The following is a 114,460-nucleotide window of genomic DNA, read 5'->3' on the forward strand; positions in this document are numbered from 1 at the left end:
CCTGGTGCACCACCAGGTCGCCGCCCAGCACCGGGAGCCCGCCGTAGGTGCGCCGCATCCGCACGTGGGTGCTGCCGTCGGCGTCGCGCAGGGTGCTGGTGGGCACGAGCTCCTGCTCGACGGACTCCTGCTCGACGGACTTCTGCTCCACCGACTCCTGCTCCACCGACTCCTGCTCGACACCCTCCTGCTCGACACGGGCGGCGGCGGGTCGGGCCAGCAGCGCCGCGACGGCGCTCTCGGCCACCGCGACGTCGAGCTGCTCACCGACCGCGGTGACTCCGGTGGGCGCCGCGAGTGCCGCCGGCGCGGTGACGGGCGCCGGTGCGGCCGTGGCGCCGGTGGTGGCCAGGGTGGCGACGGCGAGGACGGCGGCCGAGGCCAGTCCGAGAGTGGTGCGCATGGGTCCTCCGAGAGCGGGACGTCGTCCGGGCCGACGTCGATCGCACAAACAGTGCAACGCACACGCCGGCGGCACCAGATCCCACGACCTGCACATCTGTGCAACGCACGAACGTGCAGAAGTTCCGGCCGCCGCGAGGCGCCAGGAGGCGACGACGGCTCAGAGGAAGCTCTCGAGCCCCACGGTCAGGCCGGGCTGCGCCGCGATGCCCCGCACCCCGGTCAGCACCCCGGGCACGAAGGACGCGCGGTCCAGGGAGTCGTGGCGGATCGTGAGGGTCTCACCGGGGCCGCCCAGGACCACCTCCTGGTGGGCCAGCAGCCCGCGGGCGCGCACGGAGTGCACGTGCACGCCGTCGACGTCGGCGCCGCGCGCGCCGTCCAGGCTCGTCGAGGTGGCGTCCGGCACCGCGCCCAGACCGGCCTCGCGGCGCGCCCGCGCCACCAGCTGCGCCGTGCGGCGCGCGGTGCCCGAGGGGGCGTCCGCCTTGTCGGGGTGGTGCAGCTCCACGATCTCGACCGACTCGTAGTAGGCGGCCGCCTCGGCGGCGAAGCGCATCATCAAGATGGCGCCGATGGAGAAGTTGGGGGCGATCAGCACCCCGGTGCCCGGCGAGGACTCCAACCACCCGCGCAGGGTGGCCAGCCGCTCGTCGTCGAAGCCGGTCGTGCCGACCACGGCGTGCACGCCCGCACCGACCAGCAGCTCGAGGTGCCCCATGACGACGTCGGGGTGGGTGAAGTCCACCACCACCTGCGCGCCGCGGGAGACGAGCTCCTGCGGGTCGTCCCCGACGTCGACGGCGGCCACCAGGTCCAGGTCGTCGGCGGCCTCCACCCCCCGGCAGACCTCGGCCCCCACCCGGCCCCGGGCACCCAGCACGCCAACCGCCACGCGTTCGCTCACCCGTTCACGGTAGTGCCAGGTCCCGCCACGCCGGCCGCGGGTCTGGCAGGCTGAGCCCCATGCCGGCACAGACGATCCCCGCTCGGATCCGGTGGGCGGTGGACTTCATGGACGTCCAGCCCGCCGACAACATCCTCGAGATCGGCTGCGGGCCGGGCGCGGCCGCCGAGCTGATCTGCAGCCGGCTGGTCACGGGCAAGCTGTTCGCGATCGACCGCTCGGAGTCCGGCGTCGACCGCACCAAGCGGCGCTGTGCCGAGCACGTGGAGTCGGGGCGGCTCACGGTGCGCCAGATCGACCTCGCCACTCTCCGGGTGCCGGTCAAGCGCCTCACCAAGGTCTTCTCGTTCAACGTCAACCTGTTCTGGGTGCGCTCCTGCGCCGAGGAGGTGGCGCTGCTGCACGAGCGGGTGCTGCCTGGCGGCGCGGTGTACCTCTTCTACGAGGCCGCCCGCCCCGAGCAGGTGCCCGAGATCATCCGCGGCGCCAGCGCCGCTCTCACCGAGGGTGGCTTCCGGGTCTTCGTCGTCGACTCCAAGCAGCCGTCCGTGGTGGGCATCGTCGGCAAGCGCTGAGCAGCACCGGTCACTGAAGGCAGAAACCTGCTGAACCGGGAACATAAGGCTAGAGTCTTCACGTGCACGCCCTCGTGATCACCGCCGACCAGCGCGCCAGCCGCCGCGGGGCGGACCTCGTGGACGCGACGCTGGCGCAGCTGGCCGCCGGACCCCCGGCCCTGCGCCCCTTCGAACGCACCGCGGGCGACGAGCTGCAGGGTGTGCTCGACGACCCCGCGCACCTCGCGCCCGTGGCCGAGGTGCTGCTGCGCGCCGGCACCTGGTGGGTCGGCATCGGGCTGGGCCCCGTCGAGACGCCGCTGCCCACCCACGCGCGGGCCGGGCGGGGCGAGGCGTACGTGCGAGCCCGCGCCGCCGTGTCGTCCGCGAAGAGCTCACCGCGTCCCGTGCGGGTCGTCGGCCCGGACGCCGTCGATCCGGGCGGGACCCTGACGGCCTGCCTCGCCCTCGAGACGGCACTGTGGCTGTGGGCCGGGCTCCTGGAGCGCCGCAGCGCACGCGGGTGGGAGGTCGCCGACCTCCTCCGGCACGGCTCCTCGCACGCCGAGGCGGCGCGACACCTCGGCATCAGCCAGTCCGCCGTCTCCCAGCGCGCCCAGGCGGCCAACCTCGCCGAGGCGCAGCGGGCGGAGGGTCTGGTCACCCACCTGACGACGCTCGCGATGCACCCCGGCGCGGGGACCCCCACGTGACGCCGGCGGACACCGGCGTCCTCGTCCTGGTCCTCACGACGGCTGCCGCCGTCGCCGCGAGCACTGCTCTCGCGCTCCGCTCCCCCGCGGCGCGGCCGATCTTCGCTCCCGCGTCCTTGGTGTTGCTCGTCGCGACGCTCCTGGTCCTCGGCTCCAGCCCGACCACGCTCGACACCGCGGGCACCACCATCCTGCTGGCGGCGGCCGGGGTCGCGGCCGTCGCGGGCGGCGGGCCGTTGACCGTCCTGCTGCTGGGCCTCGTCGACCGGGACCGACCAGCCGACGCCCCGGCCGTCACGGGCACCACCGTGCTGCGCGGCGGAGCGTGGATCGGCGCGCTGGAGCGGGTCGCCGTGCTCGCCTCCATCGCCGCAGGCTGGCCCGAGGGCGTGGCCCTGGCCCTGGCCGTCAAGGGGCTCGGCCGGTACGCCGAGCTGAAGGAGCCGGGCGCCGCGGAGCGCTTCATCATCGGCACCTTCGCCAGCGTGCTGTGGGCCGCCGCGTGGGGAGGCGTGGTCCTGCTGGCCCGCACCTGACGACCTACCGGTGCGCCTCGCGCGCCACGGCTCGCGCCGCGACGGGGTGCAGGCGGTGGCGGGCCGGCAGTCGGCGCACCAGCGGGTCGAGGCCTCGCACGAGGCGCGCGAAGCGCCGGTAGCGCCGCTCCTGCGCGGCACTCCAGGGCAGGCCGAGCAGCTCGCGACCGCGCGGGGGCATGCCGCCGATCGTCACGAACGCGCTGACGGCGTCGAGCGGCGGCGCGACCAGCGCCCAGAGCAGGCGCGGCACGCGCGCCGGCCGCGGCCAGCCCTTCGTGGCGTACCCGACGCCGTAGGCGGCAGTGCGGTGCCGCACCAGGCGGCGCTCGAGCGCGTCGTCGAAGAACCGGTGGAAGTCCGCCCACGTGCGTGGGATCTCGTCGACGACGCCGGCCGCCACCCCCGTGCTGCTGACGCCGTAGCGGCTCCACCAGGTGAGGTGCTCGGCCACCACCTGGTCGCGCTCGGCCGGCGTCAGCGGCCGGATGAAGGTCTCGGCGGCCACCACCATGTGCTCGACGAAGGTGGCGTGCGCCCAGTAGAAGGTCGCGGGGTCCAGCGCGTGGTAGCGCCCGCCGCCGAGGTCGTCGTCGAGGTGGCCCTTGATCCCGGTGTGGAAGTCCCGGACGCGACGACCGGTCACCACCGCCTCCGCACCGTAGACGGTCCCGAAGATCGGCCCGATGCTGCGCTGCAGCCGCGCCAGGGTGTCGGCGAACCACACCGAGTGGTCCTGCACGCCCTGGCCCAGCGCCGGGAGCATGTTCTGCAGCACCGCGGCGCGGGGGCCGAGCAGCACCATCCGCCGGTCGGCGAAGAGCTCCCAGGTGAGCGAGCCGGGCCCTAGCGGGGCACCGCCGGGCGGCAGGGTCTCGGCGTCGGGGCGCGGGCTGCTCTGCCGGGTGGGTGCCATCCTCCGATGATACATTGATACGTATCTGTTCCAACAGTTCATCCTGACGATCGGCGACCCTCGATGACACTCACCGACTCCCCCGCCCTGCGTGAGGCCACCGGCCCGCGGCTCGGACTGGCCCACCTGCTGCGCCTGCGCAGCCACCCCGACACCCACACCGCGTGGCTGCGCGAGCGCTACGGCGAGGTGTACACGCTGCGCGTCTTCGGGGTGGACATGCACGTGGCGCACGGTCCCGACGCCTTCGAGCAGGTCTTCGTCAACCGTGACAAGGTCTTCGCCAGCGGCCCGGCGTGGTCGCACTTCATCGGCCCGTTCTTCCACCGGGGCCTGATGCTCCTCGACGCCGAGGAGCACCTGCACCACCGGCGGATCATGCAGCACGCCTTCGGGCAGGACGAGCTGCGCCGCTACCACCGGCTGATGCTCCCCCACCTGCGCCGCCACCTCGCCGCGTGGGAGGGCGTCGAGAACCCCCGCCTCCAGCAGATGTTCAAGGCGCTGACCCTCGACCTCGCGCTCGAGGTGTTCGTGGGCGTCGACCTCGACGACGCGCAGCGGCGCGCCGTCAACCGCGACTTCGTCGACGCCGTCCGCGCCGGCACCGCCGTGGTGCGCCGCCCCCTGCCGGGCGGGGTCGGCCCGTGGTCGCGCGGCCTGGCCGCCCGCGCGCGGCTGGAGCGGTTCTTCCGCGAGGCGCTGCCGGCCAAGCGACGCGAGGGCGGGGAGGACCTCTTCGCGCGGCTGTGCGCGGCCACCGACGACCACGGCAACGAGTTCAGCGACGACGACGTCGTCGACCACATGATCTTCCTCCTCATGGCGGCGCACGACACCACCACGACGACGCTGACCTCGATGGCCTACCAGCTCGCCCGGCACCCGCGCTGGCAGGACCGCTGCCGCGAGGAGTCGCTGGCCGCGCCCGAGCCCGACGTCGTCGGCACCGCCGACCTGCCCTCGCTCGACCTGGTGATGAAGGAGTCGCTGCGGCTGTGCGCGCCCGTGCCCTCCATCCCCCGGATCGCCACGCGGGAGACCTCGATCGGCGGCTACCGGATCCCCGCGGGTGCGTTCGTCACGACCTCGCCGTACACCAACCAGCACGACGCCGCGATCTGGCCGGACCCTCAGCGCTTCGACCCCGAGCGCTTCGCACCGCACCGACGCGAGGACAAGGCCCACCGACTGGCGTTCCAGTCCTTCGGCGCCGGGGTGCACAAGTGCATCGGCATGCACTTCGCCGGCATGCAGGTGCGCGCCGTGCTGCACGAGCTGCTCACCCGCTACACCTGGTCGGTGCCGCCGGACTACCGCCTGCCGATCGACCTGACGGCGCTGCCGGTGGCCACCGACGGCCTGCCCGTGCGGCTGGTCGTCCGCACCGGCCGCAGCACCTGAGAGGGTGGCCACCATGACGGCGCCCGCCCCCGACCCCCTGCTCGAGGCCGCCCGTGGCGTCTTCGAGCAGTTCGGGGTGCGGCGCGCCACCATGGAGGACGTCGCCCGCGCCGCCGGCGTCAGCCGCAGCACGCTCTACCGCGCGCACCCCACCAAGGAGGCGCTGCTGCTGGCCGTCGTCGAGCGCGAGACCGCCGCGTTCTTCGACCACCTCGAGGAGGCCGCCGCCGACCTGCCGCCGGGCGAGGCCGTCGTGGAGTGCTTCGTGCGCGGCATCGCGCTGATGCGCGAGATCCCGGTGCTCGGCCGGCTCGCCCAGACCGAGCCCGAGGTCGTGACGGGGATGCCCGGCCGCGGCTCCCTGGTGCTGCGCTTCACCGAGCGGGTGGCCGCCACCCTGCGCCGCGCCGGCGCCACCATGCCCGACGACGAGCTGCTCGAGGTGGCCGAGCTGCTGCTGCGCCTGGCCTCCACCTACCTGCTCGACCCCACCGGACGCCTCGACGTCACCGACGAGCGCGCGGTGCGCGCCTACGCGGCGCGCTTCCTGGCCGTCCTGGTGCACTGAGCTGCAAGAGCAGCGCTCTCACTTCGGACGTGTCGGTCACGCAGGCCCGACGACAGCGAGCACCTCGGGCCCGGCGAACACCTCGGCGGCCACCGCGGCCACCTGCTCGAGCGTGACGGCGTCGATGCGCGCGATCACCTGGTCGATGCCGAGCAGCTCGTCGTGGACGAGCTCGGCTTTCCCCAGGCGTGCCATCCGCGACCCGGAGTCCTCCAGGCCGAGCACCAGACCGCCGCGCAGCTGGCCCTGCCCGCGGCGCAGCTCCTCCTCGGAGATCCCCTGCGCCGCGACCCGGGAGAGCTCGAGGCGCACGACGTCGAGCACCTCCTCGACCTTGCTGGGCAGGCATCCCACCGCGACGCCGACGACTCCGGAGTCGAGGTGGTGGCTGGCGAAGGAGTAGACCGAGTAGGCCAGCCCGCGGCGCTCGCGCACCTCTTGGAACAGCCGGCTCGACGTGCCGCCACCCAGCGCGGTGTTGAGCACCCCGAGGGCGAAGCGGCGGTCGTCGCCGCGGGTCAGCCCCTGCATCCCCAGCACGATGTTGACCTGCTCGAAGGAACGGTCGGCCCGGCTGGTGCCCGGCGAGACGGTCAGCGGCTCGGCGACGCGCGGGAGCCGCACGGGCTGGGCGTCGCCGTCGAGGAAGCCGGTACGCCCGAAGGCGGCCTCCACCTGCGCCACCACGGTGGCGTGGTCGAGGTTGCCGGCAGCCGCCACGACCATGTTCTCGGGTCGGTAGTGGCGCCGGTAGAAGTCGTGGACCTGGTCGCGGGTCAGCGCCTCGATGGAGGCCTCGGTGCCCGCGATGGAGCGTCCCAGCGTGGAGTCGGGACCCCACGCCTGGGCGGCGAACAGCTCGTGCACGACGTCGTCGGGGTCGTCCTCGTGCATGGCGATCTCGTCGAGGATCACCTCACGCTCGGCCTCGACGTCCTCGGCGGCGATCAGGGACCCGGTGATCATGTCGCCCAGCACGTCGACCGCCAGCGGCAGGTCGTCGTCGAGCACCCGCGCGTGGAAGCACGTGTACTCCTTGGCGGTGAAGGCGTTGAACTCCCCGCCGACCTCGTCGAGGGCGATGGAGATGTCGAGCGCCGATCGCTCTGCGGTGCCCTTGAACAGCAGGTGCTCGAGGAAGTGCGAGCACCCGTGCAGGGTGGCGGTCTCGTCACGCGAGCCGACGCCGACCCAGACGCCCACGCTCGCCGAGCGCACGCCGGGCATCTGCTCGGTGACGACGCGCAGGCCGCCGGCCAGCACCGTCCGCTGCACCTGCGGGGTCACGCGACCGGAGGGGTCGGTGACCTCGAGCAGGGTGCGGGTGGTGCCGGGCCGGCGGCCTGTGCTGCCAGAGGCGGAGGAGGTCACTCCTCGCTGTCACCGGCTGCGTCGGTGCCGTCGGTGTCGGCCTCGCCGGCACCGTCGTCCTCGACGACGGGGATCAGCGAGAGCTTGCCGCGGTCGTCGACCTCGGCGATCTGCACCTGGACCTTCTGGCCGACCGAGACGACGTCCTCGACGTTGTCGACACGCTTGCCACCGGCCAGCGCACGGAGCTTGCTGATGTGCAGCAGCCCGTCCTTGCCCGGCATCAGCGAGACGAAGGCACCGAAGTTGGTGGTCTTCACGATCGTGCCGAGGTAGCGCTCGCCGACCTCGGGCATCGTCGGGTTGGCGATGGCGTTGACCGCCGCGCGCGCCGCCTCGGCGGCCTCGCCGTTGGTGGCCCCGATGTAGACCGTGCCGTCGTCCTCGATCGAGAGCGTCGCACCGGTGTCGTCCTGGATCTGGTTGATCACCTTGCCCTTGGGGCCGATGACCTCGCCGATCTTGTCGACCGGCACCCGGACGGTGATGATGCGCGGCGCGTGCACCGACATCTCCTCGGGGGCGTCGATCGCCTCGCCCATGACCTCGAGGATCGCCAGACGGGCGTCCTTGGCCTGGGTCAGCGCCGCGCCGAGCACCTCGGCGGGGATGCCGTCGAGCTTGGTGTCGAGCTGCAGCGCGGTGACGAACTCCTTGGTGCCGGCGACCTTGAAGTCCATGTCGCCCATGGCGTCCTCGGCGCCGAGGATGTCGGTGAGGGCCACGTAGGTGGTCTCGCCGTCGACCTCGCCGGAGATCAGGCCCATCGCGATGCCGGCGACGGCGGCCTTGAGGGGCACGCCGGCCTGCAGCAGCGAGAGCGTGGAGGCGCAGACCGAGCCCATCGAGGTGGAGCCGTTGGAGCCCATCGCCTCGGAGAGCTGGCGGATCGCGTAGGGGAACTCCTCGCGGCTGGGCAGCACGGGCAGCAGGGCGCGGCGCGCCAGGGCGCCGTGGCCGACCTCGCGGCGCTTGGGCGAGCCCACCCGACCGGTCTCGCCGGTGGAGAACGGCGGGAAGACGTACTTGTGCATGTAGCGGCGGTGCTTCTCGGGGCTCAGCGTGTCGAGCTGCTGCTCGAGCTTGAGCATGTTCAGCGTGGTGACGCCCAGGATCTGGGTCTCGCCGCGCTCGAACAGCGCCGAGCCGTGCACCCGCGGGATCACGCCGACCTCGGCGTGCAGGGGCCGGATGTCGGCCAGCCCGCGGCCGTCCATGCGGACCTTGTCGCGCAGCACGCGCTCGCGCATCAGGGCCTTGGTGACCGACTTGAACGCCGCGCCGATCTCCTTCTCGCGACCCTCGAACTGCGCGCCGATGCGGTCGAGCAGGGTGGCCTTGACCTCGTCGAGCTTCTCGTCGCGCTCCTGCTTGCCCACGATGGCTAGGGCCTCGGTGGTCTCGGCGGAGACCGCGGACTCGACGGCGGCGTAGACGTCGTCCTCGTAGTCGAGGAAGACGGGGAACTCCTGGACGGGCTTGGAGGCCTGCTTGGCCAGCTCGGCCTGGGCGTCGCACAGCTGCTTGATGAACGGCTTGGCGGCGTCGAGGCCACCGGCGACGATCTCCTCCGAGGGCGCGGTGGCGCCGCCGGCGACGAGCTCGTAGGTGCCCTCGGGCGCCTCGGCCTCGACCATCATGATCGCGACGTCGCCGGAGTCGGTGACCCGACCCGCCACCACCATGTCGAACACGGCGGTCTCGAGCTGGCTGTGGCTCGGGAAGGCGACCCACTGGCCCTCGATCAGCGCCACGCGGACGCCGCCGACGGGGCCGGAGAACGGCAGGCCGGAGATCTGGGTGGAGAGCGAGGCGGCGTTGATGGCCAGCACGTCGTAGGGCTGGTCGGGGTCGAGCGCCATCACGGTGATGACGACCTGGACCTCGTTGCGCAGACCCTTCTTGAAGGTCGGGCGCAGCGGGCGGTCGATCAGGCGGCAGGTGAGGATCGCGTCCTCGCCGGGGCGACCCTCGCTGCGGAAGAACGAGCCGGGGATCTGGCCCACGGCGTACATCCGCTCCTCGACGTCGATCGTGAGGGGGAAGAAGTCGAAGTGGTCCTTGGGGTGCTTGCCGGCCGTGGTGGCCGAGAGCAGCATGGTCTCGTCGTCGAGGTAGGCGGTGACGGCGCCGGCAGCCTGACGGGCCAGCAGGCCGGTCTCGAACTTGACGGTGCGGGTGCCGAACTTGCCGTTGTCGAGAACGGTCTCGACGGCGGAGATGACGGGTTCTGTCACGGTGTCTCTTTCGCTTGGTCGCGCACGGGTGCGCTGGCGAGCGATCGGTCCGCGAGGGCCGCGTGAGGTGGCAGGTCATCGATCGAGACCCGCAGGAGTCACGCCTGAAGGTCACTACCGAGGACCGTGCCGCGGACGTCGCGGGATCGCTCCTGGATGGGTGTTCAGTTGTGCGGTGACGGCGCCCGCTCAGGGCGCCCTCCGAGGCCGAACCTAGCGTCCGGGCCCCGATGCAGCGAGAGGACCCACCGGGTGGCGGGTCCTCTCGTCGATGTCAGCGGCGCAGGCCGAGGCGCTCGATGATCGAGCGGTAGCGCTCGATCTCGGTCTTGCGCAGGTAGTTCAGCAGGCGACGGCGCTGGCCGACCAGCAGCAGCAGCCCACGGCGGCTGTGGTGGTCGTGCTTGTGGGTCTTGAGGTGCTCGGTGAGGTGCGCGATGCGGTGGCTGAGCAGCGCGATCTGCACCTCCGGCGAGCCGGTGTCGCCCTCGGTCGTGGCGTACTCGGCGACGATCTTGGCCTTGGTGGCGGCGTCGGTTCCGACGGACATGGGTTCCTTCCGGCCCTGGTGGGCACTGGGTCGTTGCGCGGCGCGCCGGGGCCTGTTCACCCGGGCACTCTGGATCCGCGGCCGATTGCACGGCGTGTCGATGAGCGGTGTCGACCCGCACGGACGCTGACGCGACCGGCGCAGGACAACCACCCAAGGCTATCAGCGGCGCGCCGGAGGGCCCAAAGCACGGACGTCGCAGCCGGTCAGCCCACCGTGACGGGGTGGCGCACGACGGCGTCGAAGAAGTACCCGGCATCGTTGTAGGGCGTCTCCAGCGGCTGGGTGCGGCCGCGCTGGTCGGTGGCGCGGACCAGGACCTCGTGCTCCCCCGACGTCGGGCGCCGCCAGCTGTGGGACCAGCGGGTCCAGCCGTGACCGCGCACGGCGCGCGTGCCGCCCCGACCGTGGACGCCGCCGCGGCGCTCCAGCCGGGCCTCGGTCCACCGCTCTCCGCCGTCGGTGCTGACCTCGACGCGGCGCACGGGTGCCAGGCCGCTCCACGAGCGACCGGTCAGCGTCAGCTCGGGTCGCCGCGGCAGGGCGGCACGCCAGGGCAGCTCGAGCGCGGAGCGCACGGGATTGACCGTCAGCGGCGGGCTGTCGGGGGGATAGCCGCCGCCCGTCATCCGGTAGAAGGTGGTGTTCCACGGGGACGTGAGCTGCCCCCGCGAGATCTCGAGCGAGCCGAGCCACTTGATGCTGGCGATCCCCACCCAGCCCGGCAGCACCAGCCGCAGCGGGTAGCCGTGGTCGGGCAGCAGCGCCTCGCCGTCGCCCCCCCACGCGAGCAGCGCGTCGTCGAGGGCCTTCTGCACCGGGAACGGCCGCCGGACGCGACCGTAGTCGGTGCCGCCGCTCACGAAGGGCGCATCCAGCCCGGTCGCCTGGACGCTGACCGCGTCCCCGCGCACCCCGAGGCTCCGGAGCACGTCGCGAAGCCGCACCCCCTCCCACACGACGGCGCCCACCGATCCCAGGGTCCAGGCCGTGCCCGAGACGCTCTGCCCCTGCTGGGTGCGGAAGAACGAGCGACCGTTGCCGGTGCACTCGTGCACCCCCAGGATGCGCGTCACCGGCAGCCGGCGCAGGTCACGCAGCGAGAGCTCGTGGGCGCGGGCCTCGTTCCGCGCCTCGCGCAGGCCGTCACCGAAGACGCGCAGCCGGTAGGTCGCGGGGTCCACCCGCGGCGTGGCGGTGTGGTTGCGGACGAAGAGGTCGGCCTGCGGGGTCAGGTAGCGGCGCGGGTCGACGGACTCCCACCGCATCTCGGCGTTCGTCCCGAAGTCGGTGAAGCGCTCCGGCGGGAGCGGCTTGAGGATCGACGGCGCACCCGCCGCAGCGCCGGACCCGAGGAGCCCGGCGCCCAGCTGGCCGGCACCGAGCACCAGCCCGGCGGCCACGCCCCCTGCCAGCACCGCGCGTCGAGGGACGCGTTCGCCGAGCGGAGGGACGTGGACAGCGGGAACGTGGTCGATCGCCATGTCGCGCACGTTAACACGACAAGAGCTATCAACTTACCTGGGAGGAACGCCGCGTCGTGCGTCGTCCCCCAGAGGGTCAGATCTCATTCTCGCGGCGCTGCACGGTCTGCGACCCGTCGGGGTGCTGCGTGGTGGCCTGCGAGACCGCGCGACGGCGGCTGTTCAGGGTCACCGCCGTCAGCAGGGTCAGCAGCACGCCCGCGCCGGCCACGATCCACCCGATCATCGTCAGGTCCACCGCGTCGATGCGGTCCTGCACCGCCAGCGCGAGGATGAGTCCCACCGCGATGAGCGTGACGCCCAGTCCGTAACCCATGGTGCTGCTCCTTCGTCGCCTGCTCGAGTGCCGGGTGTCCCTCCCGGCGGAGGCGGACGGTCGTCCACCCCATCCGGAAGTGGTACCCATCGGTGGCACGATGCACCGCATGGGCCTCATCGCGCGCGGACCGCTCCCTCCCGGCTACACCGGCACCCGCCTGGCGGCGTGCAACCTGTGCGAGGCCATCTGCGGCCTCGAGCTCACGCTCACCGACGGTGAGGTCACGGGCGTGCGCGGCAACCCCGACGACCCGCTCTCGCGCGGGCACGTCTGCCCCAAGGGCGTGGCGATCGCCGACGTGTACACCGACCCCGACCGGCTCACCCGGCCGGTACGGCGCGTCGGCGAGGGCGCGGAGGCCACGTGGGAGGAGATGGAGTGGGACGACGCGCTCGACCTGGTGGCCGACCGCCTGGCCGACGTCGCCCGCGAGCACGGCCGCGACGCCGTCGGCCTCTACCTGGGCAACCCGACGGCGCACTCCCTCGGCTCGGCCACGCACGGCACCGCCCTGTGGCGGGCGCTGCGCACCAAGAACCGCTTCAGCGCCTCCAGCGTCGACCAGTTCCCGCACCAGTACGTGGCCTGGCAGATGTTCGGCCACCAGCTGCTCATCCCCGTGCCCGACCTGGACCGCACCTCCTACCTGCTGGTCGTCGGCGGCAACCCGATGGCCAGCAACGGCTCGCTGATGACGGCACCTGCCTTCCCCCAGCGGCTGCGCGACCTGCGCGCACGCGGCGGGCGCATGGTGGTGCTCGACCCGCGGCGCACCGAGACCGCCGCCGCGGCCGACGAGCACCACTTCGTGCGGCCCGGCACCGACGCGTGGCTGCTGCTGGCGATGGTGCGGGTGCTGCTCGCGGAGGGCCTCGCCACGCCCGCCGCCTACGTCGACGGCGTCGAGCGGCTGCGCGAGCTGGTGGAGCCGTTCACCCCACAGCTCGCCGAGCGCGTCAGCGGCGTGCCGGCCGACGTCGTCGAGCGGCTGGCGCGCGAGGTAGCCACGGCCGACGGCGCCGCCGTGTACGGGCGGCTGGGCGTCAGCACCCAGGAGTTCGGCTCGATCTGCCAGTGGGCGGTGCAGCTGCTCAACATCCTCACCGGCAACCTCGACCGCGAGGGCGGGACGCTCTTCCCCGAGCCCGCCGTCGACGTCGTCGGGCGGCGCGTGATCGGCCCCGGCCACCTCGGCAAGTGGCGCAGCCGGGTGCGCGACCTGCCCGAGTTCGCCGGCGAGCTGCCGGTCTCGGTGCTGCGTGAGGAGATCGAGGAGGCGGGCGACCCGGGCACCGGCCGCATCCGCGCCCTGGTGACCAACGCCGGCAACCCCGTGCTCTCCACCCCCGACGGAGCCCGGCTCGACGAGGCGCTCACCACGCTGGACTTCATGGTGTCCATCGACATCTACGTCAACGAGACCACCCGTCACGCCGACGTGATCCTGCCGCCCACCACCGCGCTCGAGCGCGACCAGTACGACCTGGTCTTCCACAACCTGGCCGTGCGCAACACCGCGCGCTACACCCCGCCGGTCTTCGGCATCGGCAAGCACCAGCGCCACGACTGGCAGATCTACGGCGCCCTGGCCGCCCGGCTCGCCGAGCGCCTGGGGCGTCCGGCCGGCCGCCGCGAGAAGCTGCTCGGGCGGCTGGGCCTGACCCGGCTGACCGCCTCACCCGCTGCGCTGCTGACCGGGCTGCTGCTCACCGGCCGGCGCACCACCATGCTGCAGCTGCGCGCCCACCCCGAGGGTGTCGACCTCGGACCGCTGCGCCCGACCCTGCCGGGCCGCCTGCAGACACCGGGGAAGCGCATCGACCTGGTGCCCGAGCTGCTCGTCGCCGACCTCGACCGGCTGCACGCCTGGCTGGCCGCGCGCGACGACGCCGCGGGGTCCGGCCCGGACGGGGGTCTGCTGCTGATCGGGCGCCGTCACCAGCGCGACAACAACTCGTGGATGCACAACACCACGCGCCTGACCCGCGGACGCGCCCGCCACCACCTGCTCATGCACCCCGACGACCTCGCCGCCCGCGGCCTGGCCGACGGATCGCGGGTCGCCGTCACCTCGCGCGTGGGACGGGTGGAGGTGGAGGTCAGCGCGACCCCCGACGTGATGCCCGGAGTCGTCTCGCTCCCCCACGGCTACGGGCACGGGCGCCCCGGCTCGCGGATGCGCCACGCCGACGAGCTCCCTGGCGTCTCCATCAACGACCTCACCGACCCCGGGCCGCTCGACGTCTCCGGCAACGCGGTCCTCAACGGCGTGCCGGTGACCGTCGCCGCCGTCTGAGGTGGCCCGGGGCGTTCGGGGGGTGATCCCACGTCCACGTGGGATCGCGGAACAGGGGGGCCAGGATTCTGGCCCCCCTGTTCCGCGATCACCCCTCCGCGTCACGCAGGAGTGACGGGAGGGGCGGGTGGGACGCCGCTGACGGCGCCCCACCCCGTCCCCCTGTGACTGCACACCGTCAGGCGTGCACACCCTCCAGCACCGCGCGCACCTCGGCGGGGGTGGTGGCACGCTCCAGCTCGGCCACACGGCTCTTGTCGGCGAACACGGTGGCGAGGCTGCGCAGGATGCCGAGGTGGTCGTCGCCCGCGCCGGCGATGCCGACCACGAAGCGCACCTCCTTGCCGTTCCAGTCCAGCGGCTCGTCGTAGCGCACGAACGAGATCGCCGATCGCCTGATCGCGCCCTTGGCCTCGTTGGTGCCGTGCGGGATCGCGAGCAGGTTGCCCATGTGGGTGGAGACCGAGCGCTCGCGCTCGTGCATCGCCGCCACGTAGGACTGCTCCACCGCACCCTGGGCCACGAGCAGCTCCCCGGCCTCGGTGATGGCATCGTCGCGGGTGCGCGCCCGACCGGTCATCACGACGGCCTCCTCGGGCAGCATCCCGCTGGCGGCGGGAACGTCCGGCTCCGCGGCCGCACCCGACCCGGCCCCGTTGCGCGCCTGCAGCAGCTCGACGATCTCGTCGTAGCGCGGGCTGGCCATGAAGTTGTCCACCGAGACGTGGACGGCGGACGGCGCGCCGCGCTGGGCCCGGGCGGTGAGGTCCTGGTGGGTGACCACGAGGTCCTGGTCGTCGCGCAGGTTCGAGATCGCCTTGTTGACGACCGTGACGTCCCCGAAGCCGGCGGCGTGCACCTTCTTGCGCAGCACCGAGGCGCCCATCGCGGAGGAGCCCATGCCGGCGTCGCAGGCGAAGACGATCGAGCGGATGGCGCCGCCACCGGTGGTGGTGCCGACCAGGGCGCCGGCGATGGACGACTTCTTGCCCTTGCGGGCCTCCATGTCGGCGGTGGCGGCGGTGAGGTCCCCGTCGTCCTCGCTGCGGTCGATCTTGAGCAGGAAGGACGCGATGAGGAACGTGACGCCGGCCGAGACGAGCACCGAGAGCATGACCCCGACGAAGCTGCCGCCGGGGGTGGCCACGGCGACCGCGATGATCGAACCCGGCGAGGCGACCGAGCGCAGCCCCGAGTCGAACACGACGTTGGTGGCCACACCGGCCATGCCGCCACCGATGACCGAGAGCACGAGGATGGGCTTCATCAGCACGTACGGGAAGTAGATCTCGTGGATGCCGCCGACGAACTGGATCAGGATCGCGCCCGGCGCCGAGGCCTTCGCGATGCCCTTGCCGAAGATCGCGAAGGCGAGCAGCAGACCGAGGCCGGGACCCGGGTTCGCCTCGAGCAGGAAGAGGATCGACTTGCCCTGGTCGAGCGCCTCGCTGGTGCCCAGCGGGGTGAGGATGCCCTGGTTGATGGCGTTGTTGAGGAAGAGGATCTTCGCGGGCTCGATGAAGATCGAGGTCAACGGCAGCAGGTTGTTCTCAACCAGCACGTCGATCACGTTGGAGGCCAGTCGGCTGAACTCGCTGACGAAGGGGCCGGCGACCAGGAAGCCGATGATGGCCAGGAAGCCACCCCAGATGCCGGCCGAGAAGTTGTTCACGAGCATCTCGAAACCGGGCCGGATCTTGTGGGCCCACAGGGCGTCGATGCGCTTCATCGACCAGCCACCGAGCGGGCCCATGACCATCGCGCCGAGGAACATCGGGACCTCGGAGCCCGCCACGGCGCCCATCGTGGCGATCGCGCCGACGACGCCGCCGCGGATGTTGTCCTGGTACATCATCCGGCCGCCGGTGTAGCCGATCAGCAGCGGCAGCAGGAAGGTGATCATCGGGCCGACGATGCCGTCGCTGCCGCTCCCCTCCCAGCCACCGAGCTGGCCGACGAATCCGTAGCCGTACTCGTCGGTGCTGAAGCCGAACGCCTTGCCGATCGAGGCGATCCAGCCGGTCGGGATGAAGAGCGCCGTGATCAGGCCCCAGGCGATGAAGGCGCCGATGTTCGGCAGGACCATGTTGGAGAGGAAGGTGCCGAAGCGCTGGACGCGCATGCGGGCGCCGGTGCTGCCGGGCTCTGGTGGCGACATGGGGTCGCTGACAACTGACGTCATGAGTTGCTCCTCGCTGAGCTGACGTGACCCGCGTCACGTCGTTCACTCGCAGTAAACCTCACGTTCGGGCATGATGCCAAGAGATCGGGCACAAAACTTTGCCCAGGCATGCCCGGATGTGTTGGCTTTTGCCAGCCCGGCCGCTAGCGTCAAGGCACCCGACGGCGAGACGGCCGTCACACAGACCAGGAGGCCGCCATGTTGGCGCTGCGGTTCTACGCCCCCGAGGACGTCCGGCTGGAAGAGGTGCCCGAGCCCGAGTGCGGGCCCGACGAGGTCAAGCTGCGCGTGCGCAACTGCTCCACCTGCGGCACCGACGTCAAGATCTTCCACAACGGCCACCAGAACCTGACTCCCCCGCGCACCATCGGCCACGAGATCGCCGGCGAGGTCGTCGAGGTGGGCGCCGACGTCAACGCCACCTACGGGTCCTCCTGGGAGGTGGGCGACCGCGCCCAGGTGATCGCGGCGGTGCCGTGCGGTGAGTGCCACGAGTGCCGCAAGGGCTGGATGGCCGTCTGCCAGAACCAGACCTCGGTGGGCTACCAGTACGACGGCGGCTTCGCCGAGTACATGATCGTGCCGCGCCAGGTGCTCAAGGTCGACGGGCTGAACCGGATCCCGGAAAACGTCGGCTACGACGAGGCCTCCGCCGCCGAGCCCTTCGCCTGCGCGATCAACGCCCAGGAGCTGCTCGGCATCGAGGAGGGCGACACCGTCGTCATCTTCGGCGCCGGCCCGATCGGCTGCATGCACGTGCGCATCGCGCGCGGCGTCCACAACTGCGGCCCCGTGTACCTGGTCGACGTCAACGCCGAGCGGCTGCAGATGTCCGCCGACGCGGTCTCCCCGGAGGAGGTCATCAACGGCGCCGAGGTCGACGTCGTCGAGAAGGTCATGGAGCTGACCGGGGGCCGCGGCGCCGACGTCGTCATCACCGCCACCGCGGCGAACGTCACCCAGGAGCAGGCCATCGCCATGGCCGCTCGCAACGGCCGGATCTCCTTCTTCGGCGGCCTGCCCAAGACCGACCCGACCATCACCTGCGACTCCAACGTGGTGCACTACCGCCAGCTGCACATCCACGGCGCCAACGGGTCCGCACCCGAGCACAACAAGCGGGCGCTGGAGTACATCTCCACCGGCCAGGTGCCGGTGAAGGACCTGATCACCCGCCACATCCCGCTGAGCGAGGTGCTCTCGGCCTTCGACATCGTCAAGAACGGCGAGGCGATCAAGGTGACCGTCGAGCCGTAGGCCTGGTCGAGCGGCGTGGGGGGTGATCCCACGTCGACGTGGGATCACGGAACAGGGGGGCCAGGATTCTGGCCCCCCTGTTCCGCGTTCACCCCTCCGGGTCCGCACGCGAGTGACGCGCGGGTCGCGCGGGGCTCGTGACCACGTCTGCCCAGGCCCGGCCGCCCGCCGCACCGGGAGCCGCTCAGCCCTCCAGCACCTCCCGGACGGCGGCGCGCGCGGCCTGCGGGTCGCCGGCACCGAGGGCGGCCTCGGCCGCGGCCTCGCACTGCACGGTGGTGACCTTGCCCAGCTGCACGCCGACGGCGCGCACCGAGGCGGCCGCCATCGACAGCGAGGTGACGCCCATGCCCACGAGCACGCAGGCGAGCTGCGGGTCGGCGGCGGCCTCGCCGCAGACACCGACGGACTTGCCGACCGCACGGCCGGCGGCCGCCGTGATGGCCACCAGGTGCAGCACCGCGGGCTGCCACGGGTCGGTGAGGTGGGTCAGGTCGGTGGCCATCCGGTCGGCGGCCATCGTGTACTGCGTGAGGTCGTTGGTGCCGATGGACAGGAAGTCCACGTGCTCGAGCAGCTGGTGGGCCAGCAGCGCGGCGCTCGGGATCTCGACCATGACGCCGGGCTTGAGCCCGCGCGCACGCGCCTTCGCGGCGAAGTCGGCCGCCTCGTCGGCGGTGGCGATCATCGGCGCCATCACCCACGGGTGCGTGCCGACGCGCTCGCCGGCGATCTTCAGGGCGTCGAGCTGGCGCTCCAGCAGGTCGGGCTTGTCGAAGGAGAGCCGGTAGCCGCGCACCCCGAGGGCGGGGTTCTCCTCGTCGGGCATGGTGGCGAAGGCGATCGGCTTGTCCGAGCCGGCGTCGAGGGTGCGCGTGACGACGTGCCGGTCGGTGCCGAACGGGCCGAGCACGCCGGCGTAGAGGTCGGCCTGCTCCTCCACCGAGGGCTCGGTCGTGGAGGCCAGGAACGCCAGCTCGGTGCGGAACAGGCCGACGCCGTCGACGGGCCCCTCGGCAGCCGCGGCCGCCGAGGCGGGGTCGGCGACGTTGGCCAGCAGCGTCACCGGCGCGCCGTCGGAGGTGGTGGCCGGCCCGGTCCAGGCGTCGACCTCGGCGCGGGCGGTCGCGGCCGCCTCCACGCGACGACGCGCCGCGTCGGCGTCGACGTCGAGCTCGACCGTGCCCGCGGTGCCGTCGACCAGGACCAGCACGCCCTCCTCGAGGTCGAGGGCACCCGGCGTGCCGACCAGGCACGGGATGCCGAGCTGGCGGGCGATGATCGCGGTGTGGCTGGTCGAGCCACCGCGCTCCATCACCAGCGCCGCCACCATCGCGGGGTCGAGCCCGGCGGAGTCGGCAGGCGCGAGGTCCTCGGCCACCACCACCGACGGCGTCGTGGGCACCGGAACGCCCGGCTCGGGCGCACCGACGACGTGCGCGGTGACCCGGCGGCCGATGTCGCGCAGGTCGGTGACGCGCTCGGCCATCAGCCCACCCATCGAGCTGAAGACACCGGCGAAGTGCTCGACGGCGGCGTCGATCGCCTCGAGCAGCGGCTGGCCCGCGGTGAGGTTCTTCTTCACCGTCCCGCGCATGCCGCGGTCGCGCGCCAGCGAGGCGCTGGCGGTGAGCACCTCGGCGGCGGATCCCTCGGCCGCCTCCGCGCGGGCGGTGAAGCCCTCCACGACCGCCGCCACCGCGACGTCGTAGGCGTCCAGCGCCTCCTCGACCTCGACCGGCGGTTGCTCGCGGTAGGCCCGCAGCCTCGCGGGGTCGATCTCGGCGCGGACGTGACAGACCGGGGCGTGGACCACACCGGCGACGACCGGGGTGCCCTGCAGCAGCGTTGCGGTGACCATGGTCACCAAAATGCCGCACAGCTCTTGACAAGTCAACACAAACGGGCATAAAACAACTTCACAGACCCACCGAAAGCCACATCTGGCCGCCGGTCATCCGACGAAGAGGTGCCCATGTACGCCGAAGAGCGCCAGCAGGCCATCGCCGAGCAGGTGGTGCGCCAGGGACGGGTCTCGGTCACCGGCCTGGCCGAGACCTACGAGGTGACCACCGAGACGGTACGCCGCGACCTCTCCACCCTCGAGCGGGCCGGCCTGCTGCGCCGGGTGCACGGCGGCGCCGTCCCGCTGCGAGCGGTCACCGAGTCCGGTCTCAGCGAGCGCGACGAGTCCAACGCCGACGTCAAGGAGCGCATCGCGCGCGCCGCCGCCGGGCTGCTGCCCCCGGTGCAGGCCACGCTCGCCCTCGACGCCGGCAGCACGGTGGGCAGGCTCGCCGCCCACCTGCCGCGCGACCGCCGCCTCACCGTCTTCACCCACGCCCTGCCGGTGGCGTCCCGCCTGGTGGCCCAGAGCCACGTCGAGCTGCACCTGCTGCCCGGCCGGGTGCGCGCCACGACGGTCGCCGCCGTCGGCACCGAGACCGTCGCCGCCCTCCAGGGCCTGCGCGTCGACCTCGCGTTCGTCGGCACCAACGGCATCACGGTCGGCCACGGGCTCTCCACGCCCGACGTCGAGGAGGCCGGCACCAAGCGCGCCCTCGTGGGCTGCGCCCGCCAGGTGGTGGTGCTGGCCGACGCCGACAAGGTCGGCCAGGAGCACGTGGTGCGCTTCGCCGAGCTCGGCGTGGTCGACACCCTGGTCACCGACGACCGCGTCGCCGACAGCGACGTCTCCTCGTTCGAGGCCGTCGGCATCGAGGTGGTGGTCGCGTGATCATCACCCTGACCGCCAACCCGAGCATCGACCGCACGGTGGTGCTCACCGAGCCCCTCGAGCGCGGCGCCGTGCACCGGCTGGCCTCCGTGGGCACCCAGGCCGCCGGCAAGGGCGTCAACATCAGCCGGGCCGCCGTGGCGGCCGGGGAGCCGACGCTCGCGGTGCTGCCCGCCGCCGAGCACGACCCCTACGTGCAGGGCCTCGTCGCCGACCAGGTGCCGGTGCGCCCGGTGCCGCCCGCCGGCGGCGTGCGCATCAACCTCGCCATCACCGAGCCCGACGGCACCACCACCAAGCTCAACAGCCCCGGCGACACGGTCGGCCCGGCCGACCTCGAGCTGCTGGGCAGCGCGCTGGTCGAGGCCGCCCGCGGCTGCGGTCACGACGACTGGGTCGTGATGGCGGGCTCGGTGCCCCCCGGCACCCCCGCCGACTGGTACGCCGGGCTGGTGCGCGACCTGCGCGAGCTGCGCTCGTCCGACGGGCAGGGCGGGCACGGCCCGCGGGTCGCCGTCGACACCAGCGACGCTCCCCTCGCCGCCCTGGTCGCCGGCCTGCCGGGCTCGGCGCCCCACCTGGTCAAGCCCAACAGCGACGAGCTCGCCTCCCTCACCGGCGCCGACCCGCTCGCTCTCGAGGGCGACCCGGCGGCCACCGTCGCCGCGGCCACCTCGCTGGTGGAGCGCGGCATCGAGTCGGTGCTCGCCACCCTCGGCGGGGAGGGCGCGGTGCTCGTCACCGCCGACGGCGCCTGGCACGCCACCCCGCCCCCCACGGAGGTCGTCAGCACCGTGGGTGCCGGCGACTCCAGCCTCTTCGGCTTCCTCCTCGGCGAGCGGCGCGGCCTCGGCCCCGCCGACCGTCTCGCGCTCGCCGTCGCCTACGGCAGCGCCGCCGCGGGACTCCCCGGCACGACCATCCCGTTGCCGGCGCAGGTCGACCCCACGCAGGTCCGCGTCCGCCAGCTCCACACCACCTCCTGAGAGACACGAGAACACCATGAGCACAACGCCCCTGATCACCGCCGACCTGGTGCGGCTCGACGTCGCCCTGGGATCGAGCTCGGACAAGCGCGAGGTCATCCGCGGCCTGGCCGCGGTCGCCGCCGAAGCCGGCCGGGCCACCGACGTCGCCCAGGTCGTCGCCGACGCCAACGCCCGCGAGGACAAGTCGGCCACCGGCCTGCCCGGCGGCATCGCGATCCCGCACTGCCGCACCGCCGGCGTGCAGGTGCCCACCCTGGTCTTCGCCCGGCTCTCGCCGCGCGTGGACTTCGGCGCGAAGGACGGCCCCGCCGACCTGGCCTTCCTGATCCTCGCCCCCGAGGGTGGCGACACCAGCCACATGCAGCTGCTGACCAAGCTGGCCCGCGCGCTGGTCAAGCCCGACTTCACCGCCGGCCTGCGCTCCGCGCAGAGCCCCGAGGAGGTCGCGCAGCTGGTCTCCGAGGTGGTCTCGCCTGCCGAGCAGCCGGCCACCGCGGGCGCCACCTCCACCGCCACCTCCACCTCCACTGCCGCCGCGGCTGCGCCCCGCCGCGAGGCCTCCCCCACCGCTCCGCCCACCGAGACCGGCAAGCGCCGGATCGTCGCCGTCACCGCCTGCCCCACCGGCATCGCGCACACCTACATGGCCGCCGAGGCGCTCGAGGCCGCTGCGGCGCGTGCCGGTGTCGACCTCGCCGTCGAGACCCAGGGCTCGGCCGGCTCCACCCCGCTCCCGCGCGAGACCATCGCCACCGCCGACGCCGTGATCTTCGCCGTCGACGTGGGGGTGCGCGACGGGGGCCGCTTCGCCGGCCTGCCGCTGGTCAGCTCCGGCGTCAAGCGCCCCATGGACGAGGCCGACGCGATGATCGCCGAGGCGCTGCGCGCCGCCGACAACCCCAGCGCCCTGCGCGTCGAGGGCGCCGGTGGTGGCGGTTCCGAGAGTGCCTCGGGCTCCGGCAGCTCGGCGGGCGGCACCGTGCGCCGCGTGCTGATGACCGGCGTCTCCTACATGATCCCCTTCGTCGCCGCCGGTGGTCTGCTGATCGCCCTCGGCTTCCTGCTCGCCGGCTACGAGGTGGCGCTCAACTACGCCGACGGCACCGGCGGCGTGGCCCAGAACGTCGTGCTGAACTCGACGTTCTTCAACCTGCCGAACCTGGCCGACTACGACCTCGCCAACGGCGCCTCCTTCCAGAACGGCCCGCTGCTCACCTACCTCGGCTCGCTGCTGTTCGTCCTCGGTGGCGCGGCCTTCGGATTCCTCGTGCCCGCCCTGGCCGGCTACATCGCCTACGCCATCGCCGACCGCCCGGGCATCGCCCCCGGCTTCGTGATGGGTGCCATCGCCGGCACCACCAACTCCGGCTTCATCGGCGGCATCATCGGCGGCGTCATCGCCGGTGTCGTGGCGCTCTGGATCAGCCGCCGCCAGGTCCCCGCCTGGGCGCGTGGCCTGATGCCCGTGCTCGTCATCCCGCTCGGCGCCACCCTGGTGGCCGGCTTCGTGATGATCGTCGTGCTCGGTCGCCCGCTGGCGGCCCTGAGCGACGGCCTGAGCGACGGCCTCAACAGCATGAGCGGCGGCTCCGCCGTGCTGCTCGGCGTGATCCTCGGCCTGATGATGGCCTTCGACATGGGTGGCCCGCTCAACAAGACCGCCTACGCCTTCGCCACCACCGGCCTGGCCGGCGCCGCGGTCTCCACCGACGCCCCCGAGCTGAAGATCATGGCCGCGGTCATGCTGGCCGGCATGGTGCCCCCGATCGCCCTGGCCCTCGCCACCGTGCTGCGGCCGCGCCTGTTCTCGGCCCCCGAGCGCGAGAACGGCAAGGCCGGCTGGCTGCTCGGCGCCTCCTTCATCACCGAGGGCGCCATCCCCTTCGCCGCCGCCGACCCCCTGCGCGTCATCCCGGCCATCATGGCCGGGTCCGCGGTCACCGGCGGTCTCTCCCAGGCCTTCGGCGTCAGCCTGCGCGCCCCGCACGGCGGCATCTTCGTGCTCTTCGCCGTCGACGGCGTGCTGGGCTTCGTGATCTCGCTGGTGGCCGGCGTGCTCGTGGCCTGCGCCGCCGTCATCGCGCTGAAGTCCATGACCGGAGCCCGCGAGCCGGTGGACGCCGGCGTCACCGTCTGATCGACTCCCCCCGCACGATCCGCCACACCCGCACACCGACCCCAAGGAGCACCATGCCCACCCAGTCCGTCGTCGTCGGCTCCGCCGTCGGCCTCCACGCCCGCCCCGCCGCGATCATCTCCGAGGCCGCCGCCGAGCTCGGCTCCGAGGTGCTGATCGGCCTCCCCGGCGACGATCCGGTCGACGCCGCCTCCTCGCTCATGATCATGACCCTGGGCGCCGGCAACGGCGACACGGTGGAGGTCTCCGGCGACGACGAGGCCGACGTGAAGACCATCGCCGACCTGGTCGCCAAGGATCTCGACGCTGAGTGACGAAGGAACTCAGCGTCATCTGGTCGTCGAGCAGCGACCGCGGCTGAGCCTGCGGAGCCGCGATGAGCGTATCGAGACGCGGCGAGCCGAGAAGTGGCCGGTCGTCCCGCGGTGGGCGACCGGCTCACCGGTAAGCGCCAGCGAAAGCGGCTACTCGACCACCGGTGGCGCCGACTCCACCAGGTCGCGCCGCAGCGCCCGGTACACCACGCGCGTGCCGACGGCGCGGCGCAGCTCCTCCATGATCTGGGTGAAGAACTCCTTGCGGTAGAGCTCGTCGGTGATCGCGTAGACGGTGAAGTACAGGCCCGAGAACGCGGCGAGGAACACCGAGACCTGCACCAGCTCGGCGGTCAGGTGCACGGGGCCGGCGTCGAGGATGGTGGTGGGTGAGGCCTGGATCCAGGACTCGACGACGCCGACGTCGATCGCCACCAGGCCGAAGACGATGAAGAAGCCGAACACCGCGACGGCGAGCAGCAGCACCTGCACGGCCTGGGCGATCACCAGGACCAGCACGAGGTTGACCATCTGCAGGCCGCCCACCTGGGCCTCCTCCGGCAGGTCGACGTCGTCGGCCACAAGGTGGCGGGCGTAGGCCTCGAGCGGCGTCCCGGCGCTGGCCCGGATCAGGTCGCGCTCCTCGATGGAGTCGTCGAAGGCGTCGAGCTCCTCGGTCAGGCGCGGCACGAGGAAGAGCACGGCGGCGGCGCCGAAGAACAGCACGGTGCCCCACAGCACGCCGCCGTCGAGGGTGGAGGAGACCTGCCAGACCTCGGCGTTGATGAACAGGAAGGTCACGAAGAGCAGCAGCATGGGCAGCGCCCGGGTGAGCAGCGGCAGCAGCAGCCCGAGGCTGCCCAGGGCGCGGCGCAGCGCCCAGGCCGCGATGGTCTGGGCACGCAGCGCGCGCAGTGCGTAGGTGGCGACGACGACCAGGGCGACGCTGAGACCCGCCGAGACGCCGAGCGAGGCGATGTCGGAGGCGAACCCAACCACCGTGCCCACCCCACCGCCGAGCAGCACCGCCGCCGTCAGCACCAGCAGCAGGCGCGGGCGGCTCAGGCGCGCCTGCACCGTGGCGCGCACGTCGTCGACGAAGTAGGGCAGGCCGTGCGCGAGGAACCAGCGCTCCACGCGCTGCACCTCGCCCGGCCCGGGCACGCCCCTCATCCCAGCAGGATCTCGCGGGTGCGCGCGACGTCGCCCGCCATCGCCTCCAGCAGCTGCCCGACCGAGTCGAAGCGCGCCATGCCACGGACCCGCTCGACGAAGGCCACCTCGACCTCGACGCCGTAGAGCTCGAGGTCGGTCCGGTCGAGCACGTAGCTCTCGACCCGGCGCTCGCGCTCGCCGTCGAAGGTGGGGTTGGTGCCGACGCTGATCGCAGCCGGGTGGCGAGATCCCGCGTCGGCACCGGACAGACAGGTCAGCCAGCCGGCGTAGACGCCGTCGGCGGGCGAGGCGGCGGCGGGACGCACCGGCACGTTGGCCGTGGGGTAGCCCAGCTCACGGCCCCGCTGGTCGCCGCGCTCCACCACGCCGCGCACCGAGAAGGGGCGGCCGAGCGCCTCGGCGGCGCCGGCGACGTCGCCGGCGGCGAGGCACGTGCGCACGTAGGTGGAGGACCACACCTGCGGGCCACCGTCGAGCGGCACGCCGACGGCGGTGAAGTCGTGGGTCTCCCCTGCCGCGGTGAGGTGCGCCAGGTCGCCGGCCGCCCGGCTGCCGTAGCGGAAGTTCGAGCCGACCGCGACGACGGCGGCGCCGAGCGCGTCGACCAGCACCCACTGCACGAACTCGTCGGGCGTCCAGGCCGCCATGGCGCGGTCGAAGGGCAGGGCCAGCACGTGGTCGACGCCTGCCTCGGCGAGCAGCTCGGCGCGCTCCGGGATGGTGGAGAGCGTCGAGGGGGCGTGCTCGGGGCGCAGCACCGCCATCGGGTGGGGGTCGAAGGTGACCGCCACGAGCGGCACGCCGGCCTCGTCGGCCAGGGCACGCGCGCGGGAGACGACGGCGCGGTGACCGCGGTGCACGCCGTCGAAGTTGCCGATGGTGACCGCGGTGCGGCCCAGGTCGGCGGGCACCTCGCCCAGGGATCGCCAGATGTGCACGAGGGGCACCCTACTGAGCGCGCGCGGTCACACGAACACCGCGACCGCGCGCGAGCGACCCTCGCGGGGCTCGTAGAGGGCGAGGAACTCGCCGTCGGGGGCGAAGAGCGCGCTGAGCCCGGCCAGCGGTCGCTCCAGGGCGCGCCCCACCCGGACCGCCGCCGCCTCCTCCTCGGTCAGCTCGACGGCCTCGAAGCCGCGGCGGGCGGCCTCGGCGAGCGGCAGCACCGCGAACTGCTCGCCCAGCTGCTCCAGGGTGCGCGCGACGCCGAGGTCGTAGGGCCCGACGGCGGTGCGACGCAACGCCGTCAGGTGCCCGCCGACGCCGAGCGCCGCACCGAGGTCGCGGGCGATCGCGCGCACGTAGGTGCCGCTGGAGCAGCGCAGCGCGAGACGCACCTGCGGCAACGACACGTCGTGCACCACCAGCTCGTGGACGGTGACGGTCCGCGCGGCCAGCTGCACCTCCTCGCCCTCGCGGACGCGCTGGTAGGCGCGCTTGCCGTCGACCTTGATGGCCGAGACGGCGGTGGGCACCTGCTGGATCTCGCCCTCGAAGGCGGCCAGCGCCGTGCGCACCGCCTGCTCGTCGAGGCCGGCGACCTGCTCCGGGTCCGCCGTGGCCACCACCTCGCCCTCGGCGTCGTCGGTGGTGGTGCTGGTGCCGAGAACGACCGTGGCCTCGTAGGCCTTCTCGGTGAGCATCAGGTGCCCCAGCAGCCGGGTCGCACGGTCGACACCGAGCACGAGCACCCCGGTGGCCATCGGGTCCAGGGTCCCGGCGTGGCCGACCTTGCGGGTGCCGGCGAGCCGGCGCACGCGCGCGACCACGTCGTGGGAGGTCAGGCCGCCCGGCTTGTCGACGACGACCAGCCCGGCGGGGGCACTCACGCCCGCTCTTCCCCGGTCTCGGTGTCGTCGAGCTCGTCGTCGAGGTCGTCGTCGAGCTCGTCGTCGAGGTCGTCGTCCCCGGCCTCGCGGGGCTTCTTGTAGGGATCCGCCTCGCCGGCGTACTGCGCCTGCTCACGCGCGGCGGCGACCGCGGCGTCGTGCTCGCGCGCCTTGGCCAGCACCTCGTCGAGGTGGCGGGCGTTCTCGGGGAGGGCGTCGGCCACGAAGGTCAGCGACGGCACGTGCCGCATGCCGAGCTGCTTGCCCACCTCCGAGCGCAGCAGGCCCTTGGCGGACTCCAGCGCCGCGGCCGAGCGCGCCATGGCGCCCTCCTGGTCGGGGCCCTGGTCGAGCACGGTGTAGAAGATCGTGGCCTGTTGGGTGTCGCCGGTCAGCCGCACGTCGGTGATGGTGACGAAGCCGAGTCGCGGGTCCTTGATCCGGCGCTCCAGCATCTCGGCGACGATGACCTGGATCCGGTCGGCGATCTTGCGCACGCGCGGGCTGCTCATGGTGTCTTTCTACTCCTCGTGACGGGGGGGGGGGGGAGACAGGAGCGCGGCCCCGGCTCGAGCCGGGGCCGCGCTGCGTGTCCTGCTGGTCCTGCGTGTGGTGCCGGGGAATCCCGTGCTCCGGGCGGATGCCTCGCAAGGCGGAGGGCCGAAGGCGGCCTCCGAGCGAAGCGGGCCGTCGAGGCCCGACAACGCCGCGAGGCGCCGCCCGGAGTGTGGGATCAGCCGCGCGGGATCTCCTTCATCTCGAAGGCCTCGACGATGTCGCCCTCTCGGATGTCCTGGAAGTTGCGCAGCACCAGACCGCACTCGAAGCCCTCGCGGACCTCGGAGGCGTCGTCCTTCTCCCGCTTGAGCGAGGCCAGGTCGAGGTTGTCGGCCACGACCGCGCTGTCGCGGATGACGCGCACCTTGGCGTTGCGCCGGATGACGCCGCCGGTGACCATGCAGCCGGCGATGTTGCCGATCTTGGAGGAGCGGAAGATCGCGCGGATCTCCGCCTGCCCCAGGGTCGACTCCTCGTACTCCGGCTTGAGCATGCCCTTGAGCGCGGCCTCGATCTCGTCGATGGCCTGGTAGATCACCGAGTAGTACCGGATCTCCACGCCCTCCTTGTCGGCCATCTCGGTCGCCTTGCCCTGCGGGCGGACGTTGAAGCCGATGATGATGGCGTCGGAGGCGGCCGCGAGGTCGACGTTGGTCTCGGTGATCGCACCGACACCGCGGTCGATGACGCGGATGCCGATGTTGTCACCGACCTCGATCTGGGACAGCGCGTCCTCGAGCGCCTCGACCGAGCCGGACACGTCGCCCTTGAGGATGAGGTTGAGCTCCTGGCTCTCGGCGCCCTTCTCCATGGAGGCCATGAAGTCCTCGAGGGTGCGACGCACGCGGCGCTTGGCCTGCATGGCCGCCCGCTCGCGCGCCTCGCGCTTCTCGGCGATCTGGCGGGCCATCCGGTCGTCCTCGACGACGAGGAAGTTCTGGCCCGCGCCGGGCACCGCGGTGAGTCCGAGGACCATCGCGGGGCGCGAGGGGTCGGCCACCTCGATGTTGTCGCCGTGCTCGTCGAGCATGGCGCGCACGCGACCGTAGGCCGGGCCGGCGACGATGGAGTCGCCCACCCGCAGCGTGCCGCGCTGCACGAGGATCGTGGCCACCGGGCCGCGACCGCGGTCCAGGTGCGCCTCGACGACGAGGCCCTGGGCGTCCTGGTCGGGGTTGGCGCGCAGGTCCAGGGAGGCGTCGGCGGTGAGGACGACGGCCTCGAGCAGCTTGTCGAGGTTGAGCTCGGACTTGGCCGAGACATCGACGAACATCGAGTCGCCGCCGTACTCCTCGGGCACCAGGCCGTACTCGGTCAGCTGGCCGCGGACCTTGGTCGGGTCGGCGTCGGGCTTGTCGATCTTGTTGACCGCGACCACGATCGGCACCCCGGCGGCCTTGGCGTGGTTGAGCGCCTCGACCGTCTGGGGCATGACGCCGTCGTCGGCCGCGACCACGAGGATCGCGATGTCGGTGGCCTGGGCACCACGGGCACGCATGGCGGTGAACGCCTCGTGACCCGGGGTGTCGATGAGGGTGATGGCGCGCTCGGTGCCGTCGACCTCGGTGCGGACCTGGTAGGCACCGATGTGCTGGGTGATGCCACCGGCCTCCTTGTCGACGACGTTGGCGTTGCGCAGCGCGTCGAGGAGCTTGGTCTTTCCGTGGTCGACGTGACCCATGACGGTGACGACCGGGGGCCGCACCACCAGGTCGGAGTCGTCGCCCTCGTCGAGACCGAACTCGAGGTCGAAGGACCCGAGCAGCTCGCGGTCCTCGTCCTCGACCGAGACGACCTCGACGACGTAGTTGAGCTCCTCGCCGAGCAGCTCGAGGGTGGCGTCGTTGACCGACTCGGTGGCGGTGACCATCTCACCGAGGTGGAACAGCATCTGCACCAGCTGGGCCGGCTCGACGCCGATCTTGTCGGCGAAGTCGGTCAGCGAGGCGCCGCGCGCCAGGCGCACGGTCTCGCCGTCGCCCTTGCGGACGCGCATGCCGCCCAGGGTCGGGGCCTCCATGGCCTCGAACTCCTGACGACGCGCCCGCTTGGACTTGCGGCCTCGCCGCGAGGGGCCGCCGGGGCGACCGAAGGCGCCCTGCGTCTGACCACGCTGGCCGGGACGACCGCCGCCGGGGCGACCGCCGCCGAAGCCGCCGGGACGACCCGGGGCTCCGCCCGGACCACCGCGACCGGCACCGGGACCACCGGGGCCGCCGCGACCCGCGGGGCCACCGCGGCCGGGGGCACCGGGTCGACCGGGCGCTCCCGGACCACGGCCGCCGGGACCCTGGCCGAAGGCGGCCGGGGACTTGGGCATCATCGCCGGGTTGGGGCGCGGCATGCCGGGGCGACCGGGAGCGCCGTCACGGCCGGCGGGCGGCCGCGGCGGGCGGTTGTCGCCCTCGGTGGATCCACCGGCGGGCGCCTGGGGCGCCGGACGGCGACCCATGCCCTGGCTGGAGGAGAAGGGGTTGTTGCCGGGCCGGGGGGTCCCACCCGGGCGACCCACCGGCCGCGGGGCCGGGGAGGGCGCCTTGGGGGCCGGGGCCTTGGGGGTGGCGCCACCGGCACGGGCTGCCGGGGCCTCGGAAGCCGCTGCAGCCGCGGGGGCCTCGGGTGCCGCCGGCGCCGCGGGTGCGGCCTGGGCGGCGGGTGCCTCCGGTGCGGCAGGTGCCGCCGGGGCCTCGGGGGCGGCGGGTGCCGCCTTGGGGCCCGGACGCGGACCGGGGCGCGCGGGAGCGGGGGCGGAGGAGGCCGCGGGGGCCGGCGCCTCGGCGGGCGCGCTGGGTGCGCCGGACGTGCTGGCCGCCGGGGCGGACGTCGCCGGCGCGGCCGGGGCGGACTTCTGGGGGGCGGGAGCCGAGGTCTCGGACTTCAGCTTCTCGCCGTACTCCTTGCGGAAACGCATCTCCGCAGGGAGCTCGACGGTGGAGCTCGCCGACTTGACGAACTCCCCCATCTCCTTGAACTTCTCGAGAACGAACTTGCTCTCGACTCCGAACTCCTTGGCGAGTTCGTGGACGCGGGTCTTTGCCACAATTCTCCTTCTGGCCCGACCCGCGCCTCCCGGGGTGTTCCGGGGGCCGTGCCGAACCTATGGGTGGTGCAAACTCATCGGGAAGTACTCATCGAGTGCTCATGAGCTGCTGCTCCAGTTCCTGGTCGGTTGTCACGGTGTGCTGTGGTGCTGCTGGTCCTGCTGGCGGGCGAGCTGGTCGATCCGGTCGCGCACCTGCGTGCTGGTCGGACCCTCGGGCGGCAGCGCGGTGAGGCGCAGCGCGCGGGTGAAGGCCCGGCGTCGCACGGCCAGCTCGTAGCACGCGGGATCGGGGTGCAGGTGCGCCCCTCGCCCGGGTGCGGCTCCCCCGAGGTCGGGCACGATGGCCGTCCGGCCGGTCGCGTCCACCACGGCGGTCACCCGCACGAGCTCGCTCTTGGCGTCACGACCACGGCAACCCACGCAGGTCCGGACCGGGCCCGGGCTCGCTGAGGACTCCGTGTGTCGCTCCACCGAGGGTCAACCCTACTCCCCCACGCGCCCCACGCCGAACCGGTGGCCGGACTCCGGCCGGCCAGCGGTTCAGCGGAGGCTGGACGACAGGGCGCGCGTCGGGTCGAGAGCGTCGCCGGCCGACACGCCGGCGCAGTCCGGGCCGGCGGTGTCGCCGACGTCGAGCCAGGTCGCCGCGGCACGTGCCCGGCCCAGGTTCCACTCCAGCCAGTCGTCCGGTGCCGTGCCGTAGTCCTGCAGGTCGCCCAGCAGGCAGCGCACCTCGGCGGCGTCCAGGCCCTCGGGAGGGTCGGCCAGCACCGGCGCGGCGTCGTCGGAGAGCCCCTGCAGGTAGGTCCAGTCGACCTTGCCGGTCTCGGCGTAGCGCTCCAGGTTGCGCTCGGCGATCCGCGCGTCGGGGTTGAGGGCTGCCAGCACCAGCAGCGCTGCCGCGCCCGCGAGCACCGCGAAGCGCGGCAGCCACGCGCCGCGCCACCGCACCCCGGCGGCCAGCACCGCCAGCACGACCAGGCCGAGCCACCCCTCGAAGAACGCCACCAGCAGGCGCAGCCGGGTCAGCCCGTAGGCCTGCTCGTAGAGGCCCATCCGGTAGAGCGCCGAGGCCACCACCACCAGGGTGAGCAGGCACAGCAGCCCCAACGTGCCGCGCAGCCACCAGCGGTCAGCGGCGGTCTCGCGCGGCGCCTTGCGTGCGGCGGTGGCGACCACGAGCAGGGTGAGGGCGGTGGCCACGGTGAGCTGCCCGAACCCCTGGTGCACGTACTCCGCGTAGGTCAGGCCGGTGGTGCGGGCCAGGTAGGTCTCGCCCCCGAAGACGACCGCGGCCTGGGCGGCCAGGAACGCCGAGAAGACGCCGAGCACCACGAGCACGGGTGCCAACCACTCGAAGCGGTGCGCCACCGACGTCGCGGCACCCTCGCGCCCCTCCAGCCGCGGCGGGTTGAGCGCCAGGTAGGTGGCCGTGAGCAGGGTGCCGGCCACCGCACAGGCCACGAAGGCGCGCAGCACGGCCGTGTCGAGGGTCAGGTCGGGCACCACGGCGTCGACCCAGCGGGCCAGCAGGGCGTCCGCGGAGGCGAAGAGGGCCACGAACACCACGAGCAGCACGCCGGAGAACAGCAGCGTGCGCACGAACGCGGCCCCCCGGCCCACGCCCGGGACCGCAACCAGGGTGCGGCCGACCCACGGCAGCCCCCGCAGCGCGGCCACCGGCCAGGCGACCAGGCTGAGCACGTGCGCCGCCGTCCCCCGCGCACCGGTGAGCGTGGTGACGCAGACAGCGGCACCGGCCAGCAGGCAGAGCACCACCACCCACTCGGCGTCGCGCACCACGGCGGTCAGCGTCAGCGCCGCTGCCAGACCGGCGCCGGCGAGCACGGCAGGCTCGCGACGGCGGGGCGTCGCCGCCAGCAGCACCGCGCCGCAGGTGAGCAGCACCAGCGCCGTGCCACTGCCCAGCTGACGCAGCGGCAGCACCACGGCGGCCAGCAGGGCGACGCCGAGCACCGCGAGCAGCAGGCGCGGCCGGGCGGCGACGCCGTCGTCGGGCCAGGCGCGGCCGAAGACGTCGTCGAGCAGGGGGCGCGGCGGGACGGGTGGCCCGGGCGGCGCGGGCCGGGGGCCGGTGGGGGCTGCGGCCGGGGGCGGGGGCGTGTGCGGGGTCGTGGGCACGGTGGGCTCCGATCGGTGCGGTACGAGGGCGGTGGTGGGTGGGCCGGCGGGGCGCGGCGGCGGGTGCACCGGCCACCGCACCCGGACCCGGGCGCCCTGCGCCCCGTGCGGGTCGGCGAAGCCGATGGCGCCGCCGTGCAGGTCGCTGACCCAACGGGCGATCGCGAGTCCCAGCCCGGTGCCGCCGCCGGCGTCGGTCGCACCGAGCGTGCCGAAGGGCTCGAAGGCGTGCTCGCGGTCCGCCCGCGCCACCCCGGGCCCCTGGTCGCTGACCTCGAGCACCCACTGGTCGACGGCGTCGTGGGCGCGGGCGGCGTGCAGCAGCACCTGCCCGTCCGGCGGACTGTGGCGCGAGGCGTTGTCCAGCAGGTTGGCCACCAGCTGGTGCAGGCGCACGGGGTCGGCCTGCACCTCCAGGTCGGGCGGTTCGACGCGCACGGTGTGGTGCACCGCCCGCTGCTGCACGCGCGCCTCGGCCACGGCCTCCTCGAGCAGGGCCCGCACGGCCACCGGCTCGGGGCGCAGGGGCGCCCGGCCGGCGTCGACCCGGGCAAGGTCCAGGAGGTCCGCCACGAGGCCCGAGAGCCGCTCGGCCTGACCCAGCGCGACCTCGAGCGTGCGGGGGTCGCGCGGGCCCACGCCGTCCACGAGGTTCTCCAGCAGCGCGCAGAGCGCAGCCAGCGGGGTGCGGAGCTCGTGGCTCACGTTGGCCACGAGCTCGCGGCGCTGCCGGTCGACGGTGGCCAGGTCGCGGGCCATCGTGTTGAAGGCGACCGCGAGCCGCCCCACCTCGTCGCGCGAGGCGGCCTCGACGCGCACGTCGTAGTCGCCGGTGGCCATCCGGCCCGCGGCCGTCGTCATCGCGCGCAGCGGCGCGATCATGCCGACGGCGAGCAGCTGGGTCAGTGCCAGCGCCAGCAGGACGGTCACGGGCACGCCCAGCCACCAGGGCACGCCGCCCCAGCGCCCGGCGGAGGCCACGACGGCGCTGACCGTCGCGCTGAGCGCCACGAGCAGTCCCAGCTTCACCTTCAGCGAGCGGAGCGAGCGCAGCGGCTGCGCCCGGTCCGCGGCGGTCCCGGTCACTCGCCGTCCCCGTCCGGCGTCCCGGGCTCGAGCGCGTAGCCGACGCCGTGCGCGGTGCGCACGCGGTCCGCGCCGATCTTGGCCCGCAGCCCCTTGACGTGGCTGTCGACGGTGCGGGTGCCGGTGGCGCCGTCCCAGCCCCAGACCCGGGCCAGCAGCCGCTCGCGGCTGACGACGGCGCCGGGGTCCTCGGCCAGGCAGAGCAGCAGGTCGAGCTCGGTCGGCGTCAGGCGCACCTCCTCGCCCCCACGCCACACGCGGCGCGCGGCGGCGTCGACGCGCAGGTCGCCCAGCGCCAGGACCCGTCGTCCGGGCGGCTGCGCGGCGACCCGCTCGTCCGCGAGCTCGGCGGCGCGCTCCACACGGCGCAGCAGCGCCGCCACGCGCGCGACCAGCTCACGCATCCGGAACGGCTTGGTCAGGTAGTCGTCGGCGCCGACGCCGAGCCCCACCAGCAGGTCCGCGGGGTCGGTGCGGGCCGTGAGCATGAGCACCGGCACCGGCCGCGCGGCCTGCACCCGCCGACACACCTCGAGGCCGTCGAAGCCGGGCAGCATCACGTCGAGCACGAGCAGGTCGGGCCGGTGCTCGGTGGCGGCCACGACCGCCCCGGGGCCGTCGAAGGCGCGCAGCACGTCGTAGCCCTCGGCCTCCAGACGGTCGGTGACGGCCTGGTTGATCACCCGGTCGTCCTCGACCACCAGCACCCGGCGACGTACCGGATCCACTGTCCCTGTCATGCGCTCCAGGCTAGGAGCGCGGACGCGCAGGAGGGGTGCACGAGATGTGCAGGTCCTGTGCAGATCCCGGCACCGGTGCCCGCCGCCACGGTCAGTCCTGCGGCTCGGGCTCCTCGTCGCCGTGGATGTCGATGCGCCATCCGGTCAGGCGCGCCGCCAGGCGGGCGTTCTGCCCCTCCTTGCCGATCGCCAGCGAGAGCTGGAAGTCCGGCACGACCACGCGCGCCGAGCGGGCGGCGGCGTCGACGACGGTGACCGAGCTGACCCGCGCCGGTGAGAGCGCGCTGGCGACCAGCCGGGCGGGGTCGTCGGACCAGTCGACGATGTCGATCTTCTCGCCCTGCAGCTCGCTCATCACGTTGCGGACCCGCTGACCCATGGGTCCGATGCACGCGCCCTTGGGGTTGACGCCGGCCGCGTCGGTGCGCACGGCGATCTTGGTGCGGTGACCGGCCTCGCGGGCGATGCCGGCGATCTCGACGGTGCCGTCGGCGATCTCGGGAACCTCGAGGGCGAAGAGCTTCTTGACCAGGTGGGGGTGCGAGCGCGAGAGCGTGATCTGCGGACCCCGCATGCCCTTGCGCACCGAGACCACGAGGCACTTGATGCGGGTGCCGTGGGAGTAGTTCTCGCCCGGCACCCGCTCGCCCACGGGCAGCAGGGCCTCGAGCTTGCCGAGGTCGACCATGACGTCGTCGGGGTTGCGGCCCTGCTGGATGACCCCGGAGACGATGTCACCCTCCTTGCCCGAGAACTCGCCGAAGCGCAGGTCGTCCTCGGCGTCGCGCAGCCGCTGCAACATCACCTGCTTGGCGGTGGTGGCGGCGATCCGCCCGAAGCCCTGGGGCGTGTGGTCGAACTCGCCGACCTCGTTGCCCTCATCGTCGACCTCGGAGGCCATCACCCGCACGTGGCCGGACTTGCGGTCCAGGTCGACCCGCGCCTTCTCCCGGGCGTCCGGGGTCTTGTGGTAGGCGGTCAGCAGGGCCTGCTCGATGGCCTCCACGAGCACCTCGAAGGAGATCTCCTTCTCGCGCTCCAGCATCCGCAGGATGCTCATGTCGATGTCCATCAGGCGTCCTCCCCGTCCTCGTCGTCGTGCTCGTCATCGTGCTCGTCGTGCTCGTCGCTCGGCCCCGCGTCGCGGCCCTTGCGGTTGAACTCCACCTGCACCAGCGCCACCTCGACGTCGGCGTAGGCGACCCTGCGCTGCTCGCCGTCGACCTCGAGCGTGACGCCGCCACCGTCGGCGTCCTCGTCGGCCTCGCCGATCCGGCCGGTCAGCTCCCCCTCCAGCGGCGGCACCAGGGTGACGCGCACCAGGCGGTCGCGGTTGCGACGCCAGTGGCGGGGGGCGGTCAGGGGGCGGTCGACGCCGCGCGAGGTCACCTCGAGCACGTAGGGGTGCTGGCCCATCACGTCGGTGCTCTCGATCACCTCGTCCACCAGCCGGGTGGCCGCGGCGACGTCGTCGAGGGTCACCCCGCCGTCCTGGTCGACGGCGACGCGCAGCACCCGCCGCTTGCCGGCCGGGGTCACCTCCACCGCCTCCACGTCGAGGCCCGCCGCGGACAGCGGTCCGCGCAGGGCCTCCTCGATCGCCTCGGCCGTGGCCTTGCTGGCGCTCATCGGCTGGTCCGCCTCCCTGTGCTGTTGTCGGTGGTGCGGCACCGCGGCGCGGGGCGCCTGCCCTGCGCGCGGTGCTGACCCACGATAGCGCTCCCGGCGCGGGCGATATCCTCGCCCGCGTGCCCGTCCCCTCTCCTGTGACGCCGCCCCCACCCCCGGTTCGGCGGGTCGGTCAGCGGGTCGGTCGGCGGGCGGCGCTGACGGCGGGTGCCGGCGGGGGCCTGGTGCTGGTGCTGGGCGCCTGCACCGCGGACGGTGAGGACACCGGGCCCTCCGGCCCGGGCGTCCTGCGGCCCACCGCTCCCCCGGTGAGCGCCGACACGACGCTCGCCACCGAGGTGGCCCGCGCCATCGGGGACACCGACGCCCTGCTGGCCGCGGTGGTGACCGCCTATCCCGCGCTGCGCCCGCGGCTGGTGCCGCTGCGTCGCACGCACGCCGCGCACCTGCGGGTGCTGGACGAGCTCGAGCTGTCCGCGCCCGGCACCCCCCGGGCGCCCCAGGGCGGTCGCCGGGTCGCGTTGCGCGCGACGCTGCGTCGCGAGCAGGTGTTGCAGCGCGAGCTCGACCGCGCGTGCCTGGCTGCCGAGAGCGGGTCGCTGGCCACGCTCCTGGGCGCCATGTCGGCGGCGCTGGGCCAACGGCTCGCCGTGCTGGGAGCGGCGTGAGCACCCCGGCGGGCACCACGCCCGCAGCGACCGGCCACCTCGACGGCCTGCAGTCGGCCCTGGCCACGCAGCACGCGGCCCTCTACGTCGTCGGGGCGCTCGGCGCCCAGACCTCGGCCAGCGCGACCCCCGACCTGTTCGAGCTGCTCGTGGCCACCTACGCGGAGCACCGCACCCGTCGCGACGAGCTGAGCGCCCTCGTGCGCGCCGAGGGCGCGGAGCCCGTGGCGGCCGAGACCGCCTATGCGCTGCCGCCCGACCTCACGACGCCGACGGCGGTCACCGCGGCCGGGCTGGACGTGCAGCGCTCCTGCAGCGCGGCGTGGGCCTACCTGGTGGGCACCAGCCCCCGCGCGGAGCGCGACTACGCGCTGCAGGCGCTGAAAATGACAGCGGTCCGCGAACTCGCCTTCCGGGGAACTCCCGAGATGTTCCCCGGAACGGACGAGTACGCGGACCGCTGAGGCCTGGGACAGAGGCCGTGTCTCGCGGGGGGTGGGTCCCGCGGTGACATGAGAAGCATGTCGCACCGCGGTCCCCGGAGCGATGCCCCGCGCACCTCACAAAGTTGCATTGCAGGTTTCTGCAAAAGTCTGCAAGCCCCGAGGAGCTGCGCGAGGAACGAGCGCAGGTCCGTGCGGGGCGAAGGTTGAGCAAGGCCCGCGGATGAGGGACGAACCCGCGACGGCCGCGTCGAAACCCACCGACTCAGGGCAGAGCATCGTGCCGCCTACCAGCCGGCGATGACCTCCGGCAGGTCGGCCAGGCGCTGGATGACGCCGTCGGGCTCCCCCTCGGTGTGCCCCACCTGCTCGGGCGGGATAGCACTGTGCGGCACGTGCACCGCGCGCAGGCCGGCGTTCTGCGCGCCCCACACGTCGTCGAAGAGCCGGTCGCCCACGTAGACGCACCGGCCCGGGTCGGTGGCGCCGACCGCCTCCATGGCGGCACGGAAGGCGTGCGGGGAGGGCTTGGTCCAGGGGATCTCGCTGGAGTACACGTCGCCGTCGAGCAGATCAAGGACGCCGTCGCGCTCGAAGAACTCCCGGTGCCACTCCCGCGGCCACAGGGTGTTGGAGAGCACGCCGACCTTGATCCCGCTCGCGCGCAGGTGCTCCCACAGCGGGCGGACCTCGGGGTCGGTCTCGGTGTGGGGCACCCAGAAGTCGTGGTAGGCCTGCAGCAGCGCGGGGTCGTGCTCGAGCCCGGCCTCGCGGAACAGGTCGGCGATCGTGGCGCTGCGCTGCTCCTCGCGCGACCAGCCCCACACCACCGAGCCGGCCGCGTGCAGCCGCGAGGCGAACGCGTGGTGGTCGTCCTCCGGCGTGGGAGTGCTGATGACGGCCTGGGCCAGCGCCACCGACTCGGCGTGGAAGTCCACCTCGTGCCAGCGAGTCAGGGTGCCACCCCAGTCGAAGATGACGGCGTCGATGCTCGTGCTCATGGCGGGCACCCTACGGGCGGGCACCGACGGCGCTCGGCACTACGCTCGCCGGCGTGAGCGGCATCGGGACCCTGGCCGAGGGCCCGCTCCACGCCGCGGTCAAGCAGTGGCTGGCGCGGCCCGGCGACCGCTTCGAGGTGCCGGTGGGGCGCTGGGTGGTCGACCTGGTGCGCGCCGACGGCGAGCTGGTGGAGGTGCAGACGGGCGGGTTCGGGCCCCTGGGGCCCAAGCTCGACGGCCTGCTCGACCACCACCGGATGCGGATCGTGCACCCGGTCACCGCCGAGCGGCGGATCGTGCGCGTCGACACCGACAGCGTGGTGCTCTCCGAGCGCCGCTCACCCCGCCGCGGCGGAGTCCTGGACGTCTTCGACCGCCTCGTCGCCATCCCCTCGCTGGTCGGCCACCCCCACCTCGTGGTCGAGGTGCTGCTGTGCCGCGAGGACCACGTACGGGGGCCAGCACCGGTGCGCAGCCGCTCCGGCCGGCGCACCCGGGACCCGGGCACCCGGCACCTCGGCGCCGTGCTGGGAAGCCACGAGCTGCGCTCCCCCGCGGACGTGCTCGCGCTGCTCGGCACCCCCCTGCCGACCGAGCCGTTCACCACCGCCGACCTCGCCGCGCTCCTGGGTGCGCCGGTCGGGCTCGCGCAGCGGGTCGCCTACTGCCTGCGCCACCTCGAGCTGTTGGAGGACGCCGGCAGGCGCGGGCGGGCGCCGCTCCACCGGGCGGTTGGCACGATGGGGCGGTGACCTCACCGACTCCCGATCCCGCACCGCTGGCCGCACACGCCCACCGCCTCAACGACGGCACCGAGCTGCCCGCCGTCGGCTTCGGCACCTACCCCCTGAAGGGAGACGACGGGATCGCGGCGATCGAGTCCGCGCTGCGCACGGGCTACCGGCTGATCGACTCGGCGGTGAACTACGAGAACGAGCGCGAGGTGGGTGAGGCCCTGCGTCGCTCCGAGGTGCCGCGCGGGCAGGTGCGCCTGGCCACCAAGATCCCCGGCCGGTTCCACGCCCACGACCTGGCGCTGCGCTCGCTGGCCGACTCCGCCGAGCGGCTCGGCGTCGAGCAGATCGACGTCGCGCTGATCCACTGGCCCAACCCGAGCCGCGGGCTCTACCGCGAGGCGTGGCGGGCGCTGGTGCGCGCGCAGCAGGAGGGCCTGGTGCGCACCATCGGCGTCAGCAACTTCACCCCCGCGCACCTCGCGCGCGTCATCGACGACACCGGGGTGGTGCCCGCGCTGAACCAGGTGGAGCTGCACCCCTACTTCCCGCAGGAGGAGCTGCGTGCCGAGCACCGTCGCCTGGGCGTGCTGACGCAGGCGTGGAGTCCGCTGGGCAAGGACCCCGTGCCGTTCGACGAGCCGGCCGTGGCGCAGGCCGCGGAGGCCCACGGCACCACGCCCGGCCAGGTGGTGCTGCGCTGGCACCTGCAGCTCGGGTCGATGCCGGTGCCGAAGGCCGCCTCCCCCGAGCGGCAGCGCGCCAACCTCGACCTCGACGCCGTCGAGCTCAGCGACGACGAGGTGGCCGCCATCACCGCTCTCGCCCGGACCGACGGCCGGCGCTTCGACGGCGACCCGGACACCCACGAGGAGATGTAGCTCGACCTCGGGGAGGGCTACATGTGCCCCTCGGTGAGGTAGCGCTGGTGCCAGCTGAGCGCCTCGTCGAGCAGGTGCGGCGTGTGCCGGGCCCGGGGCCGCGCGGCCCGTGCCCGCGCCACGTAGTCGCGCAGGCGGTCCCGGTAGTCCGGGTGGGCGCAGCGGTCGATCACCCGCTCGGCGCGGTCGGTGGGTGAGAGCCCCCGCAGGTCGGCCAGCCCCTGCTCGGTTACCAGCACGTGCACGTCGTGCTCGGTGTGGTCGACGTGGCTGACCATCGGCACCAGGCACGAGATCGCGCCGTCCTTGGCCACCGAGTCCGAGACGAAGAAGTTCAGGTAGGCGTTGCGGGCGAAGTCGCCGCTGCCGCCGATGCCGTTCATCATCGCCGAGCCCATCACGTGGGTGGAGTTGACGTTGCCGTAGACGTCGGCCTCGAGCATCCCGTTGATCGCGATGACGCCGAGCCGCCGCACCAGCTCGGGGTGGTTGGAGATCTCCTGGCTGCGCAGCAGGATCTTGCCCTTGTACGAGCCCACGTTCTCGAGGAACCGCTGCTGTCCTTCGGGTGAGAGGCCGAAGGAGGTGGAGGAGAGCGAGACGAGCGTGCCCTCGTCGAGCAGGTCGAGCAGCCCGTCCTGGATCACCTCGGTGAAGGCGGTGAGTCCCTGGAACTCGGAGTCGCGCAGGCCCGCCATCACGGCGTTCGGCACGTTGCCGACGCCGGACTGCAGCGGCAGCAGGTCCGGGGGCAGCCGGTCGTGCGCCACCTCGTGGCGCAGGAAGTCCACCAGCAGGTCGGCCATCGCGCGCGAGGCGTCGTCGGGCGGGTCCAGCGGGGTGTTGCGGTCGGGCGCGTCGGTCTCGACGACCGCGACGACCTTGGCCGGGTCGACCCGCAGGTAGGGGTCCCCGATGCGCTGCATCGGCCGGGTGAGCTGGATCGGGATGCGGTGCGGCGGCACCGCGGCGCCGTAGTAGACGTCGTGGAAGCCCTCCAGGTCGCGCGGCAGCCACGAGTTCACCTCGAGCACGACCTTGTCGGCCAGCTCGAGCCAGGTCTTGTTGTTGCCGAGCGAGCTGCCCGGCACCAGGAGTCCGTTGGGCAGCACTGCGGCCACCTCGACGACGGCGACGTCGAGCCGGCCGTAGAAGCCGAACCAGGCCTGCTGCGCCGAGTGCGAGAGGTGCACGTCGACGTAGTCGACGGTGCCGTCGTTGATCAGCCGGCGCAGGTCGCGGTCGCCGTTGTAGGGCAGCCGCGAGTGCAGGCCCTCGACGGCGGCCAGTCGGCCGTCGACCTCGGGGCCGGTCGAGGCGCCCGACCACAGCCCCACGCGGAAGTCCTCACCCCGTGCGTGGGCGGCAGCGATCCGGTCGGCCAGCGCCCCGGGCACGGCCTTGGGGTGCCCCGCGCCGGTGAAGCCGCTGATGCCCACGTTGTCGCCGGGCCGGACGACGGCCGCCGCATCCTCGGCTGAGGTGACCCGGCCCGCCAGGACCGGGCAGGTGATCCGCGAGCCCACGGCCTGCCCCTCAGCTGCGCACGAGGCGGACGACGTGGGCGACCACGTGGTCGGCGGCGACGTCCTCGCGCTCCCCCGTGCGCCGGTCCTTGACCTCCACGAGCCCGTCGGCGAGGCCACGGCCGACCACCACCGTGGTGGGCACGCCGAGCAGCTCGGCGTCCTTGAACTTCACGCCGGGGCTGACCTTGCCGGTGCGGTCGTCGAGCAGCACGTCGAGCCCGTCGCCGTGCAGCTCGGTGGCGATGCGCTCGGCCGCGGCGAGGATCGCCTCGTCCTTGCCGGCGGCCACCACGTGCACGTCGGCCGGGGCGACGTCGCGCGGCCAGCAGAGGCCCTTGTCGTCGAGCGTGCCCTCGGCGATCGCAGCGACCGCTCGTGAAGGGCCGATGCCGTAGGAGCCCATGGTGACGGTGACCAGCTTGCCGTTCTCGTCGAGCACCTGCAGGCCGAGCGCGTCCGCGTACTTGCGACCGAGCTGGAAGATGTGACCCATCTCGATGCCGCGGGCCGACTCCAGCGTGCCGTGCTCCTCGCCGTCACCGCGCTCGGCGCAGCGCGGGCACGCGTCACCGTCGCGCACCTCGGCCGCCTCGACGGTGCCGTCGGGCGTGAAGTCGCGCCCGACCACGAGGTCGAGCACGTGGCTGCCGGCCACGTTCGCGCCGGTGACCCAGCGGGTGCCGTCGACGACGCGCGGGTCCACCAGGTAGCGGATGCCGGACTCGCTCTCCTCACCCAGCGCAGCGGGACCGATGTAGCCCTTGACCAGGGCCTTGTGCTCGGCCAGCTCCTCCTCGGTCATGGGCTCGACCTCGATGGGCTCCAGCTGGCCGCCGAGCCGCTTGAGGTCGACCTCGCGGTCGCCGGGCACGCCGATGGCGACCGGCTCGCGGGTGCCGTCGGGGTGCACGAGCACGACCATCACGTTCTTGAGCGTGTCGGCCGCCGTCCACGCGCGATCCCCGCGCGGGTGGTGCTCGTCGAGGTGCGCCACCAGCGTCGCGATGGTCGGGGTGTCCGGCGTCTGCTCGGCGTGGGCCGCCGGGGCGTCGGCCCAGTCCTGGGCGGGCGGCACGGGGGTCTCGACGGCCTCGACGTTGGCGGCGTAGTCGCAGGTGGTGCAACGCACGTAGGTGTCCTCGCCCACCGAGGCACGCGCCAGGAACTCCTCGGAGCGCGATCCGCCCATCGCACCCGAGGTGGCGCGGACGATCACGTACTCGAAGCCCAGCCGGTCGAAGATCCGGATGTAGGCGTCGCGGTGCCGCTGGTAGCTGGCCTCGAGGCCGGCGTCGTCGACGTCGAAGGAGTAGGAGTCCTTCATCACGAACTCGCGACCGCGCAGCAGGCCGGCGCGGGGTCGGGCCTCGTCGCGGTACTTGGTCTGGATCTGGTAGATCGCCAGCGGCAGGTCCTTGTAGGAGCTGTAGAGGTCCTTGACCACGAGGGTGAACATCTCCTCGTGCGTGGGGCCGAGCAGGTAGTCGGCGCCCTTGCGGTCCTGCAGCCGGAAGATGTTGTCGCCGTACTCGGTCCAGCGCCCCGTGGCCTCGTAGGGCTCCTTGGGCAGCAGCGCCGGGAAGGAGAGCTCCTGGGCGCCGATGGCGTCCATCTCCTCGCGCACGATCGCCTCCACCCGGCGCAGCACCCGCAGACCCAGCGGCAGCCAGGTGTAGATGCCGGGGGCGGCGCGGCGGATGTAGCCGGCGCGCACGAGCAGCCGGTGGCTGGGCACCTCGGCGTCGTTGGGGTCCTCGCGCAGGGTGCGCACGAAGAGGCTCGACATCCGCAGCACAGTCATGGGCCGAAGGCTATCCGTGGCCGCGTGCAACCTCGGGGCCGCCCACGACGTCATCTGGTGCGAGGGCGTCACGACGCCGACCGACCCACTCGGGGGGACCCATGCGCACCGCCACCACCTGCTTCGCCGTCCTGCTCACGACGTGCGCCGCGCTCGCGCTGCTGGCAGGCCCGGCGCTCCGCGTCAGCGGGTGAGGGCCGGCGCCCGGCTCAGCCCTCGCGGGCGACGCGGTAGGCGATCCGCAGCATCGGCACCTGCAGCGGGACCCGGCCCCACGCGATCGCCTTGAAGCGGGTGTTGCGGGTGCGCAGCGAGTCCTGCGCCATCTTGATGTTGCCGGGCCACACGCCCAGTAGCAGGCCCACGGCCGCCCAGCCGCCCGCTCGCCGCGTCGAGGGCGCCGCCATCATCCCGGCGATGACGATCTCGGCCACCCCGCTGCCCAGGATCACCTCGCGGTGCGCCGGCACCCAGGCCGGCATCAGCGGCTCGTAGACCTCGGGCTTGACCAGGTGGATGGTGCCGCTGGCGGCGAAGCCGGCGGCCAGGAGCTTGGCGGCGGTGGGGAGGGGCACGGGCGGGAGCCTACTGGCCCCGCTGCCCGACCCCCCGAGATCTCGACGCGCCGCCGCGCCCTCGTCCCTCGGGCGCGACGCTTGCTCGATCTGACCGGACCCACGCCGTTCCCTCGTTCCTCGGGGACGGCTGTCCGGTCAGAACATGATGGTGGAGAAGGTGGTGGTCTCCTGGAAGCCCACTCTGGCGTAGGCGCGGCGCGCGGGCTCGTTCCACTCGTTCACGTACAGCGAGACGCGGGGGGCGATCTCGGCGCGCACCAGCTCGACGACGGCGGCCATGCCGGCGACGGCAAGGCCCTCGCCGCGACGGTCGGGGGGCACCCACACCCCCTGGATCTGGGCGGCGTCGTCGGTGGCGCAGGCCACCTCGGCCTTGAACACCAGCCGGCCGGCGTCGAAGCGCGCGAACGACCAGCCCCGGCTCACCAGCTGCGCCACGCGGGTGCGGTAGAGGTCGTTGCGTCCACCGACCTCGGGGCTGACACCGACCTCCTCGGTGTACATGGCCACGCAGGCGGGGTAGAGCTCGTCGAGCTCGGCCCGCATGGTGCGGCGCACCCCCGGGTCGGGCGCCGCGGTGGGCGGACCGTCGATCACGAGGTGCGGCTGGTTCCACCGCAGGTCGCGCGGGCGGCCCCACGAGTCGGAGACCGTGCGCCAGAACTCCCGCACGGCCTCGGTGGGGCCGACGATGGTGGATACGCTCCGACCCCGGGCCAGGGCCCGCTCGCCGAAGGCCCGCGCGTCCTCCTCGCGGGACTCGATGGGCACCAGGTTGGCACCCACGTGGCAGGCCGCCACCAGCTCGCCGTCGTGGAAGCGGCCCCAGGCCTCACCGCCGAGCCAGCGCGGCTCGAGGCGGGTGGTGCGGGCGCGGTACATCGCGAAGACGTTGGCCACCGGGTCGCGCCGGGCCAGGTCGAGGAAGGCGTCGACGTCGCCCGGTCCGAGCAGGCGGACCCCTTGTCGCGTCGTCACCACGTGCGCAGCCTACGCACGTCGCCCCGCCACGGCGCGAGGCTCAGCCGGGCTCAGCTGACGGTGACCTCGGCACCAGCACCGTCGACGGCCTCCATGCCCTCGGCGATGCGCATGGCCTCCTCGATGAGGGTCTCGACGATCTGCGACTCCGGCACGGTCTTGATGACCTCGCCCTTGACGAAGATCTGGCCCTTGCCGTTGCCCGAGGCGACGCCGAGGTCGGCCTCGCGCGCCTCACCGGGCCCGTTGACGACGCAGCCCATGACGGCGACGCGCAGCGGCACCTCGAGGCCGTCGAGCCCGGCGGTCACCTCGTCGGCCAGCTTGTAGACGTCGACCTGGGCGCGGCCGCACGAGGGGCAGGAGACGATCTCGAGACGCCGGGGGCGCAGGTTGAGCGACTCCAGGATCTGCAGACCCACCTTGACCTCCTCGACCGGCGGCGCGGAGAGGGAGACCCGGATGGTGTCGCCGATGCCCTGGCTGAGCAGCGCACCGAAGGCGGTGGCGGACTTGATGGTGCCCTGGAAGGCCGGGCCGGCCTCGGTGACGCCCAGGTGCAGCGGCCAGTCGCCCTCGGCCGCCAGCAGCTCGTAGGCGCGCACCATAATCACGGGGTCGTTGTGCTTGACCGAGATCTTGAAGTCACGGAAGCCGTGCTCCTCGAAGAGCGAGGCCTCCCACTTGGCCGACTCCACGAGCGCCTCGGGCGTGGCCTTGCCGTACTTCTCCAGCAGCCGCTTGTCGAGCGAGCCGGCGTTGACGCCGATCCGGATCGAGGTGCCGCGGTCGGCGGCGGCGCGGGCGATCTCCTTGACCTGGTCGTCGAACTTGCGGATGTTGCCGGGGTTGACCCGCACGGCCGCGCAGCCGGCGTCGATGGCGGCGAAGACGTACTTGGGCTGGAAGTGGATGTCGGCGATCACGGGGATCTGCGACTTGGTCGCGATCGCGGGCAGCGCCTCGGCGTCGTCCTGGCTGGGGCACGCGACCCGCACGATGTCGCAGCCGGAGGCCGTGAGCTCGGCGATCTGCTGCAGCGTGGCGTTGATGTCGGCGGTGAGCGTGGTCGTCATCGACTGCACCGAGACGGGGTGGTCGCTGCCGACGCCCACCTTGCCCACCTGGATCTGGCGGGTCTGGCGGCGAGGGGCCAGCACCGGCGGGGGTGCTGCCGGCATGCCCAGGCTGATCGCGGTCATGCCTCCAAGATACGGGGCCCGCCCGAGGGCATGTCTCCCACCTCGGAGGCGCGGCGCCTGCGCCGCCCCGGCGGCGCACTGGCGGCGTTGCCGATCCTTCGAAGACGCCCAGTCTGCGCTCGGACCGGCGCCTTGCCATCACACCACCGGGGCGACGCAGGCATCCGCGCCGAGGTGAGAGACACGCCCTACGTGAGCGAGACGGGTACGACGAGGTCGCCGATGATCAGCACCACGCCCATGACCAGCAGGAACGAGGCCACCACGTAGGCCACCGGCAGCAGCTTGGCGGCGTCGACGTACCCCGGGTCGGGCCGCCCTCGCACCCGCGACCAGGCGCGGCGCAGGGCCTCCCAGGTGGCGCTGGCGATGTGGCCGCCGTCGAGGGGCAGCAGCGGGATGAAGTTGAACACCCCGATGAAGAAGTTGAAGCCGGCGATCAGCATGAGCAGGAACACCAGGCGGTCGGCGACCGGGAACTCGGTCTGCGAGACGGTCTCGCCCGCCAGGCGGCCACCGCCCACGACGCTGACCGGGCTGTCGGGGTCGCGCTCCTGCAGGCCGACGATGGCTCGCCCGACGTCGTAGACCTTGACCGGCAGCGTGGCGAGCGCCTCGACGGTGTCGACGAACATGGTGCCCATCTGCTGCACCGTGTAGATCGGGCCACCGCGCTCGGTGAGCACCACCTGGGTGGGGGTGACGCCGAGGAATCCCACCTCGGTGAGCGTCTCGTCGGTCTCGGAGGTGGGACGCGCCTCGACGGTGGTGCTCGTGGTGCCCGACAGCTGCTGCCCGTCGCGCTCGTAGACGATGGTGGCGTCGCCGTCGGCGTTGCTGCGGATGAGCTCGCGCAGCTGGTCCCAGCCGGTGACCGGCGTGCCGTTGAAGCTGACCACCTGGTCGCCGGGGCGCAGGCCGGCCTCGAAGGCGGGGGCGGGCGGGTCCTCGGCGGTGCAGGCGCGGCCCTCCTCGCCGAAGGGCAGCACGCACTCGCTGACGGTGTCGATGACCGGTGGCCCCTCGGCCACCTCGAGCGTGCGGTTGCCGTAGGTGGCGTAGACGCCGAGGAAGATCAGAAAGGCGATCAGGATGTTGACCGAGGGCCCCCCGGCCATCACCACGATCTTCTTCCAGGGCGGCAGCTTGTAGAACAGGCGCCCGTCGTCCTCGGGGCCCACCAGCTCCCACTCCGCCGCACGCGCGTCGGAGATGAGCTGGGTGAACATCCCGGTGTTGGACTTGCGCACCCGGGTGACCTGGTTGCCCTGCGCGTCGAGGGTGACCTCCTCGGCCAGCTGCTCGGCGCCCGGCGGCAGCATCCCGACGATCTTGACGTAGCCGCCGAGCGGGATCGCCTTGATGCCGTACTCGGTCTCGCCGCGCTGCCGGCTCCAGACCGTGGGACCGAAGCCGATGAAGTACTGGGTGACCTTGCCGCCGAACTTCTTGGCCGGGATCATGTGCCCGAACTCGTGCAGGCCGATGGAGACCAGGATGGCGACGACGAAGACGACGACGCCGAGCGTGTAGAGCAGCGCGGTGATCAAGCGGTCCCCCCTCGGGTGTCCTCGATGAGCTGGGTGGCGGTCCGGCGGGCCCAGTCGTCGGCGGCGAGCACGTCCTCGAGCGTCAGGGACCCCTCCGAGCCTACGTCGTGGCGCCCCAGGACGGCCTGCACCGTGGGCACGATGTCGACGAAGGCGAGCCGCTCGGCCCGGAAGGCTGCGACCGCCACCTCGTTGGCGGCGTTGTAGACCGCCGGTGCGGTGCCGCCCCGCTCCCCCGCCTGGCGGGCGACCGCCACGGCCGGGAACGCCTCGTCGTCGAGGGGGTGGAACTCCCAGGTCTCGGGGCGGCTCCAGTCGACGGCGGGCGCGGCGTCGGGCACCCGGTCCGGCCAGGCCAGGCCCAGGGCGATCGGGATCATCATGGTCGGCGGGCTCGCCTGCACGAGCGTGGAGCCGTCGGTGAACTCCACCATCGAGTGCACGACGCTCGTGGGGTGCACGACGACCTCGATGGCCTCGAACGGCACGCCGAAGAGCAGGTGCGCCTCGATCACCTCGAGCCCCTTGTTGACCAGCGTGGCGGAGTTGATGGTGATGACCGGCCCCATGCTCCACGTGGGGTGGTCGAGCGCCTCGGCGACCGTGACCTCGGCCAGCTGCTCGCGCGTACGACCGCGGAACGGGCCGCCGCTGGCGGTGAGCACCAGCCGGCGCACCTCCTGGGTCGTGCCGCCGCGCAGGCACTGCGCGATGGCGCTGTGCTCGGAGTCGACCGGCACGATCTGGCCGGGCGCCGCCCGCTCGAGCACCAGCGGACCGCCCATGATCAGCGACTCCTTGTTGGCCAGCGCCAGGGTGCGACCGGCCTCGAGCGCCGCGAGGGTGGGTCGCAGCCCCACCGCACCGGTGATCCCGTTGAGGACGACGTCGCAGGGCCGCCCGGCGGCCTCGGTGGAGGCCTCCTCGCCCAGACCCGAGAAGGCGGGCTCGAACTCGGCCACCTGCTGCTCGAAGAGCGCGCGGTTGCTGCCGCCCGCGGTGAGGCCCACGACCCGGAAGCGGTCCGGGTGGGCGCGCACCAGGTCGAGCGCCTGGGTGCCGATCGAACCCGTGGACCCCAGGACGACGACGTCGCGCACGCCGCTGCGCGTGCTGCTGGGGCTGCTCGGGCTGCTCACCCCGTCATCCTCGCGCACGGCACCGACAACCCTTGACCCCCGTGACTGGAACAGGTTCCATCTCAGGGTGACCGAGCACTCCCACGCCGCCTCTGCCGCGGCCTCCCCCGCCGAGCCGCCCTTCGACGTCGTCATCCGCGGTGCCCGCTGGTTCGACGGCACCGGCGGGCCCTCGGCCGTGCGCGACCTCGGTGTCCGCGAGGGGCGCGTGGCCGCGATCTCCCCCACGCCGCTCGACGTCGCGGGCTGCCCCCGGGTGATCGAGGCCGCGGGTCGCTGGGTGCTGCCCGGCATGGTCGACATCCACACGCACTACGACGTCGAGGTGCTGGCCGAGCCCAGCCTCGCGGAGTCGGTGCGCCACGGCGTGACCACCATCTTCCTCGGCTCCTGCTCGCTCTCCACGGTGCACGTGGGGCCGGTCGACGCCGGCGACCTGTTCGGGCGCGTGGAGGCCATCCCGCGCGAGCACGTGATCCGCACGGTGGGCGAGCACCAGACCTGGAGCAGCGCGCACGAGTACGTGGAGGCACTGGAGGACCGCCCGCTCGGCCCCCACCTGGCCGCGTTCGTCGGCCACTCCGACCTGCGCACCGCCACCATGGGCCTGGACCGCGCCACCCGCCCGGAGGTGCGCCCCTCCCGCGCCGAGCAGTCCCGGATGGAGGGTCTGCTCGAGGAGGCGCTCGACGCCGGGTTCCTCGGCATGTCGGCCCAGCAGCTGCTCTTCGACAAGCTCGACGGCGACACCTGCCGCTCGCGCACCCTGCCCTCCACCTACGCCAAGGGCCGCGAGATGCGCGCGCTGCGCGACCTGCTGCGCCGGCGCGGACGCGCCCTCCAGGCCGGGCCCGACGCCACGCACCCGCACACCATCGTGCTGGCCGCGCTGCAGTCGATCGGGCGTCGTCGCGCGCCGCTGCGCACCAGCCTTCTCTCGGCCGCCGACATCAAGGCCATCCCCTTCGTCATCCACCTCATGCGCGCGCTCGCCGGCACCGTCAACAGGCTGGGCGCCGACTTCCGCTGGCAGCACCTGCCGGTGCCCTTCGAGGTCTACGCCGACGGCATCGACCTGGTGATCTTCGAGGAGTTCGGCTCCGGTGCGGCAGCGCTGCACCTCGCGGAGAAGGTGGCCCGCGACGACCTGCTGCGCGACCCCGAGTACCGGGCACGGTTCCGCAAGGACTACGAGAGCAAGTACGGGCCCCGGGTGTGGCACCGCGACTTCTTCGACGCCGAGATCGTCGAGTGCCCCGACGCCTCGGTGATCGGCAAGTCCTTCGGCCAGGTCGGCGTCGAGCGCGGCGAGCCGGGCTCGCCCGTGCACCCCGTGGACGCGTTCCTCGACCTGGTGCTCGAGCACGGCACCGCGCTGCGCTGGCGCACCACCATCTCCAACCACCGCCCGCGCGTCCTGCGCCAGATGGCGCGCAGCAGCACGGTGCAGATGGGCTTCTCCGACGCCGGCGCCCACCTGCGCAACATGTCGTTCTACAACTTCGGCCTGCGGCTGCTCGCCCACGTGCTGCGCGCCGAGCGGGCGGGCCGACCCTTCCTCACCTGCGAGCAGGCCGTGCACCGCCTCACCGGCGAGCTCGCCGACTGGTACGGCATCGACGCCGGGCACCTGCGAGTCGGTGACCGCGCCGACCTGTTCGTGCTCGACCCGGCCGCCCTCGACGACTCGCTCGAGGCCTACGCCGAGGAGCCGGTGGAGATCTACGGCGGCCTGCGCCGCATGGTCAACCGCAACGACGCCGCGGTCCCCCACGTGCTCGTCTCCGGCCGCGAGGTCTGGTGCGAGGGCGCCCCCACCGAGGTGCTCGGCCACGAGCGCACCGGCGCCTTCCTGAGAGTCGGCGAGCCCACGGCCCCCGTGGCTCCCACTTCTACGGCAGCCGTGACCCCGGCCGCGGTCTGAGACGCGCGGGTTCGATCCCTCGCTGGTCGAGCCCCGGCCCCTGCTGGTTGAGCCGGGCGAGCGCCAGCGAGCCCGTGTCGAAACCCGGCGCCCCGCGTGCCCTCCGGTGACCCCGGTCGTCGCGGGAGGGCACTCGACCGGCGAGGTTCCGACGCGCTCGGCGCTGGCGCGCCTCACGCCTCAACCAGCAGTCGGTGATCCCTCGTTGAGCCCGCGTCGGAGCGCGGCGAGAGGGCTGTTCGATCAGCGGAAATAGGTCGGCGGGCCGAACACGGGGTTGTCGGGTGGTTCGGCTTCCCAGTCCTCGGCTGGTGGCGGCTTCGGCCACTGCGGTTCGTGCGTGCCGATGTGGTCCCGGACGATGGTCATCCCGGTCTGGAACTCCCACTCATAGGCGCCTGGTCCGAGTCGGCGGTAGGTGACGGCGCCGTGGGTCTTGAACCGGTGGTGCCGTCGGCACAACGGCGCGAGGTTGCAGGTGCAGGTCGCGCCGCCCTGCTCGAACGGCTGCATGTGGTCGCAGTCGCAGCGGTCGGCCGGCCGGTTGCAGTGCGGGTACACGCAGCGCGGGTCGGTCCACCGGGTGCGCTGCTTGATCCGGTCGGGGACCTCGTACTGCTCGACGTGGACTGCACCGTTGAGGTCGATCACGGGCCGGACGGTGATCTTGGCGGCGGTGCCGCACCACTCGCGGATCACCTCCGCGCTCACCGGGGTCTGGGTGCTCTCCAGGCGGCCGACCATGAACCCGGCGGCGGTGGACTCGTCGGAGAGGTGCACGACCAGGTCGACGCCGCGGCCGTGGCTCACAGACTTCGAGTCCTGGATCTCGCCGGTCTCGAGGTCGAGGGAGAGCTGGTTGCGGGCGAGCTCGCCGACGGCGGCGGCGCGGCGGACGTCCAACGAGTCCTCGCATCCGGCCTTGCCGAGTGCGCGGGCGGTGTGGCGGATGGCGGCTTCTAGGTCGGCGGCGTCCGCGGCGTCCAGGCAGCCGGCGATCGGCACGGTGCCGGCCAGGTCCTCCAGGGTGCCGGCGGTGGAGTCGGTGCGGCGGGTCTCGCCGATGTCGAAGAACCGCCGCTCGCGCTGCTCCTTCTCAGCCTTGGCTGCGGCCTTGGGGTCGAACCTCGCCTGGGTCTCGGCGACCAGGCGCTCCATCTGGCGCTTGCCGATCTTGCCGGCGACGGCCTCGACCTGCCGGTCCACGTGCGCCGCGGCCTCGGAGGTGAGGGGCTGGGTGAGGTCGGCGAGCTCGAAGGCCTTCCACACCGGCAGCTGGAGCTCCTCGACCCGGTGGTAGAGCCGGGGCAGGCGGTACTTGAGCTCCAGCACCCGGCCCACCAGCGTCAACCCGGCATCCGTGCCCATGCTCAGCGTGCTCGCGAGCTCCATCACCGCGAACTCACTGACGACCGGTGCGCCCGGCCCGGCGACGGAGAGCCAGCGGTCGCAGAACCCCTGGTCGCCCAGCGCTGCCTCGAGCTCCTCGACCTGCTCGTCGGTCATCACGGCGCCGGGGTCGGGCTCGCCATCGAGGTGGTCGGCGTCGAGACGGTTGACCTTCGCCCACTCCACGATCACCCGCAGCTTCGCGACCTCGGCGCTCATCAGGTTCGTCTGTGCGGACCGCAACATCTGCAACGCTTCCTGACGCTCACCGCGCTCGCGCTCCTCGCGCGCGAGGACCTCGGCGAGGTCGGGAGCGGTGGTGGTCATGGGTCTACCCAAGCACCCACCACCGACACTCAGGGCCTGGTTTCGGGGGTTGTCCACCGGGCGCTGAGGAACAAACCGGTAACAGTTTTCGGTGGGCAAGAGAGGGTTGTCAAGATTCGCGGTCAGGTGCGGGGTCTCGGTACGCCGCGTGTCTCGCAAGCTCGCCACCCGGCTACTCGACCAACGGAGAATGGCCACTCGACCACCGGAAGGCGGCCGACCCTCGTGACCCACCGCGGCGCCTCGCCGTCGTCACAGTCGGTCCAAACCAACGTCTGCCCGTCACCGGCGATGCCGGTCCCGGGGGCCGACTTCCGGCGCACCGGGTTTCGAGGCTCGTCGCTTGCGCTCCTCGCACCTCAACCAGCAGCGGAGCACGTCGGCTGCTCCGGGACAGCACCACCCCAGCCGACCATGGCGCGCCACCCGACCACGACCTACCGTGGAGCCGTGAGCACCGTGGAGGACACCGTCGTCAGCACCGCCCCGCACACCGGCGAGACCCGGGGACCAACCGCGGGAGGTCCCACCCTCCCCCAGCGTCGCGAGCTGCGCACCGAGGTGCCCGGGCCGCGGTCGCGCGAGCTGCTGGAGCGCAAGCGGATGCACGTGGCCGACGGCGTGGGCAACGCGCTGCCGGTCTTCGTGGTCGCAGCCGGGGGCGGGGTGCTGGTCGACGTCGACGGCAACTCGCTGATCGACCTGGGCTCCGGCATCGCCGTGACCTCGGTGGGCAACGCCGCCCCCGCGGTGGTGCGGCGCGTGCAGGAGCAGGTGGCGGCGTTCACGCACACCTGCTTCATGGTCACGCCCTACGAGGGCTACGTGGAGGTGTGCGAGGCCCTCGCGGAGCTGACGCCCGGCGACCACGCCAAGAAGTCCGCGCTGTTCAACTCGGGGGCAGAGGCCGTCGAGAACGCCGTCAAGGTCGCCCGTGTCGCGACCGGGCGCTACGGCGTCGCAGTGGTGGACCACGCCTACCACGGGCGCACCAACCTCACGATGGCGATGACGGCGAAGAACATGCCCTACAAGCACGGCTTCGGCCCGTTCGCCGGGGAGATCTACCGCGCACCGATGAGCTACCCGCTGCGCGACGGGCTCGACGGCGCGCAGGCGGCGGCGCGCACCATCGACGTCCTCGAGAAGCAGGCGGGGGCCGACAACCTGGCCTGCCTGGTGATCGAGCCCGTGCTGGGCGAGGGCGGCTTCGTGGTCCCCGCTCCGGGCTACCTGCCCGCCCTGGCCGCCTGGTGCCGCGAGAACGGGGTGCTACTGGTGGCCGACGAGATCCAGTCGGGCTTCTGCCGCACGGGCGACTGGTTCGCCTGCCACGACGAGGGTGTCGTGCCCGACCTGGTCACCACGGCCAAGGGCATGGCCGGCGGCCTGCCGCTCGCGGCCGTCACCGGTCGCGCGGAGCTGATGGACGCCGTCCACGCCGGCGGCCTCGGCGGCACCTACGGCGGCAACCCGGTGGCCTGCGCCGCGGCGCTGGGCGCGATCGAGGAGATGCGCACCCACGACCTGGCCGGCCGCGCCCGCGAGATCGGTGCTCTCATGGAGCGGCGGCTGACGGCGATCGCCGCCGAGCACCCCGTCGTCGCGCAGGTGCGTGGCCGTGGCGCGATGATGGCCGTCGAGCTCTGCACACCGGGGAGCACCGGGCCGCAGGGGCCCGCTCCCGACGCGGCGCGCACGGCCGCGATCGCCGCGCGCTGCCACGCTGCCGGCGTCGTCGTGCTCACCTGCGGCACGTGGGGCAACGTGATGCGCTTCCTGCCCTCGCTGGCCATCGGTGACGACCTGCTCGAGGAGGCCTTCGACGTCGTCGCCGAGGCCTTCGCGGCCACGGCCTGAGCGGTCCTGAGCGGAAGAGCCGTTACCCGGCGGGAGCCGGGTCCAGCTCCTGCTGGCCCCAGGGGCTTCCGTACTCGGTGAGCAGATCGAGGAACGGCACAGCGTCGAAGGCTTCCGGCCCCAGCACCCCCGTGCCTGACCACGTGCCGCGCGCCAGCAGCTCGAGGGCGACCACCGGGTTGATCGCGGTCTGCCAGACCACGCACTGGTGCCCGTACTCCTCCATGGTCCACGCGTTGTCGACCACGTGGTAGAGGTACGTCGAGCGCGGCTGGCCGTCCTTGCCGGTACCGGTGACCCACAGGCCGGCGCAGGTCTTGCCGGTCATCCGCGGCCCCACCGTGGCGGGGTCGGGCAGCACGGCCGCGACGACGTCGCGCGGGCTCACCTCGACGCCCTTCACGCGCACCGTCTCGGTGCGGTCGAGGCCCAGGGTGTGCAGCACCTGCAGGATGTTGATGAACTCCGAGCCGAGCCCGTACTTGAAGGTGGCGCGCTTGCAGTCCACCCAGCGGGGCATCAGCAGCACCTCCTCGTGCTCCACGTTGACGCACTCCACCGGGCCGATGCCCTCGGGGAAGTCGAAGACCTCGGGCTCGCTGAAGGGCGGGGTGGTGTGCCACTCGCCGTCCTGCCAGACCACCGGCGGGTTGAGGCACTCCTCGATCGTCGTCCACATCGAGAACGAGGGCGCGAAGATCTCGTTGCCCTGCTCGTCGGTGACCACCAGGTTGGCGCCGTCGCGGGTGCCGAGCTCGTCGATCTCGCTGAAGAGGTGGTCGGCGGCGTAGCGCGCGAAGACGTCGGAGAGCCCGGGCTCGACGCCGATGCCCACCAGCGCCAGCCGTCCGGCGCCCGACCACTGCTCGGCCATCTCGAACTGCTCGTCGCCGAGCTTGACGCCGGGCAGCTCGTGCGGTCGCTCGGGGTGCGGCTTGCTGAGCGACATCGCCATGTCGAGGTAGTCGGCCCCGGCGGCGAGGGCCCCCCGGAAGATCGGCATGTTGAAGACCGGGTCGACGGCGTTCATCACGTGGGTGATGCGGTGCTCGCGGCACAGTGCCGCCACCGCCTCCTCGTCGGAGGCGTCGACCTGCGCCGCCGTGTACCGCTCGTCGACGGCCGCTGCGCGCTCGGCGCGAGCCGGGTCGTAGTCGGCGACGACGATCGCCTCGAAGAAGTCGCGGCGTGCGGCGATGGCGGCGAACGCCGACCCCACGCCGCCCGTGCCGACCAGCAGGATGCGCATGCTCTCTTGCTCCTCACTCCCCGAAGTAGCTCATCACGTGCTTGATCCGGGTGTAGTCCTCCAGGCCGTACATGGAGAGGTCCTTGCCGTACCCGGAGTGCTTGAACCCGCCGTGCGGCATCTCGGAGACGAACGGGATGTGGGTGTTGATCCACACCGCCCCGAAGTCCAGGCGGCGGCTGACCCGCAGCGCGCGGGCGTGGTCGCGGGTCCACACCGAGGAGGCCAGCCCGTACTCGACGTCGTTGGCCCAGCCGAGCGCCTGCGCCTCGTCGCTGAAGCCCTGCACCGTCATGACCGGGCCGAAGATCTCCTGCTGGACCTGCTCGTCGTCCTGGCGCAGCCCGGAGAGGACCGTCGGCTCGTAGAAGTAGCCGCGCTCGCCCTGTCGGCGACCGCCGGTGAGCACCTGGGCGTGGTCGGGGAGCCGGTCGACGGCGCTGCTGACGTGCTCGAGCTGGGCGGCGTTGTTGACCGGGCCGTAGAAGACGTCCTCGTCCTCGAGCGGGTCGCCGGTGCGCAGACCGGCAGCGGCCTCGGCGAGCGCCGCCGCGAACTCGTCGTGGATGCCTTGCTGCACGAGCACCCGCGTGGCGGCCGTGCAGTCCTGGCCGGCGTTGAAGAGCCCGGCCTCCGCGATGCCGGTGGCGGCGCGCTCGATGTCGGCGTCGTCGAAGACCAGCACCGGCGCCTTGCCGCCGAGCTCGAGGTGCACGCGCTTGAGGTCGGCGGACGCCGAGGAGGCCACCTCCATGCCGGCGCGCACCGAGCCGGTGATCGCCACCATCTGCGGCGTCTTGTGGGCCACGAGTGCCCGGCCGGTGTCGCGGTCGCCGCACACCACGTTGAGCACGCCCGGCGGCAGGAACTCCTGGCACAGCTCGGCCAGCAGCACCGAGCTGGCCGGCGTGGTGTCGCTCGGCTTGAGCACCACGGTGTTGCCGGCGGCCAGCGCCGGCGCGATCTTCCAGATCATCATCAGCAGCGGGTAGTTCCACGGCGTCACCTGCCCGACGACGCCGATGGGCTCGCGCCGCACCCACGAGGTGTGGTCGGCCATGTACTCGCCGGCCGAGCGCCCCTCGAGCACACGCGCGGCACCCGCGAAGAAGCGGAAGTGGTCGGAGGCGTAGGGCATCTCCTCCGACATCGTGAGACCGCGCGGCTTGCCCGTGTCGCGGCACTCCACCTCGTTGATCTCCTCCACGCGCGCCTCGATCGCGTCACCGATGCGCAGCAGGGCGCGGGCGCGGTCCTGCGGTGTGGCGTAGGCCCACCCCTCGAACGCCTCGGCGGCGGCGGCGTAGGCGCGGTCGAGGTCCTCCTCGGCCGAGAGCGGCGCCCGGGCACAGGGCTCACCGGTGGTCGGGTCGACGACGTCGTAGGTACGGCCGGAGGCGGCGTCGACGAGCTCACCCCCCACCACGTTGCGGAGGGTGCGCAGGTCTGGGTCGGCCATGGCCCGACCCTAGTCATCCCCCGTGCCGGTGGCAACGGTTGGACGACGAATTCCGCACCGAAAAGCGCGTTACGCACACGAAATCCGTCGTGATAGGTGGACGGCGCGGTGGGGCCGGTCGCATGATGGGGCCATGGCCCTCTCCCACGAGCAGCTCCAGTCCACGGCGAAGGACCACCTGTGGATGCACTTCACCCGGCACGGGTCCTACCAGGATTCCGACGTGCCCGTGATCGTGCGCGGCGAGGGGGTGCACCTGGTCGACAGCCACGGCCGCCGCTACCTCGACGGGCTCGCCGGGCTCTTCGTCAGCCAGCTGGGCCACGGACGCGAGGACCTCGCCGAGGCCGCCGCCAAGCAGGCCCGTGAGCTGGCCTTCATGCCGCTGTGGTCCTACGCCCACCCCACCGCCGTGGAGCTGGCCGGACGCATCGCGGCGCGCGCCCCGGGCGACCTCAACCGGGTGTTCTTCACCAGCGGCGGCGGCGAGGCCGTGGAGTCGGCGTGGAAGCTGGCCAAGAACTACTTCAAGCTCGTCGGCAAGCCGATGAAGCACAAGGTCGTGAGCCGGGCGATCGCCTACCACGGCACCACCCAGGGCGCGCTCTCGATCACGGGGCTGCCGCTGCTCAAGCAGCAGTTCGAGCCGCTGGTGCCCTCCACCTTCCGCGCCCCCAACACCAACATCTACCGAGCACCGCTGCACGGCGACGACCCCGAGGCGTTCGGGCGCTGGGCGGCGGACCAGATCGGTGTCGCGATCGAGCAGGAGGGTCCCGACACCGTCGCAGCGGTCTTCCTCGAGCCCGTGCAGAACGCCGGCGGCTGCTTCCCACCCCCGCCGGGCTACTTCCAGCGGGTGCGCGAGATCTGCGACGAGCACGACGTGCTGCTGGTCTCCGACGAGGTGATCTGCGCGTTCGGGCGTCTGGGCCACTACTTCGGCGCCGAGCGCTACGGCTACCAACCCGACATGATCACCTGCGCCAAGGGCATCACCTCCGGGTACGCACCGCTCGGCGCGATGATCGCCAGCGACCGCCTCATGGAGCCCTTCCTCCGGCACGGCGAGATGTTCGCGCACGGCTACACGTTCGGTGGCCACCCCGTCTCGACGGCGGTGGCGCTGGCCAACCTCGACGCCTTCGAGAACGAGCACGTGCTGGAGGGGGTGCGCGAGCGCGAGGGCCACATGCGCGCCACCTTCGAGCGGCTGCTCGACCTGCCGATCGTCGGCGACGTGCGCGGCGACGGCTTCTTCTACGGGATCGAGCTGGTCAAGGACAAGACCACCCGCGAGTCCTTCACCGCCGAGGAGTGCGAGCGGCTGCTCTACGGCTTCGTCTCCAAGCAGCTCTTCGCCGAGGGCCTGTACTGCCGCGCGGACGACCGGGGCGACCCCGTCGTCCAGCTGGCGCCCCCGCTGGTGATGACGCGCGAGCACGTGGAGGAGATGGAGCAGATCCTGCGCACCGTGCTCGACAAGGCGGGGGCGATGCTCTGAGCGCGCGCACGACCCGGGTTGGGATAGTGGCCCCATGAGGAAGCAGGACACCGCACCCGTGGTGCTCGACGACGTGGCCAAGGCGATCATCGAGCAGCTGCAGCAGGACGGACGGCGCTCCTACGCCGCCATCGGCAAGGAGGTCGGTCTCTCCGAGGCGGCCGTGCGCCAACGCGTGCAGCGGTTGCTCGAGAGCGGCGTGATGCAGATCGTCGCCGTCACCGACCCGTTGCAGATGGGCTTCGCGCGGCAGGCGATGATCGGGGTCCGCACGAGTGGTCAGCTCGCGCCCGTGGCCGACGCGCTCGCCCAGATCGACGAGGTCGACTACGTCGTGGTGACCGCCGGCAGCTTCGACCTGCTGGTCGAGGTGGTCTGCGAGAGCGACGAGCACCTCTTCGACCTGATCTCCGACCGGATCCGCGCCGTGCCCGGCGTGGAGACCACCGAGACCTTCATGTACCTCAAGCTGCGCAAGCAGACCTACTCGTGGGGTGTCCGGTGAGCCGGCGGGCCTTGGTCCGCCGCCCCGGGCCGCGCCTGACCGAGGGGCTGCTGACCCACCTCGAGCGCCAGCCGGTCGACCTCGACCTGGCTGTCCAGCAGTGGCACGGCTACGTCGCGGCGCTGCAGGAGGCCGGCTGGGAGACCATCGAGGTGCCGCCCGCCGACGACTGCCCCGACGCCGTCTTCGTCGAGGACACCGTGGTGGTCTACGGCGACCTCGCGGTCATCACGCGCCCCGGCGCCGACGAGCGCAAGCCCGAGACCGCCGGCACCGAGGCGGTCCTGCGCGACCTCGGCTACCGGATCGCGCACGTCGAGGCGCCCGGCACCCTCGACGGCGGCGACGTGCTGAAGCACGACGGCACCGTGTGGGTGGGCCTGGGCGGCCGCACCAACGCCGCCGGGCTGGAGCAGCTGCGCGAGCACCTCGCCCCGCTGGGAGCCGAGGTCCTGGGTGTGCCGCTCACCAAGGTGCTGCACCTGAAGTCCGCCGTCACGGCGCTGCCCGACGGCACCGTCGTGGGCTACGAGCCGCTGGTCGACGACGCCACCGTCTGGTCGCGCTTCCTCGGGGTGCCCGAGGAGCCCGGCGCCCACGTGGTGCTGCTCGACGAGGGCACCGTGCTGATGAGCGCAGGAGCACCGCGCACGCAGGCGCTGCTGGAGGAGCGCGGGCTGCGCACGGTCACCGTCGAGATCGGCGAGTACGAGAAGCTCGAGGGCTGCGTCACGTGTCTCTCGGTGCGCCTGCGCCACCCGCTGTGAGCTGACGATGCTCGCCGGTCAGCCGAGCCCGTTCGCGGCGGTGGGCGCGGGCCGGCTCGCGGTGTCGAGCCAGGCGGCGAAGAAGCCGTCGAGGTCCTCACCGCTGACCTGCTCGGCCATGGCCCGGAACTGCACCCCGGTGGCGTTGCCGTGGCGGTGGGTGGCGGCCCAGCGCCGCAGCAGCACCCCGAAGTCGGCCGCGCCGATGCGCTCGCGCAGCGCCTGGGCCGTCATGGCCCCGCGCACGTAGACGGCCTCGTCGAAGATCCGCGCCGCGCCGGGGTCGCCGATGCGCAGGCGCCAGAACGGGTCGCCCGCCGGCCGGGAGGCGTACTGGTCGCGCAACCACTCCGGTCCCGAGGGACCGCCGTGTGTCTCGGCGTAGCGCACCTCCAACCAGGTGGCGAGGCCCTCGTTGAGCCAGATGTCGCGCCAGCGCTCGAGCGCCACCGAGTCGCCGAACCACTGGTGGGCCTGCTCGTGCACCACGAGCGAGACGTCGTCGGGTGAGCCCGCGTAGTAGGTGGGGCGGGTCTGGTTCTCGAGGGCGAAGTAGACGGGCAGGGCCGTGACGACTCCTCCGGTGCTGCGGAAGGGATAGTCGCCCAGCTCGCGCTCCAGCCACCGCACGATGCCCGGGGTGCGGCGCAGGAGCCGCTGCTGCCCCGCACGGACCCGCGGCGGGAGCTGCGCGGAGACCGCGTTGACCCACGGCAGCCCGTCGGTGCGGCCGCGCTCGACCACGAAGTCGCCGGCGGCGAAGAAGGCCAGGTAGGTGGCCATCGGCTCGCGCGAGCGCCAGTGCGAGGTGGCCACGCCGTCACGGACGGAGCGGCGCACCAGCTCGCCGTTGCTCACCACCTCGCGGCCGCGCGGCACGCTGACCCGGATGTCGAAGCGCGCCTTGTCGCTGGGGTGGTCGTTGGCAGGGAACCACCAGGGCGCCATGTGCGGCTGGTTCATGGTCACCACCTCGCGCCGGTCTGCCAGCCAGTTGCGCTCCCCCAGGTAGGAGAGCTCCCCGGGCCGGCCGGCGTAGTCCACGACGACGACGACCCGGCGGCCCTGCGCGAGCGGCCGCGTCGGGCGCACACGCAGCTCGTGCCGGGTGGGCTTGCTGAAGCCGGCGGGCCGGCCGTCGACCCGCACGGCCTGGACCGGCAGCAGCAGGTCGAGCCCGAACGAGCGCAACGCCTGGGTGGTGCGCAGCACGATCCTGGTGCGGCCGGCCAGCAACCCGCGGGCGAAGTCGTAGCGCACGTGCACGTCGTAGGTCGTGACGTCGATACCCCCGCTGCCGTCGGCCGGGAAGTACCGGTCCCCGATCCCCGAGGCGCCCGCGCGGGCCGCGGCCGTGGCGACGTCGTCGATGGTCGCGGACGCCGCGCGCTGGGCGGCGGCGGGCGGCAGGAGCAGGGCCGCGGCAGCGACGAGGACGGCGAGCAGGAGCAACGGGCGGCGTCGCGAGGACGGGGCTGGTCGGTCGGGCACGGACGGACCCTACTCCGGCGAGCCGACGGCACCGGGGTTGCCAGACGACCCATTCTCACCTAACTTACTCGACTTAGAAGGAGGTCCCCATGGACGTCATCACGATCGAGGTCGGCTCGCTCGGCAACCGCACCCACCTGGTGCACGACGGAGCGCGCGCGCTGGTGGTCGATCCGCCCCGCGACGTGGCGCTGGTGGAGGCCGCCGCCGAACACGCCGGTGTCGAGATCGCCACCGTGGCCGACACGCACGTGCACAACGACTACGTCTCGGGCGCACTGACCCTGGCGCGTCGCCACGGTGCCGACTACCTGCTCTCCGAGCAGGAGCGGGTCTCCTTCGAGCGCGTCGGCGTCCGCCACGGCGAGCACGTGCCCGTGGGCGAGCTCGACGTCGAGGTCATCGCCACCCCCGGTCACACCCGCCACCACCAGTCCTTCCTGGTGCGCGAGCCCGGGACCGGCGCCCCCGGCGCCCTGTTCTCCGGCGGCAGCCTGCTGCACGGCACCGTCGGGCGCACCGACCTGGTCGACCCCGCCCTCACCCACCAGCTGGCCCGCGCCCAGTGGTCGAGCGCCCGACGGCTCGCCGAGCTGGACCTGCGCACCCGGCTGCTGCCCACGCACGGCTTCGGCAGCTTCTGCGCCGCCAGCAGCGCGACGCCCGCCGACCCCGGCGCTGTCGTGACCCTCGCCGACCAGCTCCGCGCCAACCCCGTGCTGGCCACCCACCCCCGACACCAGGAGGCCTTCGTGTCCGACCTCGTCGACGGCTTCGGCCCCGTGCCCACCTACTACCGGCAGATGGCGCCGCTCAACCGGCGCGGCCCCGGTGAGCCCCGGCCCGCCCGCCGCGTGACGCGCGAGGAGGTGACCGACGCCGTGCTCGCCGGCAGCTGGGTGATCGACCTGCGCTCGCGCGAGGCGCACGCCCGGGGGCACCTGCCCGGCAGCGTGGGCATGGAGTACTCCGGCCAGTTCGCCACCTACGCCGGCTGGCTCGTGCCGTGGGGCGAGGACATCGTGCTGCTCACGGACACCCCCGAGGTGCTCGAGCCGGCGCTGCGCGACCTGGCCCGCATCGGCATCGAGGGGGTCGGCGCCCACGTGCTCGAGGACCCTGCCGACCTGACGGCCACCTACCGCCGCGCCGACTGGGCGGGGTACCGCGGCGCCCTCGCCACCGGTGCGCGACCCGTCGTCGTCGACGTGCGCCAGCGCGACGAGTGGGCGGCCGGGCACCTGCCCGGAGCGCTCCACGTGCCCCTGCAGGACCTCGCCGAGGTGGGCCCGCGCCTGCCCGTGGGCGAGCTCTGGGTGCACTGCCGCTCGGGCTACCGCGCCGGCATCGCCGCCGGTCTCCTCCACCGGCTGGGCCGACGGGTCGTGCACGTGGACGACACCTGGGAGCACCTGCAGGACCTGCCCCTGGTGAGCGGCCAGCACGCCGCCGCCTGACCAGACCCCACGGCCCGATTCCGACCACGACCACGACGAAGGAGGCGCCCCCCACCCATCCCCGATCCACCCGGGACCTCGGGTCCCGGCACCTGCACCACCACCCGGCATCGCCGGGTCAGATCCTGCTCATCCTGTGTGCGGCTCATGGGGCCGCACCTCCTCGGGAGGTACGAGTACGTTGCACACCCCTGTCAGTTCCTCACCTCGCTCCACACCCCGCTCCGGGCGCCGGCGCTCACGCGCCCGCCTCGGCGCCGCAGCGGTGGCCCTCGGGCTGCTCGGCAGCGGCCTCGCGGGATCCCCCGCACTGGCCGACACCACCGGCACCACCGGCACCACCGGCACCACCGGCAACGCCGGCGACCCCACCGGACCGGTCACCACCGAGCCCGGGGCCAGCAGCCTGCTGAACCAGCTGCTCGCCGGGCTCCTGGAGTCCGGCCTCACCGGCGACATCATCACGTCGGTCAGCTCCATCACCGGCGGCGACGGCAAGACCTACGACATCACCAACAACCTCGACGCATCGGCGCTGCCCACCACGCTGCTGCAGGACCTCGGCCTGGGCGACGCGCTCGTCGACCTCGGCCTCGGTGGCCAGGACTCCGGCGGCACCGTCCCGGACGACGGGATCAAGCGCGAGTACCTCGTGGTCTGGGCCGGCGACAACAACATCCTCGACCGGACCGGCGCCGACCTCACGGCACTGCCCGGCGAGATCGTGCAGGGCCAGATCGGCAAGACCAAGGACCTGATCGGTCCCGACTTCTTCGCCGTCGTCGATGCCACCAAGGACTCCCCCACCTACGGCGAGGTGGTCAACACCGCGACGGTCGGGCCGCTGGTGGAGAACGAGCCGCACCACATGCAGTACATCTGGCACAAGGGCCACAACATCTTCGCCGGAGGTCTCTTCACCGACGTCACCTACGTCATCGACACCTCCGAGCTGCCGAAGCTGACGCTCAAGCACGTGAACCTGCCCACCGACACCCTGTGCGGCTCGGTCCCCGACGCCTACTGGGTCACGAAGGACGGCGGCGCCTACGGCACCTACATGGGCGGCCCCGACGCGCCCGGTCCCTGCGTCTACAGCGACGGCTCGGTGCGCTTCGGCAACGGCTTCGGCGGCTCGCCCGGCGAGCTGGTGCGCCTCGACGAGAACGGCAAGACCGTCTACGAGGCACCGGCCACCCCGGAGACCGCGGAGACCGAGCAGCGCTGTGACTCCATCCCGCAGCTCTCGGTGCCCACCTGCGCCAACCCGCACGGCGTGCAGGCGCGCGAGGATCTCGACACGCTGATCACCAGCGACTACAACGAGCCCCGCAACATCATCCTGAACCCGATCCCGGCACTCTCGCCCTACCTGCGCCGCCCGACCGTGCGCACGTGGGACATCTCCGACCCCGAGAAGCCGAAGCTCAAGGCCGTCTCGTTCCTCCCCGACGGTCCGCGCGAGGGCCGGGTGCCGCACCACGAGGAGTCGCGGGCCGTCATGGAGACGACGGTGACCAACCAGCCAGGCAACAAGGGCGCGTTCGCCAGCACGATGCAGGGCGGTGCCATCTACTACACGCCCGACATCACCGCCGCGAAGCCGGAGTGGCGCGAGGTCTTCGACCTCACCACCTCCAACAAGATCGCCGACCCCGACCGCGACCCCTACGGCGGCGGCAGCAACGGCGGCTGGATCCAGACGAGCCTCGACGACAAGTACCTCTACCACGCCGTCGTGGGTCGTCAGCCCAAGGACAACGACCCCGGCTCGCCGCCCTACATCCTCAAGCTCGACATCCAGTCGCTGCTCGCCTCGGGCGGTGACCCGAGCTGCAACATCGACACGATCGAGGAGACCACCGAGGGTGGCGCCGAGGCCGACTGCCCGGCCGTGGTCGACGTCCTGCCCGCCCGCGGTGGCCCGCACTGGGGTGCCCTGGACAACCTCGAGCTCGGCGAGGACGGCTTCTACCGGGAGACGCAGGAGACCGAGCGGTTCGCCTACTCGAACTACTTCGTGGCCCGCAGCGGACTCAACGGCGACCACCGCGTCTGCATGGTCGAGGACCAGGCCGACGGCACGATGGAGCTCGACACCACCTTCCGTGACGAGTTCACCGGTGAGGCGTGCCTGGACTTCGACCGCGAGTCGTGGCCGCACGGCAACTGGGGACCGGCGAAGCCGCACTCGATGCTCTTCGTCACCGCTGATGCCGACATCAAGTAACGGCACCCCCGCACGTCCCTCGCGGCAGCACGCCGCGGCCTGGCGGGTCGTGGTGGCCGGCGTGGCCTCGCTCCTCCTCGTCGGAGGAGCGGGGTACGCCGCCACCCGGCCCGCCGGGCCGGGCGGGCCGGGCGGTTCGGGGGCGTCGGGAACGAGCGCACCGGTGCGCGACGGCGACGCCCTGCGCGCCGAGCAGGAGGCGTTCGCCGCCGGGCAGCAGGTGCTGGGGGGTGAGCGCGAGCCGGGGACGCCGGCGGTGCAGCGGCTCGAGCACGACCGCGTGCTCTTCACCGTGAGCGTGGCCCCGGCCCGTCCGGGGCCGAACCTGGTACGGGTCGACACCCTGCCGCTCGACGCGAAGGCCCACCGCCAGCACCGGGGGCTCCCGGTGCAGGTGGGCACGAGCGAGCAGGACCTGGTCGAGGCGACGCCTCGGCCGGGCACCGACGGCCTGTGGGCCGTCGTCGACCTGCCGGAGGGGACGGGCACGGTGCTCGTCACGCACGGGCCACGCCACCGGGTCCCCTTCCCGGTCGAGACCGGCCGCGACGACGGTGCGGGCCAGGACGCACGAGCGCTCTGGACGGGACCCGACGGTCCCGAGTGCCTCGCGGCCGCGAGCGCGGCGTTCCTGGCCGGGGCCGACGGCGCCGGCACCACCACCACCACCTGCCCGGCTGCGGAGCTCTCCGAGGCCGACCGCTCCTCCCTCGTCTCCGTGGTCGACACGCTCGCCGCGCGAGGGGTCGAGGAGGTCGCGGTCGCCGCCGACGGGTCCGCCCGCAGCCAGGAGGCCCTCCAGGCCGTCCAGCAGGCCGCCACCGCGGCGGGCGTCGCGGTGGTGGACCCTGCGCAGCGCCCGGGCACGCGCAACGCGCTGCTCGTCGTCAGCGGGTGGGCGGAGGCCGCCACGAGCCTGGCCGACACGTGGGCGCTGCCGCCCACCGAGCAGCCGATCCGCAACGACGGCACCTGGCTGGCACCGTGGCTGCTGACCCCGCAGGTGGTCGACTCGACCCCCGGCGTGGTGCTGGCGCTGGACTTCGACATCCGCGACCCGGGTGCTCGCGAGTTCAGCAACACCCTGGCCACCTACCTGCCCGGTCAGTCGCCGACCGCCTCGGCGTACGCGGCCTGGCGGGCCGTCGGCGACGACGCCTCGGCGCCGGGCTCGACGACGCTCTACGCCGCCTCGCGGGCCGCCGTCATGCCCAGCATGGGAGGCGGCCACGCCCACGAGACCGAGGTGGCGTGGTTCCCGGGCGGCACCGTGACGCCGATCGGCGCCCCCGCGGGCTGACTCCCACCCACCCACCACCTGCTCCCTCCGCCCCGAGGGGTACCTGACCCCCGGGGCCACGACCGCGGACCACGCGGCCGGACTCTCGGAAAGGAACACCCGTGTCCACCATCGACAAGCCGCAGCGCCTGCGCGTGCTCTCGCGCGGCGCCACCCGCACCACCGAACCCGAGGCCCCCGACGCCGGGCCGCCGCAGGTCAACGTGGTGCTCAGCGGCCTGGGGATCGCCCTGATCCTGGGCGGCATCATCTTCGCCCGGTCCGGACAGGTGCCCGGCATCCTGTTCGTGCTGGGCCTGGCCCTGGGCTTCGTGCTGTTCCACAGCCGATTCGGCTTCACCTCCGCCTGGCGGCAGCTCGTCGCGGTGCGCCAGGGCAAGGCCCTGCGCGCGCACATGCTGATGCTGGCCGTGGCGTGCACGCTCTTCGCACCCATCCTGGCCACGCAGGCCTCGTTCTTCGGGACGCCGGCCGCTCCCACCCTGGCTCCGATCGGGTTCGGGCTGTTCGTCGGGTCCTTCCTGTTCGGCGTCGGCATGCAGCTGGGTGGCTCGTGCGCCTCCGGCACCCTGTTCGCCATCGGCTCGGGCCAGACCGCGATCCTGCTGACGCTCACGGGCTTCATCGTCGGCTCCGTGCTGGGCGCCTTCACCTTCCCGTTCTGGACCGGCCTGCCCGCCCACGACCCCGTCTCCCTCACGCAGGTGGGCGGCGGCTACCTCGGTGCCTGGCTGATCTCGCTCGCCGTCATGGGTCTCGTGGTCTGGCTGACCTTCGCCCTGGGACGCAAGCGCAGCGTGCCCCCGGTGGAGCCGGCGCCGGTGGCGCACGGAGTCACGCGGGCGCTGCGCGGCTCCTGGCCGCTGTGGGTGGGCGCGCTGCTCCTCGCCGGCCTCAACGCCCTCACCCTGCTGGTCTCGGGAGGCGCCTGGGGCGTCACCTTCGCCTTCTCGCTGTGGGGCTCCAAGATCCTCGACGCCGTGGGCGTCGACGTGCTGTCGTGGTCCTTCTGGCAGGACCCGGCGAACCTGGCCAAGTACCAGGCCGGGTTCCTGGCAGAGAAGACCTCCGTGATGGACCTCGGCATCATCGTGGGCGCCCTCGTGGCCTCGGCGCTCGCGGGCGCCTGGACGCTGCACCGCCGCATCCCGGGCAAGCTCGCGCTGGGTGCCGTCCTCGGCGGGATCATGATGGGCTACGGCGCGCGCATCGCGTTCGGCTGCAACATCGGCGCCTACTTCGGCGGCATCGCCTCCTTCAGCCTGCACGGCTGGTTGTGGGGCGTCATGGCCGTCATCGGGACGTTCGGCGGTCTCGCGTTGCGGCCGCTCTTCGGCCTGGGCAACCCCAAGCCGAGCGACAGCGTCTGCTGACGGCCGACCCGCCTGATCCGAAAACCCGTTGCGCCCAGGGTGGGGACTCCCCCACCCTGGGCGCACGTGCGTGCCCACCCCGGGTGCCCGACGAGAGGAGCGTGACATGACCACGACTGTCACCGGCCTGCCCGCAGACCGCCTCCTCCCGACACATCGGAGCACCCATCGTGAGCAACGCTCTCCCACAGTTCGACTCCTCTGACGAGGACAGCAACACCCCTCTCGCACCTCCGCTCGACCCGCGCTTCACCGTCGAGTGGCGCACCTACGACGACGTCGACGACGGCCAGCGCTGGTCCACCTGGTTCGACGTCGAGCCGCTCTGCCGCGGCCCGGAGCCACGCCCCGACTGGGTCGTGACCTCGCGCGGCGCGGTCGACACCGAGCTGGGCATCCTCAAGACCGGCAAGGAGGCCGACGTCTTCCTGCTCGAGCGCGGGGACCCGCACGAGCCCGAGCAGGCGGTCGTGATGGCCGCCAAGCGCTACCGCAGCAGCGAGCACCGCACGTTCCACCGCTCGGCCGCCTACACCGAGGGCCGCAGCGTGCGCCGCTCGCGCGACCAGCGCGCGCTCAAGCGCGGATCCACCTGGGGTCGGCAGGTGGCTGCCGGCGAGTGGGCAGCAGCCGAGTGGAACGCACTGGTGCGCTGCTGGGGCCTGGGGCTGCCGGTGCCCTACCCCGTGCAGCTGGATGGCACCGAGATCCTCATGGAGTGGGTGCAGCACGCGGAGGAGACCGCTCCGCGCCTGGCCCAGACCCGTCCCGACCCGGTGCTGCTCGGCTCCTACTTCGAGCAGCTGCGCGAGGCGATGGCCCGCCTGGCGCAGGAGGGGCTCGTGCACGGGGACCTCTCGCCCTACAACCTGCTGGCCGCCGGCGAGCGGCTGGTCCTCATCGACCTCCCGCAGGTGGTCGACCTGGTGGGCAACCCCGCGGGCTTCGACCTGCTGCAGCGCGACTGCGCCAACGTCTGCTCGTGGTTCCGGTCGCGAGGGCTCGACGTCGACGAGCACGAGCTGTTCGCCGACCTGGTCGCCACGGCCCTGTGACCACCCACTGACACCTCATCCGGCCGAGCCCGGCCCGTAGGCTCGGCCGGGTGAGGCGCAGCCGGGGACGGGTCATCGACGTGGGCACCGTCGCAGAGCTGGAGAGGCGCGTGGAGGCCGGCGCGCGCTCCATGCGCGGCTGGCGGCTGCGTCGGCTCGACCTGCGCGACTCCTCGGAGGTGCTCGGGCGGCTCGACCCCGCGGGCGCGCTCCTGCTCGGCTGCCGGCTCACCGGTGCCGACGTCGAGCGCCTGGAGGCCGGTGGCGCGCTCGTGCTCCCCGACCTCGACGGCTGCCCCGTGGACGCCTACCGCACCACGCTCTACACGGCAGCGGAGCTGTACGACGACGCGGACTACCCGCGCACCCTGGACGCGCGTGCCTACGCGTGGTCGCAGCACCTGCACACGGCCGAGGACGAGCTCGCCGTCACCCTGCACGACCACGCCGTCGACGCGGCCCTGGCCGCGTGGGTCGCACCGCGACGGCTCGTGGGGGTCATGGGAGGGCACGCGGCCCAGCGTGGTCAGCCGGCCTACGACGACGCCGCTCGCCTGGGCCGTGCCCTCGCCGCCCACGCCACCGTCGCCACCGGCGGGGGCCCCGGTGCCATGGAGGCGGCCAACCTAGGAGCAGCGCTCTCGCACCTGCCCCCAGCGGCGCTCGACGACGCGACCTCGCAGCTGGCGCAGGTCCCCTCCTTCGAGCCGTCGGTGGCCGCCTGGGTGCGCACGGCGCAGGAGGTGCTCCGGCAGACCACTGCGCCCGGCGGCCGGCTCACGGAGAGTCTCGGCATCCCCACCTGGCACTACGGGCACGAGCCGCCCAACCTCTTCGCCACGGGTATCGCCAAGTTCTTCGGCAACCCCGCCCGGGAGGCGCTGCTGCTCGAGGTGTGCGACGCCGGCATCGTGTTCCTGCCTGGCGCCGCGGGCACGGTGCAGGAGGTCTTCCAGGACGCCTGCGAGAACTACTACGCCGACGAGTCCGCCGTCGCACCGATGGTGCTGCTGGGCCGAGAGTTCTGGACGGAGACCCTGCCCGCGTGGCCACTGCTGCGCACGCTCGCGCGCGGGCGCGCCATGGAGGAGCACGTGCACCTCGCCGACTCCGTCGAGGAGGCCGCCGCCCTGGTCGCCGGGGAGTAGTGCCTGACGGGGGTCAGCCTGCGAGCAACCCTCCGGCAGCCGAGCGACCGGAGACCTCGCGGTAGTGGTCGAGCAGCCGGTCGTTGACGGCGGCCCACCCTCGGTCACGCACGCTGGCACGGGCAGCCTGGCCCATCCGGCGTCGCAGCAGGTGGTCGCTCGCCAGGCGCCGCACGTGGGCCGCGAGCTCGACTGCGTCGCCGGGCGCGTAGAGCAGGCCTGCCGTGCCGTCGTCGACGACGTCGATCGGACCGCCCGCGCGCGGGGCGACCACGGGCACCCCGGCGGCCAGCGCCTCCTGGGCCGACTGGCAGTACGTCTCGTGACGGCCGGTGTGCACGAAGACGTCGAGCGAGGCGTAGGCCCGCGAGAGCTCCTCGCCGTGCAGCACACCCAGGAAGCGGGCCCCGGGGAGCAGGGTGCGCAACCGCTGCTCCTCGGGGCCGCCCCCGACCACCACCAGGCGAAGCCCGGGGTCGTCGGCCAGGCAGCTCAGCAGCTCCAGCTCCTTCTCGGGCGCGAGGCGACCCACGTAGCCGACGAGCAGCTCGCCGTCCGGGGCCAGCCGCTCCCGCAGCGCGGCGTCGCGGTAGCGGGGGTGGAACGCCTCCAGGTCGACGCCACGAGGCCACAGCGCGGTGCCGGGGACCGCGAGCTCCTCGAGCTGGCGCAGACTCGCCGTCGACGGGGCGAGCGTGCGGTCCACCCGGGTGTGGATGGCACGGGTCAGCCGCGCCATCGCCCGGGCGCCGCCGGGGATCTGGTAGCGCTCCGCGAACCCCACGAGGTCGGTCTGGTAGATCGCCACCGTGGGGATGCCGAGCTCCTGGGCGGCCCGGGCCGCCTGGTAGCCGAGCGTGGCGGGCGAGGCGATGTGCACGACGTCGGGGCGGAAGCGCAGCATCTCGGTGCGCAGGCGCCGCCGCGTCTCCAGACCGATCCGGAAGTCGCGGTAGAAGGGCAGGCTGGCGCCGCGGGCCAGCGCCACGCGGAAGCCTGCGTAGGTCTCGGGGCCGGTCGGCGCCACCAGCGCCGCCTCGTGCTCTTCCCTCTCGAGGTGCTCCAGCACCCGGCGCACGGAGTTGGTGACCCCGTTCACCTGCGGCAGGAACGACTCGGCCACCAGGAGCACGCGCAGCCGGTCGGTACGGGCAGGGAGGGCGAGGATCTCGGCCATGCCCCGGACGCTAGGCAGGCGGGCGCAACGGGTGAGGAGCCCTGCGTGGCCGCCCGGTGAACGTCGCCCGACGGCCTGGCCGGGGTCAGGAGCCGTCGACGGCGACCAACCAGGCACGCTCCTGCCCGAACTCGGCGAACCCCGACCGGCGCAGGATCGGACCGGAGGTCTCGACCCGGCCCTTCACGAGCGCGAGCCGCATCCCGTGGCCGGCGGCCCACGCCAGCCGCGCCTCCAGCATCGCGCGGTAGATCCCCCGCCCACGGGCGTGCTCCACGACCGATCCTCCCCAGAGTCCCGCGGCGCTCCCCCGCGAGGTGACGCCGCTCGTGCCGACCGGCTCGCCGTCCGCGTAGGCCACCACACGCGCCGCCCGGCCGACGCGCAGGTCACGCACCGCGACGGCGGCGTGCCGCTCCAGCGTCTCGGAGGGCAGTGGATCGTCGCCGAACACGGCGGCCCCCACCGCGTCGGCCTCGCGCAGCCGCTCGACGTCGTCGACCCAGCGCAGCTCGACGCCCTCGGGCGGAGCGGGTGACGACAGCTGGTCACCCGGGGCCTCGAGGGACCGCGCGAACACGTCGAGGGTCTCGTGCAAGCGAGCGGAGAGCACTGCTCGCAGGTGCTGCTCGACCTCCGGCGGGGCGTCGAGCCGGTGGTGCCAGTCCAGCGTGCCGCCACCCAGCAGCGTCGCCTGCTCCAGCACCTCCTCGAGCACCTCGCGCCAGGGACGACGGGGCCGCAGCCAGTGCAGCGTGAGCGGGTGCTGGAACCAGCCGGGGTTGCGGGTGAGCAGGTACTCCTCGGTCTCGACGCGCTCGGCCTCGTCCGGCGTCCAGATCCACGCGGCCACCGCCGCCAGCACCTCGTCGCGGTCCACCTTCGTTCAGTCGGCCGTGGCCGCCAGCTGCCCGCAGGCGGCGTCGATCTCGCTGCCCCGGGTGTCGCGCACGGTGGTGGGCACGCCGCGGGCCTCGAGGCGACGGACGAACTCGTCCATGTCCTCCTCGCGCGAGCGGGTGAACCGCGAGCCGGGCACCTCGTTGAGCGGGATCAGGTTGACGTGCACCCAGCCCCAGTCGCCGTAGGAGTTCAGCACGTCGGCGAGCAGGTCCGCGCGGTGCGCCTGGTCGTTGATGTCGCGCATCATCGCGTACTCGATCGAGACGCGCCGCTTGGTGGTGCGAGCGTAGGTCCAGGCCGCCTCGACCGTCTCGGCCACCGAGTAGCGGGTGTTGATCGGCACCAGCTCGTTGCGCAGCTCGTCGTCGGGCGCGTGCAGGCTCAGCGCCAGCGTGACCGGGATGCCCTCCTCGGCCAGCTGCAGCATCCGCGGCACGAGGCCGACCGTGGAGACCGTGACACCGCGTGCGCTCATGCCCAGCCCGTTGGGGGCGGGGTCGGTGAGTCGGCGCACCGCACCGACGACGGCCCGGTAGTTGGCCAGCGGCTCCCCCATGCCCATGAACACCACGTTGGAGACGCGGCCCGGCCCGCCGGGCACCTCGCCGCGGGCGAGTGACCGCGCGCCGGCCACGACCTGCTCGACGATCTCGGCGGTGCTCATGTTGCGCTGCAGGCCGCCCTGACCGGTGGCGCAGAACGGGCAGGCCATGCCACAGCCGGCCTGGCTGGAGACACACATGGTGGCCCGCTCGGGGTAGCGCATGAGCACCGACTCGACCAGCGCGCCGTCGAAGAGCTTCCACAGCGTCTTGCGCGTGGTGCCCTTGTCGGCCTCGGAGGTGCGCAGCGGGGTCATCAGCTCGGGCAGCAGCCCAGCGACCAGCTCGGCGCGCTGCCCCGCGGGCAGGTCGGTCATCTGCGCGGGGTCGTCGACCAGCCGCGCGAAGTAGTGGGTCGAGAGCTGCTTGGCCCGGAAGGCCGGCAGCCCCAGCTCGACCAGGCGCTCGGCGCGCTCGGTGGGGGTGAGGTCGGCGAGGTGGCGCGGGGGCTTGCGACGACCGCGGGGCTCGTCGAAGACCAGGGGCAGGGGCGTGGGTTGCGACATGACGTACCCAGTGTCGCACCGCGGCCCACCGGTGCCCCAACCCTCGCCCGGCCGGGTCGCGCCCGCCCTCAGCGGTCGGCGCGCACCAGGAAGAACAGCGTGACGGCGGCCACCAGCACCACGACCAGGGCGGTGAGCACCGTGCCCAGGAGCATGTACCGCGCGAAGCGGCGCGTGCGCTCGGGCACCAGGAGCGCCAGCGGGATCGCGAAGACCACCAGCACGAAGGGGTAGAGGCTGCTGGCGCGCTCGCTGCTCACCAGGGCGGCCAGCAGCGCGGCGAACCCGCCGGGGAGCACGATGACGGTGACGAGCCCCGTGTAGAAGCCCAGCAGCGCCGAGAAGGTGGGGTGGTCGCGGCGCCACCAGCCGCGCTCCGCACCGGAGTCCGGCACCTCGGCCCCCGTCTGACCGGCCTGACCGGCCCGGTCGGCGGGTGCGACGGCGCGCGGTCGCTCCGCGGAGGGGGCCTCCCGCGCCGTCACCGCACTGCCGTCGTCGCTGCTCATCCCCGCCAGCGTAGGCGCAGGGGGGCTGGCAGGGGCCTCGACAGGCCGCGAGCGAGCCTCAGAAGACCAGGTAGTGCAGCAGCAGCCAGATCGGCGCGATGGTGGCCAGCAGGGAGTCGAGGCGGTCCATCAGACCGCCGTGACCGGGGATGACCTGGCTCATGTCCTTGATGCCGAGGTCGCGCTTCATCACCGACTCGCACAGGTCGCCCAGGGTCGCCATGACCACCGCGATGATCCCGAGCGCGACGCCCACCCACCAGTCACCGTCGAGCAGGAAGACCACCAGCGCGAGGCCGGCGGCGACGGTGAAGACCATCGAGCCGGCGAACCCCTCCCAGGACTTCTTGGGCGAGATGATCGGCGCCATCGGGTGCTTGCCGAACAGCACGCCGGCGACGTAGCCGCCGATGTCGGAGGCGATGGTGACCAGGATGAAGGTCAGGATGCCGGCCACGCCGTCGTCGTCGAGCCCACCCCCGCCCAGCCCGCCCTCGGAGAGCAGCAGCGCCACGAAGGAGCCGAGGAACGGCACGTAGATCAGGGTGAAGACCGACGCCGTGGCCGTCTGCACGTAGCCCTCGATGCCACGGCGCAGCAGCCAGAGCATGACGACGAGCGCGGTGACGGCCGTGGCCGTGACCAGCGCGTCGGTGCCCCACACGTAGGCGACGACGACCATGATCACGCCGCCCAGCATCAGCGGCTGCTCGGGCAGGTCGATCTGCTTGGCCAGCAGGCCCTGGCGCAGCTCCCAGATGGCCACCACGACGGCCAGCGCCACGATGAGCATGAAGGCCGGCTTCCAGAAGTACAGGGAGCCGGCGATGGCGACGAGCAGCACGACGGCGGAACCGACCGCCGCCTTGAGGTCGCGCCCGGCGCGACCGTGGTCCTTGACCGGGGGCTGGACCGGGGGCGTTGCCGGGCCTCGAGGGGTCGGTCCGGCACCCGCGGTGGCGGGTGCGGGCGGGAGGTTCTCGGGGGGGCCGCTCATCGAGGGAGAGATGTCGAGGTCAGACCTCGAGCAGCTCGGCCTCCTTGTTCTTGAGCATCTCGTCGATCGCGTCGGTGTGCTTCTTGGTGACGGTGTCGAGCTTCTTCTCGGCGCCGGTGACGTCGTCCTTGCCGACCTCGCCGTCCTTCTCGAGCTTCTCGAGGTTCTGCTTGGCCGTGCGACGCAGGTTGCGCACGGCGACACGGCCGTCCTCGGCCTTTGCGCGGGCCAGCTTGATGTACTCCTTGCGCCGCTCCTCGGTGAGCTCGGGGAACACGCACCGCAGGACCTTGCCGTCGTTGCTGGGGTTGACGCCCAGGTCGGAGTCACGCACCGCACGCTCGACCGCCGCCATCGCACCCATGTCGTAGGGCGCGATCATGATGATGCGCGCCTCGGGCGCGGTGAACGAGGCCAGCTGCTGCAGCGGGGTGGGGGTGCCGTAGTAGTCCACGAAGATCTTGCTGAACATGCTGGGGGTCGCCCGGCCGGCGCGGATGGCGGCGAACTCCTCGCGGGTCGCCTCCACCGACTTGTCCATCTTGGCGTCGGCTTCCTTGAGGATGTCGTTGATCACCGGTGTCTCCTGTGCTCGCTCGTCGGTGCTGCTCGTCAGTGCTGCTCGTCGTGGGGCGGGCGCGGCGGGGTCAACCGGCGCGGACCAGCGTGCCGATCCTCTCACCCTGCACCGCGCGCAGGATGTTGCCCTCGGGCAGCAGGCCGAAGACGATCATCGGCAGCTTGTTCTCCCCCGAGAGCGAGAAGGCGGTCTGGTCCATGATCTTCAGGCCCTGGGCGATGGCCTCGTCGTAGGTGATCTCCTCGATCTTGGTGGCCGAGGGGTCCTTGCGCGGGTCGGCGGTGTACATGCCGTCGACGCCGTTCTTGGTGACCAGCACCGCCTCGCAGTGGGTCTCGAGCGCGCGCTGCACCGAGACGGTGTCGGTGGTGAAGAACGGCAGCCCCATGCCGGCACCGAAGATGACCACGCGCCCCTTCTCCAGGTGCCGCACGGCCCGCCGCGGGATGTAGGGCTCGGCCACCTGACCCATCGTGATGGCCGTCTGGACGCGGGTCTCCACGCCGAGCTTCTCGATGAAGTCCTGCAGGGCGAGGCAGTTCATGACGGTGCCGAGCATGCCCATGTAGTCGGCACGGACGCCGTCCATGCCACGCTGACGCAGCTCGGCACCGCGGAAGAAGTTGCCGCCGCCCGTGACGACGGCGATCTGGGCGCCGGCGTTGACCGTGGCGACGATCTCGCGCGCGATGGTCTGGACGACGTCGGGGTCGACGCCCACCTTGCCGCCGCCGAACTCCTCGCCGGAGAGCTTGAGCAGGACGCGCTTGTAGCCGGACACGGAACCTCCGCAGGTAGGAGCTCGCCAGGGGACGGGCGCGGGTGGCGCCCGGGCAGCAACCTAGCCGATGACGCCGGGGGCCTGCGCCGTCCGGGAGCTCAGCTGCGCATCCGGATGACGAGGAACACGATCGCGGCGACGACCAGCGCCGCAGCCACCGAGGCCGCGACGATCTTGGGCACGCTCCAGGGCCGGTCCCCCACGACCTCGCCGGTGTTGGCGTTCACGAAGACCTGCCAGGTCTTGCCGCCGTAGAGGTAGGTGGCCATCCACAGCGGCAGGAGCACCAGCTTGAAGGTCGCCCGCGAGTAGGTGACGTCCATGTCCTTGACCCGCTGCTCGTCGCCGCCGATGTCGCGCTCGACGTCCTGGCGGATCACCGGGCGCATCTGTGCCCGGGCCAGCTTGGCGCCCGCCATCGGGTCGACGTCGTAGCGCAGCGCGGAGTAGCCGGTGAGGAACTCGGGCTGGAAGGGCCGCGCGTCCCCCAGCTTCCACGGGCCCATCTCGTCGAGGCGCTCGGGGTCGACGCGCTCGGTGCCGCGCACCAGCACGTCGTCGAAGAAGCGGTCGACGTGGCCACGGGCGTGGTGCCAGCGGGTGCGCCGCTGCTGGTAGGTCTCGGTGCGGGTGCCGCCCTTGCCGTCGGAGACGGTGCGGGTCATGGTCACGTAGTAGTACTCGCCGCGCTGGCCCACGTAGTCGGTCGCGGTCTGGGCGTCGAAGGTCCAGTGCGGCACGTAGGTGCCCTGCAGGCCCTCGGTCGTGCCGACCTTCTTCAGCGCGTTGGGTGCGAACCGTCGCGAGCGGACCCAGGTGCCGAAGGCCTCCTGCGCGGCACCGCGGTCGATCCCGAAGGGGACGACGGCCTCGGGCCGCACGAGGCCCTCGGGGTGCTCGACGGCCACCAGCGCTCCCTGGCAGAACTGGCAGGAGCCCGCGAGGTCGCGGGTCTCGGTGGTGGCGCCGCAGTTGCGGCAGCGCATGACGTACTCGCCCAGCGACGCCACGACGACGTCGCCACTGCGCTGCTTCCACTCGTCGTAGGAGTTCTCGGTGATCTGGGCGTCGACCTCGGCGATGTCGAGGGCGGCCCCGCACGAGGTGCAGCGCAGCTGGGTGGTGCCGGGGGCGTACGCCGTCTGCGACCCGCAGGTGGGGCAGGTCGAGAGCAGGTGACCGCCGGCCGGGGCCGTCGCCGTCTGCGGCGGAGCGGCGGGCGGCGGGCCGGCGGGCGGGGGGCCGGCGGGCGGCGGACCGGCGGGCGCGGCACCGGGGATCGGCGGCGGGCCGCCGGCGGGCGGGCCCGCCTGGCCGGGCAGCGGCGGGGGCGAGCTGGGCTGGTCGGTCGACATGGGGAGCTCCTCGTCGGTGTGCCGGGGCCGGGTGGGCGGGGGTCAGCCCTGCGGCGGCAGGGGCGGCGGCGTCGCGGGGAACAACCCCTGCAGGGCGGGCAGCTCGGAGGCCGCGGTCCAGGTGGGCATGCCGTCCTGCCACACGAGCGTGGTGGGAGTGAGCTCGCCGGCGGCGATCCGCGCCGGCAGGTCGGCGGCGTCGACCGGGCCGACCTGCGCGCCCCCGACCGCCAGGAACCACGGCTTGGCCGAGGCGGGCAGGGGCGGCGGGGCTCCCCCGCCGGCCTGGCCACCCTGGGCGCCGGCACCCTGACCGGCGATCGCGTTGGCCATCTGCTGGCCCAGCGCCATGCCCATGCCCAGGCCGACACCCTCTCCGGCGCCACCGGGGTTGTTGGCGGCGTCGCCGATGGCCTCGGCCGCCTGGAACTTGGTGTACTGGTCGAGGTTGCCCAGCACGCCCATCTGGGTGCGCTTGTCGAGCGCCTCCTCCACCTCGGGCGGCATCGAGATGTTCTCGATGACCAGCCGCGGGACCGAGAGACCCATGTCGGCCACGTTGGTGGTGATGGCGCCGGCCAGGGCGGTGCCGATGGTCTGCTGGTTGGCCGCGAGGTCGAGCATCGGCACGTTGGAGGTGGCCAGGGCGGTGCCGACCTGACTGACGATGGTCTGGCGCAGGAACTCGGAGACCTCGTCGGTCTTGAACTGCGGGTCGGTGCCCACCAGCTCGCGCAGCAGCTTGGCGGGCTCCACGACCTGCAGGGCGTAGGCGCCGAAGGCACGCAGGCGCACCATGCCGAACTCGGCGTCGCGCACGGTCACCGGGTTCTGGGTGCCCCACTTGAGGTCGGTGTAGAGCCGGGTGCCCACGAAGTAGACCTCGGCCTTGAACGGTGAGTCGAACCCGTACTTCCAACCCTTGAGGGTCGAGAGCACCGGCATGTTCTGGGTCTCGAGCGTGTAGGTGCCGGGCTCGAAGACGTCGGCGATCTGGCCCTCGTTGACGAAGACGGCCTGCTGGCCCTCGCGGACGACGAGCTTGGCGCCCATCTTGATCTCGTTGTCGTGGCGCGGGAAGCGCCACACGATGGTGTCGCGCGACTCGTCGAGGAACTCGATGATGTCGATGAACTCGCCGCGGATGGAGTCGAGCAGGCCCATGGTCGGATCCTCACTTCTCAACGGGGTGGTGGTCGACGGCACTCACCGGCGACCCAGGCGACGCTAGCGGCTCCAGGGGGTCGGTGCGGGGGCGTCGGCGGCGAGACCATGCCCCGGTCTGGTCCGCGGCAAACTCCGGCGCGACCCCGTGCTGGTCCGGGGGCGCTCACGCCTCGCGGCGGATCCGGGCGACCAGCCGGTCGACGAACCGCTCGTAGGCCGCGTGGCGGGTCCGCCCGGACGGCGTGTCGCCGTCCAGGCCCAGGAGCAGCTCGGGTCTGCCGAGCGAGCGGGTGGTGTAGTTGTCGGATCCGGTCAGCACCAGGCGGGTCCGCCCGTCGGGTGCACCTTCTCGGGGGTAGGAGAGCACGGTCAGCTTGGTGTGGGGGTCGCCGCGCTCGAGCACGCCGTCGAGCACCTCGACATCGGTACCGGCCAGCACCTCGCGCACCTGCGGGCCCACGCTGCTGCCCAGCACGGCCTGCACCTGCGCACCCGCTGCCGCCTTGTCGACCAGCAGGCGGGCCAGGTCGAGCCCGCGCTCGTCGAGCCAGGCGTACATGACCACCCGGATGCGGGCACCCTGCGGCGGGACGGCGTCGAGGATCGCGCGCACCGGGTCGCCGCCGTCGTCGGTCGTGGGGAAGAACCAGGCGCGGTCGCCGCGGCCCAGGTCGACGCCCGCGAGCGGGTCGGGGTCCGGCAGCTGGCGCCGCAGCTGGACGAAGCGGCGGTCGAGCACCTCGCGCACCCGCGGTCGGCCGACGTAGGTGACGACGTCGGTGAACTGGCGCGAGGAGACGTAGGTGAGATTCATGGAGCCGAGCATCACGACGTCGCGCGAGTCGCCGGTGCGGCTGAAGGTCCAGCTCTTCTGGTGCAGCTCGCCGGGGGCGAGGTGGATGAAGGAGGCGGCCCGGCGGTCGGTGCCGAGGGCCTCGCGCAGCAGCGTCGGCCCCTTCCAGTCGGCCGAGACGCTGCGGTCGCTGAGCACCTGCACGCGCACGCCGCGCTCGTGGGCTGCGACGAGGGCCTCGGCGACGGGCACGAGCGAGAACGAGTGCGCCACGATCCGGATGGTGGCGCCGGGCGGGGTGTGGCCGATCGTCTCCACGAGACTGCGCACGGTGGTGTTCTGCTCCTCCTCACCCTCGGCCGTGGGATCGGCGAAGAGCACGCGCGCGGGCACCCGGAAGGGCCCGTCCAGCGCACCGGTCTGCCCCGGCAGCGCCCCCGGGTCGGTGGGGGCGCCACCGGGTGGGTCCTGCCCGGCGGGGCAGCCGGTCAGCACCAGGCCCAGGGCCACCGCGAGGCCGAGTGCGGCGGACGCACGACGGGGCCGGCCGCACCTGCTGGTGCGACCGGCCCCGGGGTTCGTGCGAGCGCTCAGGTCAGGCGCCGACCTCGAAGCGCGCGAAGCGCTTGAGCGTGGTGCCGGAGGCGTCGAGGACGGCCTTGACCGTCTTCTTGTTCTCGGTGACCGAGGGCTGCTCGAGGAGGACGACGTCCTTGAAGAAGCCGTTGAGGCGGCCCTCGGTGATCTTGGCGATCGCCTGCTCGGGCTTGCCCTCCTCGCGCGAGGTGGCCTCGGCGATCGAGCGCTCGTGCTCGACGACGTCGGCCGGCACCTCCTCGCGGGTGAGGTACTGCGGGCGCATGGCCGCCACCTGCATGGCGGCGGCGCGGGCGGCGTCGGCGTCACCCTCGAACTCCACCAGCACACCCACGGCGGGGGGCAGGTCGGCCGCCCGCTTGTGCAGGTAGGCCACGGCGTTGCCGTCGAAGCGGACGAACTGGCCCAGCTCGATCTTCTCGCCGATGCTGATGGCCAGGCCGTCGACGACCTCGCCCACGGTGGAGCCGTCGAGCGCAACCGCGCGCAGCCCCTCGACGTCGCTGGCACCGGCCTGGGAGGCGGCGTCGGCGATGCGCTGGGCGGTGGCGACGAAGTCGTCGTTCTTGGCGACGAAGTCGGTCTCGCACTTGAGCTCGACCAGCACGCCGGGAGCGTGCGCCACGAGACCCGCGGAGGCCTCGCGCTCGGCGCCGCGCTTGGCGGCCTTGGCGGCCCCCTTGGTGCGCAGCAGGTCGATGGCCGCCTCGAAGTCGCCGTCGGTCTCGACGAGCGCGTTCTTGCACTCCATCATCCCGGCACCGGTCTGCTCACGGAGCTTCTTGACGTCGGCAGCAGAGATTGCCATGTGTCGTGATCCCTCGAATCTGTGGTGGGTGGGGGAAGCCGGGCGGGCTCAGGCCTGCGCGGCGTCCTCGGTGGTCTCGGCGGGCTGCTCGGCGGGCGCGTCGGCCGACTCCGCGGCCGGGGCCTCGGTGGTCTCGGCAACCTGCTCGGCGGGGGCCTCGGCGGCCTCGGCGACGGGAGCCGACTCGGCACCCTCGGAGGAGGCGCCGGTGGCCTCGGAGGCCGGGGTCTCGGTGGCGGCCTGGGTGGCGTCGCCACCGGTGGCGGCCACGGCGGCCTGCTCGGCGTCGCCGCCCAGCAGCTCGCGCTCCCACTCGGCCAGCGGCTCGTCGGTGGTGCCGGTGCTCTCGCCCTTGCCGCCCGAGCGGGCGATCAGGCCGTCGGCGACGGCGTCGGCGATCACGCGGGTGAGCAGGCCGACCGCGCGGATGGCGTCGTCGTTGCCCGGGATCGGGAAGTCGACGACGTCCGGGTCGCAGTTGGAGTCGAGGATGCCGATGATCGGGATGCGCAGCTTGCGCGCCTCCTCGACCGCCAGGTGCTCCTTGTTGGTGTCGACGATCCATACCGCGGAGGGGACCCGGCCCATCTCGCGGATGCCGCCGAGCGACTTGTTGAGCTTGTCGCGCTCGCGACGCATCTGCAGCAGCTCCTTCTTGGTGCGGCTGCTGCCGGCCACGTCGTCGAAGTCGATCTCGTCGAGCTCCTTGAGGCGGTTGATCCGCTGGTGCACGGTCTGGAAGTTGGTGAGCATGCCGCCCAGCCAGCGCTGGTTCACGTAGGGCATGCCGACGCGGGTGGCCTGCTCGGCGATGGCCTCCTGCGCCTGCTTCTTCGTGCCGACGAACATCACGGTGCCGCCCTTGGCGACGGTCTCCTTGATGAAGGCGTAGGAGCGGTCGATGTAGGCCAGCGACTGCTGCAGGTCGATGATGTAGATGCCGTTGCGCTCGGTCATGATGAAGCGCTTCATCTTCGGGTTCCAGCGACGGGTCTGGTGTCCGAAGTGGACGCCGCTCTCGAGGAGCTGGCGCATGGTCACGACTGCCATGAGGGTTTCTTCTCCTGTGTGGAGCCCGCTCCCGTGCGTGCGCCCTTGCCTGCCCGGCCCGCGGGCCGGAGGAGGACGCACCGGGGTGGTGCTCCGGTGTCGGTGTTTGTAGTTGCCGCCCCCGGCGGGTGCCGGTGGCCCTGACGCCTGCGCGCGACCCCACCGACCGGGTCGGATGACCCGGAGGGACCTGGAGCCGACGCCCACGGGTGGTGCGGGGCCGGAGGTGCTGCCCCGCTCGTGGTCTGCGGACGTGCGAATTCCACCCACGGATGGGTGGTCGGCCCAGGATAGGCCGCCGGACCGGTGGCAGACCAATCCGCGCCCGTCCGCGCCCGTCCGCGCCCGTCCGCGCCCGTCCGCGCCCGTCCGCGCCCGTCCGCGCCCGCGCCGGGTGCGGTCCGGCCCGGTCACCGTCCACAGGGCAGGGTCACGCGACCGTTCCCTCCACAGGGTGGGTCTCATCGGTGGCCACGTCGCCCGGCACCGAGCAGGCTGCCCCCCATGGTCACCGCCCACCGGTCACGTCGGTCCCCTCGCGCTCGTCGGCTGCCGCGCACCTCCGTCGTCAGCGCGGTCGCGGTCGTCTGCGTGGCGCTGCTTGCCGGCCCTGTCGGGGCCGGCACGGTGCCACCGGGGGGCGTCGACCCGGTGGGCGTGTGGCCGCTCTCCCCCGAGCCCCCGGTGGTGCACGGCTTCGACCCGCCGAGCACGCCGTACGCCGCGGGGCACCGCGGGGTCGACCTCGGCGGGGTCGTGGGACAGCCCGTGCTGGCAGCGCTGCCCGGTCGGGTCTACTTCGCAGGCAGGCTGGCGGGCCGCGGGGTCCTGGTGGTCGCGCACGGGGGCACCCGCACCACCTACGAGCCGGTGGCGGGCGTCGTCGCCGTCGGCGAGCAGGTGGCGGCCGGGCAACGGATCGGTCACCTGGAGGCCGGCGGCTCGCACTGCCTGCCGCGCGCCTGCCTGCACTGGGGATGGATCGCGGGCGAGCGCACCTACCTGGACCCGCTACGGCTGGTGCCGGCGGCGCCCGTGCGGCTGCTGCCGCTGTGGCGCGACGCCCCGGCGGCGACCACCGCCACTCCCCTCGGCTCGGCGTTCGCCGGCGTCGTCGGCGGGCTGCTCGGCGCCCGCCGGTGAGGGCCGGGCCCGAGCCTGGTCAGGCGCGGGGGTGCGCCTGGCGGTAGGCGCGACGGAGCCGGTCGGTGGTCACGTGGGTGTAGCGCTGCGTGGTGGCCAAGGAGGCGTGACCCAGCAGCTCCTGCACCGAGCGCAGGTCCGCGCCACCCTCCAGCAGGTGGGTCGCGGCCGTGTGTCGGAGACCGTGGGGCCCGATGTCGGGCGCACCCGGCACCTCGGCGATGCGCCGGTGCACCAGGGTGCGCACGGCGCGCTGGTCGATCCGCCCGCCGCGGGCACCGAGGAAGAGCGCCGGGCCCGAGCCCTCCCGGGCCAGCTGCCGGCGTCCACGGTCGAGCCAGTGGTCGAGCGCCCGGGCGGCGGGTGCCCCGTAGGGGACGGTGCGCTCCTTGCGCCCCTTGCCCAGCACGCGCACCACCCGGCGACCGTCGTCGAGGTCGTCGACGTCGAGCCCGGTGAGCTCGCCGACGCGGATGCCGGTGGCGTAGAGCAGCTCCAGCATCGCGACGTCGCGCAACCCGACGGGACTGCCGTCGTCGGCCAGGTCGGCTGCGGCGCGGATGAGCTGCTCGGCCTCGTCGGCGCCGAGCACCGCGGGCAGCGTCTGCGGAGCCTTGGGCGACCCGAGGGCGGCGCCGGGGTCGGTGGTCACCTGCCCCGTGCGGGCCAGCCACGCGGTGAACACTCGCGCGGCGGTCGCACGGCGGGCCAGGGTGGTGCGGGTCAGCCCCATCGAATGCTGCTTGGCCAACCAGCTGCGAAGGGCGCGCAGGTCGAGGTCGTCCGGATGGGTGGCACCGAGCCGGTGCGCGTGCTCCAGCAGGCCGGCGACGTCGCCGAGGTAGGCACGGACGGTGTGCGGGGTCAGGTCGCGCTCGGCGACCAGGTGGCGCTCGTAGCTGCCCAGCACACCCGCGAAGGACTCCGGCAGGACCTCACCGAGCTCTTGCGGCTGTGCCTCGGTCGGCGCGACGTCCTCGACCGCCGGGCCGGTGGTCACGAGGGTTCGCTGGTGTCGCTGGTGTCGCTGGTGTCGCTGGTGTCGCTGGTGTCGGTGGGGCCCGGCCCGTCCAGCGTCCAGGCCTCCTCGAACTCCACCACCGTGAGCTCGGCCAGCTGCGCCTTGACGTGGTCCACGAGGTAGGCCGCCTGCTCGCCGTCGCCGGCGTCGAGACGCATGACCTCGGAGTCGTCCGCGCGACGGCGCACCACCAGGTCACCGGCGGAGGGATGGAGTGAGTCCCCCACGAGCTGGTGGGCGAGCGCGGCGGCACCGCGCAGGACGCTGCGCGCGATCCCCGCGGGCTGCGTGGGCGTCTCCAGGTGCACGTCGAAGACCTCGCCGGCCGACTGCGTCTCGTTGAGCATGTCCACATCGTACGGAGCAGCGAGGGGCAGCCGAGGCACCTCGGAGCCGTCAGGGTGCCGCTCGCAGCTGCGAGGGCACCTCCCGGTCCGAGAGTCGCCACCCGGCATCACCACGCTCCACGAAGCCTCGCGCCTCGAGGTCCAGCAGCGCCTGCTGCGCGGCCACCAGCTCGACCCCGGCCGTCCGCGCCACCGAGGTGCTGCTCGCCCCCTGCACCACCGGTACTGCGTCGAGCACCTGGCGCGTCCGGCGCGGTAGCGCGTCGCGCGCGGTGTCGGGGCTGCGCACCTCCTCCACCAGGTGCTCGCCGGCGCTGCCGACCGACTCGAGCACGTCGTTGCCGTCGCAGACCAGCACCGCGCGTCCGTCGCGCAGCAGCCGGTGCACCCCGCCGGAGGCGGCGCTGCCGACAGGACCGGGCACCCCCATGAGCACCCGGTTCAGTCGCGTGGCCCAGGTGGCGGTGTTGAGCGCGCCGCTGCGCTGGGCGGCCTCGACCACCACCGTGCCGCGGGTCAGGGCCGCGATCAGCCGGTTGCGGGCCAGGAAGCGGTGCCGCAGCGGGGCTGCGCCCAGGGGGACCTCGGAGATCACCGCGCCGTGCTCGCGGATGTGGCCCAGCAGGTCGCTGTGCGCCTGCGGGTAGACCCGGTCGGCGCCGCAGGCGAGCACCGCCACCGTCGGGGCGTGCGAGCCGATCGCGCCCCGGTGGGCTGCCTGGTCGATGCCGAAGGCACCGCCGGAGACCACGATGCGGCCTGCCCTCGCGACCATCGCGGCGATGTCGCCAGCGGCCTGCTCGCCGTACCCGGTCGAGGACCGCGACCCCACGAGCGCCACCGAGCCCTCGAGCGCCTGGAGCGGGAGCGGGCCGCGGACCCACAGGCCGAGCGGGACGCCGCCGCGCTCGTGGTTCTGACCGGCGACGGCGAGGTGGTCGAGCTGAGGCGGCCACTCGTCGTCGCCCGGGATGACGAAGCGGATGCCGAGGCGAGCGGCGCGCGCGAGCTCGGCCGCACCGTCGGCCTGCTGGGCGCGCAGCGCGGTGTCTGCGACCAGGCCACGGACCTCCGCGTCCTCGGCGCGACCCTCGCGCAGGGCCGCGAGCAGGCCCGCCGGTCCGAGCGCGTCCACGAAGCCACCCAGACGCAGGTCGCCGGGCTCGGCCAGCATCGAGAGGCTGACCCGGGCCTCTCGCTCGGTCCGACGCGGATCGGCGGTGGGCACGGTGGTGGGCACGGTGGGCGTGGTCACGAGGCCTCCAGGTGCAGCGCGCGGGAGGGCAGCGGCGCCCCGTGGCGCAGCGCCAGGGCGACCTCCACCTCGTCACCGCCGGGCTGGTGCTGCTCGGAGCCGGGCAGGCCGGACCGCACCGCGGCCAGGTCGGCGAGCGTCCAGGCCACGCGCTGCACACGGACGGCGCCACGACGGGTCAACCGCCCCTGGTAGACGTCCTCGTCGACGAGGGACTGCGCCGACTGCTCCAGGGGCCACCGCTCGCGCAGCACCGCGCCCGGCACGTGGGCGTTCAGGCGCCAGGCGCATCCCTGGTAGCGCTCGGCCTGGCGCAGGCGCACGAGCGCGACCCGTTCGCGCACCACCGACGACGGCTCCCCGACGTCGAACCGGTCGAACTCCTGGTGCGGTGCCAGCGGCGCGACGTGCCGGACCACGTCGACGCGGTCGACGATCGGACCGCTGAGCTTGCGGCGGTAGTCGCGACGCGTGGTCTCGCGGCAGGTGCAGCGGTTGCTGCCGGCCTTCTCGGTGTAGTCGCCGCACGGGCAGGGGTTGCACGCCAGCACCACCATCCCGCGCGCCGGCAGCGTCGCCGACTCCCCCATCCGCGCGATCGTGACCTCGCCCGACTCCATCGGCTGGCGCAGCGCCTCGATCGCGTCGACCCGGAAGAGGGGGAACTCGTCCAGGAAGAGCACCCCACCGTGGGCGCGGCTCAGCTCGCCCGGCGTGACCCGACCGGATCCTCCGCCCACCAGGCTGGCCTTGGAGGCGTCGTGGTGCGGCGCCGACCAGGGGGCCTGGGTGAGCATCCCGTGCGCGGGGTCGAGGATGCCTGCCAGGGAGTGGATGGCCGTCAGCTCGAGGGACTCCTCGCGGCTCAGCGGCGGCAGGATGGTGGGGATCCGCTCGGCGATGCTGGTCTTGCCCGACCCCTTGGGTCCGCTGAGCAGCAGGTGGTGGCCGCCGGCCGCAGCCACCTCGACGGCGAGCCGGGTGTCGGGCATGCCGCGCAGGTCGGCGAGGTCGAGCTCCTCGAGCCGCTCGTCGCCCCGCCAGGCCAGCAGCCTGCTGCTCGCCATCGGCGGCACCGGCGGCGCACCCGGCACCAGGTCGCCGCGCAGCTCGGCCACCACCTGCTCCAGCGAGCGCAGCCCGAGCACCTCCAGGCCCTCGACCATCGCGGCCTCGGCTGCGAGCGGCTCGGGCACGAAGACCCGCCGGGCGCCGCGCTCGACCGCCGCGAGCACCATGGGCAGCACGCCGGGGACGCAGCGCAGGCCGCCGTCGAGCCCGAGCTCGCCGATGAACGTGGTGCCCGGCAGCGTCTCGGGCGGCACCTGGGCGTCCGCGGCCAGGATCGCGACGCAGATGGCCAAGTCGTAGTGGGTGCCCCGCTTGTGGAGGTCGGCCGGCGAGAGCAGGATCGTGGTCCGCTTGGTGGCCGGCCAGGCCAGCCCGCTGTTGATGATCGCCATCCGACAGCGGTCCTTGGCCTCCATCAGCGAGGCGTCGGGCCGACCGATCAGGGTCGTGCTCACCGACCCGGGCGAGACGTCGGCCTGGACGTCGATGTGGTGACCGAGCGCGCCCGTGAGCGCGACGGTGCTGGTGGTGGCGTGCGGCATCAGCCGATCCCCACCACGTGCTCGACCTCGGCGCGTCCCCGGTCGGGCCGCAGCACGGCCACCAGGTCGACCCGCACCTCGTCGGCGCGCAGCCCGTGCGCCTCCTGCCACAGCTGCGCGAGCCGCTGCAGGCGCTGCAGCTTGCGCGGCCCCACCGCCTCGTGGGGCGTGCCGCAGGCCTGGGCGGCGCTGCGTGTCTTGACCTCGCACACCACCAGCACGTCGCCGTGCCGTAGCACCAGGTCGAGCTCTCCGCGCTCGCACCGCCAGTTGCGGTCGAGCAGCTCGTACCCGCACTCCTGCAGGTAGCGCGCCGCCACCTGCTCCCCGTAGGCCCCCAGGGCCTGCCTTGCCGCCGTCGTCGTCATCTGCGACCTCCTTGCCGCAGAGACTCACCCGCTCTCGCGCGTCGGGCACACGGGTCGCTCCAGCCTGTGGAGAGCGCAGAGCCCGATCGCCGGCTGTGAACGAGAGGTGGGTCGTTCACGGAAAGATCAGCCGCGCAGGGCGGGCTCCCCGCACTTCGGAGTGGGCCGCGCCCGCACGTCGGCACCGCTGAGGTCGATGCCGAGAGTGTTCAGCAGGGGCGCGATGACGAGGCTGTCGAGCGAGGCGACGAGAGGGTTGACCAGGCCGGTCGTCAGTGCGTTGAGGATGGGGCCCAGGACGATCCCGACCGGGAGACCCACCAGGGCCAGCCCCGAGGTGTTCACGGTCAGCGCCGGCAACCCCGAGCTCCCGTAGCCGGCCAGGGACCCCGTGTCGTAGTCCTCGCCGAGGACGTTGACGACGACGTCGCTCTCGATGTCTTTGCGGCCCGTGATGCGGATCGGCCCGCTCACCACCGGGATCTCCACGAACAGGACCCGCGCGTACACCGTGACCTCGAGTGTGAGGTCGATGTCGAGCAGCCCGTCGGAGACCGCGACCGTGACGCCCAGCGGGTCGCAGCGCACGTCGGTCAGGCGGCCCTTGGCGCTCGCGGCCTTCACGGTGCCGGAGAGCGAGACCCGGGTGCGCAGCAGGCCCGGCACGTTGACGTCCGCCGCGGAGGCCGAGAGGGTCGCGGTGCCCTGAGTCGAGGAGGCGGTGGCGCCAGGGTTGTTCTTGCGCCCGCAGCCCTGCTTCAACGGCTCGATCACGCTGATGCTGGAGCGCACGTTCGCCAGCGGTGCCAGGTTCACGTTGGTCGCCGGCAGCGAGAGCCCGTTCTGACCGTTGGCGGCCGCGGCCCCGGCGGTCACCAGGTCGAAGACGTTGAGCGCGGCGTCGAGCCCCGCGGAGCCCCCCGTGTCCAGGCCGAGCAGGTCACCTGCCTGCAGCTGCGCGGCACCGACGCTGCCCGCGAGCCGTTGCAGCAGCTCCACCTGGGCCGTGTTCCCCGACTCGCGCCCGAGCACCTCGGCGACTGCGAGGTAGTAGTCGCGCAGACCGACCAACCGGTTGCCACGCACCGCCTCCTCCAGCGTCACCGCCCCCACCTCCACGCCGAGCATGTCGACGAGGTCGACATCGGCGTTGGCCAGGCCGTTGTAGTCTGCGGCGCTGAGCGTGATTCCCGATCCCAGCGCTCCGAGGAGCGGACCCAGGATCGGCGACTCGCCGGTGTCGAGTCGGGCAGCGTAGGAGCCGATGGTGAAGCAGGCACCGGCCGCCAGGTCGGCAACGGCGCTGCGGACCGCTCCTCCCGAACCCGGCACGAACGCGAACCCCACCTCGGTGGCCGAGGTGACGCGCACGGCGGTGGGCACCGCCGCGCCCGACAGCTCGGTGAAGCTGCCGTCCTCCTCGAGCTTGCCGAGTTCGACGTCCAGGTCGGGCGTGTCCCCGAGCGTGCCGCCGTTGCGCGCCCTGCTGGCCGCCGCCAACCCGGGCATCAGCGGTGTGAGCTCGGCGACGGTGCGCTGCCCGTCGAGCTCGCGCACGAGGTCGAGTGCCACCACGTCGGCCAACGACTGCATGTCGGCTCGGGCCACCCGCTGCATCCCGAGGTCGACAGCGAAGGCCGCCACGAGCACGAGCACCATGACGATGGCCGCGGTCATCACGGCCACTGCTCCTTGCTCGTCGTTGCGGCGGCGCGTCCGGGACATCAGCTCACCCGGGCCTGGGCCGAGTAGGTCAGCGTGTCCGGCAGGACGACACCGACGCCCGGGAACGAGGGCACCAGAGCGTTCTCCGCGTAGTCGTAGACCAGGCGGACGGTCACGCACTCGACACCCTCAGCCGCCGCCGGCGTGCACGTCCCCGGGTCGGAGATCTCGCACCGACCAACCCTCGTGCCTCCGCGCAGCAGGGTCCCGCCGGCGCCACAGGTGAGGCCGAAGCTGTCGAGGGCCTCAGCCACGGCCGACGTCGCCTCGTCGCGCTTGTCGTCGGAGAGGAACGTGACGGCAGCGGCTCGCGCACCCTCGGTCGCGGCCTGGCTGAGCGTCTGCCGGAAGCTGAGCATCACGCCGTAGCTGATGATCCCGAACAGGAGCAGCACCAGCAGCGGGACCACCAAGGCGAATTCGACCGCCGCCGCACCCCGTTCGGTACGGCGGTCCCGCCCCTCCCGGCGACCCACCATGTGTCCTGTCCCGTAGTCGTCCCAGCGCATGCAAAAGGGGCGGGACGACCAGCGTCCCAACCCCCGCGCATCAGTATGCCGGGGGAAGGCGCCGCTCGCAGGGCTTCACGCGATTTTGCCGAGCGTCCGCCCGGCGTCAGCCGCGCAGCGAGGGGCTGTTGCAGATGGGTCGGGGCAACATGAACAGGTCGGCACCGGCGGCACTGGCGCCCAGCAGGTTGAGGGTGGGCTCCAGGAAGACGTTGACCTGGTCGATGAAGTCGTTGATGCCGGGCAGGACGTTCTTCTGGGTCAGCTCCTGGGTGAGGGCGTTGAGATTGAGGACACCACTGCTGAGCAGCTCTCCCGTACCCAGGATCGTCGTCGTGCTGCCCAGCAGTCCGCTCGTCACCACCTTGACGGTGCCGCTGATGTCAGCAGCATCGATGGTCACGTGCGGGACGAGCGTCGTCGCAGCACCGGAAACCCGCTCTGCCTGCCCGTAGGTCCGCGGTGGCACCGAGTAGGTCGCAGTGCTGCTGGTCGGGCTGGCGTTGATCGAGACGCCGGCGTTGATGGACAGGTCGACGGTGACACGCGTGCTGCCGAGCAGGCCGTCCAGCCCGAGCACCGAGAGGTTGCTCAGCAGGTCGCTGGCCCGGATCTCACCCGACAGCTTGAGCGGGATCTTCAGGCTCACCGAGGAGACGGCCGAGCGCTCGATCTGCACGGAGATCGACTCGGGGCTGTCGGTCGTGCCCGCGCCGCAGGTGATGGTCCGCAGCGTGCCCTTGGCGCCGATCAGGCTGATGTCGAGCTCGACCGGCACGGAAGGGCCCGAGAGCCCCAGGATCGTCGGCACGTTGAGCTTGGGGCGGGCGAACAGCTTGACCTGAGCGGTCTCCGCCACCGTCTCGTTCACTCGTCCGCAGCCCCGCTGGGGCCGCTGGATCACCTGCAGGCCGGCCTCGCCGTTGGAGAACTGCGGCACCTTCCAGAACACGGGCGTGCTGAGGAAGTTCTCGCCGTTGGCGACGAAGGCCGAGGCGCCGACGAGGTCGAGCAGGTTGAACTGGGTGTCGAGCGCCGCCTGACCGCCCGCGGTCGCGGTCATCAGGTCGGCGAAGTCGAGCACGAAGGTGCTGTCGACGGCGGCGGAGAGGCTGTTGAGGAGGGCGATGTCGGCAGCCTGTCCGCTCTCGCGCTGCAGAGCCGCGGCGGAGGCCAGGAAGAGACGCCGCAGGGTCAGCTTCTCGAGCTTGAGCAGCTCCTCGACGGTGCCGGCGCCGAGCTCGAGGGCCAGGCTGCGCAGCGTCACGCTGGCGTCGGCGAGACCCATGTAGCCGGCCACGTTCACGTTGATCGCGTCCTTGACCAGGCTGTCCAGCAGCGCGGAGTTGCCGCTGTTGACGGCGGCGGCGAACGACCCCAGGGCGAAGCAGGCGATCGACTCCGAGGCGCCGATGGCCGTGCGGGCCGCCCCACCGCTGCCGACGCTGAACGCGAAGTCGACGGTCGTGCTGGCGTTGACGAGCACCGCCTGGGGCACCGCGGAACCGGTCACGGCCACGGGCGTCCCGTCCGCGGCGCGCACCGGGTCGCCCATCACGTCGAGGGTGATCAGCGTCCACGTGACGGTCGGGTCGTCGCCGAGTGCGGCGCCCTCGTTGCGCGCCTCGCTGGCCGCCGCGGCAGCCGCGATCCCCAGCATCTTCGCGTTCCCCGCGATGATCTGGTCCGCCGTGCGGCCGTCCACGAGCCGGGCGAGGTCGAGCGCGACGGAGTCCGCGAGCGCCTGCATGTCGCGCCGGGCCACCCGCTGCATGCCGAGGTCGACGGCGAAGGACGCGAGCACCACCAGCACCGTGCTGACGATGCCGACGGTCAGGGCCACCGCGCCGCGCTCGTCGCGGGCCCGGTGCCGGACGGCGAGCCAGCGCACCATGTCAGCTCACCTGCGACTCGGTGGAGTACTGCAGGTGCTCGGGCAGCACGATCCCGACACCGGGCAGTGCCGGCAGAAGCGAGTCGTCCTTGTAGGTGTAGTCGAGGCTCACCTGGGCGCACAGCCCGCCGATGGTGCTGGTGGTGCACGAGCGCGGCAGCGTGATGACGCAGGTGCCTGCCGGGTTGGTGCCGCGCATGAGCTGACCGGAGCTGGTGCAGGAGACGCCGTAGCTGGTGAGCGCGTCGTTGATGGCCGAGCGAGCCCTGGTCTTCTTCTGGTCGGTGGTCAGCGCGGTGGGCGCCACGGCCGCGGCGCGCGCGCCCTCGGCGGCGGCCTGGCTGAGCGACTGACGGAAGCTGAGCATGTAGCCGTAGGCGATGATCGCGAACAGCAGGAACACCAGCAGCGGCGCGACCAGGGCGAACTCGACGGCAGCGGCCCCGCGCTCCTCGCGGGGGCTGCTGGCGCGCGGGCGGGTACGGCTGCCCGGCATGGTCCCTCCCAGGGATGTGACGACGTCGCTGACGAGCGGCCTCCCTCCGCTCACGTGCACGGTAGGGCGCCCACTGACCCCGCGTCTGCACCCCCGGACAGAGATGACCCGGGAGGACTAGCAAGTCGGGCCGATCGGCCGCGGTCCTGCCCCGATCGGTGTGTTCCGTCTGGTCGCCTCAGCCGGCCAGGCGTGGCGTGCCGCAGTTCAGCGCGGGCTTGGAGTCGAGGATGACGTCGGAGCCGGCGACCCTCGCGCCGATCAGTGCGAGCACCGGGTCGAAGACCGTCTTGCTCAGGCTGCGGGAATCGGTCGGGCTCAGCAGCGCCGCCATGCCGTTGCCGAGCACGGCGGAGAGGATGGCGGACTGCTGCCCGGCGTTCAGGCTGACCCCGGCGCCGAGCAGGCCACTGAGCAGGGCGACGTGCGCGTTGACGCTGGCGCCGCTGCGGGCGGTCACGCTCTTGATGTTCACGCCACCGCTGCTGGTCGGGTAGGGGGTGTCGAAGCTCTGCGGGGGGACGGCCAGGGACATCGAGGTGACACCTTTGGTGCCGAGCTCCACCGTGACGTCGACGGTGGCGTTGACGTCGATGACCACGTCGGCCAGGCCCAGGGTCCGGATGAGCGAGGCACGGACCCGTGCCCGCAGCGGTGTCGAGAAGGTGACGGTCGCCAGACCGTTGTCGACCTCGAGCGTGACCCCGGCAGGAGGTCCGCAGCTGACCGACTTCAGCTTCGAGGAGGTGCCTGCCACGGAGAAGTCGAACGTCGCGTAGTTCTCCGCGGTGATCTGCGCCGAGGCCACGCCGGCGAGCACGTCGGTGATGGGCGACATCGCGAAGTCGAGGGTGGTCGGTGCCAGCTGGCCGCCGACCCGCGCGCGCAGCTGCTCGACGTCGGACCGCACGCCGATGGTGCCGGAGCTGCCCGGGCTGCCGCAGTACTGCTTGGGACCCTGGAGCAGCCGGACCTCCAGTCCCGCCGAGGTCAGGCTCGGGATGGTGGCGCCGAGGTAGACGTTCGCCGCGTTGGTGCCGTTGAGCGCCGAGATCGACCCGCCGACCAGGTCGAGCGCGTTGGCCTGGGCGTCCAGCACCGAGCCCGACCCTGACACGACCGAGATCACCTTCGACAGGGCGATCGTGGTCTGGGTGCTCGAGGTGGCCCGCAGGCTGTCGAGGATCGTGATCGCGGTGCTGTTGCGCGGTTGTGCCAGCGCGTGGACCTGCGAGTAGAGGTCGCGCAGCTTGACCGTCGAGGTGGCCAGCTGGTCGACCGAGGCGACGCCCAGTCCGGCAGCGAGCTGGTTGAGGTTCACCGTCGCGCCGGCCAGGGCCTTGTAGTCCAGGGCGCTCACCGTGCCGCCGTTGCTGAAGGCTCCGGACTGCATGGCCAGCTGGCGCAGCACCGGGTTGAGGAGCACCGAGTCGGCAGAGTTGACGCGGGCTGCCCAGGAGCCGAGCTTGTAGCAGGCCGAGGAGCTCAGGGCGGCGATGGCCGACCTGGTCGCCGAGCCGCTGCCGGCCTGCAGGGCGAAGTCGACCGACGCGGTCGTCTGCACCTCGACGGCGCTGGGCTGGCGGCCGGCGGGGATGGTGCTGCTGAAGACGTTGTTGCCGTCGACCACCCCCACGGTGGCCTTCGCGCACGCGTGGGTGGTGCACACCCACGGGGCCGCGTGCGTGGTGGAGCCGCCGAGGTTGCCCGGATTGGCCTCCAGGCTGGCGCGCAGCGCGGCGTCCCACGCCGGGGTGCCAGGGGCGACGCCGCGCCCCAGCGCCCGCGCCATGTCGAGCGCGGCGACGTCGGCCACCGACTGCATGTCGGCGCGCACGACCCGTTGCATGCCGAGGTCGACGCAGTAGGAGGCCACGAGCACCAGCAGGGTGACGCAGAGGGCGACGGTCAGCGCGACGGCGCCGCCCTCGTCGTCACACCGGACACCACGCGGCCGGACCGGCCGGGCTCTCATCCGTTGCCCTGGGCGGAGGCGACGTAGACGAGCTCCTCGGGCACCGGCACGAAGGGGAACGTGGGGACCAGCGGGTGGTCGTCGTAGCGGTAGACCAGCCGCACCGAGTAGGTGCAGGAAGCCGTGGTGCAGGAGGCGGGGCTCGTGACGGTGCACGTGCCGACCGTGGTGGTGCCACGCATCAGCAGGTTCCCGGTGGTCGAGCAGCTGTACCCGCTGCCCAGGGCGGCGGCCACGGCCGTGCGCGCCTTGGCTGCCGCCCCGAAGGTGGTGCTCGTGGGCGTCGCCGGAGCCAGCGCAGCGGCCCGCGCACCCTCGGCGGCGGCCTGGCTCAGGCCTTGTCGGAAGCTGAACATGACGCCGTAGGAGATGATCGCGAAGACGATCACCAGCAGCAGCGGGGCCACCAGCGCGAACTCGACCGCGGCGGCGCCGCGTTCAACGCGTCGACGGCCCTGGACGCCTCGCATCGCACCTCCCGTTGCCCGTGCCGGTGGGCCGGTGCCCACTCCTCCCACCAGAACGGTAGGACGCCACGGATCCCAGGTCAGCCCGCGCGAGGGAAGATGACCCGCGACGACTAGGAGGTCTGACCGAACGGCGGACCGAAACCTCAGGGCTTGGGCGGCTGCATGTCGCTCTCCGCGAGCTCCTCGACGTTGACGTCCTTGAAGGTGAGCACCTTGACGGTCTTGGCGAACCGGGCGGGTCGGTACATGTCCCACACCCACGCGTCCGACATGGAGACCTCGAAGAACACGTCGTCGGCCTCGGTGCGCGCCTTCACGTCGACCTGGTTGCACAGGTAGAAGCGGCGGTCGGTCTCGACGACGTACTTGAAGATGCCGACGACGTCGCGGTACTCGCGGTAGAGCGTCAGCTCCTGCTCGGTCTCGTACTTCTCGAGCTCCTCGGCACTCATGCGTGCTCTCCTCCACCCGACCGCTGACCACCCGGCACCTGCTCCGGTGACTGACCGGGCCCATTGTGCCCCGCGTCCGCCGGCTCGAGCCCCGCGGCCCGCCGCACGTTGACGAACCGCCGCCGGTGCACCGGGCAGGGGCCGTGCTCGGTCAGCGCCGCGGTGTGGGTGTCGGTGATGTAGCCCTTGTGCGTCTTGAAGTCGTAGGCCGGCCACGCGCGGTCCAGCTCGACCATCATCCGGTCCCGGGTCACCTTGGCCAGCACCGAGGCAGCGGCGATGCAGGCGGCCACCCGGTCGCCCTTCCACACCGCGAGCCCGGGCACACCGAGGCCGTCGACCGGGAACCCGTCGGTGAGCACGTAGTCGACCGGGACCTCGAGCGTGGCCACGGCCCGGCGCAGGGCCTCGATGTTGGCCACGTGCATCCCGAGCCGGTCGCACTCCTCGTGGTCGATCACCACCACCGACCAGGCGACGGCGCGCCGCACCACCTCGTCGTAGGCGCGTTCGCGCGCCCGCTCGGTGAGCAGCTTGGAGTCGGCCAGCCCGGGCACCACACCCGCCTTGCCGGGCGGCAGCACGGCGGCACCTGCGACCAGGGGCCCGGCACAGGCTCCTCGGCCGGCCTCGTCGACGCCTGCGACGACGTCCAACCCGTGACGGCGCAGGGCGCGCTCGTATCCGTAGAGCCCGGCGTCGCGCCGGACGGTCAGGCCACGGGGCAGCTGCGACACCGGTCCTCGTCGTCGGTCGTGGCTCAGGGAGCGCCGACCGCGGCGCCCTCGGCGTCGGGGACCTCGTCGAAGCTCGCGGGGCGGCCGACGCCGCCGATCCGGTCGCGCGGCCAGACCTTGAGGAAGACCTTGCCGACCACCAGGTCGGTGCTCACGAACGGGTCGAGGGTGCAGTCGGTGACGCCCTCGGTGCACAGGTGCACGGTCGAGTCGGCCGAGTTGGCGCGGTTGTCGCCCATCACGAAGATCTCGCCCTCGGGCACCGGTCCGGCGCTCCAGCCCCCGGTGGTGCAGGTGCCCGGCATCGGGCCGTTGCACTCCAGGTCCTCGTCGAGGATGTAGGTGTCCTCGTCGAGGGGCTGCCCGTTGACCAGGATGCGCCCCTCCTCGTCGCAGCACTCGACGGTGTCGCCGGCGACGCCGATGACCCGCTTCACCAGGTGACCGCCCGAGGGGTAGAGGCCCACCGCCGACAGCGCACTGGTGAAGGCGTTGGTGGGGCCGGTCTCCTCGGTCGGGCTCAGCCACCCACCGGGGTCCTCGAAGACGACGACGTCACCGCGCTGCGGGCTGCCGCCGAACCAGTAGGAGACCTTCTGCACCAGGATCCGGTCGTCCTTGACCAGGCCCGGCTCCATGGAGGCCGAGGGGATGTAGAAGGCCTGCAGGAACAGCGACTTGATGACGACGGCCAGCACGACGGCCAGCGCCAGCAGCAGGACGCTCTCCTGCCACAGCGAGAGACGACGCCGCGAGGGACCGCCCTCGGGCCGACCGTCAGGGTCGACCTCGGTGTGGGTGGCCTCGCGGTCGGCGTCGGTGTGCTCGGAGCTCACGCGCGGAGTCTAGGTGGACCGGGTGGCGTGCGAGGGATCGGCGCCGACGCCTCAGGCGTCCCGGCGCTCCTTGATCTTGGCGGCCTTGCCGCGCAGGTTGCGCAGGTAGTAGAGCTTGGCGCGGCGCACGTCGCCGCGGGTCACGACCTCGATCTGCTCGAAGATCGGGGAGTGCAGGGGGAAGGTGCGCTCGACGCCCACGCCGAAGGAGACCTTGCGCACGGTGAAGGTGCGGCCGATGCCCGAGCCGTGGATGCGGATCACGACGCCCTGGAAGATCTGGACGCGGGCACGGTTGCCCTCGACGACCTTGACGTGGACCTTGACGGTGTCGCCGGCGCGGAAGGCTGGGAGGTCGTCACGCTTCTGGGCGTTGCCGATGCCGACGATGGCGTTGGTGCTCATGGTTGTCTCCTCGCGGGTGCCACAGGTCAGCCGCGGTATCGGATGGTTCAGCGGGTGTCATCAACGTGGTCGCGACGCAGGAGGCCGGCGGCGTGAGGTGCTCCCCGTGGCGGGCACCCGACGCAGTCCCCCCGTGTGTTCCTCGGAGCGGACCTTCGGCCGGTCGGACCAAGGGGTGAGTCTGCCACAGGCCGGTCAGGCGCCGGAAATCCGCTTCTGCAGCACCACGGGGCCCGACCGGCCCTCGAGCGTGCGCACCGGCCGGAAGCCCGCCTTGCGGTACATCCGCAGGTTGCGCTCGCTGTGCTTGCCGGTGAACAGCTCCACCAGGCGCGTCCCGGGAGGCGCCGCTGCCAGCACGTGGTCGAGCAGCATCCGGCCCAGGCCGTGGCCGCGCAGGTCGGGCGCCACCATCAGCCGGCCCACCTGCCAGGTGGGGGTCTGGTCGGTCTGGTCGGCCGGCACGCGGCCGCGCACGGAGCCGACGAGCCGGCCACCGCGGCGCACCACCCAGGTGCGGTGCTCCTCCAGAGAAGCCACCACGTCGTCGAGCGTCTCGTGCAGGGCGGGGATGCCCAGGTCGTCGTTGGCGTGGGCCTCGGTGACCCAGCAGGCCAGCTGCAGGGTCAGCAGCTCGCCCGCGTCGGCGCGGGTGGCGGGCTCGATCGCCCACTCCCCCGGGGCGGCGCTGGCGTGCAGCAGGTCCGGACGACGCTCCGCGGTGCGGGTGAGCGCCTGCTCGTGACGCCACGCCGCGATCCGGCCGTGGTCGCCCGACAGCAGCACCGGCGGCACCTCCAGGCCGCGCCAGGTGGCGGGCTTGGTGTAGCCCGGGTACTCCAGCAGGCCTGCCTCGTGGGACTCCTCGACGAGGGAGGCCGCGTTGCCCATGAAGCCGGGCAGCAGCCGCACCACCGCCTCGGTGACGACGAGCGCGGCCGCCTCGCCACCGTTGAGCACGTAGTCGCCGAGCGAGACCTCGAGCACCTCGGTGCGGCTGGCGGCGTGCTCGACGACGCGCTGGTCGATGCCCTCGTAGCGACCGCAGCAGAACACCAGCCGCTCGCGGGCCGCCAGCTCGCGCGCCAGCGCCTGGGTGAGCGGACGGCCCGACGGCGTCGGCACCACCACCGTGGCGCCCTCGATGCCCAGGTCGTCGAACGCCTCGCCCCACGGCTCGGGACGCATCACCATGCCGGCACCCCCGCCGTAGGGCGTGTCGTCGACGGTGCGGTGCCGGTCGTGGGTCCAGCGGCGCAGGTCGTGCACCTGCAGGTCGAGCAGCCCCGAGGCGACGGCGCGACCGGGGAGCGACAGCTCGAGGGGCGCGAGGTAGTCGGGGAAGATCGTGAGGTAGTCCAGCCGCACGAGGGCCTCAGCCCTCGGGCAGCGGTGCGACCAGGCCCGGTCGGTCGGCCACGACCACGCGGCCGGCGTCGAGGTCGACCTCCGGCACCAGCGCGCTGACGAACGGCACCAGGGTGTCGCGCCCGTCGAGGGCGCGCACGGCGAGCAGGTCCTGCGCGCCGTGCACCACGCCGGTGACCTCGCCGAGCGGGGTGCCGTCGACGTCGTGCACGGCCAGGCCGACGAGCTGGTGGTCGTAGTACTCGTCCGGATCCGCAGGCACCTCGTCGAGCGACACGGTGACGTGCAGCACGCAGCCGCGTGCCGTCTCGGCGTCGGTGCGGTCGGCCAGCTCCTCGAAACGCACCAGGAGCACCTGCTGGTGCCACCGGGTCGTGGCCACCGTGAGCCGGGGATGCGCGAACGCCGATCCGCGCGGGGCCTCCACCCGGAGGGTGGCGCCCGGCGCGAACCGGCGTTCGGGTTCGTCGGTGCGCAGGTCGACGGTCAGCTCCCCGCGCAGCCCGTGGGGCTTGCCGAGACGACCGACGACGAGCTCGACGGTGTTGCTGGAGGTGCTGGAGGTGTCGCTCACCCGCGATCGCTCAGTGGCGGTCGACGTCGACGAAGTCGATGCGCGCCCCACCTCGGCCCGCGAGGGCCGAGATGACGGTGCGGAACGCGGTGGCCGTACGACCGCCGCGCCCGATCACCTTGCCGAGGTCGTCGGGGTGCACGCGCACCTCGAGCAGCGACCCGCGGCGCAGCTGCTTGTCGCGCACCACGACGTCGTCGGGGTGCTCGACGACGCCACGCACCAGGTGCTCGAGCGCGTCGGCCAGCATCAGCTGCTCGGCTCGGAGCTGGCCTCCGCCGCCTCGGCGCCCTCGGCAGCGGCCTCGGGCGACTCACCGGCGGCGACCTCAGGGGTCTCCTCGGCCTTCTCGGCCTTGTCGTCGGCCTTCTCCTCGACCTTCGGCTTCTCGGCCTTCTTCTTGGCGGTGGTGGCGCCCTCCTTGGCGTCGCTACCGGCCTCCTTGAGGGCCTCGTTGAAGATCTCGAGCTTGTCGCGCTTCGCGTCGGCGGTCCGCAGGGTGCCCTCGGCGCCCGGGAGGCCCTTGAACTTCTGCCAGTCGCCGGTGATGCGCAGGAGCTTGTGCACGGCCTCGGAGGGCTGGGCGCCCACGCCGAGCCAGTACTGCGCCCGATCGGAGACGACGTCGACCAGCGACGGCTCCTCCTTGGGGTGGTACTTGCCGATCTCCTCGATCACGCGACCGTCGCGCTTCTTGCGCGAGTCGACGACGACGATGCGGTACTGCGGCACCCGGACCTTGCCCAGGCGCTTCAAACGGATCTTGACGGCCACTGGTGTGGTGTCTCCTTGTTGATCGTGGTGGTGAGGTACCGGCTGCTGCGTGGGGACGCCAGCGCCGGGACGTCGAGGGGCCGTGCACCGCTCGGTGAGAGGGTCCGCGCGGGCAGGACTCAGCGGCAGATCATGCCAGAGGGGGCCGCGGGCCCACGAATCGAGTGACGGGCGTTCAGGTGTGGCCGAGCCCCGACCTGGCAAGGATGACCCCATGAGCTCGTTCCCGCCGCCTCCCGAGCAGCCCCGCCGCGATCCCCAGGACGGTCCGACCTACCCCGTCTACGAGCCGAGGGAGTCCTCGGCGGGGCAGGGTTCCTACCCGCCCCCACCCCACCGACCGGCCCAGCAGCCGGGATCCGGGGGCGCGCCCGGGGTGCCGCCCACCCACCAGCAGCCGCGCCGGGGCGGGTGGGTGCCGCCGGTCCTGCTGATGGTGGTCGGCATCGCCGTCGGGGTCTTCCTGGTCGTCCGCGCGGCCCTCGGGTTCAGCCAGACCGAGGCCACGGTGCCGGCCGACGGCGAGCCTCACGCGGTCATCCTCGAGGACACCGGGGAGCGGATGGTCTGGGTGGAGGAGTACACGACGTCGAGCTGCACGATCGTCGAGCAGGGGGGCGACACCCCGGTGCCGACCCGCTCGATGACGGGCCGCTTCTCCAAGTCGGGGCCGTCGGGGTCCTGGGTGGGTGCCTCCACCTTCGACCCGCCCGGCACGCAGCTGGAGGTCACCTGCGCCGCGGGCGGCGGCGACGTCCAGATCGGTCCCGCGGTCGACGGCGGCGGCTTCGCCCTCGGCATCGTGCTGGGGATCCTGGTGCCGCTGGTCTCGATCGCCGGAGGCATCGTGTGGCTGGTGGTCCGTGGCGTCCGCGGGCGGCGGACGCGTCAGCACCCGTGGGCCTGAGGCGCCCAGGTCAGTCGCGCGGCAGCACGGTCGCGCCGGCCACGACGCGGCCGCGGAGCACCACGCACGTGGGCTCGAACAGCACCGCCGGGTCGGCGCGGGGGTCGCGCGGGTAGACCACGAAGTCGGCCGTGACGCCCTCCTCGAGCCCGCCGTTCCAGCCCAGCCACTCCCGCGCCCGCCAGGAGGCGGCGCCCAGCGCGTACTCGGCGGGCAGGCCGAGCTCGACCATCGCGAGCACCTCGCCGGGCAGGTTGCCGTGCCGGGCCACTCCCCCGCCGTCGGACCCGGCGTAGAGCGCGACGCCGGCCTCGTAGGCCGCCATCACGGTGGCGCGCTGGCGCGCGTGCAGGTCGCGCATGTGCGCGGAGTACTGCGGGAACTTCGCCTCCCCGGCCTCGGCGTACTGCGGGAACTTGTCGATCTGCATGACCGTGGGGACCAGGGCGATGCCGCGGGCCACCATCTCCTCCACCTGCTCCTGCGCGAGACCTGTGCCGTGCTCGATGCAGTCGATCCCGGCTTCGATCAGCCCCGGGAGCACCTGCTCGCCGAAGCAGTGCGCGGTGACCCGCGCCCCGTGCTGGTGGGCCACCGCGATCGCCTCGGCGAAGGCCTGCGCCGGGAAGGACGGCGCGAGGTCGCCCTCGTCGCGCGAGATCCAGTCGCCCACCAGCTTCACCCAGCCGTCGCCGCGCTGCGCCTCGGTGGCCACCTGGGCGGCCAGCTGCTCGGGCTCCACCTCGTGGGCGTAGTTGCGGATGTAGCGGCGGGTGCGGGCGATGTGGCGACCGGCCCGGATCAGCCGTGGCAGGTCCTCGCGCTCGTGCATCCAGGAGGTGTCGAGCGCCGAGCCGCAGTCGCGGATCAGCAGCGTGCCGGCGTCGCGGTTGAGCACCGCCTGCGCCTCCGCCTCGGCGTCGGTGACCGCGCCGTCGTCGTCGAGGCCGATGTGGCAGTGCGCGTCCACCAGACCCGGCACCAGCCACCCCTCGGCCACGGTCTCGGCGCCCTGCGGGCGCTCGAGCGTGACCTGCCCGTCGACCACGAACACCTCGCGCGACTCCCCCGTGGGGAGCACCGGACCGGAGAACCTCAGCGCCGTCATGGGGTGACGGTAGCGATCCGCATGGGACTCATGGGGTGGATGGTGGACGTGGGACGCGGGATTTCCCCGGTCGGCCGGGGACTGTGCAGCTTGTCGGCCAAGATTTGGGCCGACAAGCTTGGGAGCAACCGGTCGACCGGGGAGATCCACCCCGGCGCACCGACGCCCTCACAACCGGTCGAGCAACCAGGTGGGACCGACGCCGGTGTCGGCCCACCGGGCGCAGCGGGCCTGCAGGGCGCGGTCGGCGGAGACGACGGTGACCCGGGCGCCCGCCTCGGCGGCGGCCTGGGCCTGCGCCACGATGGCGGCGTCGCCCTCGCCGGGGGCGTGCACGACCCGCACGTGGGCGTCGCGGCCGGCACGAGCCCCGCCCTTGGCGGCACCCTCCAGCACGAGCACCACCTCGTCGTGCGGCACGTCGGCCACCAGCAGCGCCTCGTGCAGGCGGCGGGCCGCGCCGGCGCGGTCCTTCCACCAGCCGTCGGGGCGGGCGCCGACCACGTTGGCGCCGTCGACCACCAGCACGGTGGCGGGTGGGCGCCGCGGGCTCACTTGAGGAACTTGGAGAAGTCCTGCGGCAGGTCGAGGTTGGCCGCGGCCTTCTCGTAGTCGATCTCCTCGCCGCCGGGCATGCCGAACGGGTTGCTGTTCGCCTTGGCGGCGGCCGCCTTCTCCTGGTCGGCCTTCGCCTGCTGCGCAGCCTTGGCCGGGTTGCCGGAGGTGCGGCGGCCCTTGGCCTTCTTGGGCGCCTGCTTGCCCTTGCCGCGCTTGCCACCGCCGGGCGCCCCCATGCCGGGCATCCCCGGCATGCCGGGCATCCCGCCGCCGCGCGCCATCTGCTGCATCATCTTGCGCGCCTCGAAGAACCGGTCGACGAGCTGGTTGACGTCGGTCACCGTGCGACCGCATCCCTTGGCGATGCGGGCGCGGCGCGAGCCGTCGATCATCTTGGGGTTGACGCGCTCGGCGGGCGTCATCGAGTAGATGATCGCCTGGATGCGGTCGATCTCGCGGTCGTCGAAGTTCTCCAGCTGCTCGCGCATCTGGCCCATGCCCGGGAGCATCCCGAGGATCTTGCTCATCGAGCCGAGCTTGCGCACCTGCTGCATCTGCTCGAGGAAGTCCTCGAGGGTGAACTCGCCGTCGCCGGAGAGCTTGCGGGCGGCCTTGAGCGCCTGCTCCTGGTCGAAGGTCTTCTCGGCCTGCTCGATGAGCGTCATGACGTCGCCCATGTCGAGGATCCGTCCGGCCATCCGGTCGGGGTGGAAGACGTCGAAGTCGGTGAGCTTCTCGCCGTTGCTGGCGAACATCACCGGGCGACCGGTGACCGAGCGGATCGAGAGCGCGGCGCCGCCGCGGGCGTCGCCGTCGAGCTTGGTGAGCACGACGCCGTCGAAGCCGACGCCGTCGAGGAAGGCCTGGGCGGTGCCGACGGCGTCCTGGCCGATCATCGCGTCGACGACGAACAGCACCTCGTCGGGGCGCACGGCGTCGCGGATGTCGGCGGCCTGCTGCATGAGCTCGGCGTCGACGCCGAGGCGGCCGGCGGTGTCGACGATGACGACGTCGTGCAGCCGGCGGGTGGCCTCCTCGATCGAGGCACGGGCCACGCCCACGGGGTCGCCGACGCCGTTGCCGGGCTCGGGCGCGAAGACGGGCACGCCGGCCCGCTCGCCGTTGACCTGCAGCTGCTTGACGGCGTTGGGGCGCTGCAGGTCGCAGGCCACGAGCAGCGGCTGCTTGCCCTGCTCCTTGAGCCACAGCGCGAGCTTGGCGGCCAGCGTGGTCTTGCCGGCACCCTGCAGGCCGGCCAGCATGATGACGGTCGGGCCGGTCTTGGCGTAGCGCAGCCGCCGCGTCTCGCCGCCGAGGATCTCGACGAGCTCCTCGTTGACGATCTTGATGATCTGCTGGGCGGGGTTCAGCGCACCGCTGACCTCCTCGCCGCGCGCCCGGTCCTTGACCGCCGCGACGAACTCCTTGACCACGGGCAGCGCGACGTCGGCCTCGAGCAGCGCGATGCGGATCTCGCGGGCGGTGGCGTCGATGTCGGCGTCGGAGAGCCGGCCCTTGCCGCGCAGGTTCTTGAAGGTGTCTGCGAGGCGGTCGGAGAGTGTGGCGAACAAAGAAGGTTCCTCGGTCTCGAGCGTCGATCGGGGGCCGGGAGCGGCGCCCCCAGACTAACCGCCCGACCCCCTGCCCGGTCCGCCCCCGGTCAGCACCGACCGCACCGCGTGGGCGGCCTCGGCGGCCCGGGGCTCCGAGAGCGCGCCGGCGGACGCCTCCTGCAGGTAGAAGACGTCGACGGCCTGGGGGCCGAGGGTGTCGACGTGCGCCGAGCGCACGGTCACGTCCAGGTCGGCCAGCGCCCGGCACACCAGGTAGAGCACCCCCGGCCGGTCCGCCGCCCGGACCTCGAGCACCGTGGCCTGGTCGCTGGCCTCCGGCCGCATCGCGACCGAGGGGGCGAGCGAGGCGCCCTCCCGGTCCACGACCCGGCGCAGGCGGGAGAGGTCGCGGCCGCCGTGGGCGACGGCGTCGAAGGTGGTGCGCAGCAGGGCGGGGTCGACGTACTGCTCGCCCACCTCCCACACCGAGACCCCGTGGGCCCCCTGGGACCAGGCGCGGGCGGCCCGCACGGGCAGGCGTGCCAGGGCCAGCGTCGCGGCGACGTCGGCGAGCAGACCGACCCGGTCGTGGCCGATGGTGGTGACGCGGGCGCCGTCGGGCACCTCCTCGACGAAGACGGCCAGCCCGTCGGGGTGGAGGGAGGCGGGCACCTCCACCTCCTCGGTGAGCACCGGCGGCAACGAGCCCCCGCTCTCCAGTGCGGCCCGGGCGCGGCGCGACAGGTCGCCCACCAGGCCGGCGCGCCACGTGGACCACGCCTTCGCGGAGGTGGCGCGCGCGTCGGCCTCGGTGAGCGCGGTGAGCAGCTGCAGCGCCTCGGGCGTGCGCACCCGCTCGACGACGAGGTCGACCGTGGCCGGGTCGTCGGGGTCGCGGGTGGTGGCGGTCTCGGGCAGCAGCAGGTGCCAGCGCACCAGGCCGGCCACCAGCTCGACGTCGTCCGGCGCGAAGCCCCAGCGGGTGGCGACGGTGCGCGCGATCGGCTCGCCGGCCACGCTGTGCTCCACCAGCCCGCCCTTGCCGATGTCGTGCAACAGCGCCGCGACCACCAGCACGTCGGGCCGGGCCACCGAGCGGATCAGCGCGGAGGCCTCGATGCAGGTCTCCACCACGTGCCGGTCGACGGTGAACCGGTGCACCACCGAGGCGTGCGGCAGCAGCCGGATCCGGTCCCACTCCGGCAGCAGCCGGTGCAGCGCCCCGGTCTCGTCGAGGGTCTCCCAGACGGCGAGCAGGCCGCGCCCGGCGGCGAGCAGCCGCACCAGCAGCCGGCGCGCCTCGTCGGGCCACGGCTCGGGCAGCGGTGGGGTCTGCCGGGCCAGCCGCGCCGCGGTCGGCGGGGCCAGCACCACGTCGCGCTCGGCGGCGAGCGCGGCGGCGCGCAGCAGCAGCAGCGGGTCCGCGGCGGGGTCGGCGCCCCGGTCGAGCACCACCTCGCCGCGGGAGAGCGCGACGCCGGGTGCCAGCCGCTCCAGCGAGGGACGGCGGGCGGTGCGTGGCGACGTGGGTCGGGCCAGCACGCCGTCCACGCGGCGCCAGGCCAGCCGGGAGAGGTGGGTCAGGCGGCGGCCCAGCTGCCGCACCTGGACCTGGGCGGCCCGCTCGCCCTCCTCGCCGGGGCCGGTGCCGAGTCCCTCGGCGACACCGCGCCAGGTCTCGGGGGCCACCCGGTCGGTCCCCCGCCCGGTGGTGGCGTGCACGAGGTCACGGACGTCGAGGAGGGCCAGGCGGCAGCGCTCCAGCTCGGTGTGCGGCACGTCGACCAGCCAGGTGGCCACCAGCGACTTGAGCACCGTGGCGTCGCGCAGCCCGCCCTGCGACTCCTTGAGGTCGGGCACGGCGACGTGCGCCAGCTCGCCCATCAGCTCGTGGCGCGAGCGCACCATCGCGTGCAGCGCCGGCAGCGTCTCGCGCGCCGTGCGGCGCCAGGACGCCAGCACCGCGGCGCGCAGCCGCAGGGTCAGGTTCGGGTCGCCCGCGAGGTGCCGCGCGTCGAGCAGGCCCGAGGCCACCCGGGGGTCGCCCGCCGCGGCCTCCAGCATCCGCGGCAGCGAGCGCACGGCGTGGTCGAGCTTCGTGCCGGCGTCCCACAAGGGGTACCAGACCTTCTCGGCCACCCCCTCCGGAGGCGTCTCGTCCTCGTGCACGAGCACGACGTCGAGGTCGGAGAAGGGCGCCAGCTCACCGCGCCCGTACCCGCCCACGGCCACGAGCGCGGCTCCGGTCTCGGGGCCGCCGCAGTCGGCCCACGCCTGCTCGCACAGGCGGTCCGCGGCGGCGGTGCGCTCGGCCCGTTCGGCTACGGTCACCTCAGACTGCGGACTCGTCGCGGTCGCCGGTGCGCACGCGCAGCACGGTCTCCAGCGGCGAGACCCAGATCTTGCCGTCGCCGATCCGCCCGGTCTGGGCGCTGCGCTCGATGGTGGAGACGATCGTGGCGGCCTCCTCGTCGGCCACCACGATCTCCAGGCGGATCTTGGGCACCAGCGCGACGTCGTACTCCGCGCCCCGGTACACCTCGGTGTGGCCCTTCTGCCGGCCGTAGCCGCTGACCTCGCTGACCGTCATGCCCGTGACGCCCTGCGCCTCCAGCGCCGAGCGCACGTCCTCCCACTTGTGGGGCTTGATGACGGCGGTGACCAGCTTCATGGGTGTCTCCTCGAGAGGTGCGGTGGCGGTGGGGCCGCGGCGGGCGCGCGCGCTGGGCCGATCGTGCCGCAGCGGCACGGTGTCCGCGGGTGCCACGCCGATGGGGCCGATGGGGGCCGACGGGGGCCGCAGCGCCGGACGGCCCGGCTGCGGTGCAGCCGGGCCGTCCGGGTGGTGGTGCGGGTCGTGCGGGCTCCTGCTGCGTGAGCTAGAGCGCCGCGCCGTCCTTGTCGCCGGTGCGCACGCGCACCACGGTCTCGACCGGGCTCAGCCACACCTTGCCGTCGCCGATCCGGCCGGTCTGCGCGGTCTTGACGATGATGCCGATCACGTCGTCGGCGTCGTCGTCGTCCACCACGATCTCGATGCGGATCTTGGGCACCAGGGCGATGTCGTACTCCGCCCCGCGGTACACCTCGGTGTGCCCCTTCTGGCGGCCGTAGCCGCTGACCTCGCTGACGGTCATGCCGGTGACGCCGAAGGTCTCGAGGGCCTCGCGGACGTCCTCCCACTTGTGCGGCTTGATCACCGCGGTCACGAGCTTCATGCCTGGGCTCCTTCGTTGCGGGTCGGCGAGGTGGGCGAGGCCGGCGCGGTGTTGAGCACGCCGGTGCGGCTGCCGCCGGTGGTGGAGGTGTGCAGGTCGTAGGCCGACTCGCCGTGGGCGGCGAAGTCGATGCCCTCCACCTCGGCGTCCTCGTCGAGGCGAAGGCCGATGGTGTACTTGATCGCGAGGCCGATGATCGTGGTGAGCACGCCCACGAAGACGACCGCCACGAGCACACCCAGCACCTGGTCGACCAGCGAGTCGATGCCGCCGCCGTAGAGCAGTCCGTCGACGCCGCCGGCGCCGTCAGAGGTGGAGAAGACACCGATCAGGACCGTGCCGACGATGCCGCCGACCAGGTGGACGCCCACGACGTCGAGCGAGTCGTCGTAGCCCATCTTGAACTTCCAGGAGACCGCCCAGGCGCAGAGCCCGCCGGCGATGGCGCCGATGGCCACAGCACCGCTGAGGTTGACCGCACCGGCGGCCGGGGTGATGGCGACGAGGCCCGCGACGATGCCGGAGGCGGCGCCCAGCGAGGTGGCCTTGCCGTGCATGATGCGCTCGATGACCAGCCAGCCGAGGATCGCGGCCATGGTGGCGAGCGTGGTGTTGCCGAAGGTGCGACCGGTCTCGGAGATGAACTGGGTGATCAGGGTGCCCTCGTCGGCCAGCGACTCGTCGGAGAAGACGATCGAGCCCACGTTGAAGCCGTACCAGCCCATCCACAGCAGACCGGCACCGAGCATGGTGAGGGTCAGGTTGTGGGGGCGCATCTTGTCCTTGGGCCAGCCCAGGCGCTTGCCCAGCAGCAGCACGAGCACGAGCGCCGCGATGCCGGCGTTGATGTGGACGGCGGTGCCGCCGGCGTAGTCCTGGGCACCGATGCGGCCGCAGATGAGCGAGTCGTCGGTGCAGCTGAAGACCATGTGGGCCATCGGGAAGTACACGAGCAGCGCGAAGACCGGCACGAAGGCGACCCAGGCGGCGAACTTCATGCGGCCCTCGACCGCGCCGCTGATCAGGGCGACGGTGATGACGGCGAAGGTCATCTGGAACATCACGCCGATGTAGCTGTCGGTCGTGACGCCGTCGAGCCAGAACAGGTCGAAGGGGTTGGCGAAGAACGTGCCGTCGCCGCTCCAGCCCATCGACCAGCCGACGGCGACGTAGAGGATGCCGACGATCGCCGCCGCGACGAACGACATCATCATCATGTTGAGCACGGACTTCGATCGCGACATGCCGCCGTAGAACAGCGCCAGCGCGGGCACCGTCATCATGAGCACGAACGCCGTCGCGATGAGCATGAAGGCGTAATAGCCGTCCACAGATCCTCCATGGAGAGTTGTTGCCGTTGCGGGGTGGAGGAGCACCGGACGACACTGTCGAGGATCCCCACCCGGATTGCTGAGGAGCCTGTTGGTCGCAGGTTTCGCCCCACGAAGGTGTTTGTTGCGGTGAGGAAACGAGTTCCCCCGCTGTGTTACTTCCGCGTTTCGCACCGAGTGGCGGCCCGGCGCGGCGGGGCGACCACGGCGCGTCCCTAGACTCCCTGTCCGTGAGCAGGCTGGCCGTGATGGCGCACTGGGACCCGCGCGGTCAGGTGGCCCCGCACGTGCGCCGCCAGGTGGCGTCGCTGGCGGCGGCCGTCGACGAGCTGGTGGTGGTGAGCACCGCCGACCTCGACGACGACGGCGCAGCCTTCCTGGGGCGCCACGGTCGGCTGCTGCGGCGCACCAACTACGGCTACGACTTCTTCAGCTACAAGACCGGTCTGGAGGCCAGCCGCCCGGAGGACTTCGACGAGGTCGTGGTGTGCAACGACACCTACGTGCCGCTGGTCGGGTACGGCGAGGTCTTCGAGGCCATGGCGGGTCGGCCCGCCGACTTCTGGGGCCTCACCGCCTCGCAGCGGGTGCACCCGCACGTGCAGAGCTTCTTCGTCGCCTTCCGGCCGTGGCTGGTCGGGTCGCAGGCCTTCCGCGGCTTCTGGGGGCGCATGTCGCCGGTCTCGGACCGCGCCTCGGTGATCGCCGAGTACGAGGTGGGGCTGAGCCGCACCCTCACCGACGGCGGCTTCCGCTTCGCCTCCTACTACACCGAGACCGACGCCGACCGCGCCCTCGCGCAGCGTCGGGTGGCGTGGTGGACGCTGCACCGCCTCCCGCCCCCGCGGCGTCGTCGGGAGTGGGAGTTCCTCAAGGCGCGCAGCAAGGACCCCTGGAACCCCGCCATCGCCCTGGCCGACGTCGCGCTGGCGCCCTCGCCGCCTCGGCCGGCCGGTGCGCGGCTGCCGTACCTGAAGATCGACACGCTGCGCTACGACCCCTACGGCCTGGGCGCCGAGCGGCTGCTGCGGCTTGCGGAACGACGTCGCCCCGAGGAGCTCGCGGGGGTGCGGGAGTACCTGGCCGCCACCGCGCCGCTCTCGGCCGCCCGCCCCGACACCGACCTGCGACCCACCCCCGTGGGCGTGCGCCCGCTGCGACGTCTGGTGGAGTACGGGCGTGCCGCCTGAGACCCCCGCCTCGCACCCCGAGCCCGCCGCTCCCGTCGCCGCAGCCCGACGGCTGGCCGGGCGCGCTGCGCGCCGAGCCGGACTGGGGCGCAGCCCGGGGGTCGCACCCGCGACGGGCGCGCGCGGCTCGGCGACGCTGAGCCCCCGCGGGCGCGACGCCCTGCTCGAGTCGCCGCTGGTCGACCCTGCGTGGGTCGGCGCCCAGCTGGGACGCGAGGTGCCCGACCGGGCCGCCGCCGTCGACGCGCTCGTGGCCCAGCCAGACCTCTCCCCGCACCCGCTCTTCCTCGCCGAGTACGTGGAGGGTCGCTTCGGGCGGCCGGGCCGAGGCAAGGTGCCGCTCTCCTGGTACCTCAACAACGGGTGGGCACGCCGCAAGGCCTCCCCGCACCCGCTCGTGGACCTCGAGGCGATCGTGGAGCAGCACCCCGAGGCCGGCGAGGCCCGGCTCGGCCCGCTCACCTGGTGGCTCGAGCAGGCGACGCCCGAGACCGTGCTGCCGCACGCGCCCGGCGCGCCGGCGCTCACGCTCGCGCAGGTGCGCTCGCTCTCGGAGTCCGCCGTCGAGGAGTGGCGCGACCACGCCCGACTGCGCAACGCCCCGCGCACGACCCCGCACGCACCCGGCGACCTGGTCGAGCCCGGCGTCATGCCGCCGGCCCCCGACGACGGCACGCCGCTGGTCAGCATCGTGATGCCGCTGTGGAACCGCGCGACCGTGGTGCGCGCCGCCGTCGAGTCCGTGCAGGCGCAGACCTTCACCGGCTGGGAGCTGATCGTCGTCGACGACGGCTCCACCGACGACTCCGTCGCGGTCGTGCGCGGCCTGGCCGCCTTCGACCCCCGCATCGTGGTGGTCGCCGCCGAGCACCGCGGTGTCTCTGCCACCCGCAACGACGGCCTGCGCCGTGCGCGCGGCCGCTACGTGGCCTTCCTCGACACCGACAACCAGTGGCGTCCCACCTACCTGCAGGTGGTGCTCGCCGAGCTGGAGGCGCACCCGCGCTGGGGCATGGCGCACGCCGTGCTGCGCGCCTCCAAGGACGGCGAGACCTACTACCGCGCCTTCGCCGGCACCCACGCGCACCTGCTCGTGGCCAACCACGTCGACCTCAACGTGCTCGTGGCCCGCCGCGAGCTGGTGGCCGAGGTCGGGGGCTTCGACGAGTCGCTGCGCCGCGGGGTCGACTACGACCTCGTGCTCAAGCTCGCCGAGCGCACCGGGCTGCACCTGGTGCGCCACGTCGGCGTGGACTACACCGACGACTCGGCGGGCTCGGGTGACACGGGGCCGCGGATCAGCACGCACGAGTCGCCGGCGTGGCTCTCGGTCATCGCCGGTCGTCACCTCGTCGACTGGGAGGCGGTGCGTGCAGCGCCGCGCGAGCCCGGCCGCACGACGCTCGTGCTCACCGGGCAGGGCTCGGTGCGTGCCGTCGAGGAGTGGCTCCGCGCCGTCGCCGTCGAGGAGAGCGGCGCTCTCGACGTCGTGGTGGTGGGGGTCCGGTTGCCGCGCTGGCAGCACGTCGCGCTGTCGGTGCTCGTGGGCACGCTCGGTCGCTCGCGGCTGGTCACCCTGCAGGCCGACCGAGGTCCGGCGGTACGGGTCGCCGTCGGGTTCGCCGAGGCGTCGGGTGAGCGCGTCGTCGTCGTCACCGAGCCGTTGGCGCCGGACGCCGCCGCCGTGCAGGCGCTGGCCGCGTCCCTGGGTGCGCCCGGGGTGGCGGTCGCGCAGCCGGTGGTCCTCGACCCCACCGGGGCAGTGCTGACCGCCGGCGCCGTCACGGGGCCCGACGTCGTCACGCCGGCCGACTTCCTCGCCGGCCACGCCGTCGACGACGCCCTGCGCGCCGGCGCGGTCGACCTGCCTGCGGCCGCGGGACCCGTCGTCGCACTGCGCGCCGAGCACCTCGCCACCCTCGGCGGGGCCGACCCGCTCGCCGGTCCGCTCGGCCTCACCGACCTGAGCCTGCGCGCCACGCAGGAGGGGCTGGGCGGCGTCCGCCTGGCGCCGGAGTCGGTGCTCACCGCCCGGCCGGCCGCCGCGCCCGAGCCGGCCGAGCTGGAGGCCGCTCACCGGCTCCTCGCCCAGCGGCACCCCGCTCCCCCACCCGGCTCCGCCGCCGCCTGGGCCGCCGCCGGCTTCGAGGTGCTCGTCGTCCGCCACGAGGTGCTGCCCGGCTGCGCCACCGGCCCGCTCGACGTCCCGGTCCTGCTGCCCCGCACCGTCCTCGCGCCGGCGCGGCGAGAGGTCTCCGAGCACCCGCCCGCTCTGCGCTGGGCCATCGACCTGCCCTCGCCGGTCGGACCGAAGGGCCTGGCGTGGGGCGACACCCACTACGGACACGCGCTCGCCGCCGCCCTGCGCCGTCGGGGCCAGCACGTGGCGGTCGATGCCCGCGAGACCCGGCACCGCCCCAGCCGCGATCTCGACGACGTGGTGCTCGTGCTCCGTGGGCTCGACGACGTCGTGCCCCGCCCGGGCCTGGTGTCGCTGGAGTGGATCATCAGCCACCCCGACCTGGTCAGCGCCGCCGAGGTGGCGCGCTTCGACCACGTCTGGGCGGCCAGCGTGGGCTGGTCGCAGCAGCAGAGCGCGGCGTGGGGGGTGGAGATCCACCCGCTGCTGCAGGCCACCGACCCGGCCCTGTTCCACCCCGACCGCGCCCAGCCCGACACCGGCGCCGACGTGCTGTTCGTCGGCAACTCCCGCGGCATCTTCCGCACCGCGCTGCGCCACGCCGTCGACGCCGGCGTCCCCGTGACCGTGCACGGTGCCGGCTGGAACGAGATGCTGCCCGCGGGCTGGGTCTCCTCGCGGCTCGTCGACAACTCCGAGCTCGGGGCGCTCTACACCTCCGCCGGCCTGGTGCTCAACGACCACTGGGAGGACATGCGCCTCACCGGCTTCGTCTCCAACCGGCTCATGGACGCCGCCGCCGCGGGCGCCCGCGTGGCCAGCGACGAGATCCCCGGCCTCGACCTCACCGCCCTCTTCGGCGGCCTGGTGCACACCTTCGACGGCCCCGGGTCCCTCGCCCGGCTGGTGCGCGAGCGCGACACCCTCTACCCCGCCGGCGAGGAGCGCCGTCGCGCCGCCGAGCGCGTCGCCGCCGAGCACTCCTTCGACGCCCGCGCCGAGGTGATCCTCACCGAGGCCGTGCGGCTCTGTCAGGCGCGCCTCGACCGCTGATCGAGTAGCGCGGCGCCCTGTCCGGTGATCGAGTAGCGCCGCCCCGAGGTACGAGGGGCGGCGCGTACCGAGATCCGGCGACGCTCGTGCGCTCCGGTGAGTGGGCACGACTGCGCGCTCGGTGAGTCGGAGGCTGGTCGGTGTCCCCTGCGTGAGTCGGAGGGTTTCGACGCGGCCGTTGCGGCCTCGCAGGCTCGGCCGCAGGCCTTGCTCAACCTTCAGCAGTCACGCTGCCCCGCTCGTACCTCGCGTGGCAGCTACTGCTTCGGCAGGCAGAGGAAGAAGGTGCGGCTCGGCAGGTACCAGGGCGTGGCGGTGAGCACGTCGTAGCCGAACGCGCCGAGCATGGCGTACAGGTCGCGGGTGCGCGGCCAGAACGACTGGTCGTTGCCCCACGAGGCCGGCGAGTTCGTGGTCTGGTCGGGCTCGGTGTAGAGCCGGCCGGTGTAGCCCTGCAGGGTCACCGGCTTGCTGAGCGAGCGCTTCATCGGCACCGGGCGGTCGTTGGCCACGTGGGTGTCGAGGATCATCGGGATGCCCCGCGTGCGACCCAGCAGGTCCAGCTGGTCGTCGAGCGTCAGGTGGTAGAAGAGGCCGAGGTTCACCACCAGGTCGTAGGCGGTGAGGTCGACGTCGCGCACGTCGCCCACCTGCCAGTCCACCCGCGGGTCGTCGTCGGGGTAGCGGTCACCCCGCGCGTCGAGGGCCGTGGCCTTCCAGCCGCGGTCGGCGGCGCGACGCGAGAAGGCGCCGTGACCGGCGCCGAGGTCGATGAGCCGGCCGGGCGGGAACATGCCCAGCATCTGGTCGAACCACTGGTAGCGATGGGCGCCGGTGTTCTCGTCGGCGCCGCCCTGGGGAGTCGGCATGCGCGAGACCCTATCGGGGCGCGACGCCGCTCGCGGCCACGCCACCTCGTAGGGTCTGGCGCGTGACCGACCGACGCCCCGACCGGCTCAACTCGCGCCAGCGGCGCCTGTGGGACCTCCACGACTTCTCCTCCGGCCGCGGGCTGGAGATCGGGCCGCTGCACAACCCCTCCGTGCGCCACGAGCACGGCGCGATTGAGTACCTCGACGTGTTCAGCCGCGAGCAGCTGCTGCGCAACTACGCCGGCCACGCCAACGTCGACCCCGCGGCCATCCCCGAGGTCGACCACGTGCTCATGGCCGACGACGGCCGCGTGCGCTCCATCCCCGAGACCCTCGACGGCATCGAGCCGTTCGACTGGGTGATGGCCTCCCACGTCATCGAGCACGTGCCCGACATGATCGGCTGGCTCGACCAGGTGGCGCAGGTGACCGTCGACGGCGGCGCGCTGGTGCTGGTCGTGCCCGACCGTCGCTACTGCTTCGACGTCCACCGCCCGGGCACGACCCTCGGCCAGCTGCTCCAGGCCCACGAGGCCGGCGACGTGGTCCCCTCGGTGCGCGCCGTCTACGACTACAAGCGCGGCCACGTGGGCACCAACGCCGCGGCGCTGTGGCGCGGCGAGGTGCCCGGCTACGGCGCCCGCCTCTACGACCTCCCGCAGGTCGTGGAGCAGGTCGACGCCGCTCGTCGCGGCGAGTACATCGACGCGCACGTGTGGGCCCTGACGCCGGGCACCCTGCTCGAGCAGCTGGTGGAGCTGCGCCAGCTCGGTCTCTCGGCCTGGCGGGTGGAGTCGCTGGTGCCCACCGCGCGCAACCTCAACGAGTTCTACGCGGTGCTGCGCCGGCTGCCGCGCGGCGGCGGGTGGCCGGCGTCGCTGCTGGCCGACGAGCCGCGGCCCGAGCACGAGATGCCCGACTGGGTGGCCGAGCAGGTGGAGCTGCGCGAGCGCCAGCGTGAGCTGCGCTCCCGGCTCGACGCGCGCAAGCGCCGCATCGCGCGCCTGGAGAAGCAGCTGCAGCGCGCACGGGGCGAGGTGCGTCGCCTGCGTGAGCAGCAGGCACCGGCGGACTCGCGCTCGCTCCCCCGGCGCGCGGTCGGTCGGCTGCGGCGGGCCC

At 73.1% G+C, this 114,460-nt stretch carries 102 protein-coding genes (2 of these 102 cut by a window edge); 31 read left to right on the plus strand and 71 right to left on the minus strand.

The window, feature by feature from the left end; translation table 11 throughout:
• Positions 1-403 carry the 5' end (the start) of a M4 family metallopeptidase gene (locus ABD948_RS18395; protein ID WP_345268586.1) on the minus strand. Its footprint begins 1,322 nt before the window's first position, so the window shows 403 of its 1,725 coding nt (coding positions 1-403); it begins with the start codon at positions 401-403; the stop codon falls past the left edge of the window.
• A gap of 159 nt (positions 404-562) precedes the next feature.
• A complete protein-coding gene (dapB, locus tag ABD948_RS18400; RefSeq protein WP_345268588.1) occupies positions 563-1,309 on the minus strand; it encodes a 4-hydroxy-tetrahydrodipicolinate reductase in 747 nt (248 codons plus the stop codon).
• A gap of 59 nt (positions 1,310-1,368) precedes the next feature.
• Here dapB and ABD948_RS18405 point away from each other — a divergent pair, with 59 nt between their 5' ends.
• From ABD948_RS18405 to ABD948_RS18415, 3 genes are all read left to right on the plus strand, one after another.
• The gene (locus tag ABD948_RS18405; protein ID WP_345268590.1) at positions 1,369-1,884 is read left to right on the plus strand and encodes a class I SAM-dependent methyltransferase; all 516 of its coding nucleotides are present in this window, start codon (positions 1,369-1,371) and stop codon (positions 1,882-1,884) included.
• 62 nt (positions 1,885-1,946) lie between these two features.
• A complete protein-coding gene (locus tag ABD948_RS18410) occupies positions 1,947-2,579 on the plus strand; it encodes a transposase (RefSeq protein ID WP_345268592.1) in 633 nt (210 codons plus the stop codon).
• Complete coding sequence (locus ABD948_RS18415) at positions 2,576-3,115, plus strand: hypothetical protein (RefSeq protein ID WP_345268594.1); 540 nt, start codon at positions 2,576-2,578, stop codon at positions 3,113-3,115. The genes ABD948_RS18410 and ABD948_RS18415 overlap by 4 nt, the downstream gene beginning before the upstream one ends.
• Before the next feature lie 4 nt (positions 3,116-3,119).
• Here ABD948_RS18415 and ABD948_RS18420 read toward each other — a convergent pair whose 3' ends face one another.
• Positions 3,120-4,031, minus strand: a complete 912-nt coding sequence (locus tag ABD948_RS18420) for an oxygenase MpaB family protein (RefSeq protein ID WP_345268596.1) — start codon at positions 4,029-4,031, stop codon at positions 3,120-3,122.
• 63 nt (positions 4,032-4,094) lie between these two features.
• Between ABD948_RS18420 and ABD948_RS18425 the strand changes: the two genes are divergently transcribed.
• Both ABD948_RS18425 and ABD948_RS18430 read left to right on the plus strand, forming a co-directional pair.
• Positions 4,095-5,435, plus strand: a complete 1,341-nt coding sequence (locus tag ABD948_RS18425; RefSeq protein ID WP_345268598.1) for a cytochrome P450 — start codon at positions 4,095-4,097, stop codon at positions 5,433-5,435.
• Between the two features lie 13 nt (positions 5,436-5,448).
• A complete protein-coding gene (locus ABD948_RS18430) occupies positions 5,449-6,003 on the plus strand; it encodes a TetR/AcrR family transcriptional regulator (protein ID WP_345268600.1) in 555 nt (184 codons plus the stop codon).
• Between the two features lie 36 nt (positions 6,004-6,039).
• Here ABD948_RS18430 and ABD948_RS18435 read toward each other — a convergent pair whose 3' ends face one another.
• The 5 genes from ABD948_RS18435 to ABD948_RS18455 all read right to left on the minus strand — a co-directional run bounded on the left by ABD948_RS18435 (position 6,040) and on the right by ABD948_RS18455 (position 11,961).
• On the minus strand, positions 6,040-7,374 hold the full coding sequence (locus ABD948_RS18435) for a M16 family metallopeptidase (RefSeq protein ID WP_345268602.1): 1,335 nt from the start codon (positions 7,372-7,374) through the stop codon (positions 6,040-6,042).
• Positions 7,371-9,611, minus strand: coding sequence for a polyribonucleotide nucleotidyltransferase (locus tag ABD948_RS18440; protein ID WP_345268604.1), 2,241 nt, complete (start codon positions 9,609-9,611; stop codon positions 7,371-7,373). The genes ABD948_RS18435 and ABD948_RS18440 overlap by 4 nt, the downstream gene beginning before the upstream one ends.
• A gap of 274 nt (positions 9,612-9,885) precedes the next feature.
• A complete protein-coding gene (gene rpsO, locus ABD948_RS18445; RefSeq protein ID WP_345268606.1) occupies positions 9,886-10,161 on the minus strand; it encodes a 30S ribosomal protein S15 in 276 nt (91 codons plus the stop codon).
• A gap of 206 nt (positions 10,162-10,367) precedes the next feature.
• Entirely contained in the window at positions 10,368-11,645 is a 1,278-nt protein-coding gene (locus ABD948_RS18450; RefSeq protein ID WP_345268608.1) for a molybdopterin-dependent oxidoreductase, read from the minus strand.
• Between the two features lie 76 nt (positions 11,646-11,721).
• Positions 11,722-11,961 (minus strand): DUF6458 family protein, encoded by a 240-nt coding sequence (locus ABD948_RS18455; RefSeq protein WP_345268610.1) that lies wholly within the window; start codon positions 11,959-11,961, stop codon positions 11,722-11,724.
• Positions 11,962-12,070: 109 nt separating this feature from the next.
• Here ABD948_RS18455 and ABD948_RS18460 point away from each other — a divergent pair, with 109 nt between their 5' ends.
• On the plus strand, positions 12,071-14,260 hold the full coding sequence (locus tag ABD948_RS18460) for a molybdopterin-dependent oxidoreductase (RefSeq protein ID WP_345268612.1): 2,190 nt from the start codon (positions 12,071-12,073) through the stop codon (positions 14,258-14,260).
• Positions 14,261-14,438: 178 nt separating this feature from the next.
• Here the strand turns inward: ABD948_RS18460 and ABD948_RS18465 are convergent, their stop codons facing one another.
• Positions 14,439-16,442 carry a PTS mannitol transporter subunit IICBA gene (locus ABD948_RS18465; RefSeq protein WP_345268614.1) on the minus strand — a complete coding sequence of 668 codons (2,004 nt, stop codon included), beginning with the start codon at positions 16,440-16,442 and terminating at the stop codon, positions 14,439-14,441.
• A gap of 198 nt (positions 16,443-16,640) precedes the next feature.
• Between ABD948_RS18465 and ABD948_RS18470 the strand changes: the two genes are divergently transcribed.
• Positions 16,641-17,699, plus strand: coding sequence for a zinc-dependent dehydrogenase (locus tag ABD948_RS18470; RefSeq protein ID WP_345268616.1), 1,059 nt, complete (start codon positions 16,641-16,643; stop codon positions 17,697-17,699).
• A 184-nt stretch (positions 17,700-17,883) separates the two neighbouring features.
• Here ABD948_RS18470 and ptsP read toward each other — a convergent pair whose 3' ends face one another.
• Positions 17,884-19,560 carry a phosphoenolpyruvate--protein phosphotransferase gene (ptsP, locus tag ABD948_RS18475; protein WP_345268618.1) on the minus strand — a complete coding sequence of 559 codons (1,677 nt, stop codon included), beginning with the start codon at positions 19,558-19,560 and terminating at the stop codon, positions 17,884-17,886.
• A 114-nt stretch (positions 19,561-19,674) separates the two neighbouring features.
• Between ptsP and ABD948_RS18480 the strand changes: the two genes are divergently transcribed.
• From ABD948_RS18480 to ABD948_RS18495, 4 genes are read left to right on the plus strand one after another with little or no spacing between them, the layout of a single operon-like run.
• Positions 19,675-20,436, plus strand: coding sequence for a DeoR/GlpR family DNA-binding transcription regulator (locus tag ABD948_RS18480; RefSeq protein WP_345268620.1), 762 nt, complete (start codon positions 19,675-19,677; stop codon positions 20,434-20,436).
• Positions 20,433-21,422, plus strand: coding sequence for a 1-phosphofructokinase family hexose kinase (locus tag ABD948_RS18485; RefSeq protein WP_345268621.1), 990 nt, complete (start codon positions 20,433-20,435; stop codon positions 21,420-21,422). The genes ABD948_RS18480 and ABD948_RS18485 overlap by 4 nt, the downstream gene beginning before the upstream one ends.
• Before the next feature lie 16 nt (positions 21,423-21,438).
• Entirely contained in the window at positions 21,439-23,562 is a 2,124-nt protein-coding gene (locus tag ABD948_RS18490) for a PTS fructose transporter subunit IIABC (protein WP_345268623.1), read from the plus strand.
• A gap of 53 nt (positions 23,563-23,615) precedes the next feature.
• Positions 23,616-23,876 (plus strand): HPr family phosphocarrier protein, encoded by a 261-nt coding sequence (locus ABD948_RS18495; RefSeq protein ID WP_345268626.1) that lies wholly within the window; start codon positions 23,616-23,618, stop codon positions 23,874-23,876.
• A gap of 150 nt (positions 23,877-24,026) precedes the next feature.
• Here the strand turns inward: ABD948_RS18495 and ABD948_RS18500 are convergent, their stop codons facing one another.
• The 10 genes from ABD948_RS18500 to rimP all read right to left on the minus strand — a co-directional run bounded on the left by ABD948_RS18500 (position 24,027) and on the right by rimP (position 36,079).
• Positions 24,027-25,049 carry a hypothetical protein gene (locus ABD948_RS18500; protein WP_345268628.1) on the minus strand — a complete coding sequence of 341 codons (1,023 nt, stop codon included), beginning with the start codon at positions 25,047-25,049 and terminating at the stop codon, positions 24,027-24,029.
• On the minus strand, positions 25,046-25,990 hold the full coding sequence (locus ABD948_RS18505; protein ID WP_345268630.1) for a bifunctional riboflavin kinase/FAD synthetase: 945 nt from the start codon (positions 25,988-25,990) through the stop codon (positions 25,046-25,048). Before ABD948_RS18505 ends, ABD948_RS18500 begins: the two co-directional genes overlap by 4 nt.
• Positions 25,991-26,017: 27 nt before the next feature.
• A complete protein-coding gene (gene truB, locus ABD948_RS18510) occupies positions 26,018-26,881 on the minus strand; it encodes a tRNA pseudouridine(55) synthase TruB (RefSeq protein WP_345268632.1) in 864 nt (287 codons plus the stop codon).
• Entirely contained in the window at positions 26,878-27,393 is a 516-nt protein-coding gene (gene rbfA / locus ABD948_RS18515) for a 30S ribosome-binding factor RbfA (RefSeq protein ID WP_345268634.1), read from the minus strand. The genes truB and rbfA overlap by 4 nt, the downstream gene beginning before the upstream one ends.
• A gap of 221 nt (positions 27,394-27,614) precedes the next feature.
• Positions 27,615-30,479, minus strand: coding sequence for a translation initiation factor IF-2 (gene infB / locus ABD948_RS18520; protein WP_345268636.1), 2,865 nt, complete (start codon positions 30,477-30,479; stop codon positions 27,615-27,617).
• Between the two features lie 132 nt (positions 30,480-30,611).
• Positions 30,612-30,953 carry a YlxR family protein gene (locus ABD948_RS18525; protein WP_345268638.1) on the minus strand — a complete coding sequence of 114 codons (342 nt, stop codon included), beginning with the start codon at positions 30,951-30,953 and terminating at the stop codon, positions 30,612-30,614.
• Between the two features lie 69 nt (positions 30,954-31,022).
• Complete coding sequence (locus tag ABD948_RS18530; protein ID WP_345268640.1) at positions 31,023-33,710, minus strand: DUF4153 domain-containing protein; 2,688 nt, start codon at positions 33,708-33,710, stop codon at positions 31,023-31,025.
• Positions 33,707-34,450, minus strand: coding sequence for a response regulator transcription factor (locus tag ABD948_RS18535; RefSeq protein WP_345268642.1), 744 nt, complete (start codon positions 34,448-34,450; stop codon positions 33,707-33,709). The genes ABD948_RS18530 and ABD948_RS18535 overlap by 4 nt, the downstream gene beginning before the upstream one ends.
• Before the next feature lie 91 nt (positions 34,451-34,541).
• Positions 34,542-35,522: a transcription termination factor NusA gene (gene nusA, locus ABD948_RS18540; RefSeq protein WP_345268644.1), complete on the minus strand. Its 981-nt coding sequence runs from the start codon at positions 35,520-35,522 to the stop codon at positions 34,542-34,544.
• Positions 35,522-36,079, minus strand: a complete 558-nt coding sequence (gene rimP / locus ABD948_RS18545) for a ribosome maturation factor RimP (RefSeq protein WP_345268646.1) — start codon at positions 36,077-36,079, stop codon at positions 35,522-35,524. The genes nusA and rimP overlap by 1 nt, the downstream gene beginning before the upstream one ends.
• Before the next feature lie 119 nt (positions 36,080-36,198).
• On the opposite strand from rimP, the gene ABD948_RS18550 reads away from it, so the two are divergent.
• Both ABD948_RS18550 and ABD948_RS18555 read left to right on the plus strand, forming a co-directional pair.
• Positions 36,199-36,747, plus strand: coding sequence for a hypothetical protein (locus ABD948_RS18550; protein WP_345268648.1), 549 nt, complete (start codon positions 36,199-36,201; stop codon positions 36,745-36,747).
• The gene (locus ABD948_RS18555) at positions 36,744-37,211 is read left to right on the plus strand and encodes a DUF4439 domain-containing protein (RefSeq protein WP_345268650.1); all 468 of its coding nucleotides are present in this window, start codon (positions 36,744-36,746) and stop codon (positions 37,209-37,211) included. The genes ABD948_RS18550 and ABD948_RS18555 overlap by 4 nt, the downstream gene beginning before the upstream one ends.
• Before the next feature lie 266 nt (positions 37,212-37,477).
• On the opposite strand, the gene ABD948_RS18560 is transcribed toward ABD948_RS18555, so the two are convergent.
• Entirely contained in the window at positions 37,478-38,191 is a 714-nt protein-coding gene (locus ABD948_RS18560; protein WP_345268652.1) for an HAD family hydrolase, read from the minus strand.
• Positions 38,192-38,244: 53 nt separating this feature from the next.
• Here ABD948_RS18560 and ABD948_RS18565 point away from each other — a divergent pair, with 53 nt between their 5' ends.
• Together ABD948_RS18565 and ABD948_RS18570 are read left to right on the plus strand one after the other, a co-directional pair.
• Positions 38,245-38,943: a DUF8091 domain-containing protein gene (locus tag ABD948_RS18565; protein WP_345268654.1), complete on the plus strand. Its 699-nt coding sequence runs from the start codon at positions 38,245-38,247 to the stop codon at positions 38,941-38,943.
• On the plus strand, positions 38,940-39,806 hold the full coding sequence (locus tag ABD948_RS18570; RefSeq protein WP_345268656.1) for an aldo/keto reductase: 867 nt from the start codon (positions 38,940-38,942) through the stop codon (positions 39,804-39,806). The genes ABD948_RS18565 and ABD948_RS18570 overlap by 4 nt, the downstream gene beginning before the upstream one ends.
• Before the next feature lie 17 nt (positions 39,807-39,823).
• On the opposite strand, the gene scpC is transcribed toward ABD948_RS18570, so the two are convergent.
• The 7 genes from scpC to dxr form a co-directional block, all read right to left on the minus strand.
• Positions 39,824-41,332: a succinyl-CoA:acetate CoA-transferase ScpC gene (scpC, locus tag ABD948_RS18575; RefSeq protein ID WP_345268658.1), complete on the minus strand. Its 1,509-nt coding sequence runs from the start codon at positions 41,330-41,332 to the stop codon at positions 39,824-39,826.
• Positions 41,333-41,342: 10 nt separating this feature from the next.
• The gene (locus ABD948_RS18580) at positions 41,343-43,136 is read right to left on the minus strand and encodes a proline--tRNA ligase (RefSeq protein ID WP_345268660.1); all 1,794 of its coding nucleotides are present in this window, start codon (positions 43,134-43,136) and stop codon (positions 41,343-41,345) included.
• A gap of 209 nt (positions 43,137-43,345) precedes the next feature.
• Positions 43,346-43,711 (minus strand): DoxX family protein, encoded by a 366-nt coding sequence (locus ABD948_RS18585; protein WP_345268662.1) that lies wholly within the window; start codon positions 43,709-43,711, stop codon positions 43,346-43,348.
• Between the two features lie 138 nt (positions 43,712-43,849).
• Complete coding sequence (locus tag ABD948_RS18590; protein ID WP_345268664.1) at positions 43,850-44,695, minus strand: GNAT family N-acetyltransferase; 846 nt, start codon at positions 44,693-44,695, stop codon at positions 43,850-43,852.
• 50 nt (positions 44,696-44,745) lie between these two features.
• Entirely contained in the window at positions 44,746-45,897 is a 1,152-nt protein-coding gene (ispG, locus tag ABD948_RS18595; protein ID WP_345268675.1) for a flavodoxin-dependent (E)-4-hydroxy-3-methylbut-2-enyl-diphosphate synthase, read from the minus strand.
• Between the two features lie 188 nt (positions 45,898-46,085).
• Complete coding sequence (locus tag ABD948_RS18600) at positions 46,086-47,447, minus strand: M50 family metallopeptidase (RefSeq protein WP_345268677.1); 1,362 nt, start codon at positions 47,445-47,447, stop codon at positions 46,086-46,088.
• Positions 47,444-48,547, minus strand: coding sequence for a 1-deoxy-D-xylulose-5-phosphate reductoisomerase (gene dxr, locus ABD948_RS18605; RefSeq protein ID WP_345270382.1), 1,104 nt, complete (start codon positions 48,545-48,547; stop codon positions 47,444-47,446). Before dxr ends, ABD948_RS18600 begins: the two co-directional genes overlap by 4 nt.
• 106 nt (positions 48,548-48,653) lie before the next feature.
• Between dxr and ABD948_RS18610 the strand changes: the two genes are divergently transcribed.
• Complete coding sequence (locus tag ABD948_RS18610; protein ID WP_345268680.1) at positions 48,654-50,510, plus strand: N-acyl-D-amino-acid deacylase family protein; 1,857 nt, start codon at positions 48,654-48,656, stop codon at positions 50,508-50,510.
• Positions 50,511-50,753: 243 nt separating this feature from the next.
• On the opposite strand, the gene ABD948_RS18615 is transcribed toward ABD948_RS18610, so the two are convergent.
• Positions 50,754-52,226, minus strand: a complete 1,473-nt coding sequence (locus tag ABD948_RS18615; RefSeq protein WP_345268682.1) for an HNH endonuclease signature motif containing protein — start codon at positions 52,224-52,226, stop codon at positions 50,754-50,756.
• Between the two features lie 459 nt (positions 52,227-52,685).
• On the opposite strand from ABD948_RS18615, the gene gabT reads away from it, so the two are divergent.
• Complete coding sequence (gene gabT / locus ABD948_RS18620; RefSeq protein WP_345270389.1) at positions 52,686-54,086, plus strand: 4-aminobutyrate--2-oxoglutarate transaminase; 1,401 nt, start codon at positions 52,686-52,688, stop codon at positions 54,084-54,086.
• A gap of 22 nt (positions 54,087-54,108) precedes the next feature.
• Here the strand turns inward: gabT and ABD948_RS18625 are convergent, their stop codons facing one another.
• Together ABD948_RS18625 and ABD948_RS18630 are read right to left on the minus strand one after the other, a co-directional pair.
• A complete protein-coding gene (locus tag ABD948_RS18625; RefSeq protein ID WP_345268691.1) occupies positions 54,109-55,335 on the minus strand; it encodes a saccharopine dehydrogenase family protein in 1,227 nt (408 codons plus the stop codon).
• Between the two features lie 13 nt (positions 55,336-55,348).
• Positions 55,349-56,794: a gamma-aminobutyraldehyde dehydrogenase gene (locus ABD948_RS18630; RefSeq protein WP_345268697.1), complete on the minus strand. Its 1,446-nt coding sequence runs from the start codon at positions 56,792-56,794 to the stop codon at positions 55,349-55,351.
• 133 nt (positions 56,795-56,927) lie between these two features.
• Here ABD948_RS18630 and ABD948_RS18635 point away from each other — a divergent pair, with 133 nt between their 5' ends.
• Genes ABD948_RS18635 through ddaH form a run of 3 tightly spaced genes read left to right on the plus strand, consistent with a single transcriptional unit; the run spans position 56,928 to position 59,570 of the window.
• Complete coding sequence (locus ABD948_RS18635; RefSeq protein WP_345268700.1) at positions 56,928-58,298, plus strand: aspartate aminotransferase family protein; 1,371 nt, start codon at positions 56,928-56,930, stop codon at positions 58,296-58,298.
• A gap of 34 nt (positions 58,299-58,332) precedes the next feature.
• The gene (locus ABD948_RS18640) at positions 58,333-58,803 is read left to right on the plus strand and encodes an Lrp/AsnC family transcriptional regulator (protein WP_345268704.1); all 471 of its coding nucleotides are present in this window, start codon (positions 58,333-58,335) and stop codon (positions 58,801-58,803) included.
• Complete coding sequence (ddaH, locus tag ABD948_RS18645; protein ID WP_345268707.1) at positions 58,800-59,570, plus strand: dimethylargininase; 771 nt, start codon at positions 58,800-58,802, stop codon at positions 59,568-59,570. The genes ABD948_RS18640 and ddaH overlap by 4 nt, the downstream gene beginning before the upstream one ends.
• An 18-nt stretch (positions 59,571-59,588) precedes the next feature.
• Here ddaH and ABD948_RS18650 read toward each other — a convergent pair whose 3' ends face one another.
• Complete coding sequence (locus ABD948_RS18650; RefSeq protein WP_345268712.1) at positions 59,589-61,061, minus strand: M1 family metallopeptidase; 1,473 nt, start codon at positions 61,059-61,061, stop codon at positions 59,589-59,591.
• A gap of 89 nt (positions 61,062-61,150) precedes the next feature.
• On the opposite strand from ABD948_RS18650, the gene ABD948_RS18655 reads away from it, so the two are divergent.
• The 6 genes from ABD948_RS18655 (at position 61,151) to ABD948_RS18680 (ending at position 69,624) form a co-directional block, all read left to right on the plus strand.
• A complete protein-coding gene (locus tag ABD948_RS18655) occupies positions 61,151-62,518 on the plus strand; it encodes a rhodanese-like domain-containing protein (protein WP_345268717.1) in 1,368 nt (455 codons plus the stop codon).
• Between the two features lie 265 nt (positions 62,519-62,783).
• Complete coding sequence (locus ABD948_RS18660; protein ID WP_345268720.1) at positions 62,784-64,748, plus strand: hypothetical protein; 1,965 nt, start codon at positions 62,784-62,786, stop codon at positions 64,746-64,748.
• Positions 64,749-64,911: 163 nt separating this feature from the next.
• Positions 64,912-66,048, plus strand: coding sequence for a hypothetical protein (locus tag ABD948_RS18665; RefSeq protein WP_345268722.1), 1,137 nt, complete (start codon positions 64,912-64,914; stop codon positions 66,046-66,048).
• Between the two features lie 101 nt (positions 66,049-66,149).
• Complete coding sequence (locus ABD948_RS18670) at positions 66,150-67,421, plus strand: YeeE/YedE family protein (protein ID WP_345268725.1); 1,272 nt, start codon at positions 66,150-66,152, stop codon at positions 67,419-67,421.
• A gap of 170 nt (positions 67,422-67,591) precedes the next feature.
• Positions 67,592-68,476, plus strand: a complete 885-nt coding sequence (locus ABD948_RS18675) for a serine protein kinase RIO (RefSeq protein ID WP_345268728.1) — start codon at positions 67,592-67,594, stop codon at positions 68,474-68,476.
• Positions 68,477-68,526: 50 nt separating this feature from the next.
• A complete protein-coding gene (locus ABD948_RS18680) occupies positions 68,527-69,624 on the plus strand; it encodes an LOG family protein (RefSeq protein WP_345268732.1) in 1,098 nt (365 codons plus the stop codon).
• Positions 69,625-69,637: 13 nt separating this feature from the next.
• Here the strand turns inward: ABD948_RS18680 and ABD948_RS18685 are convergent, their stop codons facing one another.
• The 12 genes from ABD948_RS18685 to rpsB form a co-directional block, all read right to left on the minus strand.
• Entirely contained in the window at positions 69,638-70,801 is a 1,164-nt protein-coding gene (locus ABD948_RS18685; RefSeq protein WP_345268735.1) for a glycosyltransferase family 4 protein, read from the minus strand.
• 85 nt (positions 70,802-70,886) lie between these two features.
• Entirely contained in the window at positions 70,887-71,681 is a 795-nt protein-coding gene (locus ABD948_RS18690; protein WP_345268738.1) for a GNAT family N-acetyltransferase, read from the minus strand.
• Between the two features lie 6 nt (positions 71,682-71,687).
• Complete coding sequence (rlmN, locus tag ABD948_RS18695; protein ID WP_345268744.1) at positions 71,688-72,812, minus strand: dual-specificity RNA methyltransferase RlmN; 1,125 nt, start codon at positions 72,810-72,812, stop codon at positions 71,688-71,690.
• Positions 72,813-72,880: 68 nt separating this feature from the next.
• Complete coding sequence (locus tag ABD948_RS18700) at positions 72,881-73,321, minus strand: hypothetical protein (RefSeq protein WP_345268747.1); 441 nt, start codon at positions 73,319-73,321, stop codon at positions 72,881-72,883.
• A 58-nt stretch (positions 73,322-73,379) separates the two neighbouring features.
• Positions 73,380-74,318, minus strand: a complete 939-nt coding sequence (locus ABD948_RS18705) for a phosphatidate cytidylyltransferase (RefSeq protein ID WP_345268750.1) — start codon at positions 74,316-74,318, stop codon at positions 73,380-73,382.
• A 19-nt stretch (positions 74,319-74,337) separates the two neighbouring features.
• Positions 74,338-74,892, minus strand: coding sequence for a ribosome recycling factor (gene frr / locus ABD948_RS18710; RefSeq protein ID WP_345270397.1), 555 nt, complete (start codon positions 74,890-74,892; stop codon positions 74,338-74,340).
• Between the two features lie 73 nt (positions 74,893-74,965).
• Positions 74,966-75,679 (minus strand): UMP kinase, encoded by a 714-nt coding sequence (pyrH, locus tag ABD948_RS18715; RefSeq protein WP_345268753.1) that lies wholly within the window; start codon positions 75,677-75,679, stop codon positions 74,966-74,968.
• A gap of 98 nt (positions 75,680-75,777) precedes the next feature.
• The gene (locus ABD948_RS18720) at positions 75,778-77,034 is read right to left on the minus strand and encodes a hypothetical protein (protein WP_345268754.1); all 1,257 of its coding nucleotides are present in this window, start codon (positions 77,032-77,034) and stop codon (positions 75,778-75,780) included.
• A gap of 42 nt (positions 77,035-77,076) precedes the next feature.
• Positions 77,077-78,198 carry an SPFH domain-containing protein gene (locus ABD948_RS18725; RefSeq protein ID WP_345268755.1) on the minus strand — a complete coding sequence of 374 codons (1,122 nt, stop codon included), beginning with the start codon at positions 78,196-78,198 and terminating at the stop codon, positions 77,077-77,079.
• Positions 78,199-78,364: 166 nt separating this feature from the next.
• Positions 78,365-79,504: a phospholipase D-like domain-containing protein gene (locus ABD948_RS18730; RefSeq protein WP_345268756.1), complete on the minus strand. Its 1,140-nt coding sequence runs from the start codon at positions 79,502-79,504 to the stop codon at positions 78,365-78,367.
• Positions 79,505-79,589: 85 nt separating this feature from the next.
• Positions 79,590-80,399 (minus strand): translation elongation factor Ts, encoded by an 810-nt coding sequence (gene tsf / locus ABD948_RS18735; protein WP_345268757.1) that lies wholly within the window; start codon positions 80,397-80,399, stop codon positions 79,590-79,592.
• A 48-nt stretch (positions 80,400-80,447) separates the two neighbouring features.
• Complete coding sequence (gene rpsB / locus ABD948_RS18740) at positions 80,448-81,449, minus strand: 30S ribosomal protein S2 (protein WP_345268760.1); 1,002 nt, start codon at positions 81,447-81,449, stop codon at positions 80,448-80,450.
• A 504-nt stretch (positions 81,450-81,953) separates the two neighbouring features.
• On the opposite strand from rpsB, the gene ABD948_RS18745 reads away from it, so the two are divergent.
• Complete coding sequence (locus tag ABD948_RS18745) at positions 81,954-82,592, plus strand: M23 family metallopeptidase (protein ID WP_345268763.1); 639 nt, start codon at positions 81,954-81,956, stop codon at positions 82,590-82,592.
• Between the two features lie 19 nt (positions 82,593-82,611).
• Here ABD948_RS18745 and ABD948_RS18750 read toward each other — a convergent pair whose 3' ends face one another.
• The 19 genes from ABD948_RS18750 to rpsP all read right to left on the minus strand — a co-directional run bounded on the left by ABD948_RS18750 (position 82,612) and on the right by rpsP (position 99,411).
• A complete protein-coding gene (locus ABD948_RS18750) occupies positions 82,612-83,523 on the minus strand; it encodes a tyrosine recombinase XerC (RefSeq protein WP_345270408.1) in 912 nt (303 codons plus the stop codon).
• Positions 83,524-83,588: 65 nt separating this feature from the next.
• Positions 83,589-83,960 carry a hypothetical protein gene (locus ABD948_RS18755; protein ID WP_345268765.1) on the minus strand — a complete coding sequence of 124 codons (372 nt, stop codon included), beginning with the start codon at positions 83,958-83,960 and terminating at the stop codon, positions 83,589-83,591.
• Between the two features lie 49 nt (positions 83,961-84,009).
• The gene (gene dprA, locus ABD948_RS18760) at positions 84,010-85,215 is read right to left on the minus strand and encodes a DNA-processing protein DprA (RefSeq protein ID WP_345268769.1); all 1,206 of its coding nucleotides are present in this window, start codon (positions 85,213-85,215) and stop codon (positions 84,010-84,012) included.
• Positions 85,212-86,828, minus strand: coding sequence for a YifB family Mg chelatase-like AAA ATPase (locus tag ABD948_RS18765; RefSeq protein WP_345268773.1), 1,617 nt, complete (start codon positions 86,826-86,828; stop codon positions 85,212-85,214). Before ABD948_RS18765 ends, dprA begins: the two co-directional genes overlap by 4 nt.
• On the minus strand, positions 86,828-87,196 hold the full coding sequence (locus ABD948_RS18770) for a YraN family protein (RefSeq protein ID WP_345268777.1): 369 nt from the start codon (positions 87,194-87,196) through the stop codon (positions 86,828-86,830). The genes ABD948_RS18765 and ABD948_RS18770 overlap by 1 nt, the downstream gene beginning before the upstream one ends.
• A gap of 126 nt (positions 87,197-87,322) precedes the next feature.
• Positions 87,323-88,921 carry a pilus assembly protein TadG-related protein gene (locus tag ABD948_RS18775; protein ID WP_345268779.1) on the minus strand — a complete coding sequence of 533 codons (1,599 nt, stop codon included), beginning with the start codon at positions 88,919-88,921 and terminating at the stop codon, positions 87,323-87,325.
• Positions 88,921-89,430, minus strand: coding sequence for a TadE/TadG family type IV pilus assembly protein (locus tag ABD948_RS18780; RefSeq protein WP_345270421.1), 510 nt, complete (start codon positions 89,428-89,430; stop codon positions 88,921-88,923). Before ABD948_RS18780 ends, ABD948_RS18775 begins: the two co-directional genes overlap by 1 nt.
• A gap of 106 nt (positions 89,431-89,536) precedes the next feature.
• Positions 89,537-91,324, minus strand: a complete 1,788-nt coding sequence (locus tag ABD948_RS18785; RefSeq protein ID WP_345268785.1) for a pilus assembly protein TadG-related protein — start codon at positions 91,322-91,324, stop codon at positions 89,537-89,539.
• Position 91,325: 1 nt separating this feature from the next.
• A complete protein-coding gene (locus ABD948_RS18790) occupies positions 91,326-91,820 on the minus strand; it encodes a TadE/TadG family type IV pilus assembly protein (RefSeq protein WP_345268788.1) in 495 nt (164 codons plus the stop codon).
• Positions 91,821-91,998: 178 nt separating this feature from the next.
• Positions 91,999-93,795 carry a pilus assembly protein TadG-related protein gene (locus ABD948_RS18795; RefSeq protein ID WP_345268791.1) on the minus strand — a complete coding sequence of 599 codons (1,797 nt, stop codon included), beginning with the start codon at positions 93,793-93,795 and terminating at the stop codon, positions 91,999-92,001.
• Positions 93,792-94,265, minus strand: a complete 474-nt coding sequence (locus ABD948_RS18800; RefSeq protein WP_345268793.1) for a TadE/TadG family type IV pilus assembly protein — start codon at positions 94,263-94,265, stop codon at positions 93,792-93,794. Before ABD948_RS18800 ends, ABD948_RS18795 begins: the two co-directional genes overlap by 4 nt.
• Before the next feature lie 143 nt (positions 94,266-94,408).
• Positions 94,409-94,717, minus strand: a complete 309-nt coding sequence (locus ABD948_RS18805; RefSeq protein ID WP_345268795.1) for a DUF2469 domain-containing protein — start codon at positions 94,715-94,717, stop codon at positions 94,409-94,411.
• Positions 94,714-95,454 (minus strand): ribonuclease HII, encoded by a 741-nt coding sequence (locus tag ABD948_RS18810; protein WP_345268798.1) that lies wholly within the window; start codon positions 95,452-95,454, stop codon positions 94,714-94,716. Before ABD948_RS18810 ends, ABD948_RS18805 begins: the two co-directional genes overlap by 4 nt.
• Positions 95,455-95,477: 23 nt before the next feature.
• Entirely contained in the window at positions 95,478-96,290 is an 813-nt protein-coding gene (lepB, locus tag ABD948_RS18815) for a signal peptidase I (protein ID WP_345268801.1), read from the minus strand.
• A 51-nt stretch (positions 96,291-96,341) separates the two neighbouring features.
• Positions 96,342-96,695: a 50S ribosomal protein L19 gene (gene rplS, locus ABD948_RS18820; protein ID WP_345268813.1), complete on the minus strand. Its 354-nt coding sequence runs from the start codon at positions 96,693-96,695 to the stop codon at positions 96,342-96,344.
• A 195-nt stretch (positions 96,696-96,890) separates the two neighbouring features.
• On the minus strand, positions 96,891-98,063 hold the full coding sequence (gene trmD / locus ABD948_RS18825) for a tRNA (guanosine(37)-N1)-methyltransferase TrmD (RefSeq protein ID WP_345268836.1): 1,173 nt from the start codon (positions 98,061-98,063) through the stop codon (positions 96,891-96,893).
• 7 nt (positions 98,064-98,070) lie between these two features.
• Positions 98,071-98,637 (minus strand): ribosome maturation factor RimM, encoded by a 567-nt coding sequence (gene rimM / locus ABD948_RS18830; protein ID WP_345268851.1) that lies wholly within the window; start codon positions 98,635-98,637, stop codon positions 98,071-98,073.
• Positions 98,638-98,647: 10 nt separating this feature from the next.
• The gene (locus tag ABD948_RS18835; RefSeq protein WP_345268856.1) at positions 98,648-98,887 is read right to left on the minus strand and encodes an RNA-binding protein; all 240 of its coding nucleotides are present in this window, start codon (positions 98,885-98,887) and stop codon (positions 98,648-98,650) included.
• Positions 98,887-99,411, minus strand: coding sequence for a 30S ribosomal protein S16 (gene rpsP, locus ABD948_RS18840; RefSeq protein WP_345268860.1), 525 nt, complete (start codon positions 99,409-99,411; stop codon positions 98,887-98,889). Before rpsP ends, ABD948_RS18835 begins: the two co-directional genes overlap by 1 nt.
• A gap of 214 nt (positions 99,412-99,625) precedes the next feature.
• Here rpsP and ABD948_RS18845 point away from each other — a divergent pair, with 214 nt between their 5' ends.
• Positions 99,626-100,318: a hypothetical protein gene (locus ABD948_RS18845; protein WP_345268864.1), complete on the plus strand. Its 693-nt coding sequence runs from the start codon at positions 99,626-99,628 to the stop codon at positions 100,316-100,318.
• A gap of 10 nt (positions 100,319-100,328) precedes the next feature.
• Here the strand turns inward: ABD948_RS18845 and ABD948_RS18850 are convergent, their stop codons facing one another.
• The 7 genes from ABD948_RS18850 to ABD948_RS18880 form a co-directional block, all read right to left on the minus strand.
• Entirely contained in the window at positions 100,329-101,426 is a 1,098-nt protein-coding gene (locus ABD948_RS18850) for an amidohydrolase family protein (protein WP_345268880.1), read from the minus strand.
• 168 nt (positions 101,427-101,594) lie between these two features.
• Entirely contained in the window at positions 101,595-101,981 is a 387-nt protein-coding gene (locus ABD948_RS18855; protein ID WP_345268897.1) for a hypothetical protein, read from the minus strand.
• Positions 101,978-103,555, minus strand: a complete 1,578-nt coding sequence (gene ffh, locus ABD948_RS18860; RefSeq protein ID WP_345268904.1) for a signal recognition particle protein — start codon at positions 103,553-103,555, stop codon at positions 101,978-101,980. The genes ABD948_RS18855 and ffh overlap by 4 nt, the downstream gene beginning before the upstream one ends.
• A 54-nt stretch (positions 103,556-103,609) precedes the next feature.
• Positions 103,610-105,868: a [protein-PII] uridylyltransferase gene (locus ABD948_RS18865; protein WP_345268912.1), complete on the minus strand. Its 2,259-nt coding sequence runs from the start codon at positions 105,866-105,868 to the stop codon at positions 103,610-103,612.
• A gap of 1 nt (position 105,869) precedes the next feature.
• The gene (locus ABD948_RS18870) at positions 105,870-106,208 is read right to left on the minus strand and encodes a P-II family nitrogen regulator (protein WP_345268922.1); all 339 of its coding nucleotides are present in this window, start codon (positions 106,206-106,208) and stop codon (positions 105,870-105,872) included.
• Between the two features lie 208 nt (positions 106,209-106,416).
• On the minus strand, positions 106,417-106,755 hold the full coding sequence (locus ABD948_RS18875; protein ID WP_345268924.1) for a P-II family nitrogen regulator: 339 nt from the start codon (positions 106,753-106,755) through the stop codon (positions 106,417-106,419).
• Positions 106,752-108,086: an ammonium transporter gene (locus ABD948_RS18880; protein ID WP_345268928.1), complete on the minus strand. Its 1,335-nt coding sequence runs from the start codon at positions 108,084-108,086 to the stop codon at positions 106,752-106,754. Before ABD948_RS18880 ends, ABD948_RS18875 begins: the two co-directional genes overlap by 4 nt.
• 230 nt (positions 108,087-108,316) lie before the next feature.
• Here ABD948_RS18880 and ABD948_RS18885 point away from each other — a divergent pair, with 230 nt between their 5' ends.
• The gene (locus tag ABD948_RS18885; protein WP_345268935.1) at positions 108,317-109,276 is read left to right on the plus strand and encodes a rhamnan synthesis F family protein; all 960 of its coding nucleotides are present in this window, start codon (positions 108,317-108,319) and stop codon (positions 109,274-109,276) included.
• Complete coding sequence (locus ABD948_RS18890) at positions 109,266-112,469, plus strand: glycosyltransferase (RefSeq protein ID WP_345268941.1); 3,204 nt, start codon at positions 109,266-109,268, stop codon at positions 112,467-112,469. The genes ABD948_RS18885 and ABD948_RS18890 overlap by 11 nt, the downstream gene beginning before the upstream one ends.
• Positions 112,470-112,726: 257 nt before the next feature.
• On the opposite strand, the gene ABD948_RS18895 is transcribed toward ABD948_RS18890, so the two are convergent.
• A complete protein-coding gene (locus ABD948_RS18895) occupies positions 112,727-113,338 on the minus strand; it encodes a class I SAM-dependent methyltransferase (RefSeq protein WP_345268948.1) in 612 nt (203 codons plus the stop codon).
• A gap of 62 nt (positions 113,339-113,400) precedes the next feature.
• Here ABD948_RS18895 and ABD948_RS18900 point away from each other — a divergent pair, with 62 nt between their 5' ends.
• A protein-coding gene (locus ABD948_RS18900) for a methyltransferase domain-containing protein (RefSeq protein WP_345268954.1) crosses the window boundary here: on the plus strand, positions 113,401-114,460 show its 5' portion. It continues 11 nt past the right edge of the window; only the first 1,060 of its 1,071 coding nucleotides appear in the window; the start codon lies at positions 113,401-113,403; the stop codon falls past the right edge of the window.

It is taken from the genome of Nocardioides nanhaiensis (assembly GCF_039542785.1).
In the GTDB taxonomy this organism is placed as follows: domain Bacteria; phylum Actinomycetota; class Actinomycetes; order Propionibacteriales; family Nocardioidaceae; genus Nocardioides; species Nocardioides nanhaiensis.

Excerpts from the sequence above, each read along its gene's own strand:
- ABD948_RS18535 (WP_345268642.1), bottom strand. The coding sequence starts at position 34,450 with ATGACAGGGACAGTGGATCCGGTACGTCGCCGGGTGCTGGTGGTCGAG.
- ABD948_RS18770 (WP_345268777.1), bottom strand. The coding sequence starts at position 87,196 with ATGACGACGACGGCGGCAAGGCAGGCCCTGGGGGCCTACGGGGAGCAG.
- ABD948_RS18625 (WP_345268691.1), bottom strand. The coding sequence starts at position 55,335 with ATGCGCATCCTGCTGGTCGGCACGGGCGGCGTGGGGTCGGCGTTCGCC.
- ABD948_RS18455 (WP_345268610.1), bottom strand. The coding sequence starts at position 11,961 with ATGGGTTACGGACTGGGCGTCACGCTCATCGCGGTGGGACTCATCCTC.
- ABD948_RS18775 (WP_345268779.1), bottom strand. The coding sequence starts at position 88,921 with ATGTCCCGGACGCGCCGCCGCAACGACGAGCAAGGAGCAGTGGCCGTG.
- ABD948_RS18700 (WP_345268747.1), bottom strand. The coding sequence starts at position 73,321 with ATGAGCAGCGACGACGGCAGTGCGGTGACGGCGCGGGAGGCCCCCTCC.
- ABD948_RS18790 (WP_345268788.1), bottom strand. The coding sequence starts at position 91,820 with ATGCCGGGCAGCCGTACCCGCCCGCGCGCCAGCAGCCCCCGCGAGGAG.
- ABD948_RS18465 (WP_345268614.1), bottom strand. The coding sequence starts at position 16,442 with ATGACGTCAGTTGTCAGCGACCCCATGTCGCCACCAGAGCCCGGCAGC.
- ABD948_RS18845 (WP_345268864.1), top strand. The coding sequence starts at position 99,626 with ATGAGCTCGTTCCCGCCGCCTCCCGAGCAGCCCCGCCGCGATCCCCAG.
- ABD948_RS18705 (WP_345268750.1), bottom strand. The coding sequence starts at position 74,318 with ATGAGCGGCCCCCCCGAGAACCTCCCGCCCGCACCCGCCACCGCGGGT.
- nusA (WP_345268644.1), bottom strand. The coding sequence starts at position 35,522 with ATGGACATCGACATGAGCATCCTGCGGATGCTGGAGCGCGAGAAGGAG.
- ABD948_RS18655 (WP_345268717.1), top strand. The coding sequence starts at position 61,151 with ATGGACGTCATCACGATCGAGGTCGGCTCGCTCGGCAACCGCACCCAC.
- ABD948_RS18460 (WP_345268612.1), top strand. The coding sequence starts at position 12,071 with ATGGGCCTCATCGCGCGCGGACCGCTCCCTCCCGGCTACACCGGCACC.
- ABD948_RS18685 (WP_345268735.1), bottom strand. The coding sequence starts at position 70,801 with ATGGCCGAGATCCTCGCCCTCCCTGCCCGTACCGACCGGCTGCGCGTG.
- rpsB (WP_345268760.1), bottom strand. The coding sequence starts at position 81,449 with ATGGCAGTCGTGACCATGCGCCAGCTCCTCGAGAGCGGCGTCCACTTC.
- ABD948_RS18640 (WP_345268704.1), top strand. The coding sequence starts at position 58,333 with ATGAGGAAGCAGGACACCGCACCCGTGGTGCTCGACGACGTGGCCAAG.
- ABD948_RS18560 (WP_345268652.1), bottom strand. The coding sequence starts at position 38,191 with ATGAGCACGAGCATCGACGCCGTCATCTTCGACTGGGGTGGCACCCTG.
- ABD948_RS18580 (WP_345268660.1), bottom strand. The coding sequence starts at position 43,136 with ATGACTGTGCTGCGGATGTCGAGCCTCTTCGTGCGCACCCTGCGCGAG.
- ispG (WP_345268675.1), bottom strand. The coding sequence starts at position 45,897 with ATGACCGCGATCAGCCTGGGCATGCCGGCAGCACCCCCGCCGGTGCTG.
- ABD948_RS18795 (WP_345268791.1), bottom strand. The coding sequence starts at position 93,795 with ATGAGAGCCCGGCCGGTCCGGCCGCGTGGTGTCCGGTGTGACGACGAG.
- ABD948_RS18495 (WP_345268626.1), top strand. The coding sequence starts at position 23,616 with ATGCCCACCCAGTCCGTCGTCGTCGGCTCCGCCGTCGGCCTCCACGCC.
- ABD948_RS18635 (WP_345268700.1), top strand. The coding sequence starts at position 56,928 with ATGGCCCTCTCCCACGAGCAGCTCCAGTCCACGGCGAAGGACCACCTG.
- rimP (WP_345268646.1), bottom strand. The coding sequence starts at position 36,079 with ATGAGCGCCAGCAAGGCCACGGCCGAGGCGATCGAGGAGGCCCTGCGC.
- ABD948_RS18720 (WP_345268754.1), bottom strand. The coding sequence starts at position 77,034 with ATGTCGACCGACCAGCCCAGCTCGCCCCCGCCGCTGCCCGGCCAGGCG.
- ABD948_RS18895 (WP_345268948.1), bottom strand. The coding sequence starts at position 113,338 with ATGCCGACTCCCCAGGGCGGCGCCGACGAGAACACCGGCGCCCATCGC.
- rplS (WP_345268813.1), bottom strand. The coding sequence starts at position 96,695 with ATGAGCACCAACGCCATCGTCGGCATCGGCAACGCCCAGAAGCGTGAC.
- ABD948_RS18450 (WP_345268608.1), bottom strand. The coding sequence starts at position 11,645 with ATGGCGATCGACCACGTTCCCGCTGTCCACGTCCCTCCGCTCGGCGAA.
- ABD948_RS18615 (WP_345268682.1), bottom strand. The coding sequence starts at position 52,226 with ATGACCACCACCGCTCCCGACCTCGCCGAGGTCCTCGCGCGCGAGGAG.
- ABD948_RS18725 (WP_345268755.1), bottom strand. The coding sequence starts at position 78,198 with ATGGGCCTGCTCGACTCCATCCGCGGCGAGTTCATCGACATCATCGAG.
- ABD948_RS18405 (WP_345268590.1), top strand. The coding sequence starts at position 1,369 with ATGCCGGCACAGACGATCCCCGCTCGGATCCGGTGGGCGGTGGACTTC.
- rpsO (WP_345268606.1), bottom strand. The coding sequence starts at position 10,161 with ATGTCCGTCGGAACCGACGCCGCCACCAAGGCCAAGATCGTCGCCGAG.
- ABD948_RS18870 (WP_345268922.1), bottom strand. The coding sequence starts at position 106,208 with ATGAAGCTGGTCACCGCCGTCATCAAGCCCCACAAGTGGGAGGACGTG.
- ABD948_RS18755 (WP_345268765.1), bottom strand. The coding sequence starts at position 83,960 with ATGCTCAACGAGACGCAGTCGGCCGGCGAGGTCTTCGACGTGCACCTG.
- ABD948_RS18875 (WP_345268924.1), bottom strand. The coding sequence starts at position 106,755 with ATGAAGCTCGTGACCGCGGTGATCAAGCCGCACAAGTGGGAGGACGTC.
- ABD948_RS18420 (WP_345268596.1), bottom strand. The coding sequence starts at position 4,031 with ATGGCACCCACCCGGCAGAGCAGCCCGCGCCCCGACGCCGAGACCCTG.
- ABD948_RS18835 (WP_345268856.1), bottom strand. The coding sequence starts at position 98,887 with ATGCTGGCCGACGCGCTCGAGCACCTGGTGCGTGGCGTCGTCGAGCAC.
- ABD948_RS18470 (WP_345268616.1), top strand. The coding sequence starts at position 16,641 with ATGTTGGCGCTGCGGTTCTACGCCCCCGAGGACGTCCGGCTGGAAGAG.
- ABD948_RS18500 (WP_345268628.1), bottom strand. The coding sequence starts at position 25,049 with ATGAGGGGCGTGCCCGGGCCGGGCGAGGTGCAGCGCGTGGAGCGCTGG.
- rbfA (WP_345268634.1), bottom strand. The coding sequence starts at position 27,393 with ATGAGCAGCCCGCGCGTGCGCAAGATCGCCGACCGGATCCAGGTCATC.
- ABD948_RS18490 (WP_345268623.1), top strand. The coding sequence starts at position 21,439 with ATGAGCACAACGCCCCTGATCACCGCCGACCTGGTGCGGCTCGACGTC.
- ABD948_RS18780 (WP_345270421.1), bottom strand. The coding sequence starts at position 89,430 with ATGCGCTGGGACGACTACGGGACAGGACACATGGTGGGTCGCCGGGAG.
- ABD948_RS18850 (WP_345268880.1), bottom strand. The coding sequence starts at position 101,426 with ATGACGGCGCTGAGGTTCTCCGGTCCGGTGCTCCCCACGGGGGAGTCG.
- ABD948_RS18765 (WP_345268773.1), bottom strand. The coding sequence starts at position 86,828 with ATGCCGCACGCCACCACCAGCACCGTCGCGCTCACGGGCGCGCTCGGT.
- ABD948_RS18630 (WP_345268697.1), bottom strand. The coding sequence starts at position 56,794 with ATGGCCGACCCAGACCTGCGCACCCTCCGCAACGTGGTGGGGGGTGAG.
- ABD948_RS18430 (WP_345268600.1), top strand. The coding sequence starts at position 5,449 with ATGACGGCGCCCGCCCCCGACCCCCTGCTCGAGGCCGCCCGTGGCGTC.
- rlmN (WP_345268744.1), bottom strand. The coding sequence starts at position 72,812 with ATGTCGCAACCCACGCCCCTGCCCCTGGTCTTCGACGAGCCCCGCGGT.
- ABD948_RS18745 (WP_345268763.1), top strand. The coding sequence starts at position 81,954 with ATGGTCACCGCCCACCGGTCACGTCGGTCCCCTCGCGCTCGTCGGCTG.
- ptsP (WP_345268618.1), bottom strand. The coding sequence starts at position 19,560 with ATGGTCACCGCAACGCTGCTGCAGGGCACCCCGGTCGTCGCCGGTGTG.
- tsf (WP_345268757.1), bottom strand. The coding sequence starts at position 80,399 with ATGGCAATCTCTGCTGCCGACGTCAAGAAGCTCCGTGAGCAGACCGGT.
- ABD948_RS18785 (WP_345268785.1), bottom strand. The coding sequence starts at position 91,324 with ATGGTGCGCTGGCTCGCCGTCCGGCACCGGGCCCGCGACGAGCGCGGC.
- ABD948_RS18805 (WP_345268795.1), bottom strand. The coding sequence starts at position 94,717 with ATGAGTGCCGAGGAGCTCGAGAAGTACGAGACCGAGCAGGAGCTGACG.
- ABD948_RS18425 (WP_345268598.1), top strand. The coding sequence starts at position 4,095 with ATGACACTCACCGACTCCCCCGCCCTGCGTGAGGCCACCGGCCCGCGG.
- ABD948_RS18800 (WP_345268793.1), bottom strand. The coding sequence starts at position 94,265 with ATGCGAGGCGTCCAGGGCCGTCGACGCGTTGAACGCGGCGCCGCCGCG.
- ABD948_RS18480 (WP_345268620.1), top strand. The coding sequence starts at position 19,675 with ATGTACGCCGAAGAGCGCCAGCAGGCCATCGCCGAGCAGGTGGTGCGC.